103 protein-coding genes and 4 pseudogenes are annotated in these 113,393 nt (G+C 67.3%); 69 read left to right on the top strand and 38 right to left on the bottom strand.

Going from position 1 to position 113,393, the window contains the following annotated elements; translation table 11 throughout:
- The first annotated feature begins 67 nt into the window (after positions 1-67).
- Positions 68-892: a class I mannose-6-phosphate isomerase gene (locus ASE50_RS09595; protein ID WP_056399553.1), complete on the top strand. Its 825-nt coding sequence runs from the start codon at positions 68-70 to the stop codon at positions 890-892.
- 93 nt (positions 893-985) lie between these two features.
- Positions 986-1,549, top strand: a complete 564-nt coding sequence (locus tag ASE50_RS09590; RefSeq protein ID WP_056399149.1) for a glycine zipper 2TM domain-containing protein — start codon at positions 986-988, stop codon at positions 1,547-1,549.
- A 12-nt stretch (positions 1,550-1,561) separates the two neighbouring features.
- On the opposite strand, the gene rarD is transcribed toward ASE50_RS09590, so the two are convergent.
- Positions 1,562-2,464, bottom strand: a complete 903-nt coding sequence (rarD, locus tag ASE50_RS09585) for an EamA family transporter RarD (protein WP_056399147.1) — start codon at positions 2,462-2,464, stop codon at positions 1,562-1,564.
- Positions 2,465-2,468: 4 nt separating this feature from the next.
- Positions 2,469-2,690 carry a hypothetical protein gene (locus tag ASE50_RS09580; RefSeq protein WP_056003495.1) on the bottom strand — a complete coding sequence of 74 codons (222 nt, stop codon included), beginning with the start codon at positions 2,688-2,690 and terminating at the stop codon, positions 2,469-2,471.
- 125 nt (positions 2,691-2,815) lie between these two features.
- Between ASE50_RS09580 and ASE50_RS09575 the strand changes: the two genes are divergently transcribed.
- Positions 2,816-3,526: a hypothetical protein gene (locus ASE50_RS09575; RefSeq protein ID WP_056399144.1), complete on the top strand. Its 711-nt coding sequence runs from the start codon at positions 2,816-2,818 to the stop codon at positions 3,524-3,526.
- 49 nt (positions 3,527-3,575) lie between these two features.
- Positions 3,576-4,019 (top strand): hypothetical protein, encoded by a 444-nt coding sequence (locus ASE50_RS09570; protein ID WP_056399141.1) that lies wholly within the window; start codon positions 3,576-3,578, stop codon positions 4,017-4,019.
- Between the two features lie 98 nt (positions 4,020-4,117).
- On the opposite strand, the gene ASE50_RS09565 is transcribed toward ASE50_RS09570, so the two are convergent.
- The 5 genes from ASE50_RS09565 to ASE50_RS09545 all read right to left on the bottom strand — a co-directional run bounded on the left by ASE50_RS09565 (position 4,118) and on the right by ASE50_RS09545 (position 12,660).
- The gene (locus ASE50_RS09565) at positions 4,118-5,623 is read right to left on the bottom strand and encodes an efflux transporter outer membrane subunit (protein WP_056399138.1); all 1,506 of its coding nucleotides are present in this window, start codon (positions 5,621-5,623) and stop codon (positions 4,118-4,120) included.
- Positions 5,620-8,808: an efflux RND transporter permease subunit gene (locus ASE50_RS09560; RefSeq protein WP_056399134.1), complete on the bottom strand. Its 3,189-nt coding sequence runs from the start codon at positions 8,806-8,808 to the stop codon at positions 5,620-5,622. Before ASE50_RS09560 ends, ASE50_RS09565 begins: the two co-directional genes overlap by 4 nt.
- A gap of 3 nt (positions 8,809-8,811) precedes the next feature.
- Positions 8,812-10,026 carry an efflux RND transporter periplasmic adaptor subunit gene (locus ASE50_RS09555; protein WP_235512284.1) on the bottom strand — a complete coding sequence of 405 codons (1,215 nt, stop codon included), beginning with the start codon at positions 10,024-10,026 and terminating at the stop codon, positions 8,812-8,814.
- 271 nt (positions 10,027-10,297) lie between these two features.
- Positions 10,298-11,587: an L-fuconate dehydratase gene (locus ASE50_RS09550; RefSeq protein ID WP_056399130.1), complete on the bottom strand. Its 1,290-nt coding sequence runs from the start codon at positions 11,585-11,587 to the stop codon at positions 10,298-10,300.
- Between the two features lie 260 nt (positions 11,588-11,847).
- Positions 11,848-12,660, bottom strand: a complete 813-nt coding sequence (locus tag ASE50_RS09545) for an IclR family transcriptional regulator (protein WP_056399128.1) — start codon at positions 12,658-12,660, stop codon at positions 11,848-11,850.
- Between the two features lie 138 nt (positions 12,661-12,798).
- Between ASE50_RS09545 and ASE50_RS09540 the strand changes: the two genes are divergently transcribed.
- The 9 genes from ASE50_RS09540 to ASE50_RS09500 all read left to right on the top strand — a co-directional run bounded on the left by ASE50_RS09540 (position 12,799) and on the right by ASE50_RS09500 (position 25,063).
- Positions 12,799-14,877, top strand: a complete 2,079-nt coding sequence (locus ASE50_RS09540) for a TonB-dependent receptor (RefSeq protein ID WP_056399126.1) — start codon at positions 12,799-12,801, stop codon at positions 14,875-14,877.
- Between the two features lie 149 nt (positions 14,878-15,026).
- Entirely contained in the window at positions 15,027-17,192 is a 2,166-nt protein-coding gene (locus ASE50_RS09535) for a primosomal protein N' (RefSeq protein ID WP_056399122.1), read from the top strand.
- Between the two features lie 368 nt (positions 17,193-17,560).
- Positions 17,561-19,108, top strand: a complete 1,548-nt coding sequence (locus ASE50_RS09530) for a S1C family serine protease (protein ID WP_056399116.1) — start codon at positions 17,561-17,563, stop codon at positions 19,106-19,108.
- Between the two features lie 406 nt (positions 19,109-19,514).
- Complete coding sequence (locus tag ASE50_RS09525) at positions 19,515-20,087, top strand: F0F1 ATP synthase subunit delta (RefSeq protein WP_056399115.1); 573 nt, start codon at positions 19,515-19,517, stop codon at positions 20,085-20,087.
- A 2-nt stretch (positions 20,088-20,089) separates the two neighbouring features.
- A complete protein-coding gene (gene atpA / locus ASE50_RS09520; protein WP_056399112.1) occupies positions 20,090-21,619 on the top strand; it encodes a F0F1 ATP synthase subunit alpha in 1,530 nt (509 codons plus the stop codon).
- Positions 21,620-21,743: 124 nt separating this feature from the next.
- Complete coding sequence (locus ASE50_RS09515; RefSeq protein ID WP_056399111.1) at positions 21,744-22,631, top strand: F0F1 ATP synthase subunit gamma; 888 nt, start codon at positions 21,744-21,746, stop codon at positions 22,629-22,631.
- Complete coding sequence (locus ASE50_RS09510) at positions 22,628-23,218, top strand: hypothetical protein (RefSeq protein WP_056399108.1); 591 nt, start codon at positions 22,628-22,630, stop codon at positions 23,216-23,218. Before ASE50_RS09515 ends, ASE50_RS09510 begins: the two co-directional genes overlap by 4 nt.
- Positions 23,218-24,690 carry a F0F1 ATP synthase subunit beta gene (atpD, locus tag ASE50_RS09505; protein ID WP_056399105.1) on the top strand — a complete coding sequence of 491 codons (1,473 nt, stop codon included), beginning with the start codon at positions 23,218-23,220 and terminating at the stop codon, positions 24,688-24,690. Before ASE50_RS09510 ends, atpD begins: the two co-directional genes overlap by 1 nt.
- A gap of 121 nt (positions 24,691-24,811) precedes the next feature.
- On the top strand, positions 24,812-25,063 hold the full coding sequence (locus ASE50_RS09500) for an ATP synthase F1 subunit epsilon (protein WP_056399102.1): 252 nt from the start codon (positions 24,812-24,814) through the stop codon (positions 25,061-25,063).
- Positions 25,064-25,383: 320 nt separating this feature from the next.
- On the opposite strand, the gene ASE50_RS09495 is transcribed toward ASE50_RS09500, so the two are convergent.
- Both ASE50_RS09495 and fsa read right to left on the bottom strand, forming a co-directional pair.
- Positions 25,384-26,265: a tyrosine recombinase XerC gene (locus ASE50_RS09495; protein ID WP_056399543.1), complete on the bottom strand. Its 882-nt coding sequence runs from the start codon at positions 26,263-26,265 to the stop codon at positions 25,384-25,386.
- A 26-nt stretch (positions 26,266-26,291) separates the two neighbouring features.
- Positions 26,292-26,945: a fructose-6-phosphate aldolase gene (fsa, locus tag ASE50_RS09490; protein ID WP_056399100.1), complete on the bottom strand. Its 654-nt coding sequence runs from the start codon at positions 26,943-26,945 to the stop codon at positions 26,292-26,294.
- Between the two features lie 123 nt (positions 26,946-27,068).
- On the opposite strand from fsa, the gene ASE50_RS09485 reads away from it, so the two are divergent.
- Both ASE50_RS09485 and aguB read left to right on the top strand, forming a co-directional pair.
- Entirely contained in the window at positions 27,069-28,034 is a 966-nt protein-coding gene (locus ASE50_RS09485; protein WP_056399098.1) for an agmatine deiminase family protein, read from the top strand.
- Positions 28,035-28,053: 19 nt separating this feature from the next.
- Positions 28,054-28,899, top strand: a complete 846-nt coding sequence (aguB, locus tag ASE50_RS09480; RefSeq protein WP_056399089.1) for an N-carbamoylputrescine amidase — start codon at positions 28,054-28,056, stop codon at positions 28,897-28,899.
- A gap of 32 nt (positions 28,900-28,931) precedes the next feature.
- Here the strand turns inward: aguB and ASE50_RS09475 are convergent, their stop codons facing one another.
- Positions 28,932-29,702, bottom strand: coding sequence for a crotonase/enoyl-CoA hydratase family protein (locus ASE50_RS09475; protein WP_056399086.1), 771 nt, complete (start codon positions 29,700-29,702; stop codon positions 28,932-28,934).
- 94 nt (positions 29,703-29,796) lie between these two features.
- Here ASE50_RS09475 and ASE50_RS09470 point away from each other — a divergent pair, with 94 nt between their 5' ends.
- From ASE50_RS09470 to ASE50_RS09455, 4 genes are all read left to right on the top strand, one after another.
- Entirely contained in the window at positions 29,797-30,282 is a 486-nt protein-coding gene (locus ASE50_RS09470) for a hypothetical protein (protein ID WP_056399083.1), read from the top strand.
- A 49-nt stretch (positions 30,283-30,331) separates the two neighbouring features.
- Positions 30,332-30,772, top strand: a complete 441-nt coding sequence (locus ASE50_RS09465; RefSeq protein WP_056399080.1) for a PaaI family thioesterase — start codon at positions 30,332-30,334, stop codon at positions 30,770-30,772.
- Complete coding sequence (locus tag ASE50_RS09460) at positions 30,772-31,146, top strand: PaaI family thioesterase (protein WP_056399077.1); 375 nt, start codon at positions 30,772-30,774, stop codon at positions 31,144-31,146. The genes ASE50_RS09465 and ASE50_RS09460 overlap by 1 nt, the downstream gene beginning before the upstream one ends.
- 146 nt (positions 31,147-31,292) lie before the next feature.
- Positions 31,293-34,097: a hypothetical protein gene (locus ASE50_RS09455; protein ID WP_056399076.1), complete on the top strand. Its 2,805-nt coding sequence runs from the start codon at positions 31,293-31,295 to the stop codon at positions 34,095-34,097.
- Positions 34,098-34,106: 9 nt separating this feature from the next.
- Here the strand turns inward: ASE50_RS09455 and ASE50_RS09450 are convergent, their stop codons facing one another.
- The 13 genes from ASE50_RS09450 to flgB form a co-directional block, all read right to left on the bottom strand.
- Entirely contained in the window at positions 34,107-35,111 is a 1,005-nt protein-coding gene (locus ASE50_RS09450; protein WP_082438935.1) for a flagellar motor protein MotB, read from the bottom strand.
- Between the two features lie 4 nt (positions 35,112-35,115).
- Positions 35,116-35,979: a flagellar motor stator protein MotA gene (motA, locus tag ASE50_RS09445; protein WP_056399073.1), complete on the bottom strand. Its 864-nt coding sequence runs from the start codon at positions 35,977-35,979 to the stop codon at positions 35,116-35,118.
- Positions 35,980-36,108: 129 nt separating this feature from the next.
- A complete protein-coding gene (locus ASE50_RS09440) occupies positions 36,109-37,086 on the bottom strand; it encodes a flagellin (RefSeq protein WP_056399071.1) in 978 nt (325 codons plus the stop codon).
- 8 nt (positions 37,087-37,094) lie between these two features.
- Positions 37,095-38,423, bottom strand: coding sequence for a flagellar hook-associated protein FlgK (gene flgK, locus ASE50_RS09435; protein WP_056399070.1), 1,329 nt, complete (start codon positions 38,421-38,423; stop codon positions 37,095-37,097).
- Complete coding sequence (locus ASE50_RS09430) at positions 38,420-38,779, bottom strand: rod-binding protein (protein ID WP_056002819.1); 360 nt, start codon at positions 38,777-38,779, stop codon at positions 38,420-38,422. Before ASE50_RS09430 ends, flgK begins: the two co-directional genes overlap by 4 nt.
- Positions 38,776-39,867 carry a flagellar basal body P-ring protein FlgI gene (locus ASE50_RS09425; RefSeq protein ID WP_056399068.1) on the bottom strand — a complete coding sequence of 364 codons (1,092 nt, stop codon included), beginning with the start codon at positions 39,865-39,867 and terminating at the stop codon, positions 38,776-38,778. The genes ASE50_RS09430 and ASE50_RS09425 overlap by 4 nt, the downstream gene beginning before the upstream one ends.
- Positions 39,868-39,875: 8 nt before the next feature.
- Positions 39,876-40,565, bottom strand: a complete 690-nt coding sequence (locus ASE50_RS09420; RefSeq protein WP_056399065.1) for a flagellar basal body L-ring protein FlgH — start codon at positions 40,563-40,565, stop codon at positions 39,876-39,878.
- Positions 40,546-41,334 (bottom strand): flagellar basal-body rod protein FlgG, encoded by a 789-nt coding sequence (gene flgG, locus ASE50_RS09415; RefSeq protein WP_056399062.1) that lies wholly within the window; start codon positions 41,332-41,334, stop codon positions 40,546-40,548. The genes ASE50_RS09420 and flgG overlap by 20 nt, the downstream gene beginning before the upstream one ends.
- A 12-nt stretch (positions 41,335-41,346) precedes the next feature.
- Positions 41,347-42,099 carry a flagellar basal body rod protein FlgF gene (locus tag ASE50_RS09410; RefSeq protein WP_056399059.1) on the bottom strand — a complete coding sequence of 251 codons (753 nt, stop codon included), beginning with the start codon at positions 42,097-42,099 and terminating at the stop codon, positions 41,347-41,349.
- A gap of 53 nt (positions 42,100-42,152) precedes the next feature.
- Positions 42,153-43,448: a flagellar hook protein FlgE gene (locus tag ASE50_RS09405; protein ID WP_056399058.1), complete on the bottom strand. Its 1,296-nt coding sequence runs from the start codon at positions 43,446-43,448 to the stop codon at positions 42,153-42,155.
- A gap of 34 nt (positions 43,449-43,482) precedes the next feature.
- Complete coding sequence (locus tag ASE50_RS09400; RefSeq protein ID WP_056399055.1) at positions 43,483-44,157, bottom strand: flagellar hook assembly protein FlgD; 675 nt, start codon at positions 44,155-44,157, stop codon at positions 43,483-43,485.
- Between the two features lie 2 nt (positions 44,158-44,159).
- Positions 44,160-44,567 carry a flagellar basal body rod protein FlgC gene (flgC, locus tag ASE50_RS09395; protein ID WP_056399052.1) on the bottom strand — a complete coding sequence of 136 codons (408 nt, stop codon included), beginning with the start codon at positions 44,565-44,567 and terminating at the stop codon, positions 44,160-44,162.
- 3 nt (positions 44,568-44,570) lie between these two features.
- The gene (gene flgB, locus ASE50_RS09390; RefSeq protein WP_056002797.1) at positions 44,571-44,921 is read right to left on the bottom strand and encodes a flagellar basal body rod protein FlgB; all 351 of its coding nucleotides are present in this window, start codon (positions 44,919-44,921) and stop codon (positions 44,571-44,573) included.
- A 193-nt stretch (positions 44,922-45,114) separates the two neighbouring features.
- Between flgB and ASE50_RS09385 the strand changes: the two genes are divergently transcribed.
- The 8 genes from ASE50_RS09385 to fliA all read left to right on the top strand — a co-directional run bounded on the left by ASE50_RS09385 (position 45,115) and on the right by fliA (position 51,532).
- Positions 45,115-45,768, top strand: a complete 654-nt coding sequence (locus ASE50_RS09385) for a motility protein A (protein WP_056399541.1) — start codon at positions 45,115-45,117, stop codon at positions 45,766-45,768.
- Positions 45,765-46,313, top strand: a complete 549-nt coding sequence (locus ASE50_RS09380) for a hypothetical protein (RefSeq protein ID WP_056399049.1) — start codon at positions 45,765-45,767, stop codon at positions 46,311-46,313. The genes ASE50_RS09385 and ASE50_RS09380 overlap by 4 nt, the downstream gene beginning before the upstream one ends.
- Positions 46,310-46,843 carry a flagella basal body P-ring formation protein FlgA gene (locus tag ASE50_RS09375; RefSeq protein WP_056399047.1) on the top strand — a complete coding sequence of 178 codons (534 nt, stop codon included), beginning with the start codon at positions 46,310-46,312 and terminating at the stop codon, positions 46,841-46,843. Before ASE50_RS09380 ends, ASE50_RS09375 begins: the two co-directional genes overlap by 4 nt.
- 102 nt (positions 46,844-46,945) lie before the next feature.
- Positions 46,946-47,251, top strand: a complete 306-nt coding sequence (gene flgM, locus ASE50_RS09370; RefSeq protein ID WP_056502075.1) for a flagellar biosynthesis anti-sigma factor FlgM — start codon at positions 46,946-46,948, stop codon at positions 47,249-47,251.
- Positions 47,238-47,576 carry a hypothetical protein gene (locus ASE50_RS09365; protein ID WP_056399041.1) on the top strand — a complete coding sequence of 113 codons (339 nt, stop codon included), beginning with the start codon at positions 47,238-47,240 and terminating at the stop codon, positions 47,574-47,576. The genes flgM and ASE50_RS09365 overlap by 14 nt, the downstream gene beginning before the upstream one ends.
- Positions 47,577-47,793: 217 nt before the next feature.
- The gene (locus ASE50_RS09360; RefSeq protein ID WP_056399035.1) at positions 47,794-48,690 is read left to right on the top strand and encodes a hypothetical protein; all 897 of its coding nucleotides are present in this window, start codon (positions 47,794-47,796) and stop codon (positions 48,688-48,690) included.
- Complete coding sequence (flhA, locus tag ASE50_RS09355) at positions 48,690-50,789, top strand: flagellar biosynthesis protein FlhA (RefSeq protein ID WP_200909508.1); 2,100 nt, start codon at positions 48,690-48,692, stop codon at positions 50,787-50,789. The genes ASE50_RS09360 and flhA overlap by 1 nt, the downstream gene beginning before the upstream one ends.
- Complete coding sequence (fliA, locus tag ASE50_RS09350; protein WP_056399032.1) at positions 50,786-51,532, top strand: RNA polymerase sigma factor FliA; 747 nt, start codon at positions 50,786-50,788, stop codon at positions 51,530-51,532. The genes flhA and fliA overlap by 4 nt, the downstream gene beginning before the upstream one ends.
- A gap of 950 nt (positions 51,533-52,482) precedes the next feature.
- On the opposite strand, the pseudogene ASE50_RS19515 reads toward fliA, so the two are convergent.
- Positions 52,483-52,734, bottom strand: a pseudogene (locus ASE50_RS19515) (flagellin); the annotation flags it as partial.
- An 843-nt stretch (positions 52,735-53,577) separates the two neighbouring features.
- Positions 53,578-54,459 (bottom strand): annotated as a pseudogene (locus ASE50_RS19695) (flagellin hook IN motif-containing protein); the annotation flags it as partial.
- A 232-nt stretch (positions 54,460-54,691) separates the two neighbouring features.
- On the opposite strand from ASE50_RS19695, the gene ASE50_RS09340 reads away from it, so the two are divergent.
- The 22 genes from ASE50_RS09340 (at position 54,692) to ASE50_RS09235 (ending at position 75,245) form a co-directional block, all read left to right on the top strand.
- The gene (locus ASE50_RS09340) at positions 54,692-55,960 is read left to right on the top strand and encodes a sigma 54-interacting transcriptional regulator (protein WP_056002768.1); all 1,269 of its coding nucleotides are present in this window, start codon (positions 54,692-54,694) and stop codon (positions 55,958-55,960) included.
- The gene (gene fliE, locus ASE50_RS09335; protein WP_056399020.1) at positions 55,957-56,322 is read left to right on the top strand and encodes a flagellar hook-basal body complex protein FliE; all 366 of its coding nucleotides are present in this window, start codon (positions 55,957-55,959) and stop codon (positions 56,320-56,322) included. The genes ASE50_RS09340 and fliE overlap by 4 nt, the downstream gene beginning before the upstream one ends.
- A gap of 1 nt (position 56,323) precedes the next feature.
- Positions 56,324-58,027 (top strand): flagellar basal-body MS-ring/collar protein FliF, encoded by a 1,704-nt coding sequence (gene fliF, locus ASE50_RS09330; RefSeq protein WP_056399018.1) that lies wholly within the window; start codon positions 56,324-56,326, stop codon positions 58,025-58,027.
- A complete protein-coding gene (gene fliG, locus ASE50_RS09325) occupies positions 58,024-59,031 on the top strand; it encodes a flagellar motor switch protein FliG (protein ID WP_056399017.1) in 1,008 nt (335 codons plus the stop codon). The genes fliF and fliG overlap by 4 nt, the downstream gene beginning before the upstream one ends.
- Positions 59,024-59,818 (top strand): FliH/SctL family protein, encoded by a 795-nt coding sequence (locus ASE50_RS09320; protein WP_056399015.1) that lies wholly within the window; start codon positions 59,024-59,026, stop codon positions 59,816-59,818. Before fliG ends, ASE50_RS09320 begins: the two co-directional genes overlap by 8 nt.
- A complete protein-coding gene (locus ASE50_RS09315; protein ID WP_056399013.1) occupies positions 59,812-61,143 on the top strand; it encodes a FliI/YscN family ATPase in 1,332 nt (443 codons plus the stop codon). Before ASE50_RS09320 ends, ASE50_RS09315 begins: the two co-directional genes overlap by 7 nt.
- Positions 61,133-61,561, top strand: a complete 429-nt coding sequence (locus ASE50_RS09310) for a hypothetical protein (protein WP_235512278.1) — start codon at positions 61,133-61,135, stop codon at positions 61,559-61,561. Before ASE50_RS09315 ends, ASE50_RS09310 begins: the two co-directional genes overlap by 11 nt.
- A 31-nt stretch (positions 61,562-61,592) precedes the next feature.
- Positions 61,593-64,037, top strand: a complete 2,445-nt coding sequence (locus ASE50_RS09305; RefSeq protein ID WP_162236186.1) for a flagellar hook-length control protein FliK — start codon at positions 61,593-61,595, stop codon at positions 64,035-64,037.
- An 11-nt stretch (positions 64,038-64,048) separates the two neighbouring features.
- Positions 64,049-64,726: a flagellar basal body-associated protein FliL gene (gene fliL / locus ASE50_RS09300; protein ID WP_056002744.1), complete on the top strand. Its 678-nt coding sequence runs from the start codon at positions 64,049-64,051 to the stop codon at positions 64,724-64,726.
- Positions 64,727-64,732: 6 nt separating this feature from the next.
- Entirely contained in the window at positions 64,733-65,686 is a 954-nt protein-coding gene (locus ASE50_RS09295) for a flagellar motor switch protein FliM (RefSeq protein WP_056002742.1), read from the top strand.
- Positions 65,683-65,979 (top strand): flagellar motor switch protein FliN, encoded by a 297-nt coding sequence (gene fliN, locus ASE50_RS09290; RefSeq protein WP_056002739.1) that lies wholly within the window; start codon positions 65,683-65,685, stop codon positions 65,977-65,979. Before ASE50_RS09295 ends, fliN begins: the two co-directional genes overlap by 4 nt.
- Positions 65,979-66,233 (top strand): FliO/MopB family protein, encoded by a 255-nt coding sequence (locus tag ASE50_RS09285; protein ID WP_056002736.1) that lies wholly within the window; start codon positions 65,979-65,981, stop codon positions 66,231-66,233. The genes fliN and ASE50_RS09285 overlap by 1 nt, the downstream gene beginning before the upstream one ends.
- 239 nt (positions 66,234-66,472) lie before the next feature.
- A complete protein-coding gene (fliP, locus tag ASE50_RS09280; protein ID WP_082438947.1) occupies positions 66,473-67,222 on the top strand; it encodes a flagellar type III secretion system pore protein FliP in 750 nt (249 codons plus the stop codon).
- 5 nt (positions 67,223-67,227) lie between these two features.
- Positions 67,228-67,497 (top strand): flagellar biosynthesis protein FliQ, encoded by a 270-nt coding sequence (gene fliQ, locus ASE50_RS09275; RefSeq protein ID WP_056002733.1) that lies wholly within the window; start codon positions 67,228-67,230, stop codon positions 67,495-67,497.
- Between the two features lie 244 nt (positions 67,498-67,741).
- Positions 67,742-68,515: a flagellar biosynthetic protein FliR gene (gene fliR, locus ASE50_RS09270; RefSeq protein WP_056399004.1), complete on the top strand. Its 774-nt coding sequence runs from the start codon at positions 67,742-67,744 to the stop codon at positions 68,513-68,515.
- Positions 68,512-69,630, top strand: coding sequence for a flagellar biosynthesis protein FlhB (locus ASE50_RS09265; RefSeq protein WP_056398997.1), 1,119 nt, complete (start codon positions 68,512-68,514; stop codon positions 69,628-69,630). The genes fliR and ASE50_RS09265 overlap by 4 nt, the downstream gene beginning before the upstream one ends.
- Before the next feature lie 62 nt (positions 69,631-69,692).
- Positions 69,693-71,198 (top strand): flagellar filament capping protein FliD, encoded by a 1,506-nt coding sequence (fliD, locus tag ASE50_RS09260; protein WP_056398994.1) that lies wholly within the window; start codon positions 69,693-69,695, stop codon positions 71,196-71,198.
- Positions 71,198-71,599 (top strand): flagellar export chaperone FliS, encoded by a 402-nt coding sequence (fliS, locus tag ASE50_RS09255; RefSeq protein WP_056398988.1) that lies wholly within the window; start codon positions 71,198-71,200, stop codon positions 71,597-71,599. Before fliD ends, fliS begins: the two co-directional genes overlap by 1 nt.
- A 39-nt stretch (positions 71,600-71,638) precedes the next feature.
- On the top strand, positions 71,639-72,172 hold the full coding sequence (locus ASE50_RS09250) for an NADPH-dependent FMN reductase (protein ID WP_056398985.1): 534 nt from the start codon (positions 71,639-71,641) through the stop codon (positions 72,170-72,172).
- 105 nt (positions 72,173-72,277) lie between these two features.
- Positions 72,278-73,543 (top strand): diaminopimelate decarboxylase, encoded by a 1,266-nt coding sequence (gene lysA / locus ASE50_RS09245; protein ID WP_056398976.1) that lies wholly within the window; start codon positions 72,278-72,280, stop codon positions 73,541-73,543.
- Positions 73,534-74,295 (top strand): bifunctional precorrin-2 dehydrogenase/sirohydrochlorin ferrochelatase, encoded by a 762-nt coding sequence (locus ASE50_RS09240; RefSeq protein WP_200909507.1) that lies wholly within the window; start codon positions 73,534-73,536, stop codon positions 74,293-74,295. The genes lysA and ASE50_RS09240 overlap by 10 nt, the downstream gene beginning before the upstream one ends.
- Positions 74,292-75,245: a zinc transporter ZntB gene (locus tag ASE50_RS09235; protein ID WP_056398969.1), complete on the top strand. Its 954-nt coding sequence runs from the start codon at positions 74,292-74,294 to the stop codon at positions 75,243-75,245. Before ASE50_RS09240 ends, ASE50_RS09235 begins: the two co-directional genes overlap by 4 nt.
- A gap of 15 nt (positions 75,246-75,260) precedes the next feature.
- Here the strand turns inward: ASE50_RS09235 and ASE50_RS09230 are convergent, their stop codons facing one another.
- Together ASE50_RS09230 and ASE50_RS09225 are read right to left on the bottom strand one after the other, a co-directional pair.
- On the bottom strand, positions 75,261-75,647 hold the full coding sequence (locus tag ASE50_RS09230) for an HIRAN domain-containing protein (protein ID WP_235512277.1): 387 nt from the start codon (positions 75,645-75,647) through the stop codon (positions 75,261-75,263).
- Positions 75,640-76,230, bottom strand: a complete 591-nt coding sequence (locus tag ASE50_RS09225; RefSeq protein WP_056398960.1) for an alpha-ketoglutarate-dependent dioxygenase AlkB — start codon at positions 76,228-76,230, stop codon at positions 75,640-75,642. Before ASE50_RS09225 ends, ASE50_RS09230 begins: the two co-directional genes overlap by 8 nt.
- Positions 76,231-76,315: 85 nt before the next feature.
- On the opposite strand from ASE50_RS09225, the gene ASE50_RS09220 reads away from it, so the two are divergent.
- Positions 76,316-76,771, top strand: coding sequence for an NUDIX domain-containing protein (locus tag ASE50_RS09220; protein ID WP_056398959.1), 456 nt, complete (start codon positions 76,316-76,318; stop codon positions 76,769-76,771).
- 452 nt (positions 76,772-77,223) lie between these two features.
- On the opposite strand, the gene araD1 is transcribed toward ASE50_RS09220, so the two are convergent.
- The gene (gene araD1, locus ASE50_RS09215) at positions 77,224-78,210 is read right to left on the bottom strand and encodes an AraD1 family protein (RefSeq protein ID WP_056398958.1); all 987 of its coding nucleotides are present in this window, start codon (positions 78,208-78,210) and stop codon (positions 77,224-77,226) included.
- 10 nt (positions 78,211-78,220) lie between these two features.
- Positions 78,221-79,540 (bottom strand): sugar MFS transporter, encoded by a 1,320-nt coding sequence (locus ASE50_RS09210; RefSeq protein WP_056398956.1) that lies wholly within the window; start codon positions 79,538-79,540, stop codon positions 78,221-78,223.
- A 240-nt stretch (positions 79,541-79,780) separates the two neighbouring features.
- Between ASE50_RS09210 and ASE50_RS09205 the strand changes: the two genes are divergently transcribed.
- Positions 79,781-81,571 carry an IlvD/Edd family dehydratase gene (locus ASE50_RS09205; protein ID WP_156347381.1) on the top strand — a complete coding sequence of 597 codons (1,791 nt, stop codon included), beginning with the start codon at positions 79,781-79,783 and terminating at the stop codon, positions 81,569-81,571.
- Positions 81,572-81,839: 268 nt separating this feature from the next.
- On the opposite strand, the gene ASE50_RS09200 is transcribed toward ASE50_RS09205, so the two are convergent.
- On the bottom strand, positions 81,840-82,145 hold the full coding sequence (locus tag ASE50_RS09200; protein ID WP_056398953.1) for a chorismate mutase: 306 nt from the start codon (positions 82,143-82,145) through the stop codon (positions 81,840-81,842).
- A 198-nt stretch (positions 82,146-82,343) separates the two neighbouring features.
- Between ASE50_RS09200 and rpsD the strand changes: the two genes are divergently transcribed.
- Together rpsD and ASE50_RS09190 are read left to right on the top strand one after the other, a co-directional pair.
- The gene (gene rpsD, locus ASE50_RS09195; RefSeq protein WP_056398950.1) at positions 82,344-82,955 is read left to right on the top strand and encodes a 30S ribosomal protein S4; all 612 of its coding nucleotides are present in this window, start codon (positions 82,344-82,346) and stop codon (positions 82,953-82,955) included.
- 217 nt (positions 82,956-83,172) lie between these two features.
- On the top strand, positions 83,173-83,736 hold the full coding sequence (locus ASE50_RS09190) for a hypothetical protein (protein ID WP_056398946.1): 564 nt from the start codon (positions 83,173-83,175) through the stop codon (positions 83,734-83,736).
- A gap of 157 nt (positions 83,737-83,893) precedes the next feature.
- Here ASE50_RS09190 and ASE50_RS09185 read toward each other — a convergent pair whose 3' ends face one another.
- Positions 83,894-84,448: a septal ring lytic transglycosylase RlpA family protein gene (locus ASE50_RS09185; protein WP_056398941.1), complete on the bottom strand. Its 555-nt coding sequence runs from the start codon at positions 84,446-84,448 to the stop codon at positions 83,894-83,896.
- A gap of 82 nt (positions 84,449-84,530) precedes the next feature.
- Between ASE50_RS09185 and ASE50_RS09180 the strand changes: the two genes are divergently transcribed.
- The 6 genes from ASE50_RS09180 to dacB all read left to right on the top strand — a co-directional run bounded on the left by ASE50_RS09180 (position 84,531) and on the right by dacB (position 90,625).
- Positions 84,531-85,640 carry an S-(hydroxymethyl)glutathione dehydrogenase/class III alcohol dehydrogenase gene (locus ASE50_RS09180; RefSeq protein ID WP_056398936.1) on the top strand — a complete coding sequence of 370 codons (1,110 nt, stop codon included), beginning with the start codon at positions 84,531-84,533 and terminating at the stop codon, positions 85,638-85,640.
- A gap of 55 nt (positions 85,641-85,695) precedes the next feature.
- Positions 85,696-86,706 carry an aldo/keto reductase gene (locus tag ASE50_RS09175; protein ID WP_056398930.1) on the top strand — a complete coding sequence of 337 codons (1,011 nt, stop codon included), beginning with the start codon at positions 85,696-85,698 and terminating at the stop codon, positions 86,704-86,706.
- Positions 86,703-87,434 (top strand): SDR family oxidoreductase, encoded by a 732-nt coding sequence (locus ASE50_RS09170; protein ID WP_056398929.1) that lies wholly within the window; start codon positions 86,703-86,705, stop codon positions 87,432-87,434. The genes ASE50_RS09175 and ASE50_RS09170 overlap by 4 nt, the downstream gene beginning before the upstream one ends.
- Positions 87,431-87,775 carry an L-rhamnose mutarotase gene (locus tag ASE50_RS09165; protein WP_056398926.1) on the top strand — a complete coding sequence of 115 codons (345 nt, stop codon included), beginning with the start codon at positions 87,431-87,433 and terminating at the stop codon, positions 87,773-87,775. The genes ASE50_RS09170 and ASE50_RS09165 overlap by 4 nt, the downstream gene beginning before the upstream one ends.
- Before the next feature lie 125 nt (positions 87,776-87,900).
- Positions 87,901-89,220 (top strand): L-fucose:H+ symporter permease, encoded by a 1,320-nt coding sequence (fucP, locus tag ASE50_RS09160; protein WP_082438934.1) that lies wholly within the window; start codon positions 87,901-87,903, stop codon positions 89,218-89,220.
- A gap of 4 nt (positions 89,221-89,224) precedes the next feature.
- Positions 89,225-90,625, top strand: a complete 1,401-nt coding sequence (dacB, locus tag ASE50_RS09155; protein WP_056398923.1) for a D-alanyl-D-alanine carboxypeptidase/D-alanyl-D-alanine-endopeptidase — start codon at positions 89,225-89,227, stop codon at positions 90,623-90,625.
- A gap of 99 nt (positions 90,626-90,724) precedes the next feature.
- Here the strand turns inward: dacB and ASE50_RS09150 are convergent, their stop codons facing one another.
- On the bottom strand, positions 90,725-91,654 hold the full coding sequence (locus ASE50_RS09150) for a DUF808 domain-containing protein (protein WP_056398921.1): 930 nt from the start codon (positions 91,652-91,654) through the stop codon (positions 90,725-90,727).
- 333 nt (positions 91,655-91,987) lie between these two features.
- On the opposite strand from ASE50_RS09150, the pseudogene ASE50_RS18270 reads away from it, so the two are divergent.
- Positions 91,988-92,206 (top strand): annotated as a pseudogene (locus tag ASE50_RS18270) (hypothetical protein); the annotation flags it as partial.
- Between the two features lie 89 nt (positions 92,207-92,295).
- Here ASE50_RS18270 and ASE50_RS09140 read toward each other — a convergent pair.
- Together ASE50_RS09140 and ASE50_RS09135 are read right to left on the bottom strand one after the other, a co-directional pair.
- On the bottom strand, positions 92,296-93,402 hold the full coding sequence (locus tag ASE50_RS09140; protein ID WP_056399528.1) for a hypothetical protein: 1,107 nt from the start codon (positions 93,400-93,402) through the stop codon (positions 92,296-92,298).
- Positions 93,399-96,128: a TonB-dependent receptor gene (locus tag ASE50_RS09135; RefSeq protein ID WP_056398916.1), complete on the bottom strand. Its 2,730-nt coding sequence runs from the start codon at positions 96,126-96,128 to the stop codon at positions 93,399-93,401. The genes ASE50_RS09140 and ASE50_RS09135 overlap by 4 nt, the downstream gene beginning before the upstream one ends.
- A 265-nt stretch (positions 96,129-96,393) precedes the next feature.
- Here ASE50_RS09135 and ASE50_RS09130 point away from each other — a divergent pair, with 265 nt between their 5' ends.
- Positions 96,394-97,509: an ROK family transcriptional regulator gene (locus ASE50_RS09130; RefSeq protein WP_056398913.1), complete on the top strand. Its 1,116-nt coding sequence runs from the start codon at positions 96,394-96,396 to the stop codon at positions 97,507-97,509.
- Here ASE50_RS09130 and ASE50_RS09125 read toward each other — a convergent pair.
- Positions 97,436-98,680, bottom strand: coding sequence for an MFS transporter (locus ASE50_RS09125; RefSeq protein WP_162236185.1), 1,245 nt, complete (start codon positions 98,678-98,680; stop codon positions 97,436-97,438). The genes ASE50_RS09130 and ASE50_RS09125 overlap by 74 nt on opposite strands.
- 143 nt (positions 98,681-98,823) lie before the next feature.
- Here ASE50_RS09125 and ASE50_RS18790 point away from each other — a divergent pair, with 143 nt between their 5' ends.
- The 3 genes from ASE50_RS18790 to ASE50_RS09115 are packed head-to-tail and all read left to right on the top strand — an operon-like array spanning position 98,824 to position 100,874.
- The gene (locus tag ASE50_RS18790) at positions 98,824-98,982 is read left to right on the top strand and encodes a hypothetical protein (protein ID WP_156347380.1); all 159 of its coding nucleotides are present in this window, start codon (positions 98,824-98,826) and stop codon (positions 98,980-98,982) included.
- 18 nt (positions 98,983-99,000) lie between these two features.
- Entirely contained in the window at positions 99,001-100,035 is a 1,035-nt protein-coding gene (locus ASE50_RS09120) for an NADP-dependent oxidoreductase (protein ID WP_056398906.1), read from the top strand.
- The gene (locus ASE50_RS09115; protein WP_056398904.1) at positions 100,032-100,874 is read left to right on the top strand and encodes an alpha/beta fold hydrolase; all 843 of its coding nucleotides are present in this window, start codon (positions 100,032-100,034) and stop codon (positions 100,872-100,874) included. The genes ASE50_RS09120 and ASE50_RS09115 overlap by 4 nt, the downstream gene beginning before the upstream one ends.
- Positions 100,875-101,045: 171 nt before the next feature.
- Here ASE50_RS09115 and ASE50_RS09110 read toward each other — a convergent pair whose 3' ends face one another.
- The 3 genes from ASE50_RS09110 to ASE50_RS09100 all read right to left on the bottom strand — a co-directional run bounded on the left by ASE50_RS09110 (position 101,046) and on the right by ASE50_RS09100 (position 105,933).
- Entirely contained in the window at positions 101,046-104,138 is a 3,093-nt protein-coding gene (locus tag ASE50_RS09110; RefSeq protein WP_056398900.1) for an efflux RND transporter permease subunit, read from the bottom strand.
- Positions 104,135-105,223 (bottom strand): efflux RND transporter periplasmic adaptor subunit, encoded by a 1,089-nt coding sequence (locus tag ASE50_RS09105; RefSeq protein WP_056398897.1) that lies wholly within the window; start codon positions 105,221-105,223, stop codon positions 104,135-104,137. Before ASE50_RS09105 ends, ASE50_RS09110 begins: the two co-directional genes overlap by 4 nt.
- A gap of 89 nt (positions 105,224-105,312) precedes the next feature.
- Entirely contained in the window at positions 105,313-105,933 is a 621-nt protein-coding gene (locus tag ASE50_RS09100; protein ID WP_056398894.1) for a TetR/AcrR family transcriptional regulator, read from the bottom strand.
- Positions 105,934-106,017: 84 nt separating this feature from the next.
- Here ASE50_RS09100 and ASE50_RS09095 point away from each other — a divergent pair, with 84 nt between their 5' ends.
- From ASE50_RS09095 to ASE50_RS09075, 5 genes and pseudogenes are all read left to right on the top strand, one after another.
- Entirely contained in the window at positions 106,018-107,472 is a 1,455-nt protein-coding gene (locus ASE50_RS09095) for an efflux transporter outer membrane subunit (protein ID WP_056398890.1), read from the top strand.
- Positions 107,473-107,657: 185 nt separating this feature from the next.
- Positions 107,658-107,864, top strand: coding sequence for a TOBE domain-containing protein (locus ASE50_RS09090; RefSeq protein ID WP_056398887.1), 207 nt, complete (start codon positions 107,658-107,660; stop codon positions 107,862-107,864).
- A gap of 1 nt (position 107,865) precedes the next feature.
- Complete coding sequence (locus ASE50_RS09085; RefSeq protein WP_056398881.1) at positions 107,866-108,237, top strand: winged helix-turn-helix domain-containing protein; 372 nt, start codon at positions 107,866-107,868, stop codon at positions 108,235-108,237.
- 112 nt (positions 108,238-108,349) lie between these two features.
- Positions 108,350-110,736 (top strand): annotated as a pseudogene (locus ASE50_RS09080) (TonB-dependent receptor).
- Between the two features lie 403 nt (positions 110,737-111,139).
- Entirely contained in the window at positions 111,140-112,615 is a 1,476-nt protein-coding gene (locus tag ASE50_RS09075; protein ID WP_156347379.1) for an OprO/OprP family phosphate-selective porin, read from the top strand.
- Positions 112,616-113,393 lie beyond the last annotated feature (778 nt).

The raw sequence follows: 113,393 nt of genomic DNA, 5'->3' as shown, positions 1-113,393 counted from the left end.
GTAGCGTAACCCCGGCGTTTCGCGCATGGGGTGCGCGACTCTTTCAACGCTGATCCGGAGCGTGTTCATGCCCGTTACCAAGCTCGAAATGCACCGCGTCGAAAAGCCGTGGGGCCGCCACCACCTCGGCTTCGGTTTCGCAGACCAGCCGGCGGACCGCGATCCGGTCGGCGAAATCTGGTACAAGACGCCGGGCGACGACACCCCCGACCTGCTGGTCAAATATCTGTTTACGTCGGAAAAACTGTCGGTGCAGGTCCATCCCGACGACAAGCAGGCCCAGGCCCGCGGGCTGCCGCGCGGCAAGGACGAATGCTGGACGCTACTCGCGGCGCAAGCCGATTCGACGATCGCGCTGGGTACGCTCGAACCGATGACCGCCGAACAGCTGCGCGATGCGGCGCTGGACGGGTCGATCGAGCAGAAGCTGGACTGGAAGCCGGTACAGGCCGGCGATTTCTTTTACGCGAAGTCGGGCACGGTCCATGCGATCGGCGCGGGCATCACGCTGATCGAGATCCAGCAGAATTCGGAAACGACCTATCGGCTGTACGATTATGGCCGTCCGCGCGAACTGCATCTGGAAGACGGGGTCGCGGTGTCCGACGCGCGGCCGTTCGTGGCACCGGCCGCGCCGGGCAAGATCGCCGAGGATCGCAGCATCCTGGTCGACGGGCCGAAATTCGTGCTGGAACGCTGGACCGGTGGTGCGCGCACGGTGACGGTGCCGGCCGGGGTCAAGGGCTGGTTCGTGCCGGTAACGGGCAAGGGCAGCGCCGACGGCGTCGCATGGGCGGCGGGCGACTGCCTGACGTTCGAGGGACAAGTTACCGTCAACGCCGACGAAGATTCCGACCTGCTCTTCGCCTATCCGGGCGAACAGTATAGCTGACCCGAAAGTGAACGGAACGTAGTTTTACGTTCACGCAACTTGGACACGGGGTACGCCGTTCTGTTTTCCGTCCTCACGGAGTGGAGAAATAAGATGCGTACCCCGATCCTGGCCGCGCTGGTCGCGGCGATTGCGCTGCCGACCATCGCCGCCGCCCCGGCCATGGCACAGACGCCGCGTCAGGAATATCGCGACGACATTCGCGATGCGCGACGCGACTACCGCCGCGATGTCCGCCGGGCCGACGACCGTCGCGACGTGCGCCGGGCCGACAACGACTATCGCCGCGACGTGCGCGAGGCGCGCCGCGACCTGCGGCAGAACCAGCGCGACTGGCGCGGCTATCGCAACTATGACTACAACCGGTTCGAACCGGGCCGGAACCGCTATTTCGCCGACCGCTATTATCGCGACGGCCAATATTACCGGACCCGCGCGCTGAGCCGCAACGACCGCATCTATCGCGGGCAGGACAATCGCTATTATTGCCGGCGCAGCGACGGCACGACCGGCCTGATCATCGGTGGTCTGGGCGGCGGCGTGCTCGGCAACGTCATCGCCGGCGGCGATTCGCGGCTGCTCGGCACGCTGATCGGTGGTGGTGCGGGTGCGCTGCTCGGCCGGTCGGTCGATCACGGGCAGGTGGTCTGCCGCTGATCCGCTGAACGACTAGCGGGTGGCCGGGGCGGTGGATTGCCGCCCCGGCCGACGCCCGCCGACGACATAGACGGCGAGCCCGGCCCAGATCAGGCCGAAACAGGCCAGACGCGTCGGGGTCAACGTCTCGCCGAACACGACGATCGCCAGCAGGAATTGCAGCGACGGCGCGATGAACTGCAACATGCCCATCGTCGCCAGCCGCAGGCGGCGCGCGGCGGCGGCGAACAGCAGCAGCGGGGCGGTGGTGACCGCGCCGGCCAGCACGAGCTTCGCCGCCATGCCCGCCCCCTGTTCGAACGCCGTCGGCTGTTTACTGCCGAGCCACAGCAGATAGCCGAGCGCGACGGGGGCCAGCAGGGTGGTTTCGACCATCAGTCCTTCGAGCGCACCGACCGACACCGTCTTGCGGATCAGGCCGTACAGCGCGAAGCTGATCGCCAGACTGAGGCTGATGCCCAGCGCGATCCAAGACGATCCAAACGCGAACAGCGCCACCCCCGCCCCGGCCAGCGCGACGGCGACCCCCTGCGTGCGATTCATCCGTTCGCCCAGCAGGACGACGCCGAGCAGGACGCTGAGCAACGGGTTGAGGAAATAGGCGAGGCTGGCCGCGAGTACCTGTCCGTGCAGGACCGCCCAGACATACACCAGCCAGTTGATCGCGATGAACGCGGCACTGGCGATCAGGTAGGCGAGTGCCTTGCGATCGGCGAATGCGGCGCGCAACTGCGGTCCGCGACGCACGGCGAGGACGATGCCCGCGACCAGCAGCGCCGACCAAAGCACGCGCTGTGCGACGATCTCACCCGCATCGATCGGTCCCAACAGCCGGAAATACAGGGGCAGCAACCCCCATAGCACATAGGCGCCGACGCCGAACGCCAGCCCCTGCCGGTCCGCCCCGTCGTTCACCGGATCAGATCAGCCCGCCGGTGAGGAACAGGCGCAGGCCGCTGACGATCAGGATGATGAGGTTCAGGTTGCGGCCCGACGTCTTCGACGACAACAGCCCGACGACGAAGCCGACCAGCGCGATCGGGAACACGATCCAATTCATCAGTGAGATGAAGGGGATCAGCGCCGGGATCGCCAGCACGAGCGCGACGAGGCCGATCAGGATCGAGAACAGGTTCAGCATGACACAGGACATGGCCCACCACCCGGCGCGGAGCAATGGCAGCAATGGTTTTTTACAGTAGGATGGATTTCTTAACGCGCGCCCCCCACGGTCGCGGCCGACTGTCCCCGTGGAGCCACCCGTCGATGATTCGTGCCCTGCCCTTCACGTTGCTGTTGCTGCTGGGCGGATGCGGCGGCGCGGATGCGCCGGGCAACGATCTCGACACGCTGGATGCGCAACTAGCGCAGGCCAATACGACCGATCCGGCGGTGACGGCAGCGTTGCAGGACCAGATCATGGTCGATCCGACGCTGACCGCCCAAGCCAATGGCGATGCGGTGCGCCCGCCCGACCGGCCGTACAGCGCCGCCGCGCCCGCGCCGACCGTCGCCGCGGGCAGCGCCGCGCCGGAGGAATCGTTGCGATCCGCACCGGCACCGGGGGCGTGTCCGTCGTGCAAGGGCGGGCGCGAGGCGTTGACGCTGGGCGAACTGGCCAGCGTCCAGCGCAGCGGCAACCGGCAATGCGCGAGCAAGGTCGGCTATTCGGCCGGCTGGGCCAACCGCCTGCCCGCCGCCTTCGCGCTGCACCCCGATGCCCGCGTCACCGAAGCGGCGGGGACCGATGCCGATGGCTGCCGCCTGCGGGTGGTCAGCTTCACGATCGCGCAGCCGGTCGGGCGGATGGTCGACTGGATGTATACGCGGGCGACGAAGGGCGGATATTCGGCGCAGCATCAGGCCGATGGCGACCAGCATGTGCTGGGCGGCACACGTGGCAACGCCGCCTATGCGGTGTTCCTGTCGCCCGAGGGACAGGGCACGTCGGTCGACCTGATCGTCGACGGCGGCTGATCTTTACGGGCGGTGGCCGGCTCCCTATTTCGTTGCGGAGGGGAAACATATGTTGATCGTCAGCGCCGTCCTGATCGCCTGTATCGCTATCCTGCGGCTGTGGCCGGACCTGCCGATGGCGCAGGCGCTGGCGGCGTTGCTGGTCGTGCCGGTGGCGCGGCGGATGGCGCGGCTGACGCCGGGGCATTGGCTGTTGTTCGCGATCGTGTCGGCGGCGGCGGGCGCGGTGCTGTGGATGGGCGGCGACATGATCGTCGTGTCGGCCATGGGCGCGCCCGAACTGGCCGGCGTGATCGCGATGATCGATGTCGCGGCGTATCTGGATGCAGTGTTGGCGGCGCTTGCGGTGGCGAGCGCGGTGCGCGGGACGGCGGTGCGGCTATGGGTCGGGCGGTTGCTGCCGCGGCCGCGCAGCCGGCGGACGCGGCGGGTGCGGGTGGCGCGCAAGGCGGCGAATGATGACGACCCGGCGGGGGTCTGGCTGGCGGCGTAAGCTCCCCTCCCTGAAAAGGGAGGGGGTGGGGGTGGGTCGGCCTGCGAGGGAAAGTAAGCGTGCCACAACGGGCCTACCCACCCCCGGCCCCTCCCTTTTCAGGGAGGGGAGTTTGCAGGCACCGGCCCGTTCGCTCCGGCGTCCAGCAGCGAATCGCCGCCCAGCGTCCGGTACAGCGTCACCCGGTTGGTCGCCGCGACCAGCTGCGTGGCGACCAGACGGCGCTGTGCGGTGTAATAGGATCGCTGCGCGTCGAGGCTGGTCAGGAAGGTGTCGATGCCGCCGCGATACCGTGCCTCGGTCAGGCGGAACGTGTCCTGCGCCGCGAGCAGGTTGGCGCGATCGGCGCGGGTCTGTTCGGCGATCGTCCCCTGCCGGGCGAGCGCGTCGGATACGTCGCGGAATGCCGACTGGATCGTGCGTTCATAGGTGGCGAGCAGCGCGTCGCGCTGGGCCTGGCTGAATTCGACGCCCGCGCGACCGGCCCCGGCACGGAAGATCGGATAGCTGAGCGAGGGCGCGACCGAATAGTTGAACGCGCCGCCGGTGAAGAGCGTGCGCAGCGCATCGCTGGCGAAACCGACCAGCCCGGTCAGCGACAGGCGCGGAAACAGCGCCGCACGCGCCGCACCGATATCGGCATTGGCGGCGAGCAGTTCATATTCGGCCTGCACCACGTCGGGTCGGCGCAGCAATATCCCCGAATCGATACCCGCCGGCAGGTCGGCGATGGTCGGCAACACGATGTCGATCGACGCCGGCAGCAACGCCGGATCGACCGGAGCCCCGACCAGCAATTGCAGCGCGTTGACGTCCTGCGCCACTTGCGTGCGCTGTTCGGCAAGGTCGCTTTGCGCGGTGGCGAGGATCTGTTCGGCCTGTCGCAGGTCGGTGCGCGGAGCGACGCCGCCCTGTAGCCGGGCGCTGGTCAGGGTAACGCTGCGCCGGGCGCTGGCCGCCGTCGCCTCGGCAATGGTCATCAGGCTGCGGTCGGCACCATAGGCGGCCCATGCCTCGGCAATGTCGCCGACCAGCGTCAGGCGGGTGGCGCGTGCGCCGGCTTCGGTCGCGAAATAGCGATTCTGTTCGGCTTGCGTCAGCGACCGGATGCGGCCGAACAGGTCGATTTCGAACGCGGTCGCGCCGAGATCGAGCGAGAAGGCGCTCGGTGACCGGCCACTGGTGACGATCGTCCCGCCGGTACCGGTGCCGCCGGTGCCCGTCCCCGTCCCGCCGGTCCCGGGAATGGTCGTCATGGTCGCACCGTCGCCGGTGCCGCGATAGCTGTAGCGGGCGGAGCCATCGAGTTGCGGGAACAGGTCGGCGCGCTGAATGCGATATTGGGCGCGCGCCGCCCGGATATTGGCCGCGGCGATGCGAAGGTCGCGGTTGTTGACCAGCGCCTGCTCGACCAGCGTGCGCAGGCGCGGGTCGGTGAACACCTGTTCGAAGGTCAGCGCGGGCAGCGTCGCCTCGCGCTGCTTCAAATAGGCATCGCCGACCGGCCATGACGGCGGCACCACCGCCTGCGGCCGTTCATAGGCCGGGGTCATCGAACAACCCGCCAGCAACAGCGCCGGCAGCGCGAGCGTCAGCCGCTTCATGCCGGCACCTCCTTGCGGCCACGCAGCTTGGCGAGGCCGTCGCGCACCCCGCGCCGGACCAGCACGAAGAATAGCGGGATGTAGAAGATCGCCAGCACCGTCGCGGTGAACATGCCGCCGATCACCGCCGTGCCGATGGCGATGCGGCTGTTCGCCCCCGCCCCGGTCGAGATCGCGAGCGGCAACACGCCGAAGATGAAGGCCAGCGAGGTCATCAGGATCGGGCGCAGGCGGATGCGCGCCGCCTCCAGCGCGGCATCGATGACCCGCGCGCCCTTCTTTTCCGCCTGTTCGGCGAATTCGATCATCAGGATCGCGTTCTTGGCGGCAAGGCCCATCGTCGTCAGCAACCCGATCTGGAGATAGACGTCGTTCTCCAACCCGCGCAGCGTCACGAACGCGATCGCGCCGATCAGGCCGAGCGGGATGACCAGCAGCACCGCGATCGGGATCGACCAGCTTTCGTACAGCGCGGCAAGGCACAGGAACACGACGAGGATCGACAGGCCGTAGAGGATCGGTGCCTGTCCCGACGACAGCCGTTCCTGAAACGACAGCCCGGCCCATGCGACGCTGGTGCCCGGTATTTGCCCTGCGAGTTCGGCGATGCGGTCCATCGCCTCGCCCGAACTGACGCCCGACGCCGCCTGCCCCTGAAATTCGAACGAGGGCAGGCCCTGAAAGCGCGACAGCGTGGTCGGCGCGACGGTCCAGCCGGTGCGCGAAAAGGACGAGAAGGGCACCATCTGCCCGTTGCTGCCGCGCACGAACCATTGCGACAGGTCGCCGGGTTCGCTGCGATAGGGCGCGTCGCCCTGCACGAACACACGCTTCACCCGGCCGCGATCGATGAAGTCGTTGACGTAGCGCCCGCCCCATGCGGTCGACAGCGTATTGTTGACGTCGCCCTGCGTCAGCCCCAGCGTCGACAGCCGCTGCTGATCGAGATCGACGTTCAGCGTGGCGATGTCGGGCAGTTCGGACAGGCGCACGCCGGTCAGCATCGGATCGGCGCTGGCGGCGGCGAGCAGCTTGTCGCGCGCGGCGGCGAAATCGGCCGCGCTCATCCCGCTGGCGTTCTGCAACTCCATGGTGAAGCCGTTCGCCTGCCCCAGCCCGCGCACGGCGGGGGGCAGCAGCGCGAAGACCTGCGCATCGCGGAAATTGCGGAACGCGGACGAGGCGCGGTCGATGATCGCATCGGCGCCGTTGTCCTTGCCCTTGCGATCGGCCCAGTCGGTGAAGTTGATGAACCCCTGTCCGGTATTCTGCCCGGAAGCCCCGCCACCGCCGCCACCCGCGACGGTCAGCAGCGTGCGGACATTGTCCTTTTCATAGGTCATCAGATATTTCTCGACCGCGCGCTGCACCTCTTCGGTGCGGCCGCGCGTCGATCCGGCGGGCAGCTGGAAGCGGATCGTTGCCGCGCCCTGATCCTCGGTCGGCAGGAAGCTGGTCGGCAGGCGGACGAACAGCAGCGCGAGGATCGCCAGCACCGCCGCGTAGAGCAACAGATACAGCCATTTTCGGTCGATGACGTGAATGACGCCGCGTTCGTATTTCGCGACGCCCCGGTCGAAGCGGCTGTTGAACCCGCCCCGCAGCCGTTCGCCGACATGCGCGACGCGCGGGAATTTACGCTCGAGCCAGCCGCCCTCAAAGCTGCCGTCCTCGCCGCGCTTCTTCTGCTTGAGCAGCGTCGCGGTGAGCGCGGGCGACAGGATCAGCGCGACCAGCACCGACAGGATCATGGCGGCGACGATCGTCACCGAAAACTGGCGATAGATGACCCCGGTCGACCCGCCGAAGAACGCCATCGGCAGGAACACCGCCGACAGGACGATGCCGATCGCGATCAGCGCGACCTGAATCTCCTCCATCGACTGGATCGTCGCGTCGCGCGGCGAGAGGTCGGGATTTTCTTCCATCAACCGCTCGACATTCTCGACAACGACGATCGCGTCGTCGACCAGTAGGCCGATGGCGAGGACGAGGCCGAACAGCGTCAACGTGTTGATCGAGAAGCCGAAGAGATAGAAGACGCCGAACGTGCCGAGCAGCACCACCGGCACCGCGATCGTCGGGATCAGCGTCGCGCGCCAGCTTTGCAGGAACACGAACATGACGATGACGACGAGGATCACCGCCTCGACCAGCGTCTTGACCACTTCCTCGATCGACAGTTTGATGAAGGCGGTGGTGTCGTTGGCATAGGCATAGGTCAGGCCGGCGGGGAATTTGGCCGATTGCCGTTCGACCTCGGCCTTGACCAGCTCGGCGGTTTCCAGCGCGTCGGCACCGGGCGCGAGGCTGATGGCGAGGCCCGCGCCGGGATGGGCGTTGACGCGGCTCAATGCCGAATAATTTTCCTGCCCCAGTTCGACGCGCGCGACGTCGGACAGCCGCACGGTCGACCCGTCGGGCAGGGTCTTCAGGATGATCGCCCTGAACTGCGCCGGGGTTTGCAGCCGCGACTGCGCGGTGACGGTCGCGTTCAGCTGCTGTTCGGGGCCGGACGGCTGCCCGCCCAGTTCACCGGCGGCGACTTCGGTATTCTGGTTCTGGATCGCGGTGATGACGTCGCCGGGCATCAGCGAGAAGGACGCGAGCCGCGCCGGATCGAGCCAGATGCGCATCGCATATTGCGACCCGAACACGTTGGTTTCGCCGACGCCGTTGATCCGTGCCAGCGGCTCGACGAGGTTCGCTTCCATATAATCCGACACGTCGCCATTGGTACGCTGGTCGGTTTCGTCGAAGATGCCGACGATCATCAGGAAGTCGGGGTTCGATTTGGTGACGCGGATACCCTGTTGCTGGACCTGTTGCGGCAGCCGCGACAGCGCCTGCTGCACCTGATTCTGGACCTGCACCTGCGCGATGTCGGGGTCGACGCCCTTGTCGAAGGTCGCGCTGATCGTCACCTGCCCGCGCGAGGAACTTTGCGAGCTGAAATACAGCAGGCCGTCGATGCCGGTCAGCTGCTGTTCGATGATCTGGGTGACGGAATTCTGGATCGTCTCGGCATTGGCGCCGGGATAGGTCGCGCGGATATTGACCTGTGGCGGGGCGACGTCGGGATATTGCGCGATCGGCAGCGACAGGATCGCGCCCAGCCCGGCCAGCATGGTGATGATCGCGATCACCCATGCGAAGATTGGGCGGTCAATAAAGATGCGGGACATGCGTTATCCGGCCTTTGCGGGCGCGGACGCGGCGTCACTGGCGGGTTTGGGGGCGATCGTCTGCGGCGCGTTCGCCGGCATCGGCCGGATCTTCGCGTTCGGGCGCAGGTTCGCGGTACCCTGCGTAATCACCTTGTCGCCGGGGTTCAGGCCGCCGGTCACGACCCAGAACTGGCCCTGCGTCCGATCGGCCTGCACCGTCTTCTGCACGGCGGTGTCGTTCGGCCCGACGACGAAGACCGTCGCCAGCCCCTTGGGATCGCGCTTGACCGCCTGTTGCGGCACGAGGATCGCCTTCGTATCGATCGCCTGCGCGAATTTGGCGCGGACGAACATGCCGGGCAACAACACGCCCTGTGGATTGGGGAAGCGGGCGCGCAGCGTTACCGTGCCGGTCTGCGCGTTGACCATGACCTCGGCGAACTGGACGCTGCCGGTCCGGCCATAATCGCTGCCGTCCTCGAGCGTCAGGCGCACCGCCGCCGAGGCCGGCACCGCCCCGCCGCTCGCCAGCTGCCGGCGCAGCGCGAGCAGGTCGGCAGCCGATTGCTGGATATCGACGAAGATCGGGTCGAGCCGCTGGATCACCGCCAGCGGATCGGTCTGGTTGCTGGTGACCAGCGCGCCTTCGGTGAAATAGCTGCGCCCGATCCGCCCGGTGATCGGCGCGGGCACGTTGGTGAACGACAGGTTCACGCGCGCCGTCTCCAGCTGCGCGCGGCTCTGCGCAACGGCGGCGGCGGCCTGCCGCGCCTGCGCGGCGGCGTCGGTATAGTCCTGACGGCTGACTGCTTCGATCTCGGCAAGGGGGCGATAGCGTTCGGCGCGGACGCGCGTCGCCTCGGCATTCGCCTGCGCGCTGTTCAGGTTCGCGACCGCTTCGTTGGTCTGCGCCCGGTACAGGCGCGGGTCGATCTCGTAGAGCGTCTGTCCGGCGCGGACCAAGGCGCCTTCGGTGAAGAAGCGGCGGCGGATAAGTCCCGCGACCTGCGGACGGACTTCGGATTGCTGGAAGGCGACAACGCGCGCGGCGAGATCGGCGGTCTGCGCGACGCTGGTCGGCTGGACGACGACGAAGCCGACCGCGGCCGGTCCCTGATTGCCGCGACCGTTCTTGCCCTTTTCCTCACTTTCGCCGCTGCTGCCGCAACTCGACAGGAGCAAGGCGGACGACAACAGCAACAGGCACGGGCGAACGCGCGACGACGCGGATCGGATCAAGGCGGCAACCTTTACGACGGGATACGGCGCGGATGCGCCGGCCGCATAACCGGCCGGACACCCGAAAGTTTCATGAACCGTTTTCATACGCTTGGCGTCAAGCGACGCAATGCGCGAGTTGTCGCAAATTGTCGCGGGGTTTGGCCCGGACCGTCCGGCCGCATCGGATCGTCACCCCGGACTTGATCCGGGGTCCCGCTTTTCCCCGACCGAAGACGAAGAAGAAGCGGGACCCCGGGTCGAGCCCGGGGTGACGATAGGTGCCGGTTTAAACCGATGCGCCGCCCGTCCAGCGATACGCCTCGCGCGATTCCGGCTTCATCTCGATCGAATAGCCCGGCAGGGTCGGTGCGCGATAGGCACCCCGCTCGACGATGCACGGATCGACGAAATGTTCGTGGAGGTGATCGACGAACTCGGCCGCACGATCGTGCTTGACGCCCGAAAAGCACAGATAGTCGATCATCGACAGGTGCTGGACATATTCACACAGCCCGACGCCGCCGGCATGCGGCCAGACGGCGAGGTTGAACTTCGCCGCCATCAGCAGCACCGCCAGCACCTCGTTCACACCGCCCAGCCGGCAGGCGTCGATCTGCACTACGTCGAGCGCGTGGCGCATGATGAACTGTTTGAAGACGATGCGGTTCTGGCACATCTCGCCGGTGGCGACCTGCACCGGCTTCACGCCCTCGCGGATCGCGCGATGCCCCTCGACATCGTCGGGCGAGGTCGGCTCCTCGATGAAGCGCAATTTGGCGAAGGCGAGGTCGTTGACGCGGGCAATGGCGTCGGACACTTCCCACACCTGATTGGCGTCGATCATCAGGTCGATGTCCGGCCCGACCGTGTCCCGCGCCAGCGCCACGCGGCGGCGGTCGTTTTCGGGATCGCCGCCGACCTTCAGCTTGATATGGGTGAAGCCGTCGGCCACCGCCTCGCGGCACAGCCGGACCAGCTTTTCGTCCGAATAGCCGAGCCAGCCGGGCGAGGTGGTATAGGCCGGATAGCCCTCCGCCAGCAGCGTAGTCCGCCGCTCCGCCTTGCCGATCGCGCGTTCTTCGAGCAGTCCCACGGCTTCGTCGGGGGTGATGCAGTCGGTCATGTAGCGGAAATCGATCAGGCCGACGATCTCGGCCGCCGACATCGACCCGATATAATCCCACAGCGGCAGGCCGGCGGCCTTGGCGAGCAGATCCCACACCGCATTGACGACCGCGCCGGTGGCGAGGTGGATGATCCCCTTTTCCGGGCCGACCCAGCGCAGCTGGCTGTCACCGGTCATTCGCCGCCAGAAGCCTGCGCCGTCGCTGCGGATATCGTCGAGCGACAGCCCCTCGACCAACGGCGCCAGCGTCGCGATCGCCGCGCAGCACAGGTCGTTGCCGCGACCGATGGTGAAGGTCAGGCCATGCCCTTCCAGCCCCGGCGTGTCGGTTTCGAGGATGCAATAAGCCGCCGAATAGTCCGGCTCCGGATTCATCGCGTCCGATCCGTCGAGGAACGCCGAGGTCGGAAACCGGATGTCGTGCACCGATAGCCGGGTGATGATCGTCATGTGCAGCCCCCAATGGGGCATCGCCGGTAATGATCGATCCGCCCCGTTCCGGTCACCGCGATATCGATGCCGAACCGTTTTCATATGTGAACGGATTTTTGCTTGCAACTGGAAAGCGTCGGGTAGTCTGAAGGGGCTAGCTCCTTCTCTCGTCACCCCGGACTTGATCCGGGGTCCCGCTTTCTTTCCAGTGTAGCAGAAGAAGCGGGACCCCGGATCAAGCCCGGGGTGACGTGCGTTTCGGAACCCGACTGCAAACTTCAAGGATGATGGTCGTCGTCCACCAGTTGCGCCGAGATCCGCGCCGCCGCCGCCTGCACCGCGGCCGCCGCCGCATCGATCGCGTCGGGTTCGCCGAGCTTCGCCAGATAGGGCATGGTCAGCGCCGCTGCCGCACCACCACCGCGCAGGATCGGGGCCGACAGGTCGGTCACGCCGCTGACGAAGCGGCTGGGGGTGCGTTCGACCGCGCGCTGGCGGATTTCGTCGGCATGGATGCGGAACGCCGCCAGCGTTGCGGCATCGGGCTGCGGGTCGAGCAGCTTTTCCCAGCGGGCGCGGACGTCGTCGGGCTGGAACGCATACAGCACCGCCCCCGACGCCGCCTGCAACAAGGGCCGGCGATAGCCGACGCGCACCGAGAACCCGAGCTGTTCGGCCGATTCCATCCGCGCGACCACCGCCATGTCGCCCATGGTATGGACCGCGACATGGCATGACTGGCCGGTATCCTGCGCCAGCCGCCGCATTTCGGGCAACGCGACCTCGATCAGATAACGGGTGCGCGGCTGGTTCATGCCCAGCGAGAAGAGCCGGTCGCTCAGGCTATAGCCCTCGCCCCCCGCCTCGGTTGTCAGATAGCCGCGATATTCGAGCACCTGCACCATCCGGAACAACTCGCCATGCGACCGCCCCAGCCGCTGCACGATCTGCGTCAGCGTCAGCGGCGTCGCACAACCGGCCAGCAGTTCGAGGATGTCGAGCCCCTTTTCGAGCGCGGGCGCACGATAGCGGCGATCGTCCCCGGCGTCGGTATCGGGTTCGGCGGCGGGGTCCGGGACAACGGTGGTCATGGCCGCAACCCTCGCCAAAAAACGCTGCCCGTGCAACCCGATGCGCCGTACCGTCGTCGCTGCATCGCACAAACGACTTGATATGTTGTATCATATTACGGTAGCGCGACGGATCATCGTACTTCGGAGTCGTATCAAATGGTCCGTGCCGCCCTTTGGCTGTCGAGCGCCGCTCTGTTCCTTCCCGCCGCCGCCTTCGCCCAGACTGCCGCCGCACCGGCGACCGGCGACGACTATCACCGCGATGCGCCGCCCGAGATCATCGTCACCGCCCCCTATGCCCGCACCCAGGCCGACATCCTGTCGGGCACCAGTGTCCTGAGCGGCGAGGAACTGACCCGCGAACTGCGCCCGACCATCGGCGAGACGCTGGCGCGGCAGCCCGGCGTGTCGGCGACCAGCTTCGGCCCCAACGCCTCGCGTCCGGTGCTGCGCGGGCTTCAGGGCGAGCGGGTGCGCGTGCTGACCGACGGGATCGGCAGCTTCGACGTGTCGAACACCTCGGTCGACCATGCCGTCGCGATCAATCCGCTGACCGCCGACCGGATCGAGGTGCTGCGCGGCCCATCCGCGTTGCTGTTCGGATCGTCGGCGATCGGGGGCGTGGTCAACGTCATCGACAGCCGCATTCCGCGCCGGGTACCGACCGAACCCGTCCATGTCGACGCGCTGGCCACCTATGGATCGGCCGCGAACGAGCGGAGCGGATCGGCGGCGGTCGACGTGCCGGTCACCGACAAGGTCGTGTTCCACCTCGACGGCACCTATGGCAGGACCGACGACCTCGACACCGGCGGCCATATCCTGTCGCAGCCGCTGCGCCGGCAGGCCGCCGCCAGCATCGATGCCGACGTCCGCGCGCTCGCCGACCTGAGGGGCAAGCTGCCCAATTCGCAGTCGGAAATGTGGGAAGTCGCCGGCGGTGCGGCGATCGTCACCGACACCGGCAATCTCGGTTTCTCGGTCAACCATCTCGACAACCGCTACGGCGTTCCGATCCGTTATTCGCTGAACGGCGGCGAGGCGGAGGAGGTCACGCTGCATGTCCAGCAGACCCGCGCCGACATGCGTGCCGAGGTCGATACCGGCGGCGGCCTGCTCGAAAAGATCCGCCTGCGCGCGGGCTTCGCCGATTACCGCCATGACGAGATCGAGGATACCGGCGAAATCGGCACCAGCTTCTTCAACCGGGGGATCGAGGCACGGGTGGAACTGGTGCAGGCGGCGCGCGGCGGGTGGCGCGGCGCGGTCGGCGGACAGATGTTCATCCGCGACCTGAACATCGTCGGCGACGAAAAATTCCTGCCCAGGAGCGAGACGCAGCAATTCGGCCTGTTCACGCTGCAGTCGTTCGATCTGGGCGCGTTCCGTGCCGAAGCGGGCGGGCGGTATGAATATACCACCGCGCGCGCCGCGGCCGACGCGCTGCTCGGCAACGATAATATCCGTCGCAGCTTCGACAGCTTTTCCGGATCGCTGGGCGGCAGCGTCGCGCTGGCCGACCATGTCCGCATCGGCATCAACGCCAGCCACACCGAACGCGCGCCATCGGCCGAGGAACTGTTCGCCAACGGGCCGCATGCCGGCACGCAGGCGTTCGAGGTCGGCAATCCCGCCTTCGCCAAGGAAATCAGCGACGGGCTGGAAGCGACGCTGAAGGGGTCGGGCGACGGCTACAGCTTCGGCCTGTCGGCATATCACAACTGGTTCCGCAACTTCATCTACGAGAACCCGACCGGTGCCGAGCAGGACGACCTGCCGGTGTTCCAGTACCAGCAGGCCGACGCCCGGCTGTGGGGGTTCGAGGCGGAGGCGTCGGCACGGCTGGCGAAGATCGGCGAGACCGCGATCAACCTCGACGGTCTGGCCGACTATACCCGCGCCACGATCGTCGATCGCGGCCCCGCCCCGCGCATCCCGCCGCTGCGCGTGCTCGGCGGGATCGAGGCACAGGGCCGGCTGGTGCAGGTGCGCGGCGAGGTCGAGCATGTGACCCGCCAGGACCGCGTCGCCGATCTGGAAACGACGACGCCGGCCTATACGATGGTCAACGCCTCGGTCTCGCTGCGGCCGTTCGGTAGGGACAGCAAGACGACGCTGATGGTGTCGGCGAACAACCTGTTCGACGTCGAAGCGCGCCGCCATGCGAGCTTCCTCAAGGACTTCGCCCCGCTGGCCGGGCGCGATGTCCGGGTGACGGCGCGGCTGGCGCTGTAACCGCGGTTGCGGGGGAGGCCCTCGCGGCGCACATACCCCGTCGTCCCCGCGAAGGCGGGAATGACGAAGGGGGTCATCGTCTCGCTCCTCCCGTCATCCCGGCCTGCGCCGGGATGACGGGAGGAACCGACCACCCTATCTACCCGTCCATGTCCCGCGCCCGCGTCCTCCTGCTCAATGCCGCACTCGGGCCGCTCGACTACCGGGTGCCGCATGGCATGACCGTCGAGCCGGGCTCGATCGTCACCGCCCCGCTCGGCCCCCGCCAGTTGCTGGGCGTGGTGTGGGATGCCGAGCGGCTGGCGACCGAGGAAGTCGGCGACAATCGCCTGCGGCCGCTCCTCGCCGTTGCCGACGTGCCGCCGATCGCCGCGCCCTTGCGCCGGCTGGTCGAATGGACGGCGGGCTATTATCTGGCGGCACCGGCATCGGTGCTGCGCATGTGCCTCGCGTCGAACTCTGCGCTGGAGGGGGCGAAGCTCGCCATCGAATATCGCGCGACCGGCGAAATCCCCGACCGCCTGACCCCGCAGCGGGCACAGGCGCTGGAGCGGATCGGCGAGCGGCGCGGGCTGGTGCGTGAACTTGCCAGCATCGCCGACGTGTCCGACGCGGTCATCCGCGGCCTCGTCAAGCTCGGCGCGATCGAGGCGGTGTCGGTCGATATCGACCAGCCTTATGCCGTCCCCGATCCCGACCATCACCGCCCCGAACTGTCCGCCGACCAGCATGCGGCGGCCGACCGGCTGACGGCGGCGGTGGAGGCCGATGCCTTTCACCCCTTCCTGCTCGACGGCGTCACTGGATCGGGCAAGACCGAAGTGTATTTCGAGGCGGTGGCGGCGGCGATCGCGGCGGGGCGACAAGTGCTGGTGCTGCTCCCCGAAATCGCGCTGACCGAACCGTTCCTCAAACGCTTCACCGCGCGCTTCGGCTGCGAACCGGTGCCGTGGCACAGCGACCTGCGATCGACCCAGCGCCGCCGCTCGTGGCGCGCCATCGCGTCGGGTCAGGCGAAGGTCGTGGTCGGCGCGCGATCGGCGTTGTTCCTGCCCTATGCCGATCTCGGGCTGATCGTCGTCGACGAAGCGCACGAAACCAGCTTCAAGCAGGAAGAGGGCGTGCACTACCACGCCCGCGACGTCGCGGTGATGCGCGGGCTGTTCGAGAAATGCCCGGTGATCCTCGCCAGCGCGACCCCGGCGATCGAGACCCGGCAACAGGTGGCGCAGGGCCGCTATACCGAGGTGAAGCTGCCCGGCCGCTACGGCAAGGCGCAGTTGCCGACGATCGAGGCGATCGACCTGATCGAACAACCGCCCGAACGCGGCCGCTGGATCGCAGCACCCTTGGTCAAGGCGATCGACGAGACGCTGTCGCGCGGCGAACAGGCGCTGCTGTTCCTCAACCGGCGCGGCTATGCCCCGCTGACGCTGTGCCGGTCGTGCGGGCATCGCTTCCAATGCCCCAATTGCACCGCATGGATGGTCGAACACCGGCTGATCCACCGGCTGTCGTGCCATCATTGCGGCCATGTCATCCCGACCCCGCGCGCCTGCCCCGAATGCCATGCCGAAGACGCGCTGGTCGCCTGCGGCCCCGGCGTCGAGCGGATCGCCGACGAAGCCGCCGCGCTATGGCCGACCGCCAGGATCGCCATCGTCACCTCCGACACCATCTGGTCCCCGGCCAAGGCGGCGGAGTTCGTCGGGCGGATGGAGGCGGGCGATATCGATATCGTCGTCGGCACGCAGCTGGTGACGAAAGGCTATCATTTTCCCAACCTCACCTGTGTCGGGGTGATCGACGCCGATCTGGGATTGCAGGGCGGCGATTTGCGCGCGTCGGAACGCACCTTTCAACAGATCGCGCAGGTCGCCGGACGCGCCGGGCGCGGGACCAAGCCCGGCCATGTCTATATCCAGACGACGCAGCCGAACGCGCCGGTGATGCAGGCGCTGATCTCGGGCGATGCCGACAGCTTCTACGCCGCCGAGACCGAAGCGCGCGAGGATGCCGGCGTGCCGCCCTTCGGCCGCTATGCCGCGATCATCGTGTCGTCGGAGGACAAGGGCGCGGCGGAGACGACCGCCCGCGCGATCGGCCGCGCCGCGCCGCACGTCGATGGCTGCCACGTCTATGGCCCCGCCCCCGCCCCGCTGGCGATGCTGCGCGGGCGGCACCGCTTCCGCCTGCTGGTCCACGCCACCCGCGCACTCGACATACAGGACGTGATCCGCGACTGGCTCGACGGGGTCGACTGGAGCGCCAAGGTCCGCGTCGCGGTCGACGTCGATCCGTACAGCTTCGTATAGGGGGCAGCCAAACCTTCGAAAAACTACCGTAACCCCGGACTTGATCGAGACGTCTGCGAAAAGTCCTGATTCCTGCCCCCTGCCGTACCCCCGCGCAGGCGGGGGTCCAGAGTTCCAAGCGCAAGCCGTTGTTACCCTTGGCTCTGGACCCCCGCCTGCGCGGGGGTACGGCGAGTTTTGCCCAAGTTTGCGACGTTCGCAGAAATCTCGACGTGATCCGGGGTCCCGCTTTTTTACCGACCGCAGAAGAAGCAGAAGAAGAAGCGGGACCCCGGGTAAAGCCCAAGGTGACGGAAGGGGGGAGACGTACCGCCTCACAGGCACACCCCCTTGCCCCGCCCGCCGGTTTCGCCGAAACGGCGGCCGCCATGGTAAAGAACGCGACACCGATCCTGCGCCTGCTGACGATCTGGCTGACGGCGCTCGCCGCGCTGCTGGTCCTCTCCGCGCCCGCCCGTGCCGACGACGTGTCGGCGGCGGCGCGCGGCGTCGTCCGCGTCGTCGTGATCGCGACCGTCGATGGCGAGATGGTCGATGTCGAACACGGCACCGGCTTTGCGGTCGCGCCCAATCGCATCGTCACCAACGCCCATGTCGTCGAACTGATGGAACGCTATCCCGGCGACACCGTCGTCGGCGTGGTTCCGTCCGAAGGCGACCGGTCGTTCGAGGGGCGCGTCGTCCGCATCGACAAGGCGCGCGATCTGGCGCTGATCGAGGTCGGCGGCGTGCGCCTGCCGCCGCTGACCGTCTATACCGGTGGCCTCGGCGAAGGCGATGCGGCCATCGCGCTCGGCTATCCCGGCAATGTCGACCTCGCCACCGCGCGATCGGTCGACGATTTCGTCACGCCGACCTCGCCGGTCCGCTCGCAGGGCGTATTGTCGGGCAACCGCACGCTGGAAGGCACGGCGGTGCTGGTCCATACCGCCAGCATCGCGCGCGGCAATTCGGGCGGGCCGCTGCTCGACCGGTGCGGCCGGGTGCTCGGCGTCAATTCGGCGCTGACCCGGGGCGAGGAGGGCGATGCCAGCTTCGCCTTCGCCATTTCCGATGGCGAGCTGATCGCGTTCCTGCGCGAGGCGGCGCAGCAGGTCGCGACCATCGCCACCCCCTGCCTGACGCTCGCCGATGCCGATGCCCGCGACCGCGCCGATGCCGAACGCCAGACGATCGAGGACCGCGAGCGCGCCCGCGCCGCCACCGAACGCGCGCGCGAGGAACGCGCGACCGCGCTCGAACAGGCGCGCGCCGACAATGCCGAAACTCGCGAGAACATGATCGCCGCCGCCGCGCTGCTGCTGGCACTGTCGGTGCTGGCGGCTGGTGGGGCCGGGTTGTTGCTGACCCGTGGGCAGCCGCGTACCGCGAAGTTCGCCGCGATCGGCGGCGGCGTGCTGTTCGTCGGCGCGATCGCCACCTTCCTGCTGCGGCCCGATTTCGATCCGGCCTCGATCGCCGCCGCCGACGAATCGGGCAATACCGCCGCGACCCGGATCGCGCCGCTGACCGGGCCGCTCGAATGCACGCTGGTGCCCGAACGCAGCCGCATCATCCTGTCGCCGGTCGAAACCGTCCGCTTCGGCTGGCGCGCCGATGGCTGCATGAACGGCCGCACCCAATATGCCGAGGCGCCGGGCGGCGGGTGGGAGCGGATTCTCGTCCCGAATGAGGACGCCACCGTGTCGGTGCTGCGCTTCGATCCGGTCAGCGGCAGCTACACCAACAGCCGCTATCTGCTGTCCGCCGAATCGATGCAGCGCGCCCGCACGTTGCGTGGGCAGGTGCAGCAAAAGGCGTGCGCCGCCGACACCGGCGCGCGCGCGGCGCTTGCCACGCAGCAATCGGCGATTCGCACCTCGCTGCCCGCGCAGGTCAACGAACGGCTGGTCTATCGGTGTACCGCGGCCAAGTAGAAGCAGGGGTTTTCACGCGGAGGCGCGGAGACGCGGAGGGGTTACGCTCCGGGCACTGTCGCTCGCGATCGGAAGACCCGGCCCGCGGTTGCAGCGGGCAATAGGCCGCTGGCGCGGGGTGCGGTCGAAACGGACGCACCCCCTCCGCGTCTCCGCGCCTCCGCGTGAACCCCGCTTCCTTCCCGCGGTCCGATAATCCCCCGTTCAGCTTGCATCCGAATCGGAACACACCACTACACCTCCCGCAAAGCTTGCGAAATCATGACACCGATGCTAGCGGCCCCCACGACCCATCGGGGGCGCGTGGGGCCGGTCAGCGGCGCGACATTGGTTCGCGACGGCGGTTGGGAGTGCGGCCCCCTCACCGGCATGGGATGTTGAATTGACCCCTGACAAGGACGCACGCGTGGAGACATCCGGCGGAACTACTGGCGGCGGAACGATCCAGGCGAGCCTGGGTGGCCGCTATGCAACCGCGCTGTTTGGCCTCGCTCAGCAGCAGGGCCAGCTCGACGCGGTCGAATCGAGCCTGAAGACGCTGTCGACGGGCATCGCCGAATCGGACGATCTCGCCGCGCTGGTGAAAAGCCCGCTGATCGGTCGCGCCGACGCCGCGCGCGCCATCGCCGCGCTGGCACCGGTGCTGGGCCTCAACCCGCTGACCGCCAATTTCCTCGGCGTGCTCGCGCAGAATCGTCGTCTGGGCGACCTGCCCGCGATCATCCGCGCGTTTCGCGAACTGGCGGCGCGCAGCCGCGGTGAAACCAATGCAGAGGTCGTTTCGGCACATCCGCTGGACGATTCGCAGGTCGATGCGCTGCGCCAGCAGCTGCGCCACCGGATCGGTCGCGACGTCGCGATCGACCTGAAGGTCGACCCCACGCTTTTGGGCGGTCTGATCGTCAAGATCGGCAGCCAGATGATCGACAGCTCGATCAAGACCCGACTGAACACGCTCGCGCACGCGATGAAAGGCTGAACATGGATATCCGCGCCGCAGAAATTTCGAAGGTCATCCGCGACCAGATCGCCAATTTCGGCACCGAAGCGCAGGTTTCGGAAGTCGGCCAGGTGCTGTCGGTGGGTGACGGCATCGCCCGCATCCACGGGCTCGACAACGTCCAGGCGGGCGAAATGGTCGAGTTCGGCGGCGGCATCCAGGGCATGGCGCTGAACCTCGAAGCCGACAATGTCGGCGTCGTGATCTTCGGGTCGGACTCGTCGATCAAGGAAGGCGACACCGTCAAGCGCACCGGCACCATCGTCGACGTTCCGGTCGGCAAGGGGCTGCTGGGTCGCGTCGTCGACGGTCTCGGCAACCCGATCGACGGCAAGGGCCCGATCGTGTCGGACCGCCGCAGCCGCGTCGACGTGAAGGCACCGGGCATCATCCCGCGCACCTCGGTTCACGAACCGATGCAGTCGGGCCTGAAAGCGATCGACGCCCTCGTCCCCGTCGGCCGTGGCCAGCGCGAACTCATCATCGGCGATCGTCAGACCGGAAAGTCGGCGGTCGCGATCGACACCTTCATCAACCAGAAGACCGCGAATGCGGGCGATGACGAGAGCAAGAAGCTCTATTGCGTCTATGTCGCCGTCGGCCAGAAGCGTTCGACCGTCGCCCAGCTGGTGCGCACGCTCGAAGAAAACGGCGCGATGGAATATTCGATCGTGGTCGCCGCGACCGCGTCGGACCCCGCCCCGCTCCAGTATCTGGCGCCGTACACCGGCACCGCGATGGGTGAATATTTCCGCGACAACGCGATGCACGCGCTGATCGTGTTCGACGATCTGTCGAAGCAGGCCGTCGCCTATCGTCAGATGTCGCTGCTGCTGCGCCGTCCGCCGGGCCGCGAAGCGTACCCTGGCGACGTGTTCTATCTGCACAGCCGCCTGCTCGAGCGCGCTGCCAAGATGTCCGACGCCAATGGCGGCGGCTCGCTGACCGCGCTGCCGATCATCGAAACCCAGGCAGGCGACGTGTCGGCCTACATCCCGACCAACGTGATCTCGATCACCGACGGCCAGATCTTCCTCGAAACCGACCTGTTCTTCGCCGGCATCCGCCCCGCGATCAACGTCGGCCTCTCGGTCAGCCGCGTCGGTTCCGCCGCGCAGACCAAGGCGATGAAGAAGGTCGCAGGGTCGATCAAGCTGGAGCTGGCGCAGTACCGCGAGATGGCGGCGTTCGCGCAGTTCGGGTCGGACCTCGACGCGTCGACGCAGAAGCTGCTGAACCGCGGTGCGCGCCTGACCGAATTGCTCAAGCAGGCGCAGTTCTCGCCGATGCCGTTCGAGGAACAGGTCGCATCGATCTTCGCCGGCACGCAGGGCTATCTCGACACCGTTCCGGTGAACGACGTGACCCGCTACGAACAGGCGATGCTCGCCGATCTCCGCGCGAACCATGCGGGCGTCCTCACCAAGATCCGCGACACCAAGGATCTGGGCGACGAGGCGAAGTCGGGCCTGAAGGCCGCGCTCGACCAGTTCGCCAAGAACTTCGCATAACCATCAAAGCCCTCTCCCCTTCAGGGGAGAGGGTTGGGAGAGGGGAAGCGCGGGACGGCCGAAGTTGCCACCCCCGCGCTTCCCCACCCTCTCCCCTGAAGGGGAGAGGGAGTAGGGAAAACAGATGGCAAGCCTCAAGGCCCTAAAGCTCCGCATCGGCTCGGTGAAGTCGACGCAGAAGATCACCAAGGCGATGAAGATGGTCGCCGCCGCCAAGCTGCGCCGTGCGCAAGAGGCGGCCGAGGCCGGTCGTCCCTATGCGAGCCGCGTCGAACAGGTCGTCGCCAGCCTCGCCTCGACGGTGCAGGTCACCGAGGGCAGCTCGCCGCTGCTCGCCGGCACCGGCAGCGATCAGGTCCACCTGTTCGTCGTCGCGACGTCGGACAAGGGGCTGGCCGGTGCGTTCAATTCGAACATCGCCCGCATGGCGCGCCGCCGCGCGCTGGAGCTTCAGGAACAGGGCAAGACCGTCAAGTTCCTGACGATCGGCCGCAAGGGTCGCGCCGTGCTGGCGCGCCAGTTCCGCGACGGCTTTGTCCATTCGGTCGAACCGGGCGATCTGGGCAAGCTGACCTTTGCCGATGCGAAGGGCTATGCCGACGACCTGATCCGCCGCTTCCACGCGGGCGAATTCGACGTCGCGCACCTGTTCTATGCAACCTTCAAGACGGTGCTGACGCAGGAACCCACGGAACAGCAACTGATTCCGGTCAAGATCCCGACCCCCGCCGTGGCAACTTCGCAACCTTCCGCCGATGCCGTCGTCGAATATGAACCGAGCGAGGAAGCGATCCTCGACAGCCTGTTGCCCACGAACATCGCGGTGCAGATCTACCGCGCGATGAAGGAAAACGCGGCGTCGGAACAGGGTTCGAAGATGACGGCGATGGACAACGCCACGCGCAATGCGGGCGATCTCATCAACCGTCTGACGATCGAATATAACCGCACCCGTCAGGCCGCGATCACGACCGAACTGGTCGAAATCATCTCGGGCGCCGAGGCGCTGTGATCCGCCCTGCCGTCCTGCTGGCGCTCGTCGCCACGCTGGCCGGCTGCGGTCAGCCTGCTGCCGACAAGGCGGCGGAACGGCCGCGCGCGACGCCGACGCCGTTCGTCACCGGCGGCTGGGCGACGGTGTTCGGCGATGCGCCGAAGACGATCGACCTGCTGAACGGCATGGGCTTCCGCCTGTCGCCCTACGAACAGGCCGGCGGTGCCTTCATCGCCAATGCGATGCCGACGCCGATGGCCGATCCGTCGATCAAGCCGGTCAACATCGCGAACCTGTCCGTCCGGGGCGATGCCACGCGGATCGACCGGGTTCGGTTCACGCTGGACATCGTGAACCTCGACTCCAGCCCGTTTGCGAAGGACCAGTTCGCGCGCTGGATCGACCGTCCGCTCGCCAGCCTCGGCCTGCCCGGCCGCGACGAAGTGAAGCGCGGCATCATGACCGAGAGCCCGGCATCGGGTACAGTCCCCGGTGCCGATTACCAGATTACCCGTGAAACGATCGACGGCGGTCGCCGTCTGGTCGTAGACTTTACCCGCCCCGCGCCACAGGCGGGCAGCAGCAGCGAACCGAGGAAGCAGTGATGGCAACCGCCGCAGACACCTACGCCCCCCAGGGCAGCACCAACCATACCGGCCGGATCAGCCAGGTCATCGGCGCGGTCGTCGACGTTGCGTTCGACGGCGAGCTGCCGGCGATCCTGTCGGCGCTCGAAACCGACAACAACGGCAACCGGCTGGTCCTCGAAGTCGCGCAGCATCTGGGCGAGAACACCGTCCGCACGATCGCGATGGACGCGACCGAAGGTCTGACCCGTGGTCAGGCGGTGCGCGACACCGGATCGCAGATCCGTGTGCCGGTCGGTCCCAAGACGCTCGGCCGCATCCTGAACGTCGTCGGCGAGCCGATCGACGAGCGCGGTCCGGTCGGTGCCGAAACCACCGCACCGATCCATGCAGCGGCACCGCTGTTCGTCGACCAGTCGACCGAGAGCGCGATTCTCGTCACCGGCATCAAGGTCATCGACCTACTCGCCCCCTATGCGAAGGGCGGCAAGATCGGCCTGTTCGGCGGCGCGGGCGTCGGCAAGACCGTGCTGATCCAGGAACTGATCAACAACATCGCCAAGGGCCATGGCGGCACGTCGGTGTTCGCGGGCGTGGGTGAACGTACCCGCGAGGGCAACGATCTGTACCACGAATTCCTCGACGCCGGCGTCATCGCCAAGGATGCCGACGGCAATCCGACCAGCGAGGGTTCGAAGGTCGCGCTGGTCTATGGCCAGATGAACGAGCCGCCGGGCGCGCGTGCCCGCGTCGCGCTGTCGGGCCTGACGATCGCCGAATATTTCCGCGACGTCGAAGGGCAGGACGTGCTGTTCTTCGTCGACAACATCTTCCGCTTCACCCAGGCGGGTTCGGAAGTGTCGGCACTGCTCGGCCGCATCCCGTCGGCCGTGGGCTATCAGCCGACGCTGTCGACCGACATGGGCGCGCTGCAGGAACGCATCACCTCGACCAACAAGGGATCGATCACCTCGGTGCAGGCGATCTACGTCCCCGCCGACGATTTGACCGATCCGGCTCCGGCGACCTCGTTCGCCCACTTGGACGCGACGACCGTGCTCAACCGCGCGATCTCGGAACTCGGCATCTATCCGGCGGTCGATCCGCTCGATTCGACCAGCCGCGTTCTCGAACCGCGCACCGTCGGTCAGGAGCATTACGACACGGCGCGCGCCGTCCAGTCGCTGCTCCAGCGCTACAAGTCGCTGCAGGACATCATCGCCATCCTCGGCATGGACGAGCTGAGCGAAGAGGATAAGGTCACAGTCGCCCGCGCCCGCAAGATCCAGAAGTTCCTCAGCCAGCCGTTCCACGTCGCCGAGGTCTTCACCGGCATCAGCGGCAAGTTCGTCGCGCTGGAAGACACGGTGAAGTCGTTCAAGGCGGTCGTCGAAGGCGAATACGATCACCTGCCGGAAAGCGCCTTCTACATGGTCGGCGGCATCGACGAAGTGGTCGCCAAGGCGCAGAAGATGGCGCAGGACGCGTAAAGCTCTTTTCCCTCTCCCCTTCAGGGGAGAGGGTCAGGGAGAGGGGCAGATCGATGCCGCTTTCCGAAAGCCCCTCTCCCCGACCCTCTCCCCTGAAGGGGAGAGGGAGTAAGGTAACGATATGCTGCACTTCGAACTCGTGACCCCCGAAAAGCTGGTGCGGTCGGAATCGGTCTACATGGTCACCGTGCCGGGCACCGAAGGCGACTTCGGCGTGCTGGAAGGCCATGCGCCGTTCATGTCGACGATCCGCGATGGCGACGTCCTGATCCAACGCACCGAAAAGGGCGAGGCAGAGCGCATCGCGATCCGCGGCGGCTTCGCCGAAGTGACCTCGCGCGGGCTGACGATCCTCGCCGAACAGGCCGGCTGATCGTTCGCACAACGCGTTGAACGAAACGCCGCGTCGGACCGAGGTCCGGCGCGGCGTTTTGCGTTTGGAGCGTTCACCAACCGAGCGTCACCCCGGACCTGACCGAAACCTCTGCGAAAGAACTGGTTCCTACCCCCTGTCGTACCCCCGCGCAGGCGGGGGTCCAGGGCTCCAGGCGCAAGCCGTTGTTCTGCTTGGCTCTGGACCCCCGCCTGTGCGGGGGTACGGCGAGTTTTCGGTTAAGCCTGAACCTTCGCATAGGTCTCGGCTCGCCCCGGTGTGACGAGGGATGGAGCAAATGAGTAGCCCTCCGCACCGCCCTAACCATGCGGATGCGCGTTGCGGTACACGTCCAGCAGATGCGCGGCATCGACCGCCGTATAGATCTGCGTCGAGGACAGGCTGGCATGACCCAACAGCGCCTGTAGCGATCGCAGGTCAGCCCCCCGGCCCAGCAGATGCGTGGCGAAGCTGTGGCGCAGCGCGTGGGGCGTCGTGCGGTCGCCGAGGCCGAGCCGCCCGCGCGCGGCCTGCACCGCCCGGCGGACGACCCCGGCGGCCAGCGGCCCGCCCTTCGCCCCCCGGAACAGCGGCGCGTCGCGCGCGGTGCCCCACGGTTGCTGCGCAACATAGGCCTCGATCGCGGCGCGGACCGGCGGCAACAGCGGCACGACCCGCGTCTTGTCGCGCTTGCCGGTCACGACGAGCGTCGCGCCGAGCGGCAGGACCGCGCCGGTCAGCGACAATGCCTCACCGATGCGCAGCCCGGCGCCATAGAGCAGCAGCAACACCGCCCAGTCGCGGGCACCGATCCACGGTTCGGCGGCGAAGTCGGCGACATCCCCCGCCAACGCCACCGCGTCGTCGGGCGAGATCGGACGGGGGACGGTCTTGCCGGTGCGGGGTCCGCGCAGGCGCGGTGCTTCGACACCGGCGAAATCGAGAAAGGCGCGTACCGCCGACAATTCGCGCGCAGCGGACGCATTGCCCAGCCCGTCTTCGCGGCGACGGGCGAGGAAGGCGCGCAGGTCGGTGGCGGTGATGCGGGCCAGTCGTCGGGCATCGACCGCCCCGCCCCAATGGCCTTGCAGGAACGCGATCAACCGCTCGGCGGTCGCGGCATAGGCACGAACGGTATGCGCGGATCGCCGCCGATCCCGCGCGAGATGCGTCGCGAAGGCCAGCGGCAGGGGCTGCGTCAGGTCGTTCACGCCAGCCCCCGCTGCGATCAGCCGATCTTCTGGCCCGACTTGGCCCAGTCGGCCATGAAGCCCTCGATCCCCTTGTCGGTCAGCGGATGCTTGACCAGCGCGCGGATGACCGACGGCGGCGCGGTCATCACGTCCGCGCCCATCTTGGCCGATTCGAGGACGTGGATCGGATGGCGGACGCTGGCGACGAGGATCTCGGTGCCGAAATCATAATTGTCGTAGATCAGGCGGATGTCGCTGATGAGGCCCATGCCGTCGAAACCGATATCGTCATGCCGCCCGACGAACGGCGAGACGAAGGTCGCGCCGGCCTTTGCCGCCAGCAGCGCCTGATTGGCGGAGAAGCACAGCGTCACATTGACCATCGTGCCGTCGTCGGTCAGCGCCTTGCAGGTCTTGAGGCCGTCGATGGTGAGCGGCACCTTCACCGCGACGTTATCGGCCAGTTTGCGCAGGATTTCGGCCTCGCGCATCATGCCGGCGTGGTCGAGCGCCACGACCTCCGCCGATACCGGCCCCGGCGTGATCGAACAGATTTCGCGCACGACCTCAAGGAAATCACGGCCCGATTTGTGGATCAGCGACGGGTTGGTGGTCACGCCGTCGAGCAGGCCGGTTTCGGCCAGTTCGCGAATGTCGCTGGTATCGGCGGTGTCGACGAAGAATTTCATGGGACTCGGTTCCTGCGCGGGTCGGGACAAGATGCCGCCCCATCGCCCATCGGCGCGGCGGGAGCAAGGGCAGGCCGACGTCGACCCTTTTCCTGCGCGCGCCGATCCAGTATCTGCGCGCGCATGACCGCGCCGCAACCCGAATGGGCCCCCCACGCCGCCGTATGGATCGGCTATCCCAGCCACGCCGAACTATGGCTGGAGGACCTCGACCCCGCCCGCGACGAAGTCGTCGCCTTTGCAAGGGCCGTCCATGCCGAAGGACGCGGCGAGACGGTGATCCTGGTCGCCGCGACCGTGGAAGCCGCCGACGACGCCCGCGCCCGCGCGCCCTTTGCCGAAGTCACGATCGAGGCGTTCGGCGACATCTGGCTGCGCGATACCGGCCCGATCATCGGCGGCGACGGCACGGCGCACCGGTTCGGCTTCAACGGCTGGGGCGGCAAGTACGACCTGCCCGGCGACAGCGACATCGGTCTGCGCCTTGCCCGCGGGCGTGGGCTGACCGTGGCGGATCACGACTGGATCATCGAGGGCGGCGCGATCGACGGCGACGGTACCGGGCTGGTCGTGACGACCGAGCAATGCCTGCTCAACCCCAATCGCAACACCGGTTTCTTCAAGACGGCGGCGGAAGCGCGGCTGCACGACGATCTGGGCTATGACCGGGTATTGTGGCTGGGCGACGGGCTGCTGAACGACCATACCGACGGCCATGTCGACAATCTGGCGCGCTTCGTCGGGCCGAACCGGCTGGCGATCCCGCAGGCGGCCGAGAATGATCCCAACTGGCGCATCTATCAGGATGCGACGGCACGGGCACAGGCGTTCGGCGTCGAGGTGGTGCCGGTCCCCTCCCCCGGCCGCGTGCTGTCGCCCGATGAGGAGATCATTCCGGGCAGCCACATGAACTTCTATATCGGCAACGCCGTGGTGGTCGTGCCGCTCTACGGCACCGGCACCGATGCCGCCGCCATCGCCGCCTTTGCCGCAATTTTCCCCGATCGCGAGGTCGTGGGGCTGCGCGCCGATCATATCCTGACCGGCGGCGGCAGCTTCCACTGCATCAGCCAGCAGATTCCGGCATAACCCGAAGGACCGCCCCGTCATGACCGAGATCACCGTCGCCGCGCTCCAGCTCGGCTTCTCGACCGATATCGACCGTAACATCGCCAATGTCGCGCGACTGGTGCGCGAGGCGGCGGCGCGCGGCGCGCAGGTCATCCTGCCGCCCGAATTGTTCGAGGGCGAGTATTTCTGCCGGGTCGAGGACGAAGGGCTGTTCGCCAACGCCAAACCGGTCACCGAGCACAAGGCGGTGCTGGCGATGCAGGCGCTTGCAGCCGAGTTGAAGGTGCATATCCCGACCAGCTTCTTCGAAGCCGACGGCCCGCATCATTACAACAGCCTGGCGATGATCGACCCCGATGGCCGCGTGCAGGGCGTGTATCGCAAGAGTCATATCCCCGATGGTCCGGGATATGAGGAGAAATTCTATTTCCGCCCCGGCAATACCGGGTTCAAGGTGTGGGATGGTCCGGCCAAGCTGGGCGTCGGCGTCTGCTGGGACCAATGGTATCCCGAAACCGCGCGCGCGCTGATGCTGATGGGCGCGGAAGTGCTGTTCTATCCGACCGCGATCGGCAGCGAGCCGCACGACACCAGCCTCGACACCGCGCGGCTGTGGCGGCGGGCGATGGTCGGCCATGCGGTGTCGAACGTCGTGCCGGTGGTCGCCGCCAACCGGGTCGGGGTCGAACATGACCAGACCTTCTACGGCACGTCGTTCATCACCGACGAGCGCGGCGACATCCTTGCCGAACTCGACCGCGAGGAAGAGGGCGTCATCACCGCGACGCTCGACCTCGACCGGGTGAAGCGTCACCGCGCCGCCTTCGGCTTCTTCCGCGACCGGCGGCCGGAGCTGTACGGGCGGCTGGTGCAGGATATCTGACCTGACTCCCCTCCCTGAGAAGGGAGGGGAGATCAGTCGTCGAAATCCGGTACCCGCCGCTCCATGCCGGCACGCACCGCCTCGATTTGATTGGCGCTACCGAGCAACGCGATCTGTTCGGCGCTTTCGGCGGTAAGAATCGTCGCGGCATCGGCGTCGTCGGCGAGGTTGGCGAGCCGCTTGGCGGCACGCACCGCGTCGGGGCTGCGCCCGGCGATGCCGCGGGCGATTTCCATCGCCGTATCGACCGGATGATCGGCGATGCGCGTCACGAACCCCACTCGCCGCGCCTCGACCGCATCGAATTCGCGCGCGGTGAACGCCAGTTCGCGCAATACATCGCCGCGCACGTCGCGCCACAGCGCGAAGCCGGCCATGTCGGCGACCAGCCCCCATTTCGCCTCCAGGATCGCAAAGCGCGTGTCCGGTGCGGCGATCCGGACATCGGCACCGGCCATGATCTGCAAGCCGCCGCCCAGTGCCAGCCCATGCACCGCCGCGATCACCGGCATCGGCAACGTCCGCCAGCCCCATGCGACCTGCTGCACCCGGTTGGCGATGCCATGCGTCCGCGCCGCAAGGTCGAGGCCCGCCGCGCCCGCCGCCATGCTCGCCATGTCCAGCCCGGCGCAAAAGGCGCGCCCCTCACCCGACAGGATGACGCAGCGCACCGGGGACGTACGCAACGTCTCGATCGTGTCGATCAGCGCGTCGAACATCGCCGGATCGATCGCGTTCATCTTGTCGCCGCGGGTCAGCCGGACGTCGGCGATGCCGTCCGCGATCGTCGTCGTCACCCGCATCGGTCCCGCTCCCCAACTTCCCCCTTTTCAATCGACGCGGCGCGCGTAGCATGGGGATAGCCGGACGATACCGGCAGGGGACAGGAGAGGAAAGATGCGGCATTGGTGGTTGGCCATGGCGCTGCTGGCGGCACCGGCCGTCGCGCAGGACGCGGGCGTCGGCGACGTATACGGCACCGCGCTCGGCAATGGCTGGGAAAACTGGAGCTGGGCGAAGGTCGAATTGTCGAGCGAGGTACAGGGATCGCAGCGCAAGCCGATCCGGGTCGAGGCGGGACCGTATCAGGCGCTGTACCTGCACCACGCACCGTTCGACACCACGGCATACAAGTCGGTGGCGATGCTGATCCAGGGCATGGACGGCGGCGCGCAGCAGTTGCGGATCGTCGCGGTAGTCGGTGGCAAGCCGCTCGATACACAGGCCTATACGGTGACGTTGCCCGCAAGCGGCTGGAAGAAGATCGAACTGCCGCTGTCGAGGATCGGCGCCGACAACAAACAGATCGACGGACTATGGGTCCAGAATGCGACCGACAAGCCGGTCGCGCCCTTCTATGTCACGGAGATCACGCTGCACTGACCCCCGCCGCCGCTTCAACCGACCGCCAAAACGCTCTACAGGGCCGGTGATGACTGGTTTTCCGCTCCCGCCCGGCTTCGACCCGGCCCGCTTCTTTTCGGCGCGGGTCGGTGGGCATGGGTCGCGGCTGGGCATCGGCTATCGGGCGCATGGCGCGGATTGGTGCGAGCTGCTATTGCCGTTCCGCCCCGACCTGATCGGCGATCCGGCGCGCGGCGTGCTGGCATCGGGGCCGATCCTGACGCTGATGGACATGGCGACCAGTGTCGGCGTGTGGCTGAAACGCGGGGCGTTCCTGCCGCATGCGACGCTCGACCTGCGGCTCGACTATCTGCGTCCGGCCACGCCGGAGCGGACGGTGGTCGGGCGCGGCGAATGTTACCGCGTCGCGCGGCAGGTCGCGTTCGTACGCGGCATCGCCCATGACGGCGATCCCGACGATCCGGTCGCGCATGTCGCCGGCACCTTCATGCTGCTGGACGCCGGCTGATGCTGCCACCCTATGCCGACCTGCTCGGGCTGACGCTCGATACCGACGATGCCGGGCACCCGATCGTCGCGATGGCGTTTGCCGACGACCTGCTCGGGCGGCCCGGCTTCGTCCATGGCGGTGCGATCGGCGGCATGCTGGAAATGGCGGCATGGGTTGCGCTGCGCCATGCACTGGGTGCCGACGAAGCGACGATCAAGCCGATCAACGTCACCATCGACTATATGCGCGGCGGACGCGAACGCATGACATGGGCGGCGGGCAGCGTCACCCGGCTGGGTGCGCGCATCGCCAATGTCGCCGCGACCGCGTGGCAGGACGACCGCGACCGGCCGATCGCAGCGGCGCGGCTGAACTATCTGTTGCGGCGCTGAGAGGCTGTTTGAAAACTCGCGGTAGAGCGAGTTTCATAGGCGGTGCCGGCCCCGGATATTTTCAAGACCTGCGATAGTTGTGCGACATTCGGGACGTAGCAGCTGTGCACCGCAACGATGCGGGCACGGTTTCAAAAGGGTTTTGCATGGCGCGGTGGACATTGGCGGTTTTGGCACTGGGGTCGGCACCGGCAGCGCTGGCGGCACAGACCGCCCCGGTCGCGGGAACCACGCAGACCCCGGTCGCCCAGACTCCGGCTACGGCGCAACCGGATAAACCGACCGATCCGGCAGGCGCGGGCGGCACCGAGGTTGAGAGCGAAGCCGAGGAGATCGTCGTCACCGGCCGCCCGCCCCCCGGATCGGTGGCGGGCGACATCAAGCCCGAACTGCAATTGTCGCCGGCCGACATCCGCTCCTACGGCGTCAGCTCGGTCGCCGAACTGGTCGCCGAACTCGCGCCGCAGCTGCAATCGGTGCGCGGCGGGGAGCCGGTCTTCCTCGTCAACGGACGGCGCTCGGCGGGTTTTCAGGAAGTCCGCGACCTGCCGACCGAAGCGATCCTGCGCGTCGACATCTTGCCCGAGGAAGTCGCGCTGAAATTCGGCTATCGATCGGATCAGAAGGTCATCAACTTCGTCCTGCGCCCGCGTTTCCGCAGCTATACCGGCGAATTGCAGGGCAGCGTGCCGACGCAAGGCGGATCGAGCAATGTCGAGGCCGAGGCGGGACTGGTCCGCATCGACCGCGACAAACGCTTCAACCTGAACCTGCAGGCGGAAACGACCAGCAACCTGCTGGAAAGCGAACGCGGCATCATCCCGAACACGTCGGGCACGCCCTATGACCTGATCGGCAACGTCACCGGCACGACCAATGGCGCGGCGATCGATCCGGCATTGAGTGCGCTGGCGGGCACCCCGGTGACGGTCGCGGCGGTACCGAACGGCGCGCCGACGCTGGCCGGGTTCGCCGCCGGGGCCAATGCGCCACGCATCACCGACACCACGCCGTTCCGGACGCTGTCGGGTGCGGTCGACCGCTTTTCCGCCAACGGCGTCTATGCACGCAGCATCTTCGGCAACGTCGCGGCGACGGTGACCGGACGGGTCGAACACAACCGCACCGAATCGCTGCTCGGCCTGCCCGCCATCTCGCTGACCTTGCCCGGCAACACCCCGCTCTCGCCCTTTGCCAGCACGGTGATCGTCCGGCGCTATGCCGGGACGGAGCCGCTGGTCCAGAATGGCGAAACGACGACCGCCAACGCCGGCTTCGCGCTGAACGGCGATCTCGGCCGGTGGCGCTGGACCGTGAACGGCAATTACGACCGGATCGAAACCAGCACCCGCACCGATCGCGGCGTCGACGTGACCGATATCCAGGCGGCGGTCGGTGCCGGCACGTTCAGCCCGTTCGGCGATCTCGGCAATCTGATCCGCACCGCCGACCGCGCGAAATCGGTGTCGAGCGTTGCGGGCATCAACGCTCTGGTCGCCGGTTCGCCCTTCTCGCTGCCCGCCGGCGACGCCAGCACCAGCATCCGCATCGCCGGGACGACCAGCGACTTCAACAGCGATTCGGTCCGCGCCGGCATCGCCAACGCCGCCGATCTCGGCCGCGACAGCGGGTCGATACGCGCCAATATCGACCTGCCGATCGCCAACGCCGCGCGCGACATCCTCTCCGCGCTCGGCCGCCTGTCGCTGAACGCCAATGCCGAGGTCGAACAGCTGTCGGACTTCGGGACGCTGACCTCGTACGGCTACGGCCTCAACTGGCAACCGATCACCGCGCTGCGCGTGCTGGCATCGGTCAGCCACGAACAGAATGCGCCGTCGCAGCAGCAGCTCGGCAACCCGTTCATCACGACGCCCTTCGTCCGCCGCTTCGACTATGTCCTCGGCCAGACGGTCGACGTCACCGCGATCAGCGGCGGCAACCCCGATCTGGTGCAGAGCGACAGCCGCGTGTTGAAGTTGGGGGTGAACCTGAAGCCGTGGAGCGAGCGCGATATCTCGTTCCAGTTCGATTATACCAACAACCACACCGACAACCCGATCCGCACTTTCCCGACGATCACCGCCGAGATTCAGGACGCCTTCCCCGATCGCTTCACGCGCGACCCGGTCAGCAAAGTCCTGACCCGGGTCGATGGCCGTCCGGTCAATTTCGCGCGCGCCGACAGCAGCGTGCTGCGCTACGGCGTCAACTTCGCCAAGCGGATCACCACCGCCCGGTCGCGCGCGGCCGAGGCCGAACGGCGCGCCTTCATGGAACGCCGCCGGGCCGAACGGGAAGCAGCGGAAGCGGCCGGTGCGCCGCCACCACCGCCCGGTGCCGGACGCGGTCCGGGCGAAGGGAGCGGGTCCGGCGGTCCGGGCGGCGGCGGACGTGGCTTTGGCGGACCCGGCGGGTTCGGTGGCGGTGGCGGCGGGCGTGGCGGTTTCGGTGGCGGCGGCGGCGGCCGGCTGTGGTTCGGCGTCTATCATAGCGTGAACCTGACCGACACGATCGTGATCCGGTCCGGCCTGCCCGAACTCGATCTGCTGAACGGGTCGGCGGTCGACGACAATGGCGGCACCCCGCGCCACCAGATCGACTTCAACGGCGGCTATGTCCGCGACGGGCTGGGCGCGCGGGTAACCGTCAACTGGCAGTCGGGGACCGAGGTCAATGGCGGTGCCAGTGGCACCGGCCAGACGCTCGATTTCGGCGGCCTCGCGCGGGTCGGGCTGCGGTCGTGGATCGAACTGGGGCAGCAGCCGGGGCTGGTTCGCGACAATCGCTGGCTGCGCGGCGCGCGGATCAGCATCGGCGTCGACAATCTGTTCAACGCGCGCCAGCGGGTGACCGACGCCAACGGCGTGGTGCCGATCAACTATCAGCCCGGCTATCTCGATGCGACCGGGCGGGTCGTGCGACTGACCTTCCGCAAGCTGTTCTTCTGATCCGCCCGGTCAATGCGCGTCCGGACGCGCCGCTTCGGTGTGTTCGACACCGGGGCGCGGTACATCGGCCCGCGCGGGGGTGTCGCTCCCGGTACTGGCCATGCGACGCCCCCCGAACCCGGCCGTCTCCTGATACAGCAGGGTGATGGCGACGCGGCGGTTGCGCGGATCGAACGGGTCCTTGGCGACCATCGGCTCGCGATCGGCCACGCCCTCGATCCGTTCGAAGCGGCGTTCGCCGACCCCGGCCATGGCGAGGCGGCGACGTGTCGCCTCTGCCCGGCCCGACGACAGCATCCAGTTGTTCATCGTCTCGCGCCGGCCATAGGCGATCGAATCGGTATGCCCCCGGATCATGATCGTGTTGGGCAAATCCTTTACCGTCTCGGCGATCAGCGCCATCAGCTTCGACGCTTCGGGGGCGAGCGCGGTGGTGCCCAGCGAGAACATCGAATAATCGGCATTGTCGACCAGATCGATACGCACGCCGTCATGCGTCGGCACGATGCGAACGTTCTTGGCGAGCTTGCGCAGTTCGAGGCTGGATTCCAGCTTTTGCTTGAGTTCGCGCTTGATCTTTTCGAACGCCTTGCGATCGGCCTCGGCCATTTCGGCCTTGTTCTTCAGCCGGCCCTTTTCGCCCGATCCGACCTGCGTGCCGCCATTGGCGTCGACCGGGATGGTCAGCGACCGCGTGCCCGTCTGCGCGGCGCGGTGGGGATAGCTGTCCTGATCGACGATCGATTCGCCGCCGAACAGCCCGTTCGATCCCGCCGCACCGGCCTTCACCGTGACCAGCGACGGGGTGAAATAATCGGCCAGCCCCTTGCGCTGCTTCTCGGTCGTGGCGCCGAGCAGCCACATCAACAGAAAGAACGCCATCATCGCCGTCACGAAGTCGGCATAGGCGACCTTCCACGCACCGCCGTGATGGCCGCCATGGCCCTCGGCGATGATCTTCTTGACGATGATGACGGGGGGCGGCTGGTTGTTGCCATGGGGTGCCTTCGCCATGGGATCAGCGTCCGCGCAGGCCGTCGAAGACTTCGGCGAAACCGGGCTGGTTGTGGTGCGGAATGCCCGAACGCGCCGCTTCGATCACCAGCGGCTGCGGATGGCCGTGGAGCGAGGCGATGATGATCTGCTTGACGGTGTGATAGATGGCGGCATCGGCGTCGATCACCTGCTGCAACCGGCCGGCAAGCGGCCCGACCAGACCGTAGGCGAGCAGAATGCCGAGGAAGGTGCCGACCAGCGCCGACCCGATCATGCCGCCCAGGACCGACGGCGGCTTGTCGATCGATCCCATCGTCTTGACCACGCCGAGCACCGCCGCGACGATGCCGAGCGCGGGAAGTGCGTCGGCCAGGCCCTGCAGCGTCGCCTGCGGACCCTGTTCCTCGTGGTGGTGGGTCTTGATGGCATTGTCCATGACCTCCTCGACCGCATGCACGTCGAGCGTACCCGACGACACGACGACCAGGCGCAGCGTATCGGCGATCAGGTTGACCAACGTATGATCTTTCACCAACCGCGGATACTCACCAAAAACCGACGATGATTTCGGGTCCTCGACATGGGGTTCGAGTGCGATCGGTCCTTCGGCGCGCAGCATCTTCATCAGCTTCGACACCAGGAAGATGGCGTCGAGATAATCCTGCTTCTTGTATTTGGGGCCTTTCAGCACCTTCATGAAGCCGCCGCCCATGCCCTTCAGCTCGCGGCCCGAATTGCCGATGATCAGCGCGCCCACCGCCGCGCCGCCGATGATGAGCATTTCGTGCGGCAGGGCGTGCAGCACGGGTCCAAGATCGCCACCGGTGAAGGCGAAACCGCCGAACACCATGACGAGAAGGACGACGAAGCCGATGGCCGGAAACATATGGCGCTTGCCCCTGGGTTACGAACCGTTGCCACGCTGTCTGCGTCGCATCACCCGTCCCTTGTGGCCGATAGACGTCGAGAAATCGTTACCACCCGACAATTTACCATCGGGCGGATATCGGCACCGTCACTTCAGATAGTTGAACAGCGACATGCCCGCCAACTTGGAAATGCTGGCCTGCGTTGCGTTGAGAATCGTCAACGTCTTCTGAAACTCGACCATCGTGGTGGACCATTCGGTATCTTCCAGCGCGCTGCGCGCTTCCTCACGGTCGATGCCGATATCTTCGAGCTGGCTCGATTCGATCTCCAGCCGCGCCCCGCGCGCGCCATTGGCGGCGCGCGCCGCCGTCACCTGCGCTTCGGCCGTGTCCAGCTTGCCGAGCGCGGTGCCGATCTTCGCCGAATAGGCTTTGCGCGCGGCATCGACGTCGAATGCCGGGGCGTTCGGATCGACCGGGACCGCGGGATCAACCACCGGCTTGTCGGTCGGCATCTCCATCGCCGTCTTCAGGTCGTCGATCAGCGCAAAGATGTCGACGCCGCCATTCGCCCCGCTGAACACCCGGCTGCCATCGATGCCGACCTGCATCTCGCTCGCCTCGCCGATGCGGACGGTCGCGACCGATGCATTGCCGGTATAGGTGATCGCGCCGGTCGTCGCGTCCTTCGTAAAGGCCACTTCGCCGGTCCCGCCGAACACCGGATGGTTGCGCACGTCACGGCCGTTGGCGATCGCCAGCAAGCCTTCGCGGATCTGGTCGAGTTCGGTGGCGATCGCCACCTTGTCCTGCGCATTCAGCGTATCGCTGCCTGCGCGAACGGTCAGTTCGCGAACCCGCACCAGCCGTTCGTCGGCGTTGCCCAGCGCAGTGTCGGCCTGCGCCAGCAATCCGCGCGACAAGGTGATGTTGGAACGGAAGGCACCCGAATCCGCCGCTTCCTTCTTGATCCCGCCCAGCATCATCCACGCCGCCGAATCCTGCGACGCGACCTTCAGACGCTTCTGCGTCGACAATTCGGTGTTCAACCGGTTGAGGTCGCCGTTCAGCCGCGTCATCTGGTTCGACGCGCGGTTGTAGAAGTTGGCGGTGGAGATTTGCATCGTTCGTCCTATCGGATCGCGAACAGCGTATCGAAGGTTTCGCGCGCGACCTGGATCACGCGGCTCGACGCCTGATAGGCCTGCTGGAAACGCATCAGGTTCACTGCTTCCTGGTCGAGGTTCACGCCGGCTGCCGAATCACGTGCGTCGACCGCCGAATCGCGGATCGCGCCCTGCGCCTCGGCAATGGTCTTGCGCGCGTTCAGTGCCGACCCGTTGCTGGATTGCAGCGCGACGACCCGCTGTTCGAACAGGCCGCTGCGGCGGGCGTCGAACAGCTTCGACAGGTTGCCGCTGTCGCGCGGCCCCTGCCCCGCCGTCGCCGCCGCGATCTTGGCCGGGTCGCCCATGATGCGCGTCACGCGCCCGGTCGGTTCCATCGCGAACATCGGCGCACCGGCAGCGGCGTTCAGATCCTCACCGCTGGCAAGCGCACCGTTGACGTCCATGACGAAATCGGTGGCGACATCGACCACCTCCTTGCGCATGTCGCTGATCCGCTTGGCCCCGTCGACCATGCCGGCCAACGCGCCGCCGCGCGGGATCAGGATGCTCTCGGTGCCGCCGCGCATGGTCGTGAACACCGGCGCGCCGTCTTCGTCGCGTTCGAACCGGACGGTCGACGCCTCGATGCCATGGACCATCAATGGGCCATCCGCGCCGCCCGCCCGCACCGTCACCCGACCGGTCGTATCGAACTTGACGTCGATATCGGTCATCTCGCTCATTTCGTCGAGCATCAGGTCGCGCTGGTCGAGCAGCTGCGCCTCGCCCGCCGACCCCTTCGAAACCCGCGACAGGCCGTCGTTGATCCGCGCCAGCACCGCCGCATTGTTGCTGAGCTTGCTGACCGCGTTATCGGCGTTGAGGTCGAGATTGTTGGCCGTTTCGTCGAGTGCGCCGATCGTGCCCGAAAATGCCTGCGCGACGCTTTCGGCCGATTCCAGCATCGACCGGCGCGGCGCATCGGCCGACGGGTCGGCGGAGAGCGCGGTGGCGCTGTTGAAGAAAGCGGTCATGCGATCGGTCAGCGCGCGGCTGGTCAGCGCATCCTCGATCCGCGCCATCCACACGATGCCGCCGTCGCTGCGCGACACGTCCGCGGTCGACTGGCGCACTTCCTGCGACCGAAAGACGTCGGCGGCCCGCGTGACGCCGGCAACGGTCACCCCGCTGCCGGAAATCTGTCGCGACGAACCCACGCCGATTTCGGCAAGCGACGTCGTCCGCCGAACATAGCCGGTGGTGCCGGCGTTCGCGATATTGTCCGACGTCGTGGTCAGCGACGATTGATACGCCCTGACCCCGCTTGCCCCGATCGACAGCAGGTCGCTCATCCGCTCTTCCCTTCACCCGATGTAACGACCGAATCGGTCCGGGCTTGAGCGGGATTATTGGCATCGGCCACGTTAACCATCTGTGACCGAGCCAGAAACTCGGTCATCGCCTTGCCGATGCCCAGCGGGGTCGTGACCGACATGTTCTCGGCGACCTTCTGGTCCCACATGTCGCGGAACTGGCCGGCGGCCTTGTTGTCGAACAGCGTGTCGGCCAGCTTCGCCTGCCGCATCGATTTGAGCATCATGCCGGTGAAGACCGATTCGAACCGTTGTCCGGCGGCCTTCAGATTGTCCTTGTTGCCGATGCGGGTGGTGTCGACCCCGACGCCGGTCGTCGCGCCGATCACGCTCACAGGACCACCAGCTCCGCCTTCAGCGCACCCGCCTCCTTCAGTGCCTCGAGGATCGCGACCAGATCGGCGGGCGATGCGCCGATCGCGTTGATCGCCTTCACCACATCGGCCAGCTTGGGACCGGGCGCGAGGACGAACATCGGCTTGACCTCCTGCTCGACCGTGACGCCGCTCTTCTGTTCGACGGCGGTCTGGCCCTGGCTGAGCGGCGCGGGCTGGCTGACGCGCTGGTTCTCGTCGATCTTCACGGTCAGCTTGCCGTGGGTCACCGCCGAAGGCGCGACCCGCACCGCCGAGTTGATGACGACCGTACCGGTGCGGGCGTTGACGATGACGCGCGCGGCGGTCTCCGCCGACTCGACCGGAATATTCTCGACCTCGCTCATCAGCATCGCGCGGGTGTCGGCACCGGGTGCGGCCCGCAGCGCGACCGACACCGCATCGATCGCGGTCGCGGTGCCGGCGCCGAAGCGCCGGTTAATCGCACCCGCGACATTCTGCGCGGTGGTGAAATCGGCCTGTGCCAGATTGAACGTCAGCGTGGGCGCGGTCGCGAAGCCGGTGTCGACCATGCGCTCGACCGTCGCCCCTTCGGGAATACGGCCGGTCGACGGGATGTTGACGACGATCTTCGAGCCGTCGGCACCCTCGGCCCCGAGGCCGCCGACCGCGAGATTGCCCTGTGCCATCGCATAGATCTGGCCATCGGCACCCAGCAGCGGGGTCATGATCAGCGCACCGCCGCGCAGCGACTTTGCCTTGCCCATCGACGCGACCGTCACGTCGAGCCGCTGGCCGGGTTTGGCGAAGGGCGGCAGTTCGGCCGTGATCAGCACGACGGCCGCGTTTTTCATCCCCGGATTGGCGCCAGGTGGCAGTTGCAGCCCCATGCGCGAGGCGATCGCCTTCACCGACTGCACGGTATATTCGAGATTGTCGTCGCCGGTGCCGGGCAGGCCGACGACGATACCGTATCCGGTCAACTGGTTCGACCGGATGCCCTGGAAACGACCAAGATCCTTGACCCGCTCCGCCGAGGCGGGCGCGATCATCAGGAAGGCGGCGAGGATGGCGAGCAGGAAGCGCATGGACAGTCCTAGAACGGGCTGACGACCTGGAAGAAGCGGCTGAGCCACCCCTGCCGGCTGGCGCGGGCGACATCGCCCTTGCCGGTGTAGGAAATGCGGGCATCGGCCACGCGGGTCGACGGCACGCGGTTGTTCGCGTCGACATCGGCGATGCGGACGATCCCCTTGATCGCGACGATCTCGTCGCCGCGGCTCAGCGTCACCCGCTTCTGCCCCTGCACCAGCATCGTGCCGTTGGGATAGACTTCGGCGACGGTGACCGACAATTCGCCCGACAGCGCATTGGTCTGATCGGACGATCCGGTGCCACCGAAATTGCGGCCACCCGATGCCTGGGCGATGTTCGGGTCGAATGCCAGCGGCCCGACCGAAGGTGGCGTGATCGAGAATTTGCCGTTGCTGTCGAGCTTCGATCCGGCCGATTTCGACGCACTGGTCCGCTCGACCAGCGCGATGGTCAGTGGATCGCCGACCTTGCGCGCGCGCCATCCCTCGTACAGCGCGGCATAGCCCTGCTCGACCTGAAAGATCGCGCCGGTAGCGACCACCGGAACGACCGGCGCGGCGGGCGGGGTGGCGGCGTAGGATTCGCGCGGCAATTTCCTGCCGAACAGGGGGCGGGCATCTGCCGGCATTGCCGCCAGCACCACGATGGCGAGCGCGACGGCGCGCGCGGCGTCAGATGTTCTGGTTGACATATTTCAGCATCTCGTCGGTGGCCGAGATCATCTTCGAATTGACCTCATAGGCGCGCTGGGTCTCGATCATGTCGACGAGTTCCTCGACGACGTTGACGTTCGAGCTTTCGAGCATCCCCTGCCGAATGCGTCCGCGACCCTCGAGGCCGGCGACACCGAGCTGCGCCGCACCCGAAGCACCGGTTTCGGTCAGGAAATTGTCCCCGGCCGGTTGCAGCCCGGCGGGATTGGCGAAGCTCGCGACCTGGATCTGGCCGACGGGAGTCGCTTCGGTCTGGTTGGGGATGGTCGCGCTGACCGTGCCGTCACCGCCGATCGTGATCGAGGTGGCACCTTCGGGCAGGGTGATGCCGGGCATCACCTGATGTCCGTCGGTGGTGACCAGCAGCCCTTCGGCGGAGCGCGTGAAATTGCCGGCGCGGGTATAGCCGATCTGGCCGCCGGGCAGCTGCACCTGAAAGAAGCCGTCGCCTTCCAGGGCGACGTCGAGTGCGTTGCCGGTCGTGGCGAGCGAGCCCTGCGTCTGGATGCTCGCGGTCCCCTGCACGCGGACACCGGTGCCGAGGTTCAGACCGGTCGCATAGCGCGATTCCTGCGTCGAGGCGGCCCCCTGCGCGGTGATGATCTGATAGCTCATCGCCTCGAACGAGGCGCGGTCGCGCTTGAACCCGGTCGTGTTGACGTTCGCCAGGTTGTTCGAGATGACGCGCATCCGCGTATCCTGGGCATCCAGCCCGGTGCGCGCGATATGCAGTGCTGCATTGGCCATGTCGTGTTCCCCTTAACTCTGGACGCGCATCAGGTTGGCGGAGGCTTCATCCATTTCCTTCGCCTGCTTCAGCATGCCGGCCTGCACTTCGTAGGACCGCTGGTTCTCGATCATGTCGACCAGCGCCTGCGTCATGTTGACGTTCGATTGTTCGAGAGCGCCGCCGCGGACCTTGGCGGTCATGTCGCCGGGCAGGGTGCCGCCGCCACGGACGTGCAACAGATTGTCGATGCCCTTGACCGTGTCGCTGCCGGCGGTGCTGACTAGCTTGATCTGGCCGACTTCCTGATCGGGCGTGCCCGGAGGCGCGCCCTGCGGGACGATCATCACGCGGCCGTCGGCGGTGATGTTGATCGACTGGCTGGGCGGCACGGTGATCGGGCCGCCCGTGCCCATGACCGGCAAACGATCGCCGGTCTCGAGCGTGCCGGCGGCAGTAACCTGCAGGTCGCCGCGGCGGGTATAGGCTTCGGTGCCGTCGGGCCCCTGAACTGCGATCCACGCATCGCCCTCGACCGCTACGTCGAGCGAGCGGCCGGTGGCGAGGATCGCCCCCGCCCGCCGGTCCATGTCGCGCACCTCTTCCGACGAAGGCGAGCGCGATTCGAGTTCGCCGTTCTTGCCCTTGAGCAACAACTGTTCGAAATCGACCTTGTCGGCACGATAGCCGATCGTCGACCCGTTCGCGATGTTGTTCGCGATCGTGGCCTGCGACGCCATGTGTCCGCGCAATCCCGACATCGCGGTGTAGACCAGCCGGTCCATCGAAGCCTCCGTGTTATGACCCCTGCTTCACAGCAAGGGCCATGCCAGTTCCATCAGGCGCGCAGATCGAGGATCGAGCGCGTGATCTGGTTCGAGGTGTCGAGCGCCTTCGAGTTCGCCTGGAAGTTGCGCTGCGCGGCGATCAGGCCGACCAGTTCCTCGGTGATGTCGACGTTCGATCCCTCGATCATGCCCGACATCAGCGAGCCTGCGCCGTTTTCGCCCGAGCTGGCGAAGGTCGGATCGCCCGACAGGCCGGTCGCCTGCCAGTTGCTGTTGCCCATCTGGCGCAGGCCCGACGAGTTCGAGAAGTTGACGATCGCGACCTGGCCGAGCGGCTTGGTATCGCCGTTCGAATAGCTGGCGGTGACGATGCCCTTTTCGTTGATCGTCACGCCCTGCAGCCGGCCGACCTCGACACCGTCCTGAAGCTGGCTGGCGACCTTGAACGGCTTGGTGGTCGATTCGGTCGTGACCGGTACGGTCAGCTTGATCTGCTGCTGGGCCACGCCGCTCGGCGGCATGAACGAGTTGAAGGTGCTGACGACCGGTGCGGCAAGCTGGCCGGCGGTATTGAACTGGACCGTGACCACCGGAGTTTCGGCGGCACCGGTTCCCACGGTCATCGGCTTGTCGCCGACGAAGCTGTAAGCCTGCCACGTGCTCGACAGATCCTCGACGGCCGGCGGCACGGTGACGACCGGTGGCGTCGTCCGCTTCAGATAGGTGGTCATCGTCATCGGATTGCCGGCACCGTCATACACGGTCGTCGAGATCGCTTCGTTGTAGCTGCTGGAATCGAACCGGCTGAAGTCGCCCGTCGCCGGCACGACCGAACGCGCGTTCAAATTGAGCCCGAGCGTCACATTGTCGGTGCCCTTCGGCTTGCCGGAGGTTCCGGCGAGCACGAGGTCGGTCAGCGATTCACGCGTCGTCGCGATGACGTTGCCGTTTCCGTCGACCGGATAGACCTGCAACCGCGCGCCCTGCGCATCAGTGACGAACTGGTTCGCATCGACGCGCAGCGAACCGTTGCGGGTGAAGGCCAGACCCTGCTTGTTGGGATCAGGCTTCAGCGTGAAGAAACCGTCGCCGGCGATCGCGATGTCGAGCGACGACGACGACTGGACGAGGTTGCCTTCGCCGAACTGCTGGCGATTGCCCTTCACCACCGTACCCGAACCGACCATCTGCGTCGGCGCGACGGCGAGGTTCGACGCGATCACGTCGGCGAATTCGGCGCGGCTCTTCTTGAAGCCGGTGGTGCCGACGTTGGCAAGGTTGTGCGCGATCGACGCCATGTCGACCTGAGAGGCCTTCAGGCCGGACAGCGAGGTATAGAAGGACATGCTTGGCTCCTGCGTGAATTCGTAAAGTGAGGGATCAGGCGATCTTGCGGACGGTGTCGGCCGCGACCTGCGACCCGTTCGACAGCGTCAACGTCGGCTTGCCGCCGTTCGGCATGACCGAGGACACGCCCGTCCAGGCGAGGTTGCGTGCCTTGACCACGACGCCGCTCTTGTCGGATGCGGCGACCGAGATGGTGTAGGGGCCAGCACCGGCGGGAAGGCCCTGGTCGGTGGTGCCGTCCCACTGGTAATCGACCATGCCCTTGGGCTGCGGACCCATCGACACGGTGCGGGCGACCACGCCGCTGGCGTCGCGGATTTCGAGCTGGACCTTGGCGGCATCGGCATCGAGTTCGACCGCGCCGTTGACGTTGCCGCTATTGTCGGCGGTCGCGGTCGGGCTGTCAGTCAACACCGCCTTGCCGATCCACGACACCGCGTCGCTGGTGCCGTTGCCGCCCATCTTCGCCGCCAGCGTCTTCAACGTCGACGTCATCTCCGTGATGCCCGACAGCGACGAAAACTGCGCCATCTGCGCGACCATCTGGCCGTTGTCGGTGGGGTTGAAGGGATCCTGATATTGAAGCTGCGCGGTCATCAGGCGGAGGAAATCGTCCTGGCCCAGCGAACGCTGACCCAGTTTGGACTTTGCCGCCGCCTGTTTCGCGGCATCGAGTTGCGGAATATTCTGGACCGAGGTGGTGGCCATGATCAGCGTCCCAGACGGAGGGTTTCGGTGATGAGCGACTTGGCGGTCGACATCACTTCGACGTTGTTCTGATAGGTGCGGGCGGCGTCGAGCATGTCGACCAGCTCGCGCGGTTCGTCGACGGCCGCTTCCCAGACATTGCCTTCGGGATCGGCCAGCGGGTTGCTCGGGTCGTAGCGTTTGGCCGGGGTCTCGCCCGCCTGCACGATCTGCCGGGCATCGACGGTGGCGAGGCCGCTGGCGGCGTCGAAGCTGGTGCGGAACACCGGCTTCATCGTGCGATAGGCGGTCGCCTCGGTCGTCGCGACCGCGCCGGCATTGGCGAGGTTCGACGCGGTGGTGTTCATCCGCACGAGCTGCGCGGACATGGCGCGGCCCGATACCTCGAAGATACTCATCGGAGCAGCCATCGCTTATTCCCCCTTCAGCGCGCGGGTGATGGTGGAGATGCGGCCGTTCAGGAACGCGAGCGTCGTCTGATACGCCACAGCGTTTTCCGCGAACGCGGTCTGTTCGGTCGCCAGTTCGACGGTGTTGCCGTCCATCGAGGGCTGGAGCGGCAGGCGGTACAGCGTGTTGCGGTCGATCGCGCCGTCGACATTGCCGCCGCGTTCCGCCCCGGCCAGCGCCGCGCGGAAATCGACGTCCTTCGCCTTGAATCCGGGCGTGGATGCGTTGGCGATGTTCGACGCCAGCATCCCCATGCGCTGCGCACGCACTTCCAGCGCGGCACCATGTATCCCGAACAGAGCGTTGTCGGCCATCGGCCCAAAGTCCCCAAGCGGCGCGCCGGATGCGCGTCCCCCCGGATCACAGCAAAGCGCGTGCCAGTTTCGCGCATCCCCGTGCCGCGACAGGAACCGGCGCGACCTTAACCATGATTGCGGCAACCGCCCGCCGCGCCCCGGCAAGCCATTGCCGGGCGCAAACTGGCATTGCCCTTGCAGTATGGCGGGCATGAACCTGACGCTGCTCGCCCCCTATGCCGATCCGATGGCCGCCCTGTTCGTGATCGGCGGCACCATCCTGACGATCGCGATCCGCACGCCGTTCGCCGATGTGGGCCGCGCCCTGCGCGCGCTCGCCACGCTGCCCCGCCGCTCGTTCACCGCCGATGCCGGCATCGAACAGATCGCCGCACTGGCGCGGATCGCGCGGCGGCACGGCGTACTGACGCTCGACCGTTCGCAGATCGCCGATCCCGATATCGCCGAAGCGATCGCCGCGATCGTCGATGGCGCGGGGCCGGATGCGGTCGGCGAGACGCTGAGCCATCGCAACGCCGCGCGTGCCGAACGCCACCTCGCCGCCGCCGATATGTGGGCGGCGGTCGCCGAACTGGCACCGGCGCTGGGCATGATCGGCACGCTGGTCGGGCTGGTGCAGATGTTCATGGCGATGACCGATCCGACCGCGATCGGCAAGGCGATGGCGGTCGCGCTGCTGTCGACGCTGTACGGCGCGATCGTCGCCACGCTGATCGGGATGCCGATCGCCGGACGGCTGCGGCGGATGGCGCGGATCGAGGCGTTCGAACGCAGCCGGTTCGAAGGACCGCTGGTCGCGCTGGCCCGGCGCGAACGTCCGCATTTCCGAGAGGCCGCAGAATGAAGATGTCGCAGTTCGATGTCGCCCCCGGCCGGCCGCTATGGCTGACCACGCTGGCCGATTTGTCGCTGTTGCTGGTCGGGTTCTTCGTGTTCCTGCAGGCGGCACAGATGGTCGACCGGAAGGCGCTGACCGCCGGTATCCGTGCCGGGTTCGATGCCGACGCCGCGCCGATGACGCTCGATCGCGGGATCGTCGACGGCTTTGCCACGGGATCGTCCGCCATGCCGGCCAGCTATGCCCGGACGGTGGAGTTCGTCCGGACCGCTGCCGCCGACCCGCGGGTCATGGTGACGCTGACCGGCGGCACCGCTGGCGATGTCGACCCGTTGACCGGCAGCGCCGCGATCCTTGCCAACGACCGCGCCCGCACCGTCGCGACCGCATTGGTCGCCGATGGTGCGGTACAGCCCGACCAGCTCGCCTTTGCCCCGCCCGCCACCGGCACGCGCGGCGTCCAGATCGATTTGGGCTTTGCCGGCGACCGGCAAGCCGTTGCCGACCGGCAGGCGCCGGTTGCCGCCCCCGCTAATGGAGCCGACCGATGATCCGCCCGATCCTGACCATCGCATTGCTGACCGCCGCCCCCGTCGTCGCGGCACAGAGTTTCCAGTCGACCGCGCAGCTCGACGAAGCGATCGTGCAGTTCACCGGTGCCAGCATCGGCATGGATGGCGGCGCGCAGATGCGGGTCGATTCCCGGCTGAAGCTGGCGAAATGCGCGATGCCGCAATTCAGCTGGCTGTCGGAACGGCAGGATGCGGTGGTCGTCAACTGCATGGCACCGGCATGGAAGGTCTATGTCCCGGTCCGCCGTCTGGCCCGCGCCCTTCCCGAACGCCCCGCGCCGGCCGTCGCCGTCGCCGCACCAGCCAAGCCCGAACCGGTGATCCGCCGTGGCGACCCGATCATGGTCGAAGCCGGGTCCGAGGGCTTTTCGATCACCCGCGACGGCGTGGCGATGGGCGATGCACCGGTCGGTGGCCGGTTGATGGTGAAGGTCGATCCCGCAAAGCCGCCGATCCAGGCGATCGCGATGGAATCGGGCCGTGCCGCCCTGCCCGGTTTCGATCGCTGACACGGCAAAATCGACAAAAAATCGATCCGCAGTAATTTTTGCTAAAGAAGTTCGCGATGGCGTCGTTTCTCCTCATGTCAGCAGTTCGTGAAGGACGGGGACATGGTAGATTCAGTCGGTTCAAGGCCGGTATCGTCGATCGGGCAGCGTGCCATCGCACGCCCCGAAGGGCAGACACGCGCCGCAGCGACGCCGGCGCCGGACAGCGCGGTGGCGAAGACCGGCGTGGCGATCCTGTCGGGGGGCACGACGGCGGCCGCCATGTCGGCATCGGCACCGGTCGATACCGACCGGGTCGCGACGATCCGCAAGGCGATCGCCGACGGCCGTTTCCCTCTGTCGCCCGCCACCATCGCCGACCGGCTCATCGCCCTGAAACTCGATTGGAACAGCAATGAACCGGCGTGATGCGCTGATCCAGATCATCGACAGCCTGCATGCGGAAATCGCCGCATTGCAGGCGAACGATGTCACCGCGCTGGAAACCGCGACCGCGATGAAGCTGCAAGGGATCGAGGCGGTCGCCGCCAACAACGACGTGCCGCTCGACGCCGAGCTGGAAACGCTGGCGCGCGAGGCGCAGCGGCTGAACGAGACCGCGCGCATCTACGTCAATCTGATGACCGCCAATGTCCGGCGGCGCATCGACCAGCTGACCGGCGGCGGATTGCCGGCCTACCGGCCAGGCATTGCCGGCACGCCGCAGCGGATGGCGGCGGCGGCGTATCGGTAAGCATTGAACCCCTTTGCCGGGCACGTCATCCCAGCGAAGGCCGGGGTCTCATGCGGCTCTTGCAGGGTGCGATAACCGGGAGATCCCAGCCTGCGCTGGGATGACGGTTTGCGGCGGGGCGGATGGCGCACGCTTCGGGGCACGGACACGAACATTCCGAAACTGGCACGCCGCTTGCTGAGTGGCTCCCTGAACAGGGGAAGCGAAGCACAGCCCGATGAATGTCGTTCCGGTAGAAGCCAGATCAAACGTCCATGCAGCGATCGCGACGGCGAGCGCGCGGACGGGCATCGATTTCAATTTCCTGTTGGGTCAGGCGCAGGTCGAAAGCGGCCTGCACACCAACGCGCGCGCCGCGACCTCGTCGGCGACCGGACTGTACCAGTTCGTCGAACAGAGCTGGCTGGGCGTGGTCAAGGCGCATGGTGCCGAGCACGGCATGCAATGGGCGTCGGACAGCATCCGCCAGGGCAGCAACGGCCGTTACTATGTCGCCGACCCCGCCACCCGTCAGGCGATCCTGCAATTGCGCAAGGACCCGCAGGCATCGTCGCTGATGGCGGCCGAACATGCCGCCGACAACAAATCCGCACTGGAAGGCGCGCTGGGCCGCAACGCGACCGGCACCGACCTGTATATGGCGCATTTCCTGGGCCTGGGCGGCGCGCGCCAGTTCCTGACGTCGATGCAGGCCAATCCCGACCGGTCGGCAGCGGCGATGTTCCCCGCCGCCGCCCGCGCCAACCGCTCGATCTTCTTTGCGCCCGGCGGCCAGCCGCGCTCGCTCGGCGACATCTACGAACGGATGGGCGCGAAGCTCGACCGCGGGGCGAAGACCGGCGGCGGCAGCGGCGTCGAGGATGGCGGCTTTCCGGTCAACCGGATGCAGCAGCCCGCCGTCCTGCTCAACGGCTTTAGCGGCGACGTCATCATGGGCAACGAGGCGCAGGGCGGCGACGAGGCATGGCTGGCGACGACCATCGCCAATCTGAACGTCGTGCGCAGCAAAGGCACCAACCCGGCGGCGGTGCCGCAGATGGCCTCGCTCTATCGCCCGACGCCTGAATCGGCGCGGCTGGCCTATTCGATCCTCGCCAATCTGGGAGCGGCATGATGCAGGCGATCCTGAGCGATCCGAAAAGCATCCTGCCCGCGCTGCGCCAGTCGGCGTTGCCCGGCGCGATCCTGTTGCTCGTCCTGCTGATGGTCGTGCCGATCCCGGCGTTCATGCTCGACATCTTCTTCGTCATGAACATCATGATCTCGATCGCGGTGCTCATGGTCGCGCTCAATGCGCAGAAGCCGCTCGACTTCTCCGCCTTTCCGACGGTGCTGCTGTTCGCGACGCTGTTCCGCCTCGGCCTCAACGTCGCATCGACGCGCGTCGTGCTGGTCCACGGCCATGAGGGCGAAGCGGCGGCGGGCCATGTCATCGAGGCGTTCGGCAGCTTCCTGATCGGCGGCGACTATGTCGTCGGTCTTTTCGTCTTTTCGATCCTGATCATCATCAACATGATCGTGGTGACCAAGGGCGCGGGTCGCGTGTCCGAAGTGTCGGCGCGCTTCACCCTCGACGCCCTGCCCGGCAAGCAGATGGCGATCGACGCCGACCTGAACGCTGGCCTCATCAGCCCCGACGAAGCGCGGACCAAGCGCATCGAGACCGGGGCCGAAGCCGATTTCTACGGCGCGATGGACGGTTCGTCGAAGTTCGTGAAGGGCGACGCGGTCGCCGGCCTGCTGATCCTCGCCATCAACATCGTCGGCGGCCTGATCCTCGGCGTCGTCAGCCACCAGATGGCGGTCGGACAGGCGGCGCAGACCTATATCCTGCTGGCGATCGGCGACGCGCTGGTCGCGCAGGTGCCGTCGCTGCTGCTGTCGATCGCCGCCGCCGCCATCGTCACCCGCGTCACCTCGACCTCGTCGCAGGATCTGGCCGGGCAGATCGGATCGCAGTTCGCGTCGCACCGCACCTGGGCCCCGGTCGCCGGCATTCTCGGCCTGCTGGCGATGCTGCCGGGGATGCCGTTCCTCGTGCTGGCCCCGGCCGCCGGCATTGCGGGCTTCGCATCGTGGAAGCTGGCCAAGCAGAAGAACGCGCCGCCCCCCGCCCCGCCGGTCGAGGCGCTGCCCGAACCGGCCGACCTGTCGAAGATCGGCTGGGATGAGGTCAACGACAATTGCCACATCATGCTCGACATCGGCTACGGCCTCGTGCCGCTGGTCGACGAGCGCAAGGGCGCGCCGCTGATGAGCCGGATCACCGGGGTCCGCCGCCAGCTGTCCAAGGATCTGGGCTTCGTCGTGCCGCAGGTGAAGGTGCGCGACGACATCAACCTCGCCCCCTATACCTATCGCATCTCGATCGGCGGCGTGGTCGTCGGCGAGGATATGGCCTCGGCGACCGAGATGCTGGCGCTCGACACCGGACAGGCGGTCGGCGGATTCCTGGAGGGCAAGACCGCCAAGGACCCGACCTTCGGCCTCGACGCGATCTGGATCCAGCCGGGCGATGCCGATGCCGCGACCGGTGCCGGCTATCTGGTGGTCGATGCCGGGACGGTCGTCGCCACCCATCTGAACCATGTGCTGACCGTCAACGCGACCGAGCTGCTGGGTCCGGACGAGGTGCAGTCGCTGCTCGATGGCCTAAAGGACCGTGCCGCGAGCCTGGTGGCGGCGCTGTGCCCGCAGCCGCTGACGCTGACCACGCTGACGCAGGTGCTGCGCGCGCTGCTGGCCGAGAATATCCCGCTGAAGGAATTCCGCCGCATCGCCGCCGCCATCGCCGTCGTCGCGCAGCGCACGCAGGATGCCGAGGAAATCGTCGAGCTCATCCGGCCGGAGCTGGGCGCGCTCATCATCCAGAAGCTGTGCGGCGTGCGCGAGCCGCTCCGCGTCATGACGCTCGAAGGACAGCTGGAGGCGCTGCTGGGTCAGGCGATGCGCGGCGATCCGTCGCGGCGCAACGCGATCGAGCCCGATCTGGGCCGGCGGATCATCGACGCGCTGACCCATGCCGCGCAGCCGTTGATGGCGGAGGCCAAGCCGTTCGCGCTGGTCGTGCAGCCGTCGATCCGCGTCGCCGTCCGCAAGCTGGTCAAGTCGTGCCTGCCCGACACCCCGGTCATGAGCTTCTTCGAAGTTCCCGAAGACAAGGCAGTCGAAGTCGTCGCCGTCATCGGCGCACCGGAGGCCATTCCCGCATGAACGCGCCCTTCTTTCCGCAACCCGAGCTGAACGCCGCGACCTATACGCGGCGGACCCGGCCCAACGACGCCGATGCGCTGGTGCGGCGGCACCTGCCGCTGGTCCGGCGGATCGCGTGGCATGTCCATGGCCATATGAGCACGATGGTCGATGTCGAGGATCTAGTGCAGATCGGTCTGGTCGCCCTGGTCGAGGCGGTGCCGATGTTCGAGGATCGCGGTGCGGTCACGTTCGAACAATATCTCGCCACGCGGCTGCGCGGGGCGATGATCGACGAGCTGCGGCGACAGGCGACGATCAGCCGCGGGGCGATGAAGCGGCGGCGCGACTATGCGAAGGCGGTGTCGGCGCTGACGCAGGAACTGGGCCGCGCGCCGGTGCCCGCCGAGATCGCGGAACGGCTGGACGTGCCGCTCGGCAAGCTCAGGACCGACTATGCCGACGTCCAGTCGGTGCAGTTCGATTCGATCGACGACGTCTATACCGACGAAGCGCCATGGTTCATGGACGACGGCCCCGACGCGTTCGAGGCGCTGGCCGAGGGCGAATTGCGCGAGGCGCTGATCGCCGCGATCACCGCACTGCCCGAACGCGAGGCGCAGGTAATCCAGCTTTATTATGTCGAGGAACTGAACCTCGAGGAGATCGGGCAGGTGCTGGGCGTCGGCGCGGCGCGCATCTGCCAGATCAAGAAGTCGGCGCATGAGAAGCTGAAAAAGGCGTTGGCGCGGGCGGCGGGATAGGCGGTTGGGATCGCTGGGGTTTTGACGGGGTCGGGCGTGGGTTCGGCCCCGTTTTCGTGTCCAAAGGTCACGAAGGTCACACTTGCCGCGTTTTTGGCGCTGTTGCGATTCTGTTGCAACTGATGCCCGGTATTGCGGGCTCTTGCTGGTTGCGACGTTGAGAAAAGCGGGACCCAGGATCAGTCGGGACCTTTGCGAAACTGCTTTGACCGTACCCCGGCGAAGGCCGGGGCCCAGTTGGGGGACGTTCGTACCGTACGGAAAAACCTTCCCGACTGGACCCCGGCCTTCGCCGGGGTACGGCTCGGTTTGGTTTGGCACACGACTCTCGCAGAGGTTTCGATCCAGTTCGGGGTTATGGTGGCGGGGTAGCGGGCGTTGTGCCGCGATCGATCGTGTGGATTCGATCCTGCCCCAGTTGGCGGGTTGTAGGAAAGCTGCGATTGCTACGCGGCACGGCCGTTCGGTTCGCGGACCGGTCGATGCTCGGCATGTTGCCTCCGGCCAGATCGGAGCCTTTGCGAACGTCGCTCGACCAGCGACCTTTCGCCGGACCCCCGCGTAGGCGGGGGTCCAGGGTCAAAAGCGCAAGCCGTTGTTTTGCTTGGCTCTGGCCCCCCGCCTGCGCGGGGGTACGGCCCGGGATTTTCGGTGAGGAGCGACCCGTTCCGGATGCGCCGGGCGACCGGGGCCGCGCGCACCCGGCATTCGAGTGGTTCGATGCCATGGCAGGCTCGCCTGCGGCCACCCCCCCTCCACCATCCTGCGGATGGTCCCCCTCCCCGCGAGCGGGGAGGATTTGGGGTGTGCGCTATATATAGAGTCCGGGCGGGTGTGCCGGACGCCGAAAACCCCCGGTGACGTTTCCGTCGCCGGGGGCCGGTCCCGTTACCGGGAGGACCGCTGCCGCCGCCTTCATGCAAGGGGGAACGGCGGCAGCGGAGCCGGGCTTAGCCGAGCAGTTTCAGCACGCCCTGCTGCGACTGGTTGGCCTGTGCCAGCATCGCGGTCGATGCCTGGCCAAGGATCTGCGCCTTGGCGAGCGCGGTCGATTCCGACGAGAAGTCGGTGTCTTCGATGCGGCTGCGCGCTTCCTGCAGGTTCGACGAGGTGGTGGTCAGGTTGTTGACGGTGACCTGCAGACGGTTCTGCACGGCACCCAGATCGCCACGGATCGACGAAACCTTGTCGAGCGCCTTGTCGATCGCGGTCATCGCCACCGAGGCATTCGCCTGGCTGGTGACGTTCAGCGCACCGCCGATCATGTCCTTGGCACCGCCCTGTGCGGCAAGACCGACCTTGCCGAGCGAAGCGGTCGAACCTTCGACGCGGATTTCGGCACCGGTGTCGGATTTCAATTCAACCCGGCCACGAAGAACCATATTGGCAGCAACCGCGACGTTCGTGCCATCATCACCCTTTACGGCGAGCACGGCGGTAGGCGAAGCACCCGCGGCATCTTCCGCCAGTTTGATGTCGTTGCCGGTCGAAGACGTCAGGATCAGATTGCCGGTTGCGTCGCTCGATGCGACCAAGCCGCTGATACCTGCGTCATTGATATTCTTCACGACGTCGGACATCGACATTCCGGTCGTGCCGTCCGTATCGGCGAAGCTAACCTGTGCACCGTTGATGAACAAATCCTGCGCCGCAACGATTTTCGTCGCGTCGAGCGTAACGATCGCCTTGGTGGTGGCAACGGCGGTCACGCCACTCTGGCCGTTGACTGCGTTGATAGCGGCGGCCTTCGATGCTGCGGAAGCATCGTTCGAACTGCCGACAGCGACACCGTTCAACTTCAGGCTGTCCGTGCCATCCAAAGCTGTGGCACCCGCGGTCGAGCCCTTGATGGTGTTGTTCCCGGTCGTTTCGTTCAAACCAATCGCGGCAAGGTCCGTCGAGTCGCCCGAAGTGCCCCGCTTGATATCGATCGACTGGCCGTTCGAGCTGCTGAGCGCGACGAAACCACCATAGGTACCGGCGGTGAAACCCGCCTTGCCCGCATCGGCACCGGCGATGACGATGGTCTTGCCGGTGTCGTTCGACAGGACGATCTTGCCCTCGTTATCGAGCTGCGCGCTGACACCGCCCACGTCGCGGTTGATCTTTTCGACCAGTTCCTGACCGCTCGCGCCGGTCACGTTCACGGCAGTGCCGCCGCCGACCGCGATCGAGAAGCCGGTCGCACTGGTCACGCCGCCCGAAGCGATCGGGCCGCCCGACAGCGTATTGTATGCAGCTGCCGATACGCCGGTCTGACCGGTGTTGGTGTTGATCGCGGCAGCCGTGGTTTCGGCCGTACCCGCCGTCAGGGCGGCGCTGAATGCGTTCTTCCCGTTGATCTGGATATCGGCGGCACCGATCGTCGCGGCGCTGATGCGGCCGGTGGTTGCCTGACCCTCGACGCGGTAGCCGTTCAGGCCGAGCGCGGTTGCCGAGGTGTTGGCAAGCGACAGCGCGGTCGTCTGCCCTGCCTGTGCACCGGTCTGGAGCGTCACGCCCTTTACCGAGCCGTCGAGCAGGTTGATGCCGTTGAAGTTGGTCTTGGTCGAGATGTCGTTGATCTGCGCGGTCAGCTGGCCGACTTCCGACTGGAGCGCCTTGCGTTCCGACGAACCGAGCGATCCGTTGGCGGCCTGGCCGGCGAGTTCCTTCATACGCTGCAGCATGTTGGTGACTTCGCCCAGCGCGCCTTCGGCGGTCTGCGCCATCGAGATGCCGTCGTTGGCGTTGCGGGCGGCGACCGCCATCGTCTTGATCTGGCTGGTCATGCGGGTGGCGATGGCGAGGCCGGCGGCGTCGTCCTTGGCCGAGTTGATGCGCTTGCCGGTCGACAGGCGCTCCATCGACATCTTCAGCGAGTCGTTGGCGGCGGACGAGGCGTTGGCGGCGCGAAGCGATCCGATGTTGGATCCGATAACGGTCATGGTATTTCCTCCGGTCTGACGTCCAGCGCCCCGTGGCCCCCCCTGATGAAGCGTGCGGGAACGAAGCTGCTGCCCGGAGAAACGGCAACCGTCGGCCGGGTTTAAGCGAAAAAATCGGCCCCTCGCGCGCGCGGGGGAGCGCACGCGGCATACAGAGCCGAATCAGGCAGGATTTTACCGGGTGTTAACCAGCGCGGCGGCAAAGAGGTGCCGTCCAGGGGAATCACCACCGATGCGCTCGATCTATCCATCCGCTGCCGTCCTCGCCTCGAAGTTCACGCTCGTATCCTCGCTGCGCGCGCAAGGGTTCGTGCTGGCCAATGCCGGGCAGAAGCCGGGCCCGGCCGATGCGTTCCTGATCATGGAGGGCGAGGTGCCGCCGATCGCGTCGCGCACGCTGGTGCTGGCCGAAGGGCCGGTCGCCGCGACGCCGTTCGCCGACGGCCGCCCGGCACGCCTGTGCTACACCCATGCCGACACCGAACTCGCCCATGCCTTTGCCGCGGCGCTGTTGTGCGGCCGGCACGAGGCGGTCGCCGCCGATCCCGAGAGCCTGGCGTTGCAGGCGCTGGCCCGCCGCGTCGCCGCCGCCGACATCACCGTGCTGGTGGGCGGCCCGACCGGCACCGGCAAGGAAGTGCTGGCGCGGACCATCCATGCCGGCAGCAGCCGCGCCGCCGGCCCGTTCATCGCGATCAACTGCGCCGCGCTCCCCGAAACCATGCTCGAAGCGATGCTGTTCGGCCATGTGAAGGGCGCGTTCACCGGCGCGGGCGCGGCAGGCGAAGGGTTCTTCCGCGCGGCGCATGGCGGCACGCTGCTGCTCGACGAGATCGCCGAGATGCCGCTGCCGTTGCAGGCCAAGCTGCTGCGCGTGTTGCAGGAACGCGAAGTCGTGCCGATCGGCGCGACCCATGCCGAGGCGGTCGATGTCCGCGTCGTCGCCTGCGCCAATCGCGATTTGCAGGAAGAGGTCGCCGCCGGCCGCTTCCGCGCCGATCTCTATTACCGGCTGAGCGTGTTCCCGCTGACCACCCGCGCGCTGGCCGAGCGGCCGGGCGACATCGCGGCGCTGGCGGCGGCGATGGTCGTGCGCCATGCCGCCGACCGCGCGACGCTGCCATGGATTTCGGACGCGGCGCTGGCGCTGCTGCTGCGCCACGACTGGCCGGGCAATGCTCGCGAGCTGGAGAATGTGATCCAGCGCGCGCTGCTGCTGGGCATGGGCGACCGGATCGAGGCGCACGACATCGTGTTCGACCGCGCCGGTCCCGCCGCGCAGCCACGGATCGCCGAACCGGTCGCGGCGACGCTGACCAACATCGTGCAGATCCACGAATTCGCGGCGATCCGCCGGACGCTGGAGGAATGCGGCGGCAACCGGGTCGAGACCGCACGGCGGCTGGGCATTTCGGAGCGCACGCTGCGCTACCGCCTCGCCAAGGCGCGTGAGGCCGGCGAGACGCTGGCACCGGCCCATGCCGTGGCGGCTTCGGCATGAGCGTCGGGGGTGTCGGCGGCGCAATGGGCGTCGACCGGGTGATGCAGCTTCGCGCGCAGATCCTCGAACGCAATCAGGCGCTGTCGAAGGCGAACACGCAGGTCGCGGCGGCGCAGGCCCCGGTGGCGGAACCCGCCAAGCCGGCGAGCTTCGCCGATGCGATGGGCGACGCGCTGAAGGGCGTGAACGCGCAGCAAAACAAGGCGAGCGAACTCTCGGCGATGTACGAACGCGGCGAGACCGTGGACATCGCGAAGGTGATGATGGCGCGCCAGCAGGCATCGGTCGGTTTCGAAGCGACGATGCAGGTGAGAAATAAACTTTTGTCCGCCTACAAGGACATCATGAGCATGCCGGTCTGATATGGAAAACGCTCTCGCCACCACCGGTGCAGGCGGTGTTCCCGCCCCCGCCGCCGCCGCGCGCTTCGCCAACCCGCTGACCCAGATCGGCGGATTGATGAAGAACCCCGCCGTGAAGCGCAGCATGCCGATGATCTTCATCATCGGCCTTGTGCTGTCGGCGGCGATGGCGTGGATGGCGCTGGCCACCCCGCCGCAGCGCGTGCTGTTCCCGCAATTGCCCGACAGCGACAAGCAGGCGGTGGTCGATGCGCTGTCCGCCGCGAAGATCGACAGCAGCGTCGACGATTCGGGCGGGATCACCGTCGGCGAGGACGATTATCACCGCGCCCGCATCCTGCTGGCTGGGCAGGACCTGCCCAAGGCCGCGCCGGGCGGCTATGCGATCCTCGACCAGTTGCCGATGGGCGTGTCGCGCGCCGTCGAGGGGGAGCGGCTGCGCCAGGCACGCGAGACCGAGCTGGCCAAGTCGATCGGCGAGATCGAATCGGTCGCCGATGCGCGCGTCCATCTGGCGATGCCCGAATCGTCGGTGTTCGTGCGCGACAATGCGCAGCCTTCGGCATCGGTCATCGTCCGCCTCGAACCCGGCCGGAGTCTCACGCAGGCGCAGGTCCGCTCGATCGTCAACCTCGTCGCCAGTTCGGTGCCGGGGATGAAGCCCGATCAGGTGACGATCATCGACCAGATGGGCGCGCTGCTGAGCAAGCCGAGCGACGGTAGCGACAGCAGCACGCTTTCGGACGAGCGGATCGATTATCAGCGCCGGATCGAGGACAAGTATCGCGCGCAGCTCAACACGCTGCTGACCCCGCTCTTGGGTGCAGGCAATTTCTCGGCCGAGATTCAGGCCGATGTCGATCTGGACGAGAGTCAGGCGACGCGCGAAAGCTATGACAAGCAGGGCGTGGTCCGTGCCGAACAGGGGACGTGGGCCGGCAACACGCCGGGCGAGACGACGCCGGGCGGCATCCCCGGCGCGCTGAGCAATACCGCGCCCGCCGCATCGACGCTGGCGACCGCGACGCCGGGGCCGTCCGGGGCCACCGTGCAGCCGGGTACCGCGCCGGGCGCACCCGCGCCGGTCAAGACCAGCGAGAATTTCAACCGCGCCTATGATCTGGGCAAGGAAGTGTCGGTGACGCGCGCCGCGCCGGGCGCGATCAAGCGGCTGTCGGTGGCGGTGCTGCTGCGCGAGGCGGAAGGCGGCAAGCCGCGCACCCCGGCCGAGATCCAGCAGATCAACGACCTGGTGAAGGCGGCGGTCGGCTTCAACCAGCAGCGGCAGGACACGGTGACGGTCATCAGCCGCAAATTCTCGCCCGATGCGGTCGCCGGCGACGTCGTGCGGCCGTGGTACGATGCCGACTGGGTGCCGATGGCGGCGCGCAACGGCACCGCACTGGTCATCGCGCTGCTGGTGCTGTTCATGGGCGTCCGCCCGATGGTCAAGGCGATCAACGAGAAGCGCAAGGCCGAGGCCGCCGCCGAAACCGCGCGGGTCGCCGCACAGGAAGCCGCCGCGCAGGCCGCGCTCGCCCCGCCCCCGGCCGAGGTCGAGCCCGAGCCGGTAAGCATGGAAATGCTGGAAGGGGCGCGCAGCTATGACGACCGGGTCGGTCTGGTCCGCGGCTTCACCCGCGACAATCCGGCGCGCGCCGCGCTGGCGGTGCGGGACATGATCCAGTCGGATGCCAAGCAGTGAACGCGCCCACCCGTATCCATAGCGGCGTCGAACGTGCCGCCGTCCTGATGATGCTGGTCGGCGAGGAGGAAGCCGCCGCGATCCTGCAGAAGCTGGACCCCGAAGAGGTGCAGCAGCTGGGCAAGGCGATGTTCACCGTCGCCGATGTCAGCGAGGACGAAGTGACCGTCGTGCTCGACGATTTCGTCGAGAAGGCACGCGAGCGCACGACCGTGGGCTTCGATCCGCGCCCGCACATCGAAACGGTGATGAACCGCGCGCTGGGGGCCGACAAGGCCGAGAGCGTGCTGGCCAAGATCACCCCGATCGAGACCGCGTGCCAGATCGAACTGCTCGACTGGATGGATGCCAGCGAGATCGTCAGCCTCATCAAGGACGAACATCCGCAGATCGCCGCCGTGCTGCTCGCCAATCTCGACCCCGCCATCGCCGCGCAGGTGCTGGAGGGGCTGCCCGAGGCGGCGCAGCCGCAGATCCTGCACCGCATCGCCAAGCTGGGTCCGATCACACCCGAAGCGATCGAGACGCTGAAGTCGATGCTGTCGCGTCGGTCGACCGGCCGGTCGAGCGGGAGCGGCGTGCAGCTGGGCGGTGCCAAGGATGCCGCGCGCATCCTGTCGTCGGGACGCAAGGCGACCGAGAACCGGGTCATGCCGAAACTGGCCAAGATCGACCGCGACATCGCCCGCGCGATCGAGGACCAGCTGTTCGTCTTCGACAACCTGCTGGAGATGGACGACAAGAATCTGGGCGTGCTGATCCGCAACGTCGACAGCGACCTGCTGGTACGCGCGCTGAAGGGCGTCGACGAAGCCGGCCGCAACCGGTTCCTGGGTTGCATGTCGGCCCGCGCCGCCGACGGCATCCGCGACGAGATCGAGGCACGCGGACCGATGAAGCTGGCCGAGGTGCTCGACGCGCAGAAGGGCGTCATCACCGTCGCTCGACAGTTGGCCAAGGACGGCACGATCATGATGGGCGGCGGCGACGACGATTATGTTTGAGAGCGCCGCCCCCCGCGCCACCGGCGGCTTCGTCGCGGGCTTTGCCAGCCGCCACGTCGCCGCCGCCGACATCCTCGCCCGCGCCTTCGGTGCGCCCGATCCGTTCGCCGAAACCGGCGTCGTGCCGGTCCGCCCGGCGGATTTTGGCGCAGCGGCGGCGAGCGCGACGGCATCGGGGCAGGCCCCCGGACCGACGACGGGCGGCCCCCGGCATTTCCGCCCGGCCGATCCCGACAACAATCCGACCGAGGGCTGGGACCCGTTCGACGCCAATGCCGGCGATGTCGCGGCCACCACGCTGGACCCGGTCGTCGAGGCGCATGCCGCCGGCTATGCCGAGGGACTGGCCGCCGCCGCCGCCGCCAGCCAGTCCGAACACGCCCGCGACCACGCGTTGCTGGCGCGACTGACCGAGGCGCTGGGCACCGCCACCCATATCGACCGCGAGGCGATGGCCGACCGGCTGCGCCAGACGGTGCTGACGCTGGTCCGCCAGATCGTCGGCGAGGTCGGCGTGTCGGCCAACCGGCTGGCCGAGCGCATCGACGCCGCCGCCGAACTGCTGGCCGACAGCGCCGAATCGGCGATCCTGCGCATGCACGAAGCCGATATCCCGCTGGTCGACGGCAAGCTGGCCAAGGCGGTGTTCCCGGTCGCTGATCCGGCGGTCGAACGGGGCGGCTTCGTCCTCGAAACCGCGTCGACCGTGGTCGAGGACGGCCCGTCGCTGTGGCTGGAGCAGCTGGGTGCCGCCATCGAAACCGTACCGGTGCCCGTATCATGCTGAACCGATTTGCCGGCGACTATCTGGGCGCGCTCGCCCCGACCGATTTCCGTCCGCGCGCGCGCGTCGCCGGACGGCTCGCCTCCTATGACGGGCTGTTGATGGAAGCGGTAGGGCTGTCGCTGCCGGTCGGCACCGTGTGTCAGGTCGGTACCGGCGATGGCGGCCATGTCGAGGCGGAGGCGATCGGGTTTCGCAACGGCCGGACGTTGATGATGAATTTGGGCGGTCCCGCCCCGCTCCTTCCCGGTGCGCTGGTCCGGCCGGGTGACAAGCCGGGCGAGGCCGAGGTCGGCGAGGCGATGCTGGGCCGGGTGGTCGATGGCGCGGGCAAGCCGATCGACGGCAAGGGGCCGATCCGGGGTGCCGGCCGCTGGCCGCTGGCCGGGCGTATCCAGTCGCCGCTCGACCGGGGCCGCGTGCTCGAACCGATGGATGTCGGCGTGCGCGCGATCAACGGGTTGCTGACGATCGGTCAGGGCCAGCGCGTCGGGATCATGGCGGGATCGGGCGTCGGCAAGTCGGTGCTGCTGGGCATGATGGTCCGCGCCGCGAAGGCTGATGTGATCGTCGTCGGCCTGATCGGCGAGCGCAGCCGCGAAGTGTCCGACTTCCTCGAAACCAAGCTGAAGGGCGATGCCCGCGCGCGATCGGTCGTGGTCGCGGTGCCGGCCAATCATTCGCCGGTGCTGCGCATCCGCGGCGCGCTGCGGGCGACCGCGATCGCCGAAGCGTTTCGCGAACAGGGCAAGAAGGTCCTGCTCATCATCGATTCGCTGACCCGCGTCGCCCATGCGGGCCGCGAGATCGGGCTGGCGCTGGGCGAGCCGGCTTCCGCGCGCGGCTATCCGCCTTCCGCCATCGCGATGCTGCCGGGGTTGATCGAGCGGGCGGGTACCTGTGTCCGTACCGGCGGGTCGATCACCGCCATCTATACCGTGCTGGCCGATGGCGACGACAACAGCGATCCGGTGGTCGATTCGGCGCGATCGATCCTCGACGGGCATATCGTGCTGAGCCGGCAACTGGCCGAGCGCGGCGTGTATCCAGCGATCGATCTGGGTCCGTCGGTCAGCCGCGTGATGACCGATATCGCCGACCGGCCGCATCTGGCCGCCGCGCGGGTGCTGCGCCGCCATCTGGCGACGTATGAGGAAAATCGCGATCTGGTGCTGATGGGGGCCTATCGCCCCGGCACCGACGCGGCGATCGACGGCGCGCTGGCAGCGCATCCGGCGGTGATGGAATATGTGAAGCAGGATTCGGACGAGATCGTCTCGCTCGACGATGCGGTCGCCGAGCTGGTGGGTATCTTCGGTGACGGATAAGGCCAAGCGCCTGTCGCGCGTGCTGCGCGTACGGACCATGCAGTTGAACCTGACCCAGGCGGAGGAAGCACGCGCCGCCGCGCGCGTCGCCGACGAGATTGCCCTTCGCGAACGCATCCACAAGCTGGCCGAGGCGGTGTCGCCGGTACCCACCCCCAGCGCGACCGCCGCCGGATTGGGGGCCGCCGCGCATTATCGCGAACGGCTGCACGCCACTGCACAGGTCGTCGACCGGCGGGTGGTGCAGGCCGATGAAGGGCTGGAGCGCGCCCGATCGGCGACGATGACCGCCAAGCGCGACCAGAGCGCGGTCGAAAAGCTGCTCGAACGCGCCCATGCCGCCCGCGCTCTGCGCGAACTCCGCGCGCTGGAAAATGCGCCGCCGGTGCGCCGACCCAATCGGCACGATCCTTGCTGATCGACCGGTCGAACGCTTGACGGATCGACCTATGCAGCTTCTCTCTGCCCTATCCAGTACCGCTTCCCCGCTGGCGATGCAGGCCGCACCGCTGGCCGGTGCCGCCGCAGACGCGTTCGCCGCGCTGTTCGCCGCCATCGTGCCGGCGGGTGGCGAGGACGGACGGCAGGCCGCTGCCGATGGCGGCAAGCCGTTGCCGGTGACGGGCGTCCCGACGATGCCGGTCATACCCACGCCGGTTGCCACCACGGCGATCGCCGCTGCGCCGCTAATCGTGCCGGTATCGGCGGTACCGGTGGTTGCGCCGGTGCTGCCGGGTTCGGCCAGCGAGGCGATCGCGATGGTGCCGGCCGATCCCGCACCGCCAGTCCCGACCGTGCGCGACGCGGTGCCGGTGATCGCCGCCGCCGGGGTGCTGGGGGCGCTGAAGCTGCTGCCCGAGGACGAACCGGTCGCGGTCCGCCCGCCCGACCCCAAGCCCGAACAGCCGATCCAGCCGATGCCGGCGCGCTTCGCACCGCCGCTGCCGGTGCGTGCCCGCCGCGCGGCGGAGGAACCGGCCGGTCCGACCCCCGATGGCGACGATGCCGATGCGACCGAGGATGGCGACGTGCCGGTCGTCCTGGCGTCGGCCGATGCGCCGCCGATCGACCAAGCGCCGCTCGACCTGCCGCCGATGATCGCGACGCCCGCCGACGCCCTCGCGCCAGTGCCCGACGACGCCGAGCAGGCGATGAAGCGGATCGGCCCGACGCTGCCGGATACGGAGTCCGCGGCGACGACCACCGCCGGCGCTGCGCCGGTCGCACCGCAAACGACGCGCGCGGGTCCGGCGATCGTCGGTAGCGATCGTGCGCCCGCGTCCGATTGTTTGGCCATGCCGCCGCCCCGGCGTGTTCCGGGCGGGCCAGCCGAGGCGTCGATCGTCGATCAGCGTCCGGATGTGGACGGGATGAAGCCGGTGCGTACCCGCGCAACGCCGGCCGCCACCGCTGCCATGGTCACCGCTCCGCAGGACGCCACCACCGTGGGGCAGCCGGTTGTCGCCGACGGCACCCCTGCCCCGGCAGCACGCGCAACGCTGGCAACCGGCAATCGCCGCATTCCCGACCCGCAGGGTGCGGCACCCGTCGATGCACATTCCACGCCCACCCGGCGGTTCGCGCCGGTGGCACCCGGTGCCTTGCCCGGTTCGCCGATCGTCGATCCGGTACGACCAGACTGGCAGACCGAGGCACCCGTCGCCAACGGGTTCGTGCCAGCGGCTCCAAGGGCCGCCGCCGCGCAAGCGCCATTGGGTGCCGGACAGACGGCGGCCCCCGTCGCCATCGGGTTCGCGCCGATCGCTCCGGGCGATGCCGCCGTGCAACCGCAGCCGGACGGCGGGCCGATCGTGATCGACGTTCCCTCGCCCACCACCGAAGCGGTGACGCCGGTCGCGATCCCGTCGCCGCCGCTCGCCCGGACGCCGGGCGTTCCGCCCGCCGACGTCGCGCCGCAGGCTGCGCCGATTGCCGCGCCACGCCGGACGGGTCCGATCGCCGCCGCACGCGATACCGCGCCATTGGCCTCGATCGCGGACAAGCCCGCCGCTCCGATGGTCGACCCGACGACGCCGGCACCCGCCGCCGAGCCGATCGGGCGCGCACCGGTGGTCGACACCGCGCAACGCATACCGGTCGCCGACGCCGCCACGCGTCCGGCCGATCCGGCGACGGTGGTGATCGATCAGCCCGCGGTACCGTTCACGCTGCCGACCGGGCGCGCGGCCGTCGCGCAACCGATCGCCGAACCGCTGACCCCCAATCGACAGACGATCGCCGGCGAAGCGAGCGCGCCGGTCGTGTCGGTCGCCGCGTCGACGGTGCAGCCGGCCAAGGCCCCGCCGGTCACCCGCGTCGCCGCCGCCCCCACCCCGGAAGCGGTGGCCGAGGTCGTGCTGGCCGACGCAGCCCCCGCGCGCCCGCGCCGCGACGACGATACGCCGCCGCTGCCGACCCCGGCCGCCCCGGCGATCGACGCCGCGACGCTGCGCCCCGTGTCGGCACCGGTCACCGCCGCGCAGCCGCATCTCGACACCCGCCAGCCGCAATGGGTGGAGGGGATGATCGATCGGATCGAGACGCTGCGCGACGCATCGCCGACGCAGGGCGAGACCCGCATCCGCCTGTCGCCCGACGCGCTGGGCGATGTCGAGGTCGCGATCCACACGACCGAGGACGGCCGCGTCCATGTGCATTTCAGCAGCGAGAACGCCGATGCCGGCCGCCTGCTCGCCGATGCGCAGCCGCGCCTGCTGCAAATGGCCGAGGCCCGCGGGCTGAAGCTGGGCGGCATGCAGGTCGATGTCGGCACGCAGCAACAACAATCGCAGCGTCAGGCACAGGATCAGGGGTCGCAGCAACCGCGCGCGCCCCGCTCCGCCTTCGCCGAGACGCCGGCGTCCTCCACCCGAACCGATAAACGCATCGCCTGAGGAATCACGACATGAGCGACAAGGAAACGCCGGAAGAAAAGCCGGCCAAGAAGAAGGGCAAGCTGGTCAAGATACTGGTCATGGTCGTCGGCGTCCTCGTCCTGCTGGGCGGGGGCGTCGGTGCCGGGCTGTATGCCAGCTCGTCGGGACTGATCGGCGGCGGCGGCGAGCACGGCAAGGAGGAACCGCCCGAAGAGAAGAAGGACCTGCCCAAGCTGGTCCCGAAATCGGAAGAGGTGAAGGCCGGTGCCGGTGGTGAAGGCGGCGAGGGCGGCGGTCATGGCGGCGGCGAAGGCGGCGGCGAGGGTGGCGAGGCCGCCCATGGCGACGAGAATAGCCGGCCGACGCCCGAGATGGAGGGCGGCGATCGCTGGGCATCGACCTATTACGCGATGGAGAAGGAATTCACCTCCAACCTGTCCGACAGCACGCACTTCATTCAGGTAGGCGTCGCGATCTCCACCTCGTACGACAACAAGGTGATCGAGAATCTGAAGACCCATGAGATCGCGATTCGCTCCGCTATCCTGCTCGCGCTGGGCGAAACGACCGAGGATCAGGTGTTCACCCCCGAGGGCAAGAAACAGCTGTCGCTGCGCCTGAAGAAGGCGATCAACGACACATTGGAGCAAAAGGAAGGCTTTGGCGGCATCGGTAACGTTTATTTTACCACGTTTGTGGTTCAGTAAACGTCCATGGTTAACAGCCCATCCACCGTGCCCGAAGGCAGCGAACGGAGTCGCCGCACGGCGGCTGCGTCGCATGCGCCGAGCCTGGGTGCGGCGAACCTCAATCCGTTCGGCGATCTGCGCGCGCTCGAACACCTGTCGGCCCGCATGGCGCGGTCGTTGCGGCAGGTGTTCGAACCGCTGTTGCGCAAGGGGGTCAAGAGCTGGTCGGAACCGGTCGAGGTCGACCGGTTCGCGGGCTATTGCGCGGCGCGGCGTCCCTATGGGCTGACCGGGTGGGTGCCGCTGACGCTGTCGACCGGGGGAAGCCCGGCGATCATCGTCATCGACGGTACCTTCCTGCTCGAAACGCTCGACACCTTTTTCGGCGGGTTCGGCGAAGCGCCCAATCCGATGCCGATCGAATTCTCCCCCGCCGCCGAAGCGATGCTGCGCCGGCTGGCGAGCGCGATCGCCGCGCCGCTGGGCGAGGCATGGGGGCCGTTGGCCGGCATCGCCTTCGAACCCGGCACGCCGGAGGCCAATCCGGCGATGATGGGTGCGATCGACGGCGAGGATGCGGTGATCGCGACGCGGTTCGGCATCCAGCCGGGCGATGCGATGCTGCCGACCTATATCGACATCCTGTATCCGGTCGCGGCATTGAAACCCCATGCGCCGCAGTTGTCGACCAAGGTCCATGGCCGCAGCGCGCCCGATCCCAAATGGCTGTCGGGGCTGACGCGCGCGGTGATGACGGTGAAGCTGCCCGTCCGGTCGGTGCTGGCCGAACCGGTCGTGTCGCTCGCCACCTTGCTCGAGCTGAAGGAAGGCGACATCATCCCGATCAATTTCGGGCCGCAGGTACCGGTATGGGTGTCGAACCGGCGGCTGGGAACCGGCACGGTCGGCACCGCCAACGGGCAGGCCGCGATCAAGCTGAACTCCATCGACCCGGGCTTCGAAGAGGAATTCCAATGAACGAGATGACCGGTGGCTTCCCCGCCGAGGCGTCGCTCGCCACCAATTTCAAGCTGTTGCAGGATGTCGACGTCCGCCTGACCGTCGAGATCGGATCGACGCAGCTGACGCTGCGCGAATTGCTGGCGCTGAGTGAAACGAGCGTGATCGAACTGGACCGCGGTGCCAACGAACTGCTCGACGTGTTCGTCAACGGCACGCTGATCGGGCGCGGCGAGGTGGTGACCGTCGGCGACCGGTTCGGCGTGCGAATGACCGAACTGGTCAGCCCCGACAAGCGGGTCAGCCGCTGATGATGTGGTCGTACATCCTGAAGCTCGTCATCCTGCTGCCGCTGGTGTGCGGGCTGATGATCGGCTGCCTGTATCTGTGGCGCCGGCTCGAAGCGCGGATGCCGGGCAATCAGGGGGAGCGGCTGGTCAAGGTGCGCGAGACGATGATGGTGTCGACCGGCACCAAGATCGCGGTGCTGGAATTTCAGGGCCGGCAGCTGCTGGTCTCGGTCAGCCGTAACGGCGTGACCCTGCTCGACCGGGGCGACAAGTGAGTTTCGCCGGGGGAAAATTGCGCCATTTGGCCGAGCGCTTGTCTGCCCCCCTCCATGACAAAGGAGGGGCCGGGGGTGGGTTGGTTCGTGGCAGGCGCGGCATTTCCTCGCGGGCCTACCCACCCCCGAACCCTCCCTTGTTAGGGAGGGGAGTTGAGACAGTTCGCGTTCAGCGTCCCTCGCGCGCGCTGCCGAACTGGCGGTTCGAACTCGTGCTGGCGGCGATCGGCATCGCGCTGATGCTGTTCCTCGCGGTGCCGGCGATGGCGCAGGCCGTGCCGGCCGCACCCGCCCCGGCCCCCGGTGCCGCCGACGCGCTCGACCGCGCGCTGGGCCAGCTGGGCGGCGGCAACGACGCGCCGATGGCGCTGTCGCTGCAGATCCTCATCATCATGGGGCTGTTGTCGGTCCTTCCCAGCATCCTGCTGATGATGACCAGCTTTACGCGGATCATCATCGTGCTGGCGGTGCTGCGCCAGGCGCTGGGCCTGCAACAGTCGCCGCCCAATCAGGTGCTGATCGGCCTGTCGCTGTTCCTGTCGCTGTTCGTGATGTCGCCGGTCATCAGCCGGATCAACGACACCGCGATCAAGCCCTATGCCGCCGGACAGATCAATTCGACCCAGATGATCGAGAACGCCAGCCGGCCGCTCCACGCCTTCATGCTGAAGCAGACCCGGACCAAGGACGTGACGATGTTCGCGCAGATGGCGAAGAGCGGCCCGATCGCCTCGCCCGCCGACACGCCGTTTTCGATCCTGCTGCCCGCCTTCGTCACCAGCGAGCTGAAGACCGCGTTCCAGATCGCGTTCCTGATCTTCCTGCCGTTCATCGTCGTCGATCTGGTGGTGGCGACGGTCCTGATGTCGCTGGGCATGATGATGCTGTCGCCGACGATCATCTCGTTGCCGTTCAAATTGCTGCTGTTCGTGCTGGTCGATGGCTGGGCGCTGACCATGGGCAGCCTTGCCGCGTCGTTCGTGAGTTAGCGGGCATGGATGCGGGCTATTTCATGACCGTCGCGCGCGAGGCGATGTGGGTGCTGGCGCTGGTCGCGGCCCCGATCCTGATCCCGGCGCTGGTCGCCGGCCTGATCCTCGGCATGATCCAGGCGGCGACGTCGATCAACGAACAGACGCTGTCGTTCGTGCCGAAGCTGGCGGTGGTCGGCATCAGCCTCGCGGTGTTCGGCAGTCTGATCCTCGGGCTGCTCAGCGATTTCACGACGAGCATCTTCGAGCGGATTCCGGATCTGGTTCGGTAACGGTGACGAAGGCGCTACCCTTACGCCATACCCCCGCCTGCGCGGGACTATGGGGGAGAACCGGCGGATTGCCGGCTCCGTTCGATGGTGCGTACCTCGCTTCCTCTACCGTCACCCCGGACTTGATCCGGGGTCCCGCTTTCCTGACGGGCGCAGAAGAAGAAGCGGGACCCCGGATCAGGTCCGAGGTGACGGAAATCTTCCGTTTCGAGCCGACGCCGGTGGCGTTCGCCGGATCCACCCCATGCTAGGATTCGGCCTTGCGGTCGAACCGCAGCTCTGGGCGCTCCTGTTCACGATGGTCCGGGTCGGCGCGGCGTTCATTATCGCGCCGGTGTTCGGGGCGGTGGCGATGCCGGTGCAGGTGCGCGTGCTGCTGTCGGGGGCGATCGCGGTGCTGGTGCTGCATGCACAGGCCTTTGCCATTCCGACCGACATCTTTTCGCTGACCACCTTCCTCGCCATCGCGGCCGAGGGGCTGGTCGGCCTCGCCATCGGCCTCGTTCTCCAGATCGCATTCGCCGCGCCGGTGATCGCCGCCGAGGTTATCGGCATCTCGATGGGCATCGGCTTTGCGGCGATGGTGGATCCGCAGAATGGGGCGCAAAGCCCTGCGCTCGGCACCTTCTTGTCGGTGCTGTTGACCCTGTTGTTCCTGTCGCTCGACGGGCATCTGATCCTGATCGACCTGCTGGTCCGGTCCTATGAACTGCTGCCGCCCGGCGCGGCGTGGCTGACGCCGGCCAAGCTGGAGAATATCGCGATCTTCGGCGGCTATGCGTTTCTGTCGGGGCTGTTGCTGGCGCTGCCGGTCGGGTTCCTGCTGCTCTGCCTGAACCTCGTCATGGGCATGTTGTCGCGCTCCGCCCCCGCGCTCAACCTGTTCGCGGTCGGCCTGCCCGCCAGCCTGTTCGTCGGGGTCATCGCGTTGTTCGTCGCCCTGCCGGCGATGACCGATTACATGCTCGTCGTCGTGCAGGAGGCGCTCGAAGCCGCGCAGACTTTGGTGCTGGGATGAGCGAGGACAAAACCGAAAGCCCAACCCAGAAGCGCCTCGACAAGGCGCGCGAAGACGGCGACGTCCTCAAGTCCAAGGAACTGGGCACCGCGCTGGTCATCCTCGCGGGGTGCGGCTGGCTGGCGATGTTCGGGCCGACGCTGGTCGCCGCGTGCAAGGCGGTGATGACCGCCAGCTTCCGGTTCGGCCGCGCCGATGTCGAGGATTTCCAGCCATGGCGACCGCTGGTCGAGGCCGGATGGAAACTCGCGATGCCGGTCGGCAGCGTGCTGATCTTTGCCGTGCTCGCCAGCATCGTGACGCAGGCGGGCCTGACCGGCATCCGCTTCAACGGCGGCGCGCTGGCCCCCAAGGGGTCGCGGATCAACCCGGCATCGGGCATGAAGCGCGTGTTCGGGGCGCAGGGCTGGATCGAACTCGGCAAGTCGCTGCTGAAGGTCACGCTGCTCGGCGCGATCGGCTATGTCATGCTGAAATCGGCGGCGGTCAGCTCGATGGGGCTGGTGTCGTCGAACGTCGAACAGGCGATTTCGGACCTTGGCGGCACGTTCCTGACGCTGTTGTTCGTGATGGCGGGCGGGCTGGTGCTGATCGCGGGCCTCGACGTGCCGCTGGCGATCTTCCAGCGGATGAGCCGCCTGCAGATGACCAAGCAGGAAGTGCGCGACGAACATAAGGAAAGCGACGGCGATCCGCATGTGAAGGCGCAGATCCGCCAGCGGCGGCACGACATCCTGAAGGGCGGTTTCAAGGCGGCGGTGGGCGAGGCGCATGTCGTGCTGACCAACCCGACCCATTTCGCGGTCGCGCTGCGCTACGAACATGGTCGCGATCAGGTGCCGGTGGTCGTCGCCAAGGGGCGCGGTGCCACCGCGCTGGCGATCCGCGAACTGGCGGCCGAGGCGAAGATTCCGATGTTGGAATATCCGCAGCTCGCCCGCGCCGTCTATTACACCAGCAAGCAGGGGCAGGAGGTTCGCGACGATCTGTACCTCGCCATCGCGACGGTGCTGGCGTTCGTCTTCGGCGTCAACCGGCAGGCGGGCGGCATCCAGCCGCCGGTCACCGTGCCGCCCGAGGCGCGGTACGACGAAAACGGCAAGATTTCCGCTTAAACGTCCCTAAAGATTTCCGCGCTTCTGCCGCTTGATGGGGAGAGAGTGCGCGGGAGAAGACGATGGCGACCACGATCAGCACCGCGGCCACATCGACCGCGACCACGCCGAAGACGACCGCCACGACGGGGACGATGCCCAACATCGCCAACGCGCTGGGCGAGGGGTCGGGCGTCGATACCACCGCGTTGATCAAGCGCCTGGTCGATGCGCAGTTCGCCGGCAAGAACGCGCAGCTGACCAAGAAATCCGATGTGCTGACCGCGCAGATTTCATCGGTCGCCGAATTGAAATCGGGCATCAACGAATTCGCGACTGCCCTGACGACGCTGGCCGAATCGAGCGGCCTCAAGACGCAGCTGAGCAGCAGCGGTCCGGCGGTCAAGGTATCGGTGGCGAGCGGCAAGACCGTCACCAGCCTGAACGCCAGCGTGACCGTCGCCCGTCTCGCCACGTCGCAGGTTGCGGTTACCAAGGATTCGTTCAGCACCACCGCCTCGGTCGGCACCGGTACGCTCCAGCTGAAACTCGGCAGCGTCGGGGCGGACGGCACGTTCACCGCCAACGGCACGACCATCCCGCCGATCACCATCGATGCCGCCGATGCGACCTCGCTGCAAAAGGTCGCCGACAAGATCACCGCGGCCAAGGCGGGCGTGACCGCCAGCGTCGTGAACGACGCCAATGGCCAGCGGCTGGTGCTGCGCAGCACCGACGGCGCGAACCAGGCCTTCACCATGACCGCCACCCCCGCCAGCGGCAGCGCGGTGCCGGGGCTGGAGCGGCTGAACGTCGACTTCGACAGCAGCACCACCGATGGGGCCGAGGTCGTGACCCGCGCGGGCAATGCGGTGTTCAGCGTCGATGGCGTGCCGATGGTCAGCGCGTCGAACACGATCACCGGTGCGGACGGCGTGAAGCTGGAGCTGAAGGCGGTGACGACCGACGGCCCGGTGACGCTCAGTTCGTCGCGGCCGACCGATGCGCTGAAGGAGGCGGTGAAGAACGTCGTCGAGGCGTATAACAACATGCTGGCGTCGGTGAACAAGGCGACCGACCCAATCACCGGCGACCTGCGCGCCGACCCGGCCGCGCAGTCGCTGAAGCGGTCGCTGCAAAAGCTGAGCATCGCCGACCTGACCGGCAAGACCGACGGCAGCCCGACGACGCTGGCGCGGATCGGCGTCGCGACCAACAATGACGGGTCGCTGCGCGTCGATGACGATTTGCTGTCGGCGGCACTCGTCAACAATCCCGACGCGGTCGAGGCGATGTTCGTGCCCGGTACCGGCAGCGACAAGACGGGCGGCCAGAGCCTGCCCGCCGCGCTCAACCGCATCGCGGTCGCGGCGAAGAGCACGACGCTGGGGCTGGGTGCAAGCGACAAGCGCTATGCCGAGGCGCAGACCAATCTGGCCAAGGAACAGGCCAAGGTCGCCGATCAGACCGAAACGACCTCCACCCGGATGACGCAGCAGTTCGCGGCGTCCGAGGCGCGCGTCGCCGCGTACAAGGCACAGCAGACCTTCATGGAAAACCAGATCAAGATGTGGACGCGGAGCGAATAATGACCCGCTATGCCACCGCCCTGTCCGGCGATCCCGCCCAGACCTATCGATCGGTCGATCTTGCCGCACGCACCGGCGGCGCGGACCCGCACGCGCTGGTGTCGCTGTTGTACGAGGAAGCGGTCCGGGCGCTGCGCTCGGCGGCATGGGCGACCGACAACCGCCAATATGCGATGAAGAGCGACCGGGTGACGCGTGCGACCGCGATCCTGTTCGCGCTCGAAGCCGGTCTCGATTTCGACAAGGGCGGCGACCTGTCGCAGACCCTGTCGCGGCTGTATAATGGCCTGCGCGAACAGATCGTCAACGCCAGCATCGGGCAGGATGCGCGCCCCTTCCTGAACGCCGCCGCGTCGCTGACCGATATCGCCGAGGCATGGGAAGCGGTGCGACCGCGTTGAGGCTGGCAAGCGCGGCGATGATCGGTTAGCGCTGCGGCCATGAAGCAACCGCATATCGTCGCGCTGGGGGGCACGCTGCGCCCGACCTCGGGAACCGCTGCCGCGCTGGAGCGGGCGCTGACCCATGCCGCGACGCTGGGTGCGCGCACGACGCTGCTGACCGGGCCGGCAATCGACTTTCCGAACTACGAACCCGAAACGGCGGGCAGCAATGCGCGTATCCAGTCGTTCCTGCGCGCGCTGCGCGATGCCGACGGGATCATCATCGGATCGCCCGGTTATCACGGCACGCTGTCGGGGCTGGTCAAGAACGCGCTCGACCATGTCGAGATGCTGCGCCGCGACGACCGCGTCTATTTCGACGGACTGCCGGTCGGGCTGGTGGCGACCGCCGCCGGGTGGCAGGCGGCGGTGGCGACGCTCGGCACGCTGCGCACCGTCGCCCATGCCCTGCGCGGCTGGCCAACGCCGTTCGGCGTGGCGATCAACACCGTCGAGGACGGCGCAATCGACAAGGCGGACGGCCAGTTGCGGCTGATGGTCGAACAGATGATCGGGTTCGCCGCGCGATAGGGTGGCGGCCGACCGGACCGGAAATCCGCTCCGGCATCGCGCGAAACAGGGGGCGGACGCGTTCGGCCATTCTCTTCGCGCCCGCGCCGTTCTAAAGGCTGGCGCATGGACTGTTTCACGCTTCGCAACGGCACGCTCCATGCCGAGGATGTCAGCCTGCCCGCCATCGCCGATGCGGTCGGAACCCCTGTCTATGTCTATTCGACCGCAACGCTCGAACGGCATGTCCGCGTGTTTCGCGAAGCGGTGGCGGGGCTGGGCACCGGCGAACCGCTGGTCGCGTTCGCGGTAAAGGCCAATCCGAACAAGGCGGTGCTGGCGACGCTCGCCCGGGCCGGCATGGGGGCCGATGTCGTGTCGGGTGGCGAGCTGTACCGTGCGCTCGACGCCGGCATGGACCCGGACAAGATCGTGTTCTCGGGCGTCGGCAAGACCGCCGACGAAATGGCGCAGGCGCTGAACGCCGGCATCGGCCAGTTCAACGTCGAATCGGAACCCGAGCTCGACATGCTCTCGGCGGTCGCCACCCGCCTCGGCACCGTCGCGCGGATCGCGATCCGGGTGAACCCCGACGTCGTCGCCGGCACCCACGCGAAGATCTCGACCGGCGGCAAGGAGAACAAGTTCGGCATCGATTACCATGCCGCCCCCGCCGCCTATGCCCATGCCGCATCGCTGCCCGGTATTCAGGTGCGCGGCGTCGCGGTGCATATCGGCAGCCAGCTGACCGACCTCGTACCACTGGCGGCGGCGTTCGACCGGGTCGGTGCGCTGATCGCCGAACTGCGCGCCGCCGGTCACGCCATCACCCATGCCGATCTGGGCGGTGGTCTGGGCGTACCCTATGACCCGGCCCGTCCGTTGCCGCCGTCTCCCGCCGAGTATGGCGCGATGGTCGCCCGCGCGACCGCCGGCTGGGACACGCGGCTGATGTTCGAACCCGGCCGGTTGATCGTCGCCAATGCCGGGGTGCTGGTGTCGCGCGTCATCCGCGTGAAACAGGGCGCGACCGCGCCGTTCGTGGTCGTCGATGCGGCGATGAACGACCTGCTGCGCCCCAGCCTGTACGACGCCTATCACGACATCCGCGCCGTCCGCCCGACCGGCGAGCGCGCCGTGACCAACATCGTCGGCCCGGTGTGCGAGACCGGCGACACCTTTGCGCTGGGTCGCGCGATGGACGTGGTCGCCGCCGACGATCTGGTGGCGTTCATGACCGCCGGTGCATATGGCGCGACCATGGCCTCGACCTACAATTCGCGCGCGCTGGTGCCCGAGGTGCTGGTGGCGGGCGACCGGTTTGCAGTCGTGCGCGAACGCCCGCCGATCGCGGCACTGGCCGAGGCCGATCGCCTGCCGCCCTGGCTGTGAACGGGCTGCCGATCCTGCTGCGCACCGCCGGGCGGCGCGTCCTCCTCGTCGGGGAGGGCGAGCCGGCCGATGCCAAGCGCCGCCTGCTCGAACGCAGCGGGCTGACCGTCGTCGCCGACGACGCGCACGCCCGCATCGCGGTGGTCGCGGTCGAGGACGATGCCGAGGCGCGCCTGGCGATCGACGGGCTGAAGGCGCGCGGCATCCTCGTCAACGCCGTCGACCGGCCCGCCGATTGCGACTTCACCCTGCCCGCGATCGTCGACCGGTCGCCGATCCTGATCGCGATCTCGACCGGCGGCGTGTCGGCGGGACTGGCGGCGGCGATCCGCCAGCGGCTGGAGGCGATCCTGCCCGCCGGCGTCGGGCGACTGGCCGAGGGGCTGGGCGCGGCGCGCGCGGCACTGCGCGCCCGCTTCCCCGATGGCGGCGACCGCCGCCGCGCGATCGGTGCGGCGATCGCGGCGGGCGGACCGCTCGACCCGATGGTGCCGCATGCCGACGACGCGGTCGCGCAGTGGCTGGACGGTGCGGCGGCGGTCGCCGGCCGGGTCGAGGTGATCCGGCTGCGGTCCGCCGATCCCGACGACCTAAGCTTACGCGAAGCCCGCTGGCTGGGACAGGCCGACCGCATCTATCACGCACCAGACGTGCCGGCGGCGATCCTCGACCGTGCGCGTGCCGATGCCGTGCGGATCATGGAACCCGTGCCCGCCGACCCGCTCCCTGGCCTGACGATCGATCTGGCATGACCTGCTCGGCATGGCATATCGAGGGGGGCAAGGCGACGTCGGTCGATCCGCTGACGGCGATCGATACGACGGGCGGCTTTACGTGGATCCACCTGCACGGCGAAGGCGATCAGGTCGCGCTGTGGCTGCGCGACCATGCGCATCTGCCCGAATATGTCATCGATCCGCTGACCGCCGTCGAGACGCGCCCGCGCTGCGATGCGCTGGGCAAAGGGGCGTTCGTCAATTTGCGCGGGCTGTCCGACGACGTGCTGTCCAGCGCCGATCCGCTCGCCTCGGTCCGGCTCTATGCCAGCGCCGGGCGGGTCCATTCCGTCACGCGCCGCCGTCTGACCGCGTTCCATACGGTGGTCGACCGGGTCGAGGGCGGCGGCGTCGCCGATCCCGGCGACCTGATCGTCGCCTTTGCCAGCGCGATTACCGAACAGCTCGACCCGCTGATCGCCGATCTGGGCGACACGCTCGACGAGTGCGAAGAGGCGCTCGACCCGACCCGCATCTTCGAACAGCGGCGCGCGGTGACCCACACCCGCGTCCGCGCGATCGGCTATCGCCGGTTCCTCGTGCCGCAGCGCGCGGCACTCGAAAAGCTCGGCCAGTTACCGGGCGACTGGCTGCAACAGGACGACCGCCTGCACCTCGCCGCCGCCGCAGACCGCGCCGCCCGCATGGCCGAGGAAGTCGATTCGATCCGCGAACGCGCCGCGCTGATCCACGAGACGCTGACCGACCTGCGCGCCGAACAGTTGGACCAGCGATCGTTGCAGATCGCGATCGCGGCGATGGTCTTCCTGCCGCTGACCTTCCTGACCGGTCTGCTCGGCATGAATGTGAAGGGCATTCCCTTTGCCGACGAACCATGGGCCTTTGCGGGGGTGGTCGGGCTATGCGTCGTCATGAGCGCGGCGATCGTCGCGTGGTTCGTGCGCAGGCACTGGATCGGGCGGTAGCGACGGGGTTCCGCCTCAATCGTCGGGGGGAAGGTCGTCCGGCCAGAAATCCGGGTCGGGATCAACCTGCACCACCACCGGCCGGGGCAGTACCGGCACCGCGCCGTCGAACGCGATCCGGATCGCCGCGCCCATCGCGGTCGCCTGTTGAAAGATCGCCGCGACGTCTCGACCACTGCGCAACATGCCGGCGATCCATGCCGCGCGGTCGGCGGTCAGATAGCCGATCTGGACCCCGCGCGCGCTCAGCACCATCACCGCATGTGGGTCGACCGGATTGCGCGGTTCGGGGACCAGCGTCACCGCCTCGCCCGGCGCACACAGCAATATCTCGAACCGGCGATTGCCGCCACCGCGATTGGGATGGTCGGCCCCGACGACGTGCAGGCTCAACTCACGCATCGCGCAAACTCCGCACGAACCGTTCGGTCAGGCTGCGAAAGGTGATCGACCAGCGCGGTTCGGCCATCGGCGCGATGCCGTGTTCCCAGTCCCAGCGTGCCTCGCCGGTCAGGTGATAGGCGCCGCCCGCGACCAGCGGCAGCGCGAACCGGTCGAACCCACCCTCCCGCCGCCGTCGAAAGCGCAGCGTCGCGGGCGCGCCGATCGACAGGCCGACGACATGCTCGAACACCGGCCGGTCGCGATGCCAGCCGATGCCCGCACCGGAATCGTACCGGATCAGCAGCGTCTGCACGAGCGCATCGGGCGGTAGCCCGGCAAACGTCGCCGCCCGCGCGCGCACCGCCAGCAGCCAGTCGGGCATCGGTTCGGCCCGCCCCACCCGGCCCTGCTCGAAATCATAATGCCAGCCATAGGACGCCGTCCGCCGCAGCCCGGTCCATTGCTGGAACCGAAAGGGGACGAGCGGCGCGGCATCGATCGCCGCCGCCAGCGCGGGCAGGTCGTCGGCCGCCACCAACGACGACGCATGGGTCAGGCCGGGCAGCACCGGTTCGGCGGCGAAGAGGTCGAGTTGCGGCATCGATGGAACGCAACATGGGTCGGCGGCGTCTGTCCATCAACCAAGGGCGACGGTCACGATCGCCCGAAAAATCGGGGACTCCTTCATGCCACAGCACAGCGCCGGCATCCTGCTCTATCGTCGGACGCCTGGGCCGGCCGTACTGCTCGTCCATCCCGGTGGCCCGTTCTGGGCGCGGCGGCATGTCGGCGCGTGGCAGATTCCCAAGGGCCAGATCGAACCCGACGAAGCGGTCGAGGATGCCGCGCGCCGCGAAGTGGCCGAGGAACTGGGCGTCACCGTCACCGGCCCGCTCGAACCGCTCGGCATGGTGCGACAGGCGGGCGGCAAGTCGGTATCGGCCTTCGCCGCCGAACAGGATGTCGATACCGGGGCGATCACCAGCATCCTGTTCGAAATCGAATGGCCCCCCCGCAGCGGCCGTCGCCGCAGCTTTCCGGAAGTCGACGCGGCACGGTGGATGCCGGTCGCCGAAGCCCGCACGCTGATGCTGAAGAGCCAGCTGCCGCTGCTCGACCGGATCGAACCGTTGCTGGGGTAGCTGCACCACCAGAAGCCGGTTTGGTTCGAGCAGCTTCAAGTGAAGTCGAGAAGAGGCCCGGGTAAACCATGCCCCGCAGGGTCCAGAATTCTCCGGGGACAATTCGACCCGAACCTCGTCGAGAACGGGTCGTTCGAGGCACCCCCTTCTCGACTACGGTTCTCGACATGCTCGAAGTGAACGGGGGGCGTAACTAGCCTGCCTTCGTCACTCCCGCGCAGGCGGGAGTCCATACACGCCGGGGTTGCGGCTCAAGCAAGATCGTTGGCGGATATGGATCCCGCCTGCGCGGGAATGACGCAGGGGCGATGGGGCATCATACCGCCCCTCAACCGTCATCCCGGCGCAGGCCGGGATCCATGGATGCCGTCAGGTTGCGCATCTTTCGATAGCGCCCGACACAATGGATCCCGGCTTGCGCCGGGATGACGATGGCCGGAACGGCGAGACTATCACAGCAGCTTCACCGCCACGCGCTCTTCCGCCGCGCGCGTCAACCGGTTGCGCAGCGGCAGGGTGAACGGCGCGGCTTCGATCTCGAACACGTCGCCTTCCTCGGTCCGCACCCCGTCCGAGAAGGACAGCGTCGCCGTGCCGAAGAAATGGACGTGAATGTCGCCGGGGCGGCGGAACAGCACGTATTTGAAATGATGATGTTCGAGGTTCGACAGGCTGTGCGACATGTTCGCCTCGCCCGACAGGAACGGCTTTTCCCAGATCGTCTCGCCATTCCGGACGATGCGGCTGGAACCCTCGATATGCTCGGGGGGCAAGCCGACCAGCAATTCGGGGCCAACCGATGCCTGGCGCAGCTTGCTGTGCGCCAGCCACAGATAACTGTGGCGTTCGGTCACATGGTCCGAAAATTCGTTGGCGAGCGCGAGGCCGATGCGGTGCGGCGTGCCGTCCGAACCGATGACATAGATGCCGGCCAGTTCGGGCTCCTCGCCGCCGTCCTGCGCGAAATGCGGCATGGTGAAGTCGCCACCCGGCGCAACCATCTGCCCGCCATCGCCCTTGTAGAACCATTCGGGCTGCTGCCCGACCTGACCCTCGGCCGGCTTGCCGCCCTCGACGCCTTCGAGGAACATCCGCATCGAATCGGTCTGGGTCGCTGCTTCGGCGGCGGCGCGGTGCATCTTGTCGCGGCCCTCGGCCGATCCGAGATGGGTGAGGCCGGTACCGGTCATGATGACATGCGCCGGGTCCTCATGGTCGATCGGCGATCCGATCGCACCGGCATCGAGCAGCGCGGCGATATCGACCGCCTCGCCCTGCCCCAGCGCCGCGACCTCGTCGGCGATGCTGTGGCCGGCATCGATCGCGCGCAGCGCCAGCGTGCGGACGCTGTCGACGCCGGGGACGATGTGCGCGGCCGTTTCGGTCGCGGCGATCACGGCGCGCGACGGGGCGACGCGCTGCAACAGACGGAGAGTCATCGAAGGTTCCTTATGCAAAGACGTCGGTGTCGGCGGGGACGTCGTCGATCGAATTGGTCACCTTCGATCCCCACACCGCATAGAACAGGATGTACAGTTCGCAGGCGGCGGTCAGCAGGAACGACCATTGCAGGCCGTACCGGTCGGCCAGCCAGCCCTGCACCACCACCAGCGCACCGCCGGCGATCGCCATGATCAGCAGCCCCGACCCTTCCTCGGTCAGCGGCCCCAGCCCCTTGATGCCGAGCGTGAAGATCGTCGGGAACATGATCGAGTGGAACAGGCCGACGAGGATCAGCGACCACATCGCGGCCGGACCGCTCAGGAACGTTGCGCCGAGCATCACCACGAACGCCCCGATCGAGAAGAACGCCAGCACCTTGCCCGCATCGACCTTCTGCATCACGAAGCTGCCGACGAACCGGCCGATCATCATGCCGCCCCACAGAAAGGTCAGGTAGCGCCCGGCCAGTTCGTTGGTGACGTTGGCGATGTCGGGCTGGCTGACGAAGTTCACGAACAGGTTGGCGACGCCGATTTCGGCGATCAGGTAAATGAAGATCGCGGGTACGCCGAACACCAGGTTGCGGTGGTTCCACAGCGAATGCTTCTTGCGTTCCTCCTTCGCCACGCGGCTGGTCGACGATCCCATCGCCGGCAGCGGGAAGCGGGCGATGATGACCGCCAGCACGACCAGCACGATCGCGACCAGCACATAGGGCAGGACCACCGAGTGCGCGTCGGCCATCCGCTCGGCCTGGGTCAGCACCGTGCCCGCCTCCGACGTGCCGCCCTTCGACCGGCCGAGGATCAGATACGCACCGAACAGCGGCGCGAGCATCGTGCCCGCCGAGTTCATCGCCTGCACCAGATTGAGCCGCGACGACGCCGTCGCCGACGGACCGATCACCGCGACATAGGGGTTGGCCGCGACCTGCAGCAGCGTGATGCCGCTGGCGATCACGAACAGCATGACGAGCGTCACGCCATAGGACGGCAGGCTGGCGGCGAGCACCATGCCCAGCGCCCCGGCCGCCATGATCAGCAACCCGATGACCAGCGACTTCTGATACCCGATTCGCTCGATCAGCTTGGCCGAGGGGATCGATGCGAAGAAATAGGCGATGAACCACACGCTTTCGATCAGCGTCGTCTGGGTATAGTTCAGGTCGAACACGCTGCGCAGATGCGGCAGCAGCGTGTTGTTGATGACGGTGATGAACCCCCACATGAAGAACAGGCTGGCCAGCAGCGTCAGTGCGGGCGCGTAACTGGCGCCCGACGCGCCTTGTGGCACCGCGCCGGTGCGCGCGGATATTGGGGCCGGCATCCTCGTCTTCTCCCATTTTACGGCTGGCGGGACGGTTTGGTCCGTCGCGTCGCTTGCCCAATTCGATTTTGTCTGACTATATGCGCCAACGCATGGCGTCAACGGCGCTTGATACGGGGGAGGAAACAGGGTGAAGACGGGCATCGTCCGACTCGCCTGCACGCACCCGGCTCGGCCGTCCGTGTCGCCTGCACCCCGATTGCCCCTGTTCGTCCGTCCACTTGCTGCACCGGAATTTCCATGACCGACATGCCCCCCCTGCGTAGCCGCGCCTGGTTCGACAACCCCGAGAATATCGACATGACGGCGCTCTATATCGAGCGCTATCTGAACTTCGGCCTGAGCCAGGAAGAGTTGCAGTCGGGCAAGCCGATCATCGGCATCGCCCAGACCGGCAGCGACCTGTCGCCCTGCAACCGCCACCACCTCGTGCTGGCCGAGCGGCTGCGCGAGGGGATTCGCGAAGCGGGCGGCATCGTCCTCGAATTCCCGGTCCATCCGATCCAGGAAACCGGCAAGCGTCCGACCGCCGGCCTTGACCGCAACCTCGCCTATCTGGGTCTGGTCGAGGTGCTGTACGGCTATCCGCTCGACGGCGTGGTGCTGACCATCGGCTGCGACAAGACGACGCCGGCGTGCCTGATGGCCGCCGCGACGGTCAACATCCCCGCCATCGCGCTGTCGGTCGGGCCGATGCTCAACGGCTGGCACAAGGGCGAGCGCACCGGATCGGGCACGATCGTGTGGAAGGCGCGGCAGCTGCTCGCCGCCGGCGAGATCGACAACAAGGAGTTCATCCGGCTAGTTTCCTCGTCCGCACCCTCGACCGGTTATTGCAACACGATGGGCACGGCGACGACGATGAACTCGCTGGCCGAGGCGCTCGGCATGCAGTTGCCGGGGTCGGCTGCGATCCCCGCGCCGTATCGCGACCGGCAGGAAATCGCGTACCGCACCGGCCTGCGCATCGTCGACATGGTCCGCGAGGATCTGAAACCCTCGCAGATCCTGACGAAGGACGCGTTCCACAACGCGATCAAGGTCAATTCGGCGATCGGCGGTTCGACCAACGCCCCGATCCATCTGGCGGCGATCGCCCGCCATATCGGCGTCGACCTGCCGATCGAGGATTGGCAGGAACAGGGCCACAAGGTCCCGTTGCTGGTGAACCTGCAACCCGCCGGCGAATATCTGGGCGAGGATTATTACCGCGCGGGCGGCGTACCGGCGGTCGTCAAGGAACTGATGGGTGCGGGCCTGATCGCCCAGGACGCGCTGACCGTGAACGGCAAGTCGATCGGCGACAATTGCCGCGACGCGACGATCGAGGATGAAAAGGTCATCCGCCCGTTCGGCCAGCCGCTGAAGGAAGAGGCCGGCTTCATCGTGCTGAAGGGCAATCTGTTCGACGCGGCGGTCATGAAGACCAGCGTGATCGGTCCCGAATTCCGCGAACGCTATCTGTCCAACCCGAACGATCCCGAAGCGTTCGAAGGGCCGGCGGTCGTGTTCGACGGCCCCGAGGATTATCACCACCGCATCGACGATCCGTCGCTCGGCATCACCCCCGAAACGCTGATGTTCATGCGCGGCGCGGGGCCGATCGGCTATCCGGGTGCCGCCGAGGTCGTGAACATGCGTCCGCCCGCCTATCTCATCACCGAGGGGATCAGCGCGCTGCCGTGCATCGGCGACGGGCGTCAGTCGGGCACGTCGGGATCGCCCTCGATCCTCAACGCCAGCCCCGAAGCGGCGGCGGGTGGCGGCTTGGCGCTGCTGCGCACCGGCGACCGCGTCCGCATCGATCTGGGCAAGGGCCGCGCCGACGTGCTGCTGGCGGACGAGGAACTGGCACAGCGCCGCCGCGAGCTCGAAGCGGCCGGTGGCTATCAATATCCGGCGTCGCAGACCCCGTGGCAGGAAATCCAGCGCTCGGTCGTCGGCCAGATGTCGACCGGCGCGATCCTCGAAGGGGCCGAGGCGTATCAGCAGATCGCCCAGACCCGCGGCCTGCCGCGCGACAACCACTAAGGGCACGTCAGGACCGATCGACCTTCCGTAAGGTTTCGACTTCCCCCCTCCCTGATCAGAGCGTCGGGCCGGTCATGCCCCCGGCATGACCTAAACAGTGCGGGGCACTGTTTACCCGACGCTGGGTCGGGGGTGGGTTGGCCCGCGAGGGAGCGACCCGCCAGCCCCAGACCGACCCACCCCCAGTCTCCCTTGTCAGGGAGGGGAGCAGTTTGCCGACCTCGCAGCTGAATATCGATCGGTCGGAGGTAGCGGTGCAACCACCACCCTACCCCCGCGTAGCGTCGAACCGCGCCAGCTCATACCCGATCGACGCCTCGACCAGCCGCTCCCACAAATCCGCGACCACCGCATCGGGCACCCCCGCCGCCGCCGCCGCCGCGCGCGCATTCGCGATCACCTGTGCCTTGCGCGCCTCGTCGCGCACCGCTTCGCGGCCCGGCTTGATGCGGGCGGCGGCGTCCATATAGGCGAAGCGCCGCGCCAGCAGCGCGACCAGTTCGCGGTCGACGTGATCGACCCCGGCACGGACGTCGGTCATGGTAGTGCAGTCGGGGCCGGGCAGGATCGTCATGCCCCGCGCTGTGGCGGCTGCGCTGCGGCTTGTCCAGCTTGACTCTGTCGGACCATCCGGCTAGGCGCGCCCCTTCGCAATTCGGCCCCGCATTCCCGGTGAAGCGGTGGCCCCGGTCGCAAGACCGGCGGCGAATACCGGGAGCCGCGATCGTCCGACTGGATGGTCAAACGTTACTGCAATTGCATTGGATTTACGATGTCGAAGCGCTCCAGCGCCAAGTACAAGCTCGATCGCCGTCTTGGCGAGAATATCTGGGGTCGTCCCAAGAGCCCGGTCAACAAGCGGGAATACGGCCCCGGCCAGCATGGTCAGCGCCGCAAGGGCAAGATGTCGGACTTCGGCACCCAGCTGCGCGCCAAGCAGAAGCTGAAGGGCTATTACGGCGACGTCACCGAAAAGCAGTTCAAGCGCACCTATGAAGAAGCGTCGCGCATGAAGGGCGACACCGGTCAGAACCTGATCGGCCTGCTCGAACAGCGCCTCGACATGATCGTGTACCGCGCCAAGTTCGCGCCGACCGTCTGGGCCGCGCGTCAGCTGGTCAGCCACGGCCACGTCCGCGTCAACGGCGTGAAGTGCAACATCGCGTCGCGTCGTTGCTATGTCGGCGACGAAATCTCGCTGGGCACCAAGGCGCAGGAAATGGCGCTGGTCCTCGAAGCGCAGACCCTCGCCGAGCGTGACATCCCCGAATATATCGGCGCCGAAGGCACCAAGGTCACCTTCACCCGCGTTCCGACGCTGGACGAAGTGCCGTATCCGGTGAAGATGGAACCGAACCTGGTCGTGGAATTCTACTCGCGCTGATCTCGCGCTGAGCCAAGGTCCAGCGCAGCTGGACCGAGGCAACCCCTCAGCGCGAGCGGCCGGCGCTGCACAAGCAGCGACCGACGGCGCGGGCTTTGCCCGCTACGCTGGCAGAAACCGAAAGGGCGGCCTCGCAAGGAGGCCGCCCTTTTCGTATCCACTGTACGCCGGCCCGATCCTGCGACACCTTGGCCGCCTCCCATCCAAGCGAGGCTCCATGCGCCACCTGACGATCGCCCTGTCCGCCCTGTTCCTCGCCACCCCCGCGCTCGCGCAGACCGCTCCGCTCCACGGCAATGCCGAAATGGCGAAGCTGTTCGCCGAGGATCAGGCCGTTCGGCAGAACGTCAAACCCGAACAATATAAGGACATGGCCTTCGTCCGCCGGATGATCGCCGACGACATCGCCCGCCGGGCACGGACGCGGACCCTGCTCGACGAGGGCAAGTTGACGACCGCCGAGGATTATTATGCCGCGGCCTTCGTGTTCCAGCATGGCAGCCAGCCCAAAGACTATCTTCTCGCGCACACGCTCGCTCTCGCATCGGCTGCGCGAGGCATGAAGGATGCCAGTTGGATCGCGGCCGCCACGCTCGACCGCTATCTGCAATCGATCGGCCAGAAACAGATTTACGGCACGCAGTTCGGGCGCAAGGGCGATGCGCCGATGACGCAGGAACCCTATGACCGCGCACTGATCCCCGACGCGCTGCGCACCGCGCTCGGCGTGCCGGTACAGGCCGAACAGGACAAGCGACTGGCCGGGATGCAGGTGAAATAGGGCCTTTCCTACCGCGCGACGAACGGTCAGGATCGCGCAGGTTTAGCTTGCCTGCCGCTCTTTGACGTCGTCAGATCGACCCACCAACGGTGCTCGGTATTGCGAACGCTATGCAACACAAGCGTCGTTAGTGTGACCTTCGTGACCTTTGGACGCGCTACAGCCCGCTCGCGCGTAACTGCGCCCGCAAATTGGTCCGCGTCCGCTCATCCACCGGCGGCAGTTCGCGCGCGCCTTTGCCCTTGCGCAGCCGCGCGCGGTCGCGCTCGTCGGGCACCACCACCCGCACCCGCACCGGCACCACGCCGGCCCCGCGCGCGCCCAGCGCCTCCGCCGCGCCGCGTGACAGGTCGAGGATGCGCCCGCGCCCGGTGAACGGCCCACGGTCGTTGACGCGCACCAGAACCCGCCGCCCGCTGTCGAGTGCGGTCACCTCGACATAGCTCGGCAGCGGCAGGGTGGTGTGCGCGGCGGTGACCCAGCCGGGCCGGAACCGCTCGCCATTGGCGGTGCGCCCGCCCGATTCGCTGCCATACCAGCTCGCCAGCCCCAGCATGTCGTACGCCGGATCGACGGCGGGCGCATAGGTGACGCCGCGCACCTGATAGGGCCGCCCGACCTTGACCACCGCATCGCTGACCGGCCGGTACCCGCCACCGGCACAGGCCGATAGCAGCAGAACGGCACAGGGCAGGAGCGAGCGCAACTTCATCGCCAATCCCCTAGCGCACCACCGCCCCCTTGCCGACCCCCGTCCGCGCCCGCTAGTCGGGGAGCACCCAAGGAGACGCCCCATGAAGACCCGTGCCGCCGTCGCGTTCGAAGCGAAGCGCCCGCTCGAAATCGTCGAACTCGACCTCGAAGGCCCGAAGGCCGGCGAGGTGCTGATCGAGATCATGGCGACCGGCGTCTGCCATACCGATGCCTATACGCTCGACGGCCTCGACAGCGAGGGGATCTTCCCCTCGGTGCTCGGTCATGAGGGCGCGGGGATCGTGCGCGAAGTCGGCGCGGGCGTGACCAGTGTCGCGGTCGGCGACCATGTCATCCCGCTCTACACCCCCGAATGCCGCCAGTGTAAGTCGTGCCTGTCGGGCAAGACCAACCTGTGTACCGCGATTCGGCAGACGCAGGGCAAGGGGCTGATGCCCGACGGCACGACCCGCTTCCGCTACAAGGGCCAGCCCATCTATCATTATATGGGCTGTTCGACCTTCTCGAACTTCACCGTCCTGCCCGAGATCGCGGTCGCCAAGATCCGCGAGGACGCGCCGTTCCAGACCAGCTGCTATGTCGGTTGCGGCGTCACCACCGGCGTGGGCGCGGTGGTCAACACCGCCAAGGTCGCGCCGGGCGACAACATCATCGTCTTCGGTCTGGGCGGCATCGGCCTGAACGTGTTGCAGGGCGCGCGGATGGCCGGCGCGAACATGATCGTCGGCGTCGACATCAATCCGGCGCGCGAGGAATGGGGCCGCCGCTTCGGCATGACCCATTTCGTCAACCCCAAGGACGTGAGCGGCGATCTGGTCCAGCATCTGGTCGCACTGACCGATGGCGGCGCGGATTACACCTTCGACTGCACCGGCAACACCGACGTGATGCGACAGGCGCTGGAGGCATGCCATCGCGGCTGGGGCACCAGCATCATCATCGGCGTGGCGGAGGCTGGCAAGGAGATCGCCACCCGTCCGTTCCAGCTGGTGACGGGGCGCAACTGGCGCGGCACCGCGTTCGGCGGGGCGAAGGGGCGGACCGACGTGCCGAAGATCGTCGACTGGTACATGAACGGCAAGATCGAGATCGACCCGATGATCACCCACGTCCTGTCGCTCGACGAAATCAACAAGGGCTTCGAGCTGATGCATGCCGGGGAAAGCATCCGCTCGGTCGTCGTATATTGATTTGGTTTTGACAGGTGAAATTTCTTCGCGAATATAAGCGGAGAGAGGACACGCGATGACCGCAGGGCAGCGTCCCGCCAAGCTCGGCTTCGGCGGGGCGGCGATCGGTAATCTATATCGTCCGGTCGGCGAGGATGCCGCCCGGGCGACGATCGACGCTGCATGGGATCACGGCATCCGCGCGTTCGACACCGCGCCGCATTACGGGTTCGGCCTGTCCGAACGACGGTTGGGCGATGCGCTGGCGGAACGCGATCCGGGCGGCACCGCCTTCGTATCGACCAAGGTCGGGCGCGTGCTGCGACCGGTGCCCGAGAGCGACCTCGCCACCGAACGGCAGGGCTTCGTGTCGCCCGAGCCGGTCGAGAGCGCCTTCGACTATTCGCGCGACGGCGTGCTGCGGTCGTTCGATGCCAGTCGCGGCCGGTTGCGGCGCGATCGCATCGACCTGTTGCTGGCGCATGATCTGGGCGCGATGACCCATGGTGCCGATGCCGGTGCACGGATGGCGACCTTTCTCGACGGCGGCTACCCGGCGATGCGGAGCCTGCGAGACGCGGGGGCGATCGGCGCGATCGGCATCGGCGTGAACGAGATCGCGGTGTGCGAGGACTTGCTCGACCGGGTCGAACTCGATGCGATCCTGCTTGCCGGCCGCTACACGCTGCTCGAACAGGGCGCGCTCGACACGCTGCTGCCGCGCTGCGAAGCGATGGGCGTCCGCCTGATCCTCGGCGGGCCGTATAATTCGGGCATTCTCGCTACCGGCACCGGCGGCGACGCGCGCTATAATTACGAAGCGCCGCCGGCCGATATCGTCCGCCGGGTCGATGCGATCGCCGCGATCTGTGCGCGCCATACCGTGCCGATGGCGGCGGCGGCGCTGCAATTCGCGATGGCGCATCCGGCGGTCGACACCGTCATCCCGGGCATGGCCGACCGCCAAGAAGTCGCGCAGGCAGTGACGCTCGCCACCCTGTCGCTGCCCCCCGCGCTGTGGCACGATCTGATCGAGGCCGGTCTGGTCCGCGCCGACGCCCCCGTTCCTTCCTCGGAGACTGCATGACCCGTCTGTCCGGCAAAACCGCCATCGTTACCGCCGCCGCGCAAGGGATCGGCCGCGCCGCCGCCGAACTGTTCGCCCGCGAAGGGGCGCGGGTGCTGGCGGTCGACATCAATGCCGACGCGCTCGCGACGCTCGATGGCTGCGAGGCGCATATCGTCGACCTGCTCGACGCACAGGCGATCCGGGATTTCGCCGGCCGGGTCGGCGCGGTCGATATCCTGTTCAACTGCGCGGGCTTCGTCCATGCCGGTACGATCCTGACCACCGAAGAGGCCGATTGGGACTTCAGCTTCGACCTGAACGTCCGCGCGCAATATCGCCTGATCCGCGCCCTGTTGCCGGCGATGATCGATGCGGGCGGCGGATCGATCGTCAATATGTCGTCGGTCGCCAGCCATGTGATCGCGGTGCCCAACCGCTTCGTCTATACCGCGTCGAAGGCAGCGGTGATCGGCCTGACCAAGTCGGTGGCGCTCGATTTCGTCGGACAGGGTATCCGCTGCAACGCGATCTGCCCCGGCACCGTCCAGTCGCCGTCGCTGGAGGAACGCATGGCCGCAACCGGCGACGCCGCAGCCGCGCGCGCCTCGTTCACCGCCCGCCAGCCGATGGGGCGGCTGGGCCGGGCGGAGGAAATCGCCGAACTGGCGCTGTACCTCGCCTCCGATGCATCGTCCTACACCACCGGCGCGGTGCATGTGATCGATGGCGGCTGGTCGAACGCATGATCCATGTCCTGACCCTCGACCTCGCCGACGATGCCGCCGCCATCTCCGAATATGAACATTGGCACCGGCCGGGCAACGTGCCCGCGCCCGTGCTGGCGTCGATCCGCGATGCCGGGATCACGCAGATGGACATCTACCGCGCCGGCAACCGGCTGGTGATGACGATGGCCGTCACCGACGCGTTCGATCCGGCGGCCAAGGCCGCTGCCGACCTCGCCGATCCTGATGTCGTCGCATGGGAAGCGAAGATGGGCCAGTTCCAGCGGGTATTGCCGCACGCCCCCGATGGCAGCCGCTGGACGCCGATGACGCGCATCTTCCGCCTGACCGACCACGCATGACGCGGCGGTCGGGCCTGTCACCGTCCGGCTGGGCCGATATCAACGACGCGTCACCGCGCGTTTCGCGATACCGTCGGCGCTGACGACAAGAATGGACCCGGACTTCGCCGGGCGGAGAGGAAGCCATGCCGATCCCGATCTTCACCGCCCCACCGCCGCCGTCCGGTGCCTCCACCGATCCCGGCGCGCGTCGCTTCATCACGCCGGGGTTCGGCGTCGGCTTTGCGGTGGTGGTCAGCCTGTTCTTCCTCTGGGCGATCGCCAACAACTTCAACGACATCCTGATCCGCCAGTTTCAAAAGGCGCTGGCGCTGAACCGGGCGGAGGCGGGCTTCATCCAGTTCGTCTTCTATCTCGGTTATTTCCTGATGGCGCTGCCCGCCGGGATCATCATGCGCCGCTTCGGCTATCGCGCCGGTATCCTCGCGGGCCTCGGCCTGTACGCGGTCGGCGCGCTGCTCTTCTACCCGGCGGCGGAACTCCGCGAATTTGCCGGGTTCCTCGCTGCGCTGTTCGTGCTGGCGGCGGGGGCGGCGTTCCTCGAAACGGCGGCCAACCCCTATATCGTCGCCTTCGGCGATCCGGCGCGGGCCGAACAACGGTTGAATCTGGCGCAGGCGTTCAATGGCTTGGGCGGCGCAATCGCACCCAGCATCGGCGCATTGTTCATCTTTTCCGGCGTCGAGCATGATCGTGCGACGCTCGACGCGATGGCCCCCGCCGCGCTCGAAGCCTATCGGGCGAGCGAGGCGCAGATGGTGCAGTTGCCCTATCTGGTGCTGGCCGGGGTCGTCATCCTCATCGCGATCGCGGTGGCGGTGGTTCGCCTGCCCGATATCGCCCATGACACGCGCGGAGGCACGCTGGCGGGGCTGAAGTCGGTGATCGGTGTCCGGACGCTGCGCTGGGCGGTCGTCGCGCAATTCTTCTATGTCGGGGCGCAGGTCGGGGTGTGGAGCTTCTTCGTCGACTTCGTGAAGTCGCTGAGTCCGGCGACGCCCGAGCGCGACGCCGCCTATCTGCTGTCGATCAGCCTGTCGCTGTTCCTTGCCGGGCGGCTCGTCGGGACGCTGTTGATGCAGAAGGTCGCCGCGACGCGGCTGCTGGCAGGATTTGCGTTGGCCAACATCGTGTTGACGCTGGTCGCGGCGCTGGCCGGGGGCATGGTCGCCATCGGGGCGCTACTGCTGACCGGCTTCTTCATGTCGATCATGTTCCCGACGATCTTCTCGCTGGGGGTGCGCGATCTGGGACCGCAGGCGACGCTAGGCGCGCCGCTGATCGTGATGGCGATTATCGGCGGCGCGCTATTCCCGCCGGCTATGGGATTGCTGAGCCACGATATCCTGTCGATCCAGACGACGATGCTAATACCGTGCCTGTCATTTGCGGTCGTGCTGGCGTTCGCATTGGCGATGCGTCGAAACGCCGTTTCAGGGGGGTAGGCACATGCGATACGGGCGGGCGGGGTTGGCGGGCGCGGCACTGTGGCTGACGGCGGCGGCACCCGATCCCGGCGTCGAGGCGGCGGTGCGCGCCGCGCTGGCGCAGGCTCCGGCGGGAACCCGGTTCGGCCTGGTCGTCCGCGATGCGGCGGGCGTCGAGCGCGTCGCGATCGATCCCGACAATCGCTTCGTACCCGCTTCGAATACCAAGATTTTCACGACCATCGCTGCCTTTGCCCATCTGGCGGTGACGGGACCCGACGATGCCCGGACGGGCGTACGGATCGAAGGGCGCGACGTGGTGTTGGTGGGTGCGGGCGATGCGCGGCTGTCGTCGGCGGGGGATTGTCGCAGCGACTGCCTGACCATACTGGCCGATGCGGTGGCGGCGACCACGCGGGTGGTGGGGGACGTGATCGGCGACGACAGCCGGTTTCCCGACCAACGCTGGTCGCCGGGCATGGGGTGGAACAACATCGCCACCCGGTCGGGAACCGGCATTTCGGCGCTGTCGCTGGACGACAACGAACTGGTCCTGACCGTCCGTGCCGAGGGGGGGCGGGCGGTGGTAGGCGGTTCGGACTATTACCGGATCGACAACCGGGTGACGGTCGGGGCGCGCAACGCCATCGGCTATGACCGGATGCCGGGCAGCGACCTGCTGCGGGTGTCGGGGACGGTCGCCACGGGGGACGGCGAGCGCATCCGGGTGGGGATCGACGACCCCGCGCACTATGCGGCGTGGATGTTTGCGAAGGTGTTACGTGACAGGGGGGTGCGAGTGGCCGGCAAGGTCGTGGTTCGCCACCGGCCCTATGTCGCGGCGGAGGACGGGGCGGTCGTCGAACGTGGCACTTTCCCGCCGATGTTGGCACAGGTGCAGCCCGGACCACTGGTCGAGGACATCGCGCTGACCAACAAGGTCAGCCAGAACCTGCATGCCGAACTGCTGCTGCGTCGGATCGGCGCGGTTCGGGGGACCGGATCGATCGCCGACGGGCTGAAAAACGTCGGCGCGATCATGACGCTGGCTGGCGTGCCGCGCACCGCATGGGATCTGTCCGACGGGTCGGGCATGTCGACCTATAACCGGGTCAGCCCGCGGGCGATGGTCGCGCTGATCGGCTGGGCACGGGCGCAACCATGGGGTGCCACATGGCTGGAGACGCTGCCGGTCGCGGGGGTCGACGGCACGCTGGCGCGCCGGTTCCGCGACACGCCGCTGGCCGGCAGGCTGCGCGCCAAGACCGGATCGCTGTCGGGCACCTCCGCGCTGGCGGGGACGATAACCGCGGCGAGCGGGCAGACGCTGACCTTCGCGCTCTATGCCAACGACATTCCCGAAGGCGCGTCGGCGACGGCGGCGATGGATGCGGCGCTGAACGCGGCGGCGGCGGGTCTGTAGCGCGGGGGACGGGGTTCTCGACGGATGCTTCCGGGCAGGCTCGAAGCTACTCGAACCGAACGGATGGGGGCGGGGGCCAATATGCCCCCTCCCCTCCCGTCAATGCTTGCGCGGGATCATGTGCAGCACGCCGGCGATGATCGCGCCGATGACGATGCCGACCACCGCCGACAGCGCGGCGTTGACGATCCAGTTCACGGCGCCGCCGATCGCGGGCAGCGCCGCTGCGGCGTGATGCGCGACGTCGTGGATCAGGTGCGGCAGGGTGACGAAGCCGAACTCCTCCATCCCGTGCACGATGATCTGCCCGCCGACCCACAGCATCGCCGCGGTGCCGATCAGCGCCAGCGCCTTCAGCAGCACCGGCATCGCCTTGACCAGTCCGCGCCCGACCGTCTGCGCGACGGCGCTGGCGCGCTGGGCGAGGGCAAGGCCGATATCATCCATCTTCACGATCAGCGCGACGACGCCGTACACGCCGACCGTGATCGCGATGCCGACCGCCGCCAGCACCACCGCCTGCATCCACACCGGCATGTCGGGCAGTTCGTTCAGCGCGATGATCATGATTTCCGCCGACAGGATCAGGTCGGTGCGGATCGCGCCGCTGACCTGCATGCGTTCCAGTTCGGCGGGATCGGCGATGGTCGCCGCTTCCGCTTCCGCATGTCCGCCGAGCCATGGGGCGAGGATCTTTTCCGCCGCCTCGAAACACAGGAACGCGCCACCCGCCATTAGGATCGGGGTGATCGCCCATGGCGCGAACACCTTCAGCAGCAGTGCCGCGGGCAGCAGGATCAGCAGCTTGTTCTTTAGCGATCCCAGCGCGATCTTGCCGATGATCGGCAGTTCGCGCGCAGGCGAGAGGCCGACGACATAGCGCGGGGTCACCGCCGCATCGTCGATCACCACCCCCGCCGCCTTGGCCCCGGCGCGGCTCGCCGCCGCGGTCACATCGTCGAGCGACGCCGCCGCCAGCTTCGCGATCGCCGCGACGTCGTCGAGCAGTGCCACCAATCCGCCAGCCATCCACAATCCCCTTGTTCCGTAACCGACCGGTAGCGGCACCCGTGCGGCAACGCCATGGCAAGCGTGACCGCAAATGATTTCCGGGGCCGCCGCCCGGCGACGATCTGCGCACCGTAACGCACCGGCCCGTTGCGCGGTCGCCATCGCATGGGAACCGGCGGCGATGCCGGCATTCACGCCGTGTGACGCAGCGACAACGCCCCACCGCCGGACGGACCATCGATCCGGCCGTACTTCCGCCTATCTTTTTGAACCGCACAACGTGGCGGGAAGGTGCCGTTACCCATCTTCCGTCCCGGCAACACGATCGGATGGCCGGCATATACCGGCCAGGTCGATCGCAAGCCGCTGTCGGATCAGGACAGGCTGGGCTTTGCCATGGTGTCGATGGCCGAGCGGCTGCGCGGCGTGGTCGGCGATGCGAGCGGCATCGCGGTCGAACGCGCCGCAGGCGCGATGCGGACCATCGCCCAGAAGATCGGCATCGTACAGGAAATCGCCCGCCAGACCGATCTGCCGGCGCTGAACGCGGGGGGAGGCCGATGCCGTGCTCTTCCCGAAACCGGGCGACGCCGTCATCGCCACCGGTTGCCCCGGCGGCGTGGCACCCGCGCGACGGGCACCAGGACGCCGGGGCAATGCTATTCGGGCACGAAATTGGACGGGGTCATCGGCGGCGGCGTGTCGGGCGAGGTGAGCAGGCCGGTGTCGGGATCGTAGCGGAACGTCTCGACGATATCGCCAGTCGTGGCGGTGATGACGCCGCGGGCAAGGTCGTCGGTCACGCGCACGCCCCGCGGCGCGTCGGTACCGCAGCGGATCAGTCCGCCGTCCTGAAACCCGCCGACGCCCGCCGGACGGATCAGGCAGGCGCGACCGTCGGGGCGACCGATTTCCAGCCATCCCTCCGGCGTGATCCGGTGGAAGTAGAAGTCGCTCCCGTCCGGCGCGATGGTGGTGAAGGTTTCGCCCCGGCCATATCGGTGGCCGTTGCCCGGAAGCCCCTTCACCCCGACGCCATTATGGGTGAGCAGCCCGTCGGGGCCGAGATAATAATGGCCGATCTGCGTGCCGGTATTGCGCGGCCAGCGCAGGTGCATATGGACATGCGGCGGCGCGTCGACATGGCCGTGCGGTGCGTTGGTGTCGAACCCCATCACCTGGATACGCCCGAAGTCGCGGCGTTCGGCCTCTTCGCCGAGACCGAGCGTACGGATCACCTCGCGCTGCGCGAATTCGAGCACGTCCGCCGCACGCCGTTCCGTTTCCGGAAAGCGCCCGGTCGCATAGGCACCGGCGCGGCGCTGCGGCACGGCATGTTCGAAGCGCAGGACCATCCCCGGCTCGACGATATGGGTCGTGACCTCCGCCGCGGTGATCGCATCGTGCGCGAGCGGCGGGAGTTGCACGATCGTCGCACCGCCCGATCGAACGAACGGCACGTCGCCACTCTCCAGCACGACCCGGCGCACGGCGTCGGCCGGCCCCGTAAAGCGCAGTTCCAGCGAGCGGCGGCGCGGCACCGCCAGCGCGATCACCGTCTCACGCGCATTTTCCGCGGCGTAGAGCGGCGTCGTGACGACGGTGCAGGCACGACACGACGCCGGATCGAAGCGGGCGACGGGCGCGTCGGCCGATCCCCGCTTCACGAACTTTAGGACGACCTGCACCGTGTCGGCGGGCTGCTCCGCAACCGCTGGCGTCGCGGCGGACAGGCAAAGCGCGGCTACCCATGCACACGCCCTCACAGCGTCGGCTTCCACGAAAGGCCGAGCCAGAAAATGCGGCCGACCGGGAAGAAATAATTGACATAATCGCGGCCGACGCCCTGCCGGACGACGAACGGCGCATTGGTCACGTTCTGCACCTGCCCGACCAGTTCCACGCCGTCGCGGACCGCATAGCGCGCCTGGACGTCGACCTGCTGGCGGGGTTCCTGATACAGGTCGCGCGTCGGCGTGTCGCCGTCGGCCGATTGCAGCGCCCGGCCGATGCGGTTGTACGATCCGCGCAGCTCCACCGGGCCGATGCCGTAGAAGACGGTCAGGTTGGCGATATAGTCCGGCTGCTGGATCAGTCCGCTGGTCTTGCGCGTGGCTGGCAACCCGGCGGCGATGCCGGCGACGCTGACCGGCTGGCGATAGGATCCGTCGAGCAGGGTAAAGTTGGCGTTGAAGCCCAGCCCCGGCACGGCGGGAATCCGGTCCATCGCATAGGCGACCTCCAGCCCCTTCACCTGCGCGCCGGCGGCGTTGCGCGGGGTGCTGACGAACACGCGGTCGTAGCGGATGCCCTGGAACAGCGTGGCCGGTCCCTGCTGGCTGCTGGTGAAGATCTCGTTCCGGATGTCCTTCACGAACCCCGCGACTGAAATCATGCCCGCGCCCATATACCATTCGTAGGACAGGTCGTAATTCCACGCCTCGCGCGGTTTCAGGTCGGGGTTGCCGGTGTTGATCGTCAGCGTGCCGTCGGTGCCGACCCCGAACGACGTGCGCGCGGCATATTGGCTGTAATCCGGGCGGCCGATCGTCTTCGACACGCCTGCGCGCAGCCGCATCCCGTCGTCCAGCTGATAGGTGGCAAGCGCGGACGGCAGCCAATAGGCATAGTCGGTGGTGCGGCGCGTCGCCTGATAGTCCGACGCGCCGGCGCGGATCGGCGCGTTGGTGTCGATGACCAGCGTCGTCGCGTCATAGCGGACACCCGCCTGCACGTCGAAGCGATCGGCGCGGAACAACGCCTGGGCATAGCCGGCCTTCGTCGTTTCCAGATCGCGGAAATCGTCGGCGGCGTTGTTGCCGCGCTGGTCGGTGGTGACGAAGGAGGCACGGTTCTGATCGAACCGCTGCCATGCCGCCGCGCGGTCGATCAGCAGATAGGGGACACCCGGCGTCATATAGGTGCCGGGCCGCTGATCGTAGAGGATCGGTGCCAGCCCGCCGACCGCCTGCTGGCCGGCGACGGTGCCCGGCACATATTCGACGTACCGCTGATCGTAGGACAGGTCGGTGCGCGTCACCGCCGCACCGACATTGATCCCGAAACCGCGATCCTGTGCGGATGCGTTCGCGCCGAGGTTCACGCGCGCGAAATCGACGGTGGAGTCGAGGTCGCGGGCGATCTCGCGAAAATACAGCGCCTTGTAGCTGTCGGGGTTCGCGCCGGCGGTATCGTCATTGAACGTGAGCCGCGGTCGACCGTCGACGATGCGGTAGGCATAGCCGAATTGCGGCAGGAAACCGACGCTCGTGGTGCCGGGGCGCGGACTGGTGTCGTATTTTATCATCTCGCGCTGTTCGCGATATTGGGCGTTCGAGCCCGCCAGGACGGTGTCGAGCACGAAGCCGTCGCCGAAATCATGCCGCCCCTTGGCATCGATCAGCCAGGTATCACGCGTCACCGGCTGAAAGGTGAGGCCCTGTTGCAGATCGCCCAGCGCGAAGCGGCCGCTCTCGGCGGTCACGCCGGTCGGCGCGCCGGTCGGCGTCGTCAGCACCTCGTACCGGGTTTCGGTATCCTTGTCGCGGTAATAGCCGCCGAACAGCGACACCTCGGTCGCGTCGTCGGGTCGCCACTCCAGCTTCAGGTTGCCGCTCAGCCGCGTGCGCATGTTTTCGAAGAAATAATCCTGGTTGCGCACCGGCACCGCAAACCCGGTCGACCGATTGGGGAACGGCGTGCGCGCGCCGGCCGGCGTGAAATAGGACCAGCCAGCGCCGTTGGTGTCGCCGGGCAGTTCGGCGCGCGCGGTCGACGGCAGACGCTGATATTCGACCGAGGCGACGACGCCGAAGTCGCGATCGGCACCGAAGCGCATCGCCCCGGTCGCGTCCGCACGGATCGCCGGGCCGCCGCTGCGCACCAGCTTGCCGGCGGTGTCGTTGTACCCGCCATTGGCGTTCATCACGAGGAACCGGTCGCTGCGCCCGTCGAACGCGCTTTTCGACACGATGTTGATCTGACCGCCCAGCGCATGGGGATCATAGGGCGCGCTGACGCTCTTGATCGCCTCGATCCGCGACACCAGCGAGGCGGGCAGCATGTCGAGCCGCGCGCCACGAAACACCCAGTCGGGCGAGGCGAGCGGAATGCCGTCGATCGTGACGAGATTGTATCGCGGATCGAGACCCCGGATCGTGGCGCGCTGGTAGATGTCGCGGTTCTTGGTCGGGTCCGCGCCGCCCACCACCGACACGCCGGTGATGCGGCGGCTGGCCTCGACGATGTTCAGGTCGGGCAACCGGCCGACATCGTCCTGCGACACCGCGTCGAGGATCACCGCCGAATCGCGCTTCGCCTTCGTCGCCGACCGCTGCGATGCGCGGAAACCGGTGACGACGATGTCTTCGCCCGGATTGTCCTGTGTCGCGGCGTCGGTGGCCGGCGGCGACGCCGTCTGTCCCAGCGCCGACGTTCCCGTCAGCAGCGTTCCCGCAAGTAAGGTGGCCGTCCATCGTGTTCCGTAACGCATCGCGAATCATGTTCCCCGGTTGATCCACTCTTTATATATCGTGCTGTATGATATTAATTTGACAGTCGCTGCCGATGTTGCGATTTTTCTGTTCCGCGCTACCGCGCTGGTGCGTTTTCGATGACGTCACAGCATCATGATCGGCGAGCAGCGCCGGCCACGGACCTGAAAGCGGCCGCCCCGTAGCGGTCGGTCGCAGGGCGATGACGGTGCTGCGACACGGTCGAAAACCGCTCTGGCCGCGCAGGATGAGGAACGACGGGCGATGAAGGCGGCAACGATATCCCATCGCGCACGCGCGGTGCTGTTCGCGGTGCGGCGGCATGGCAGCGTGTCGCGATCGGCGCTGATCCGCGAAACGGGACTGTCGGGCACCGCGATCTTTCGCGCGACCGAGGAACTGGAGACGGCCGGGCTGGTCCGTGCCGGCGATGCCGTCGCCGCGGGGCGGGGCCAGCCCAGCGCCACCATCCATATCGAACCCGATGCAGCGTTCGCGATCGGCCTGTCGGTGATGACCGACCGCGCCGACGCGGTCCTGATCGACCTTGCCGGCACGGTGCGGGCGCGGCGCGAGGTGACGCTGCCCGGCATGCCGCGCGTGGCGATCCTCGATGCGGCGGCGCACTTTGGTAGCGAGGAACTCGCCCGGGCGAGGATCGACCGGCGTCGCCTGCGCGGGATGGGCGTCGCGGTGGCCGGCTATTTCGTCGGTCCCGGAACCGTCAATCCGGCACCGGAACTCGAAGAATGGGCGCTGGTCGATCTCGACGACGCGATCGCGCGCCATCTGGCGATGCCGGTCGTAGTGGAAAATATCGCCAATGCGGCGACGCTGGGCGAACGGCTGCTCGGCATCGGCGCGCGCTATACCAGCTTCTGCTACGTCAACGTGGCGGCCGGGTTCGGCGCGGGCATCGTGGTGGACGGAACGCTGATGCGCGGACGCCACGGCAATGCAGGGGAAATCGGCGGACTGTTCCTGTCGTCCGGTCGCGTCACGCCCAATCTCGTCACGTTGCAGGAATGCCTCGCCGCGCATGGCGTCCGCTGCGACGGCATTTCCGACATGGTCGCGCGCTTCGACCCGGCATGGCCGGGGGTCGATGCGTGGCTGGCGGAACACCAGTCGTCCTTTTCCTATCTGTTCGGCGCGCTCCGCTTCACGCTCGATTGCGAGGCGCTGATCCTCGGCGGACGGCTTCCGCGCGCGCTTGCCCGGCGGATCGTCGATGCGATCGACTGGCCCGAAAACAACTGGCCGATCCGGCGCGAGCGGCGCGCACCGGCGACGGTGACGGCGGTCGCTAGTCTGGAACCGGAATTGTCCGGCCCGCTGGGCGCGGCGTCGCTGATCTTTCATCGCACGCTGTTCGATTGACGCGGACGATAGCGGCCAACCCCAGACAGGACCCCGCGATCGCGACCAGAGCCGCGACCATCAGCAGCGACGGTGCCGACCACGGATCGGCCAGCGTCGTGCGATAGGGCGAGGTCGCCAGAACCTGCCCCAGCAGCAGCATCGCCGCCGCCTGCGCCAGCTTGGACACGCAGGTAAAGGCCCCGACATGGCGGGTGGCGCGCCCCGCCGCGGCGTGCGTCATCGTCGCCGTCCACAGGATCAGCCACACGCCGCTGGTGCCGACCCCGAAGCCGAGCCCGATCGCCGCCGCCCCGACCGGCCCGCCGCGCGACGGCCCCAGCAGGACGACGACCGCGATCGTCAGCGCCGCTGCGGCCACCACCAGCACGCTGCCGTCGCCGAAGCGGCGTCGGGTGGCGACCCATAGCGGCTGGCTCGCCATGCCGCCGACCGCTGCCCAGAGCAGCAGTCCCATGCCCGCGCCGGCATAGGCGGCGTAATAGGGTTCGAGCGCGCGGAACGCGGCGCAGGCGAGCATCATCACCGCCAGCATGACCAGCACCGTGCGAAACGCGACCGGCCTGTCGGGTGCTTCCTGCAACGACGCGACCGGCCCGGCGGGGCGTCCGGCGGGGCCGCGCACCATCCATGCCGTGGCGCAGACCAGCAGCGCGACGACTCCCGCCCAGACGATCCATGCCGTCAGGCTGCGGCCGCCGATCAACAACGGGGCGGCCAGCACGACCACGGCCAGGCTGGCCAACCCCGAACCGATGTTGCGCCGGGCCAGCAACAGGCACCGCTCCTCTGCCCCGGTGGCGATCAGCGCCACCATCGCGTTCTGCGGCACGTCGATGAAGGGATAGGTGGCGCGAAACGCGAACAGCGTCGTCATCGCCCACGCGACGCGGTGCGCCGGATCAAGGAACGGCGTGGCACAAAACAGCAGGAAGAACAGGCACGTCGCCGGCGCGCCCCACGCCTGACGCCTGATCGCGCGTTGCACATCCAAATCCGAAACGCCCCCCAAAACCCCATCCAGTATCCCGTTGAGGACCAGCGATCCGGCCATCGCGAACCCCATGGTGCGTGCATCCAGGCCACACGCCTCGGTCAGGAAAAATCCGAACAGCAGGGTGCTGGCGTGCCACAACTGGCTCTTGGCGAAGTGCGCCAGAAGATAGGGCATGGTGGCGACCCACCGCGGCGCGGCGGATATCGAGGACCGGCATTCCATCGAGCGGGCCTGCACGCGATCGGTTCGCCTAGCCGGAGGAAAAGCACCTGTGCGTTTCGCGATAGCATCGGTTTGTGCCGGTTTTATGTAGCTGCGTGATCGCGAAACTGCCGGCCGGCGTCGGGTCGTTCGCCGCCCGGCTCGCCAAAATCCATGCGCGGGCGGACTGGTTGGACGAGGTCCAGGCGTTGACCGACGGCAAGCGCGTGGACATCGTCATCGAAACCACCGGCGGAGACACCTTCGACGCCTGAGCGGGAGCAGGGACGATCATGAAGGCGTATCTCCTCGACCGATATGGCAAGGGCCGGGCGCTTCGGCTCGGCGACGTGCCCGATCCGGTACCGGCCGCCGGGCAGGTGCTGATCGAGATTCACGCGACGGCGCTCAACCAGCTCGACGGCAAGCTGCGCGACGGTGCGTTCAAGCCGATCGTCCCCTACAAACCGCCCTTCATCCTCGGGCATGATCTGGCCGGTATCGTCGTCGGCGTCGGGACGGGCGTCCGCCGGTTCAGGGTCGGCGACGCCGTCTATGCCCGGCCGTGCGACCTCCACATCGGCACCTTTGCGGAACGGATCGCGGTCGCCGAAGCCGATGTCGCGGCAAAGCCCGCCAATCTGTCGATGGTCGAAGCGGCGTCGATCCCGCTCGTCGGCCTGACCGCGTGGCAGGTGCTGGTCGAGGTCGCGCGGGTGCAGCCGGGGCAGAAGGTGCTGATCCACGCCGGATCGGGCGGTGTCGGCACGCTCGCGATCCAGATCGCGAACCATCTCGGCGCCAGCGTCGCGACCACCGCCAGCGCGGCCAATGACGATCTGGTCCGCAGCCTCGGTGCCGATACCGTCATCGATTACCGGACGCAGGACTTTTCCGAGATGCTGTCCGGCTATGACGTCGTGCTGAACAGCCTCGACGGCACGACGCTCGAAACGTCGCTGAAGGTGCTCAAGCCCGGCGGCAAGCTGATCTCGATCTCCGGCCCGCCCGATCCCGCCTTCGCCGAAGCGCAGGGGCTCAATATCATCCTGCGCCTCGTGCTGCGGGCCTTGAGCGCGGGCATCCGCCGCAAGGCGAAGCGGGCGGGCATATCCTATTCCTTCCTGTGGATGCACGCCGATGGCGGTCAGCTGGCCGAACTGGGCACGCTGATCGAGCAGGGCGACATCCGGCCGGTGGTCGATCGCATCTTCGCGTTCGACCAGCTCAACGACGCGATGACGTATCTGGAAAGCGGTCGCGCGAAGGGCAAGGTGGTCGTGACCACACCCGCCGGGTCGACCCAGGATGGAAAGGTTTCGACATGACCGAACGGACAGGCTGGACCAGCACCCCCACCCGGACGATCGACGCCGCCGGTACGCATTTCGCGTATCGGCGGCTCCGTCCGTCAGAGGGTGTGCCGCTGGTGCTCCTCAACCACTGGAGCGCCAATCTCGACAATTTCGATCCCGCGATCGTCGATCGGCTGGCGCAGGGTCGCCCGGTCTATGCGCTCGATTATCGCGGCATCGGCCGCTCGGGAGGCGAAGCGCCGGTAACCGTGGCCGGAATGGCGCAGGACATGATCGCCGCGATCCGGGCGCTGGGGCTGAACGCCATCGACCTCATCGGCTTCTCGCTGGGCGGGTTCGTCGCGCAGCAGATCCTGCTCGACGCGCCCGACCTCGTTCGCCGCGCGATCCTTGCCGGCACCGGGCCTGCGGGCGGTACCGGCATCGCCCGGGTCGGCGCGGTCTCGTGGCCGCTGATCGTGAAGGGGCTAATCACCTTCACCGACCCCAAGACGTACATGTTCTTCACCGCCAGCGCGAACGGACGCAGCGCGGCCAAGGCGTTCGTCGACCGGCTCGCGCTGCGCACGTCCGACCGCGACACATCGGTCGGCATTGGCGCCGTGCTGCGGCAACAAAAGGCGATCAAGGCGTGGGGGCAGCAATCGCCGCAGCCGCTCGACTCGATCCGCATCCCGGTGCTGGTCGCCAATGGCGATCACGACATCATCGTGCCGAGTGAGAATTCCCGCGACCTGGCGCGCCGCATTCCCGGTGCCGAGATCGTCCTGTATCCGGATGCAGGCCATGGCGGCATCTTCCAGTATCACGACGCCTTCACCGAACGGGCGATCGCCTTCCTCGACGAATGACCGGTTCGGGTTGACGCCCCTACCCGTCCGTCGCGCCCATTCCCGGGGCCGGCGGACGGGAAAGGTTCGCGATGACCGACCCAGCCGCCGTGCCCGTGTCGCGACAGGGTCGCGCCACTAGGCGGGGAAGCAGGACGGAATGATCCGGCACCGCTCCCCGCCCCTTCCATGTCACCCGGCGGTTGCGACCTCGCCGGTTCCGGCAGCCGCCTGCGGCGACCGGATCCTGAACCAGATCGCGTAGAGCGCGGGCAGGAACACCAGCGTCAGCACCGTGCCGCCGATCGTCCCGCCGATCAGCGTGAACGCCAGCGACCCCCAGAAGACCGAGAAGGTCAGCGGAATGAAGGCGAAGACCGCCGCGAGCGCGGTGAGGATCACCGGCCGGGCGCGCTGCACCGTCGCCTCGACCAGCGCATCATAGGGCTTTAGCCCGTCCGCCTCGTTGCTGTGGATCTGCCCGATCAGGATCAGTGTGTTGCGCATGATGATCCCCGCCAGGCCGATCAGCCCCAGGATCGCGTTGAACCCGAACGGCTGGCCGAACAGCAACAGCGTCGGCACCACCCCCACCAGCGCCAGCGGCGCGGTGAGCAGGACCATCGCCATCGCCGCGATCGAGCGGACCTGGAAGATGATGACGATCATCATCAGGATCAGCATGACCGGGAACACCTTGGCCAGCGCGGCATTGGCCTTGGCGGCTTCCTCCAGCGCCGCGCCGGCGGTGATGGTATAGCCTGCGGGCAGGCCGTCGATCAGCGGCTTCAGCTGTTGCAGCACCTCGCCCGCGATCTGGGGAGGCTGGACGCCATTGCCGACATCGCCGCGCACCGTGATCGTCGGAACCCGGTCGTACCGCCGCAGGATCGGGGCCTCCATGCGGATTTCGATCCGCCCGACCTGCGACAGGGGCACGCGCTCGCCGCCCTTGCCCTTCAGCGTCAGGCTGTCGAGCCGCGCGGGATCGAGGCGCTCGCTCCCGCCGCTGCGCGCAACCACGGCGACCGACCGGATGTCCTCGCGGACCTCGGTCACGGTGGTTCCGGTCAGCAGCATCTGCAACTGATCGGCGACGTCGCGCGAGGTCAGGCCGAACGCGCCCAGCCGGTCCTGGTCGATCGCGACGTGCAGGACCGGCACGCGCTCGCCCCAGTCGCTATTGACCTGCCGCAGCGACGGGTTGGCACGCATCACGGTCGCGACCTTGTCGGCAAGGCTGCGCACCATCTGCGGATCGGGGCCGCCGACGCGGAAGGCCACCGGGAACGGGAAGGGAGGGCCGAACACGATCTGCGTCACGCGCACCCGCGCTTCGGGTGCCAGCCCCGCCGCCGCCGCGATCCGCGCACGCCGCATCAGTTCCTCGCGCTGCTTCGCATCCTCGGTCAGCACCACGATCTTCGCGAACGACGGATCGGGCAGCTCGGGCGAGATGTTGAGCACGAAGCGCGGTGCGCCCTGCCCGACATAGGTCGTGACGATCTTCGCCTCGGGTTGCTGACGCAGCCAGCGTTCGACCTTCACCGCCGCCGCTTGGGTCGCGCCGATCGTCGTACCTTCGGGCATCTGGATCTCGACCAGCACCTCGGGCCGATCGGAAACGGGAAAGAATTGCTGGTTCACCAGCCCCAGCCCCAGAATCGCAACGACGAACATGCCGGCGACGGCAGCGACCGCCAGCCCCTTGCGCTCGACGATACGCGCGATCAGCCGGCGCAGACGACGATAATTGGGGGTGTCGTAGATGGTCGCATGGCCCCCTTCGATCCGGGGGATGTCGGGCAGCAGCTTGACGCCGATATAGGGCGTGAAGGCGACCGCGACCAACCATGACGTCAGCAGCGCGAACATCACGACCCAGAAGATGTTGCCGGCATATTCGCCCGCGCTGGATTTGGCGAAGCCGACCGGCATCAGCCCGATTGCGGTGACCAGCGTGCCCGCCAGCATCGGCGCGGCGGTATGCCCCCAGGCCCAGGTCGATGCCTCGATCCGGCTGACGCCCTCCTGCATCTTCACCACCATCGCCTCGATGATGATGATCGCATCGTCGACCAGCAGGCCCAGAGACAGGATCAGCGCGCCGAGCGTGATCCTGTCGAAATCGCGGCCCGTCGCCAGCATGATGATGAACACCCCCGCCAGCGTCAGCGGCACCGCAGCCGCCACGACCACGCCGACCCGCCAGCCGAGGCTGAGCAAGCTGATCGCGATCACGACCGCCAGCGCCACGAAGAATTTGAGCATGAATTCGCCATACGCTTCGGCGATGTTCACCGACTGGTCGGTGATCTTCGTGAAGCTGACGCCCAGCGGCAGTTCGCCGGCGATCGCGGTGGTCGCCGCATCGAGGTCCTTGCCCAGTTGCAGGCCGTTATAGCGTTCCTTCATCACGACACCGAGTTCGAGCGTCGGTTCCCCCTGATGCCGGATGAGATAGGTCGCCGGGTCCTCGTACCCGCGCTTGATCTCGGCGACGTCGCGCAGCAGCAGCGTGCGGCCATCGACAACGATCGGCGTCGTCCCGATCGCCTCGACCGAGTCGAACGGCCCGTCCAGCCGCACCTGCACCTGCGGCCCGTGCGTGTCGATCGATCCCGCCGCGGTCAGCAGGTTGCGGTCGCGCAGCGCGCCCAGCACGTCGGTGGGTGCCAGCCCCAGCGTCGACAGCCGGTCCGCCGACAGGTTGACGAAGATGCGCTCGGGCCGCTCGCCGATCAGCAGCACTTTCTTGACGCCCGGCACGCGCAGCAGGCGATTGCGGATCGTCTCCGCCTCGCGCAACAGCAACCGGGGCGGCACGTCGCGGGCCTTCAGCGCATAGAGCGTGAAGGTGACGTCGCCGAATTCGTCGTTGACCAGCGGCCCGACGACGCCGCGCGGCAGCTTCGGCGTCTCGTCGATCAGCTTCTTGCGCGCCTGATACATTTGTTCAGGGACCTGGTCCGGCGGGGTCGTGTCCTTCAACCAGAGCTGGGTAAAGGCATAGCCGGGGCGCGTGAACGTCTCGCTGCGGTCATACCATGTCAGTTCCTGCATCCGCTTTTCCAGCGGTTCGGCGACCTGGTCCTGCATTTCCTGCGCGGTGGCACCGGGCCAGACGGTCGTGAAGGTCATCACCTTGATCGTGAAACTCGGATCTTCCGCGCGACCGAGATTGAGGAACGCGAACAGCCCGGCGATCGAGATGGCGATGATGAGGAACAGCGTGATCGGCCGCTCGCGGACCGCCAGTGCCGACAGGTTGAACCCGCCGCTCACAGGGCACCGTCGCGGCCGTCGGCCACCCGGACCTCTTCGCCCTGATGCAGCAGATGCGCACCCATCGCCACGAACCGGTCCCCTGCGTTCAGCCCGCCGCTGATCTGCGCGGTTTCCTCGCCAAGTCCCGCGATCCGGACCGGTCGCCAGGTGACGCGCCGACCACGTGCTCCGACCACCCAGACGCCCGGCCCGCGACCTGCGTCGTGCAGGGCCGACAGCGGCACCTGTATCGCCGCATCGCCCGTCGCTCCCGGTAACGTGATCCGCACCGTGGCACCAAGCGGCGCGGTCGCCGCCGCGCCTTGCAGCACATAGCGCGCCTCGAACGTCCGGGTGCGCGGATCGGCGGAGGAGGACAATTGGCGAAGCCGTGCCGCGCTCTCGCTGCCGCCATCGTACAGCGTCGCGCGCGCGACCGATCCGATGGCAGGGCGGACCGATTCGGGCAGGCTGACCGTCGCCTCGCGCGGGCCAGCCTCGGCGACCTGCACCACCGGCTGCCCCGCGGCGACGACCTGTCCCGGTTCGGCCAGCGTCGCGACGACGACGCCGTCGGCGGTCGATCGTAAGACCGCGTAATCGGCGGCATTGCCCGCGATGCGCGCCTGTGCCTGTGCCGCGCGCAACTGCGCCTGCGCCGACAGCGATGCCGCCTTCATCTGATCGTAGGTCGAGGCCGACACCGCGCCCGCCGCCACCAGGTCGCGATAGCGCCGCTCGTCCGCCGCGGCCCGTTCCGCCTGCGCGCGGGCGGCATCGACCGTCTGCGCCTGCGACGCGGTCTGGAGCAGCAGATCGGTCGGGTCCATCCGCATCAGGATCTGCCCGCGCCGGACCCGCTGACCGACATTCACCAGCCGCTGCGTCACCTTTCCGGCAACGCGAAAGCCGATGTCGCTCTGCACGCGCGCCGATACGACCCCGGTGAAATAGCGGCCGTTCCCGGCAGCCGGCGCGGCGACCGCCACGCGGACCAGCGGCGGCGCGGTACGCGGGTCCGCCTCCTGCTTGCCGCATCCGGCAAGGAACAGGGCGGGCGCACTCAGAACAAGGGCGTTGGCAAGCGAGGAGCGGCGGAACATGGCGACATCTTTCGACGAAAGGATATCGCTCGATAGCCGAAGTGACCGTATTGTCAATTGGTCACGAGTAACTCACCGCGATGGTGCGTTCAGGGGGCGAGGCTGCGCAGGACCAGACTGATCATCTCGTTCGCGCCCCGCGGCAGGTCGTCCAGTTTATATTGCAGCATCACCGGGTTCGCGAAGGGCTCCATCGCGCCCACGATCGCGCGGCAGGTTTCGTCGAGCGGCGTCTTGCGCTCGAATTCCCCCGCCGCCCGCCCCTCGACGATGATGTCGGACAACAGACCCACCAAACGTTCGATATAGGCTTGCGAACTCGGCCATTTCTCGATCGAGGAATGGACGGCGATTTCATAGATGCGCCGGTCCTGCGCGAACAGTTCGACGCTTCTGCCAACCAATGTCTCGGCGAAAAGGCGCAATTTCTCGGTCGCAGAACTGCCCCTCTCGACCGCGCCCCGCACATCGCCGAAGATCGATTCGAGACATTGGCCGCAAATCGCCTGTCCGATCGCCTGCTTCGAATCAAAGAACTTGTAGATATAGGCCTTCGAAAATCCGATGGCCTTGGCCAGATCGGACACGGTGGTCTTGCCATATCCGTAATGACTGAAATGCTCATAGGCGGCCGCCACGATCTGATCGCGCGTCGCGTGGTCGGTCGGGCCCCGCTGGCCGGGCAAGCTCATGATATGCGGTTCATTCATCCGTGCATCATATCGCCTGACGGCCAACTTGACAACGAGTGACCAATAATGACATTAGAAACCAACTTTATCGATTGGACCGCCATGCCGCGCGCTCGTTCTGCCCTCCTCCTTGCGCCTCTGCTCATCATGGCAGGTTGCGCGACGGGGCCAGCGTATCAGCGGCCGCAGGTCGCGGTGCCCGCCCGTTTCCACAACGCGGATGCCATCGACGCGCGCCCCGCCTCGACGCCGGTCGACCTCGTCACCTGGTGGCGCGGCTTCAACGATCCGACGATGGTGACCCTTGTCGAGGAAGCGTTGCGCAACAACCTCGACATCGCGCAGGCGGCTGCTCGCGTGCAGCAGGCGCGGGCGGGACTGCGCGCCGCCAACGCGGCGTTGCTGCCGAGCGGACAGGGTACCGCCAATGCGACCTATCAGTCGCAATCGCTGGAAACGCCCGTCGGGCGCGCGCTCAGCGCAGCATCAGGTTTTGAACGGAGCACCGGTCTATATGATGCCGGTGTCGGCGCGAGTTGGGAACCCGACGTCTTCGGCGGCCTTCGCAACGGCCAGACCGCGGCGCGTGCGGACTATGCGATGTCGCGTGCCGAGGTGTCGGGCGTACGGATTTCCGTCGCGGCGCAGACGGCCGAAACCTATCTGACGATCCGCGGCCTTCAGCAACGTCTCGCGATCGCGGTCGAACAGGTCGAAACCCAGCGCCGTCTCGTCGCGATCGTCGATCTTCAATTCCGCAAGGGGGTCGCCGCCGAACTGCAACTGCGTCAGGCGGAGGGCGCGTATCAACAGGTCGCCGCCACGCTGCCCGGACTGCGCATCGCGTTGGAAACCGCGATGAATGCGATGGACGTGCTGACCGGCCAGCAACCGGGTACGCATCATGCGGCGCTGGCAAGCGTCGAACCGATCCCCGTCGCACCAAAAATTTCGGATGCGGGCGGCCCCGCCGACCTGTTCCGCCGTCGCCCCGACCTGATCGCCGCCGAACAGCGCCTGATCGCGAGCAATGCCCGGATCGGATCGGCGCTCGCCGAATATTACCCGAAGTTTTCGCTGAGCGGACTGGTCGGTACCGCGACCACGGCCGTCGGCGGGCTGTTCGGATCGGCTGCCACGCAGGGGCAGGGCATCCTCGGCCTGCGCTGGCGTTTGTTCGATTTCGGCCGGGTCGATGCCGAGGTCGCGGCGGCGCGCGGGCGCGATGCGGAGGCGCTGGCCGCCTACCGCCTCGCCGTCGTCAGGGCGTCGGAAGATGTCGAGAACGCGTTCGCTGCCGTCGCCGAACGGGAGAGTCAGATCCGAACCCTGCAACAGGGCGAAACCGCACTCGACCGCGCACGATTCGCCTCCTTGGCGGCGTATAAGGGCGGCGTCGTCAGCCTCATCGAGGTGCTCGACGCGGAAAACCGCCTGCTCGCCACGCGCGACGCTGCGGCGCAGGCGCGGGTGCAGTCCGCACAAGCCGCCGTCGCGGCATTCCGGGCGTTGGGCGGCGGGTGGTCGCCGACCGAAGACACCGTCGCATCGAAATAAAAGAACGGTCGGCGGATCGCAGGGCAGGTCGGGCGGTGCCGGCGCGCCCTGCCGCCGCGATCAATTGCCGCTGCGGATGAGGCATCATAGCCTGATAGCTCCTGCTGGTACCGGCCAGCGGTCGATGGCGACAGGATGCATATTCGGGTATCCATCCCGGCCTCCACGTCATCGAAAGACCGATCATGAAGCTCAGCGCACGCAACCAGATTTCCGGCACGATCACCGCGATCACCCCGGGGGCCGTAAACGGCTCGATCAAGGTCGACATCGGCGGCGGCAACATCGTCACCGCCAACATCACCGAAGAAGCCATCGCCGATCTCGGGCTGGCGACCGGCGAGACGGTGACCGTCATCATCAAGGCCAGCGACGTGATGATCGGCAAGTAGGATGAAGCTCGGCCCCTTCTGGCTCAAGATCCAGATCGCCTGCGGCGATGCGCTGGCCATGGGGCCGGGCAAGGCCGACCTGCTGGAAGCGATCGTCGCCGAAGGTTCGATCAGCGCCGCGGGTCGTGCGCTTGGCATGAGCTATCGCCGGGCCTGGCTGCTGGTCGACGAAATGAACCGGTGCTTCGATCCGGTGCTGGTCGAAACGATCAAGGGCGGCGGCCGGGAACGCGGCGCGAAGGTCAGTGCGACCGGCCTCGCCGTCCTCGAAGCCTATCGCGAAATGGAGCGCGAGGCCGCCACCATCGCCGAGCGCCCGGCCTATCGCCGCCTGCGCGCCCATCTGCGTGCCGAGCCGGTCACCAACGGCTGAACGCACGCCGATCGAGCGGCGAGCGCCAACTCTCTATATACGGCTAAATACATCCTCGATATACGCCCGAACATAATGCGGCCACGTGGACCGCAAAAAGGGGTGTTCATCGATGTCGAAGCGGTTCGCAGTGCTGTTCTGCGCCACGGCCATGCCTGCGTTCAGCGTTCCGGCCATCGCCCAGACGGTCGCGACGGACGCATCGCAAGGCACCGCTGACGATGCAGCCGATGACGGCCTCCCCGAGGTCGTCGTCACCGCACGTCGCCGGGCGGAGGATGCGCAGCGTGTGCCCGCCGCCTTGTCGGTGGTCGGCGGCGACCTGATCGACCGGAGCTATACGGTCAATACGCAGGGGCTGACGACGCTGATTCCGACGCTGAACTACAGCTCGGCCAACCCCCGCAACACCGCCTTCACCATCCGCGGGCTTGGTTCCAGCGTCGTGGCGGTCAGCCAGGCAAATGACGGGCTGGAGCCGGGCGTCGGCTTCTATGTCGATCAGGTCTATCACGCCCGCCCCGCCACCGCCGCGTTCGACTTCGCCGATATCGAGCAGGTCGAGGAATTGCGCGGACCGCAGGGCACGCTGTTCGGCAAGAACACTACGGCGGGCGCGCTCAACATCACCACCCGCGCGCCGACCTTCACCCGGGAAGGCTTTGCCGAACTGTCCTATGGCGACTATAATTTCGTGCAGGCGAAGGGCTGGGCGTCGGGACCGATCACCGACACCATCGCCTATCGCATCTCGGGCGTGCCGACGCGGCGCGACGGGGTGCTCGACAATGTTCGCACGGGGCGCGATGCCAACACGATCGGGACGCAGGCGGTGCGGGGGCAGTTGCTGTTCAAGCCCGACGACGCGATCCAGATGCGGGTCATCGCCGACTTCACGAATTTTCAGGCCTATTGCTGCGGGCAAGTATATCTGCGCACCGGCACCAGCTTGCGCGCCGCCAACCGTCAGTTCGGTGGGCCGAACGGTCTGGCTGCGCAGTTCGGCTATGCGCCCCCCAGCACTAATATCTACGACCGCAAGACCGATATTGATGGCCCGCTCGGCGTCGATACCAACGAAGGCGGCGTCAGCGCGATCACCGACTGGAATCTCGGGCCGGTCACGCTGACGTCGGTCAGCGCGTGGCGCTTCTGGAACTGGGATGCGGAGAACGACCGCGACTATACCGGCTTGCCCGTACAGCTGTCGCAGCACATCCCGTCGCGACAGGACCAATATAGTCAGGAGTTGCGGCTCGCCTCGAACGGCACCGGGCCGCTGTCCTATGTCGTCGGCCTCTATGGCTTTCGGCAGCGGCTGACCGGGCGGCCGATCAGCATCTACGGTCCCGCGGCGGCGCGTTACCTGATCGGGACGGTGACCGGGACCACGCCGGTGCCGTCCAACCTGCTCGACGGCTATGGGCAGGACGGCAGCACCGACTTCCGCAGCTTGAGCTACGCCGCGTTCGGCGAGGTCAATTATCGCTTCCTCGATCGTCTGACCGCGACGGTCGGCCTGCGCTACACGCAGGAGGACAAGGACGGTTATTACATTACCGCCGTGTCGGGCGGTCTGGCCACCACCAACGCCGCGCTCATCAACGCCCGTCTCGGCGTGCTGCGCCCGCAAAGCTATGAGGCGCATGACCGCGACGGCAGCCTGTCGGGGCGCGGCAACCTCGCGTGGCAGGTAACCGACACGACGATGGCCTATGTCAGCTATGCGCGCGGCTTCAAATCGGGCGGCATCAACATGTCGGGGCTACCGCTCGACGGCAACAACCGGCCGGTGCTGGCGACCGCGGTCGTCCGTCCCGAACGCAACGAGACCTACGAGATCGGCGTCAAGAACACGCTGTTGACAACCGCCTGATCTTCAACATCGACGGCTTCTACACCAAGGTCCGCGATTTTCAGGCAACGGTGGTCGAAAATTCGCTGACCCAGACGGTGCAGCTGCGCGGCTATCTGTCCAACATTCCGCAGGTGACGGTGAAGGGGATCGAGGCGGACGTGACGGCGCTGATCCTGCCGGGGCTGAGCGCGCGGACCAGCGTCGCCTATTCCGACGGCGACTATACCGACTATCCCGCCGGTCCCTGCCCGCTGGAGGTGCAGACCGCTGCCACCACGCGGTGCAGCCTGACCGGTCGCCGCCTCGCCTCGTTGCCGCGCTTCGCGATCACCGCCGGGCTGGATTACCGGCGGCCGGTCGGCACCGGGCAGATTTTGCTCCATGTCGACACCGGTTCGCGCAGCGGCTTCAACGGCGATCCCAGCCTCTCGCGCTTCACCTATATCCGCGGCTACAACCTGACCAACGCCAATATCGGCTATCGCTTCGCCGACGGGACCGAGGCGATCCTGTGGGCGCGCAACCTGCTCGACGCCGACTATATCCAGAACCTGACGATCCAAGCGGGCAATTCGGGTTTGATCGTCGGGACGCCGAGCGACCCGCGCACCATCGGCGCGACGATCCGCTTCCGCGTGTAGCACGCCACGGCGGGCGAAACCGGACGACAGCCAGCAAGACAGGCCAGGAACGGGCAGCCGGTCAAACACCGGTCGGTTTTCAGGTCCGGGCGGATGGGAAACAGAGGTCAGATCACCAAGGATGAACCTCCCATCCGGCCAGTTTTATCGCTTTCAAAATATAGTGTTACACAATGTTTCCGTTAGCGCGGAATTAACCGTCGCAGCCCTAAGCCATGACTTCCTGAAAACCGGTGGGGCTGGACGACGTCGTAGATTATTCGTGGCAGGTTTCGACAAGGTGGGTTTGTAGGCAACCCCTGTCGATGCGGTACCCCTGCGCGTCCGATTAAGATCGATGGCACTTGGCACCGTATCTCAATGGGCTTGCTCTATGAAACGCCTCTTCTGCGTTGGCACCTCGATGTCCGCGCTCTTGCTCTCCGCGCCCGTATTCGCCCAAGGCAATCCGGCGGACGAGAGCGAAATCCTCTCGCTGTTGCGCGCGCAGGCAAGCGAAATCGCCATGCTGCGGGCGCGGCTCGAAGCGCTCGAAGGCAGGCCGCCTGCTGCCGCCGTCGTTCCGATGGCGGCCGCCGATACGCCGGCGCCGCGCCAGCAGGCGTCGACCGCCGCGGCATCCACTATCGGCCATGACAGCGAAACCGTGTCCTTCGCCCCACAGATCATTCCGGCAAGCCCGGCCGAACAGACCGTGGCACAGGCACGCGCCGCTGCCATGAACCCATCGGGGGTCACCACCGAATGGCGTGGCGGATTGCCGATATTCCACTCGGCCGACGGCAAATACACGTTCAAGATGCGCGGCCGGATCATCAATCATGTCAGCTCGACCTTCGGGTCCGGCTATGACGCGCGCAACATCACGACCACCGGCGCCCGCGCGCTGCGCATCGGTATCGAGGGTGCCATCGGGACGCACTTCTTCTACCAGTTCGAAAACGACTTTGCCGACAACGTGTCCGATGTCGGCACGATGTTCGTCGGTTGGCGCAACGACATCGGGCAGATGTCCTACGACGTCCGCTTCGGCAACATGTTCAACGATCGCAGCTTCGAAGGGTCGAGCGGGTCGGACGCGCCGCCGTTCCTCGAACGGAACGTCGTCGCGACCTCGATCATCCCGCAGCGTGGCTTCTACGGCATCGCACTGATGCCGCGGATCTTCTGGAACAGCGGTCACGCGTCGATCACGCTCAGCGGCGACAATGTCGATGCCAATCAGAGCGTGTCGGACAGCCGGACCGTCCTCGCGCGCGCGCACTGGAACCCGCTCAAGACCGATCGGTCGATCGTCCATCTCGGGCTGTGGGGCTTCGATGAAAAGCTGGCCAACGGGCCGGGTTCGCTGACCCGCAACACCGTGATCGGCGGACGTTTCAACAGCCTGTTGCGGGTTTCGACCGGCACGCTGACCGGCGGAACCGGCACCACCGGCTATGGCGCCGAACTCGGCGGCTATTCGGGCCCGTTCTGGGTCATGGGCGAAGCGGGCGAGCGCCATGCACGCCTGAGCGGCGGGCGCGACGATCTGCTCACGCGGGCGTGGAGCCTGTCGGGCGGCTGGTTCGTCACCGGCGAGCTGCCGCCGTATAACCCGCGGCTCGGCACGTTCGCACAGCCGCGCGTCCTGCGCCCGGTGTTCGACGGCGGGCCGGGGGCCATCGAATTGCTGACGCGGTACGAGAATCTCGATTATAGCGGCGTCGCGACCGGCGGCAACGGATCGGCGGTGACCGCCGGGGTGAACTGGTATCTCGACAGCATCATCCGCTTGCAGTTCAACCTGATCCACTGGAACACCGACAATCGCGCCGGTGCGTTTGTCGGCAAGGACAATGGCGAGACCGTCACCGGCGGGATCGGCGTCACCTTCTGATCGTCAGTCGCACAGGCGGGCTGCGCACAGGGTCTGCCCGTGCGCGCCTTCCCCACCAGCGGGGCCGGCAAATTGCTCGGCCGCGCCATCGCCGCAGTTTGCGTTGCGTGTCTCGATGGCGACGGAAGGGCTGCGAGGCAATTTCGGCTCACGCTACGGCGAGTTGCGTTGCCTGAGCGCGACACGGCGCGCTGTCTGCGCTGCAATGTTGTTGTCGCTTTCGAGGTGCCCGTGACGCACAAGCGGCAGCTGCTGACGACGGGGTCGGTTCGTGGCGCAACCCCGGGTCTGTCGGGCCAGNTGCAATGTTGTTGTCGCTTTCGAGGTGCCCGTGACGCACAAGCGGCAGCTGCTGACGACGGGGTCGGTTCGTGGCGCAACCCCGGGTCTGTCGGGCCAGCGCCCCGGCACGATATCGCGTATCTTGCGTACGTCCGAGGCGAACCGGCGCATAGGTACCGTTTGAATGCCCTTGGCGGTCATGTTGCCCGTTGCGACACCCACCTAAAACTCGCCGTGCAACCTGCGCCCGACCCGTTGTCTGCAGATTTGCATTCGGGCGGTAGGCGGCAAACTTTCCGCAGCGCTCGTACCTTCGTCAAAGACGGCAAGCGAGCGGCAAACCCGACCGAGGGGTGTGGCGTGTATTGGAGGCTGGCGTCTGCGGTTGGCGCGTGTCTGGAACGCCCGACAGCCCCGTCTTTGTTGAGACGGGGCTGTCGGTATGTTTGGTATGGTTGCGGGGACAGGATTTGAACCTGTGACCTTCAGGTTATGA

Origin of the sequence: Sphingomonas sp. Leaf5, from assembly GCF_001421155.1 — a bacterium.
In the GTDB taxonomy this organism is placed as follows: domain Bacteria; phylum Pseudomonadota; class Alphaproteobacteria; order Sphingomonadales; family Sphingomonadaceae; genus Sphingomonas.
This window is presented reverse-complemented; position numbering and strand designations above follow the sequence as displayed.

What these genes read in the sequence shown, in the direction of transcription:
- ASE50_RS09595 (WP_056399553.1), top strand. Translation starts at nt 68, where the DNA reads ATGCCCGTTACCAAGCTCGAAATGCACCGCGTCGAAAAGCCGTGGGGC.
- ASE50_RS09590 (WP_056399149.1), top strand. Translation starts at nt 986, where the DNA reads ATGCGTACCCCGATCCTGGCCGCGCTGGTCGCGGCGATTGCGCTGCCG.
- ASE50_RS09580 (WP_056003495.1), bottom strand. Translation starts at nt 2,690, where the DNA reads ATGCTGAACCTGTTCTCGATCCTGATCGGCCTCGTCGCGCTCGTGCTG.
- ASE50_RS09575 (WP_056399144.1), top strand. Translation starts at nt 2,816, where the DNA reads ATGATTCGTGCCCTGCCCTTCACGTTGCTGTTGCTGCTGGGCGGATGC.
- ASE50_RS09570 (WP_056399141.1), top strand. Translation starts at nt 3,576, where the DNA reads ATGTTGATCGTCAGCGCCGTCCTGATCGCCTGTATCGCTATCCTGCGG.
- ASE50_RS09565 (WP_056399138.1), bottom strand. Translation starts at nt 5,623, where the DNA reads ATGAAGCGGCTGACGCTCGCGCTGCCGGCGCTGTTGCTGGCGGGTTGT.
- ASE50_RS09560 (WP_056399134.1), bottom strand. Translation starts at nt 8,808, where the DNA reads ATGTCCCGCATCTTTATTGACCGCCCAATCTTCGCATGGGTGATCGCG.
- ASE50_RS09550 (WP_056399130.1), bottom strand. Translation starts at nt 11,587, where the DNA reads ATGACGATCATCACCCGGCTATCGGTGCACGACATCCGGTTTCCGACC.
- ASE50_RS09545 (WP_056399128.1), bottom strand. Translation starts at nt 12,660, where the DNA reads ATGACCACCGTTGTCCCGGACCCCGCCGCCGAACCCGATACCGACGCC.
- ASE50_RS09540 (WP_056399126.1), top strand. Translation starts at nt 12,799, where the DNA reads ATGGTCCGTGCCGCCCTTTGGCTGTCGAGCGCCGCTCTGTTCCTTCCC.
- ASE50_RS09535 (WP_056399122.1), top strand. Translation starts at nt 15,027, where the DNA reads ATGTCCCGCGCCCGCGTCCTCCTGCTCAATGCCGCACTCGGGCCGCTC.
- ASE50_RS09530 (WP_056399116.1), top strand. Translation starts at nt 17,561, where the DNA reads ATGGTAAAGAACGCGACACCGATCCTGCGCCTGCTGACGATCTGGCTG.
- atpA (WP_056399112.1), top strand. Translation starts at nt 20,090, where the DNA reads ATGGATATCCGCGCCGCAGAAATTTCGAAGGTCATCCGCGACCAGATC.
- ASE50_RS09515 (WP_056399111.1), top strand. Translation starts at nt 21,744, where the DNA reads ATGGCAAGCCTCAAGGCCCTAAAGCTCCGCATCGGCTCGGTGAAGTCG.
- atpD (WP_056399105.1), top strand. Translation starts at nt 23,218, where the DNA reads ATGGCAACCGCCGCAGACACCTACGCCCCCCAGGGCAGCACCAACCAT.
- ASE50_RS09500 (WP_056399102.1), top strand. Translation starts at nt 24,812, where the DNA reads ATGCTGCACTTCGAACTCGTGACCCCCGAAAAGCTGGTGCGGTCGGAA.
- fsa (WP_056399100.1), bottom strand. Translation starts at nt 26,945, where the DNA reads ATGAAATTCTTCGTCGACACCGCCGATACCAGCGACATTCGCGAACTG.
- ASE50_RS09485 (WP_056399098.1), top strand. Translation starts at nt 27,069, where the DNA reads ATGACCGCGCCGCAACCCGAATGGGCCCCCCACGCCGCCGTATGGATC.
- aguB (WP_056399089.1), top strand. Translation starts at nt 28,054, where the DNA reads ATGACCGAGATCACCGTCGCCGCGCTCCAGCTCGGCTTCTCGACCGAT.
- ASE50_RS09475 (WP_056399086.1), bottom strand. Translation starts at nt 29,702, where the DNA reads ATGCGGGTGACGACGACGATCGCGGACGGCATCGCCGACGTCCGGCTG.
- ASE50_RS09470 (WP_056399083.1), top strand. Translation starts at nt 29,797, where the DNA reads ATGCGGCATTGGTGGTTGGCCATGGCGCTGCTGGCGGCACCGGCCGTC.
- ASE50_RS09465 (WP_056399080.1), top strand. Translation starts at nt 30,332, where the DNA reads ATGACTGGTTTTCCGCTCCCGCCCGGCTTCGACCCGGCCCGCTTCTTT.
- ASE50_RS09460 (WP_056399077.1), top strand. Translation starts at nt 30,772, where the DNA reads ATGCTGCCACCCTATGCCGACCTGCTCGGGCTGACGCTCGATACCGAC.
- ASE50_RS09455 (WP_056399076.1), top strand. Translation starts at nt 31,293, where the DNA reads ATGGCGCGGTGGACATTGGCGGTTTTGGCACTGGGGTCGGCACCGGCA.
- ASE50_RS09450 (WP_082438935.1), bottom strand. Translation starts at nt 35,111, where the DNA reads ATGGCGAAGGCACCCCATGGCAACAACCAGCCGCCCCCCGTCATCATC.
- motA (WP_056399073.1), bottom strand. Translation starts at nt 35,979, where the DNA reads ATGTTTCCGGCCATCGGCTTCGTCGTCCTTCTCGTCATGGTGTTCGGC.
- ASE50_RS09440 (WP_056399071.1), bottom strand. Translation starts at nt 37,086, where the DNA reads ATGCAAATCTCCACCGCCAACTTCTACAACCGCGCGTCGAACCAGATG.
- flgK (WP_056399070.1), bottom strand. Translation starts at nt 38,423, where the DNA reads ATGAGCGACCTGCTGTCGATCGGGGCAAGCGGGGTCAGGGCGTATCAA.
- ASE50_RS09425 (WP_056399068.1), bottom strand. Translation starts at nt 39,867, where the DNA reads ATGCGCTTCCTGCTCGCCATCCTCGCCGCCTTCCTGATGATCGCGCCC.
- ASE50_RS09420 (WP_056399065.1), bottom strand. Translation starts at nt 40,565, where the DNA reads ATGTCAACCAGAACATCTGACGCCGCGCGCGCCGTCGCGCTCGCCATC.
- flgG (WP_056399062.1), bottom strand. Translation starts at nt 41,334, where the DNA reads ATGGCCAATGCAGCACTGCATATCGCGCGCACCGGGCTGGATGCCCAG.
- ASE50_RS09410 (WP_056399059.1), bottom strand. Translation starts at nt 42,099, where the DNA reads ATGGACCGGCTGGTCTACACCGCGATGTCGGGATTGCGCGGACACATG.
- ASE50_RS09405 (WP_056399058.1), bottom strand. Translation starts at nt 43,448, where the DNA reads ATGTCCTTCTATACCTCGCTGTCCGGCCTGAAGGCCTCTCAGGTCGAC.
- ASE50_RS09400 (WP_056399055.1), bottom strand. Translation starts at nt 44,157, where the DNA reads ATGGCCACCACCTCGGTCCAGAATATTCCGCAACTCGATGCCGCGAAA.
- flgC (WP_056399052.1), bottom strand. Translation starts at nt 44,567, where the DNA reads ATGGCTGCTCCGATGAGTATCTTCGAGGTATCGGGCCGCGCCATGTCC.
- flgB (WP_056002797.1), bottom strand. Translation starts at nt 44,921, where the DNA reads ATGGCCGACAACGCTCTGTTCGGGATACATGGTGCCGCGCTGGAAGTG.
- ASE50_RS09385 (WP_056399541.1), top strand. Translation starts at nt 45,115, where the DNA reads ATGAACCTGACGCTGCTCGCCCCCTATGCCGATCCGATGGCCGCCCTG.
- ASE50_RS09380 (WP_056399049.1), top strand. Translation starts at nt 45,765, where the DNA reads ATGAAGATGTCGCAGTTCGATGTCGCCCCCGGCCGGCCGCTATGGCTG.
- ASE50_RS09375 (WP_056399047.1), top strand. Translation starts at nt 46,310, where the DNA reads ATGATCCGCCCGATCCTGACCATCGCATTGCTGACCGCCGCCCCCGTC.
- flgM (WP_056502075.1), top strand. Translation starts at nt 46,946, where the DNA reads ATGGTAGATTCAGTCGGTTCAAGGCCGGTATCGTCGATCGGGCAGCGT.
- ASE50_RS09365 (WP_056399041.1), top strand. Translation starts at nt 47,238, where the DNA reads ATGAACCGGCGTGATGCGCTGATCCAGATCATCGACAGCCTGCATGCG.
- ASE50_RS09360 (WP_056399035.1), top strand. Translation starts at nt 47,794, where the DNA reads ATGAATGTCGTTCCGGTAGAAGCCAGATCAAACGTCCATGCAGCGATC.
- flhA (WP_200909508.1), top strand. Translation starts at nt 48,690, where the DNA reads ATGCAGGCGATCCTGAGCGATCCGAAAAGCATCCTGCCCGCGCTGCGC.
- fliA (WP_056399032.1), top strand. Translation starts at nt 50,786, where the DNA reads ATGAACGCGCCCTTCTTTCCGCAACCCGAGCTGAACGCCGCGACCTAT.
- ASE50_RS09340 (WP_056002768.1), top strand. Translation starts at nt 54,692, where the DNA reads ATGCGCTCGATCTATCCATCCGCTGCCGTCCTCGCCTCGAAGTTCACG.
- fliE (WP_056399020.1), top strand. Translation starts at nt 55,957, where the DNA reads ATGAGCGTCGGGGGTGTCGGCGGCGCAATGGGCGTCGACCGGGTGATG.
- fliF (WP_056399018.1), top strand. Translation starts at nt 56,324, where the DNA reads ATGGAAAACGCTCTCGCCACCACCGGTGCAGGCGGTGTTCCCGCCCCC.
- ASE50_RS09320 (WP_056399015.1), top strand. Translation starts at nt 59,024, where the DNA reads ATGTTTGAGAGCGCCGCCCCCCGCGCCACCGGCGGCTTCGTCGCGGGC.
- ASE50_RS09315 (WP_056399013.1), top strand. Translation starts at nt 59,812, where the DNA reads ATGCTGAACCGATTTGCCGGCGACTATCTGGGCGCGCTCGCCCCGACC.
- ASE50_RS09305 (WP_162236186.1), top strand. Translation starts at nt 61,593, where the DNA reads ATGCAGCTTCTCTCTGCCCTATCCAGTACCGCTTCCCCGCTGGCGATG.
- fliL (WP_056002744.1), top strand. Translation starts at nt 64,049, where the DNA reads ATGAGCGACAAGGAAACGCCGGAAGAAAAGCCGGCCAAGAAGAAGGGC.
- ASE50_RS09295 (WP_056002742.1), top strand. Translation starts at nt 64,733, where the DNA reads ATGGTTAACAGCCCATCCACCGTGCCCGAAGGCAGCGAACGGAGTCGC.
- fliN (WP_056002739.1), top strand. Translation starts at nt 65,683, where the DNA reads ATGAACGAGATGACCGGTGGCTTCCCCGCCGAGGCGTCGCTCGCCACC.
- ASE50_RS09285 (WP_056002736.1), top strand. Translation starts at nt 65,979, where the DNA reads ATGATGTGGTCGTACATCCTGAAGCTCGTCATCCTGCTGCCGCTGGTG.
- fliP (WP_082438947.1), top strand. Translation starts at nt 66,473, where the DNA reads ATGCTGTTCCTCGCGGTGCCGGCGATGGCGCAGGCCGTGCCGGCCGCA.
- fliQ (WP_056002733.1), top strand. Translation starts at nt 67,228, where the DNA reads ATGGATGCGGGCTATTTCATGACCGTCGCGCGCGAGGCGATGTGGGTG.
- fliR (WP_056399004.1), top strand. Translation starts at nt 67,742, where the DNA reads ATGCTAGGATTCGGCCTTGCGGTCGAACCGCAGCTCTGGGCGCTCCTG.
- ASE50_RS09265 (WP_056398997.1), top strand. Translation starts at nt 68,512, where the DNA reads ATGAGCGAGGACAAAACCGAAAGCCCAACCCAGAAGCGCCTCGACAAG.
- fliD (WP_056398994.1), top strand. Translation starts at nt 69,693, where the DNA reads ATGGCGACCACGATCAGCACCGCGGCCACATCGACCGCGACCACGCCG.
- fliS (WP_056398988.1), top strand. Translation starts at nt 71,198, where the DNA reads ATGACCCGCTATGCCACCGCCCTGTCCGGCGATCCCGCCCAGACCTAT.
- ASE50_RS09250 (WP_056398985.1), top strand. Translation starts at nt 71,639, where the DNA reads ATGAAGCAACCGCATATCGTCGCGCTGGGGGGCACGCTGCGCCCGACC.
- lysA (WP_056398976.1), top strand. Translation starts at nt 72,278, where the DNA reads ATGGACTGTTTCACGCTTCGCAACGGCACGCTCCATGCCGAGGATGTC.
- ASE50_RS09235 (WP_056398969.1), top strand. Translation starts at nt 74,292, where the DNA reads ATGACCTGCTCGGCATGGCATATCGAGGGGGGCAAGGCGACGTCGGTC.
- ASE50_RS09230 (WP_235512277.1), bottom strand. Translation starts at nt 75,647, where the DNA reads ATGCGTGAGTTGAGCCTGCACGTCGTCGGGGCCGACCATCCCAATCGC.
- ASE50_RS09225 (WP_056398960.1), bottom strand. Translation starts at nt 76,230, where the DNA reads ATGCCGCAACTCGACCTCTTCGCCGCCGAACCGGTGCTGCCCGGCCTG.
- ASE50_RS09220 (WP_056398959.1), top strand. Translation starts at nt 76,316, where the DNA reads ATGCCACAGCACAGCGCCGGCATCCTGCTCTATCGTCGGACGCCTGGG.
- araD1 (WP_056398958.1), bottom strand. Translation starts at nt 78,210, where the DNA reads ATGACTCTCCGTCTGTTGCAGCGCGTCGCCCCGTCGCGCGCCGTGATC.
- ASE50_RS09210 (WP_056398956.1), bottom strand. Translation starts at nt 79,540, where the DNA reads ATGCCGGCCCCAATATCCGCGCGCACCGGCGCGGTGCCACAAGGCGCG.
- ASE50_RS09205 (WP_156347381.1), top strand. Translation starts at nt 79,781, where the DNA reads ATGACCGACATGCCCCCCCTGCGTAGCCGCGCCTGGTTCGACAACCCC.
- ASE50_RS09200 (WP_056398953.1), bottom strand. Translation starts at nt 82,145, where the DNA reads ATGACGATCCTGCCCGGCCCCGACTGCACTACCATGACCGACGTCCGT.
- rpsD (WP_056398950.1), top strand. Translation starts at nt 82,344, where the DNA reads ATGTCGAAGCGCTCCAGCGCCAAGTACAAGCTCGATCGCCGTCTTGGC.
- ASE50_RS09190 (WP_056398946.1), top strand. Translation starts at nt 83,173, where the DNA reads ATGCGCCACCTGACGATCGCCCTGTCCGCCCTGTTCCTCGCCACCCCC.
- ASE50_RS09185 (WP_056398941.1), bottom strand. Translation starts at nt 84,448, where the DNA reads ATGAAGTTGCGCTCGCTCCTGCCCTGTGCCGTTCTGCTGCTATCGGCC.
- ASE50_RS09180 (WP_056398936.1), top strand. Translation starts at nt 84,531, where the DNA reads ATGAAGACCCGTGCCGCCGTCGCGTTCGAAGCGAAGCGCCCGCTCGAA.
- ASE50_RS09175 (WP_056398930.1), top strand. Translation starts at nt 85,696, where the DNA reads ATGACCGCAGGGCAGCGTCCCGCCAAGCTCGGCTTCGGCGGGGCGGCG.
- ASE50_RS09170 (WP_056398929.1), top strand. Translation starts at nt 86,703, where the DNA reads ATGACCCGTCTGTCCGGCAAAACCGCCATCGTTACCGCCGCCGCGCAA.
- ASE50_RS09165 (WP_056398926.1), top strand. Translation starts at nt 87,431, where the DNA reads ATGATCCATGTCCTGACCCTCGACCTCGCCGACGATGCCGCCGCCATC.
- fucP (WP_082438934.1), top strand. Translation starts at nt 87,901, where the DNA reads ATGCCGATCCCGATCTTCACCGCCCCACCGCCGCCGTCCGGTGCCTCC.
- dacB (WP_056398923.1), top strand. Translation starts at nt 89,225, where the DNA reads ATGCGATACGGGCGGGCGGGGTTGGCGGGCGCGGCACTGTGGCTGACG.
- ASE50_RS09150 (WP_056398921.1), bottom strand. Translation starts at nt 91,654, where the DNA reads ATGGCTGGCGGATTGGTGGCACTGCTCGACGACGTCGCGGCGATCGCG.
- ASE50_RS09135 (WP_056398916.1), bottom strand. Translation starts at nt 96,128, where the DNA reads ATGCGTTACGGAACACGATGGACGGCCACCTTACTTGCGGGAACGCTG.
- ASE50_RS09130 (WP_056398913.1), top strand. Translation starts at nt 96,394, where the DNA reads ATGAAGGCGGCAACGATATCCCATCGCGCACGCGCGGTGCTGTTCGCG.
- ASE50_RS09125 (WP_162236185.1), bottom strand. Translation starts at nt 98,680, where the DNA reads ATGCCCTATCTTCTGGCGCACTTCGCCAAGAGCCAGTTGTGGCACGCC.
- ASE50_RS09120 (WP_056398906.1), top strand. Translation starts at nt 99,001, where the DNA reads ATGAAGGCGTATCTCCTCGACCGATATGGCAAGGGCCGGGCGCTTCGG.
- ASE50_RS09115 (WP_056398904.1), top strand. Translation starts at nt 100,032, where the DNA reads ATGACCGAACGGACAGGCTGGACCAGCACCCCCACCCGGACGATCGAC.
- ASE50_RS09105 (WP_056398897.1), bottom strand. Translation starts at nt 105,223, where the DNA reads ATGTTCCGCCGCTCCTCGCTTGCCAACGCCCTTGTTCTGAGTGCGCCC.
- ASE50_RS09100 (WP_056398894.1), bottom strand. Translation starts at nt 105,933, where the DNA reads ATGAATGAACCGCATATCATGAGCTTGCCCGGCCAGCGGGGCCCGACC.
- ASE50_RS09095 (WP_056398890.1), top strand. Translation starts at nt 106,018, where the DNA reads ATGCCGCGCGCTCGTTCTGCCCTCCTCCTTGCGCCTCTGCTCATCATG.
- ASE50_RS09090 (WP_056398887.1), top strand. Translation starts at nt 107,658, where the DNA reads ATGAAGCTCAGCGCACGCAACCAGATTTCCGGCACGATCACCGCGATC.
- ASE50_RS09085 (WP_056398881.1), top strand. Translation starts at nt 107,866, where the DNA reads ATGAAGCTCGGCCCCTTCTGGCTCAAGATCCAGATCGCCTGCGGCGAT.
- ASE50_RS09075 (WP_156347379.1), top strand. Translation starts at nt 111,140, where the DNA reads ATGTCCGCGCTCTTGCTCTCCGCGCCCGTATTCGCCCAAGGCAATCCG.